This is a genomic window from Thermaerobacter sp. PB12/4term (assembly GCF_003403315.2).
In the GTDB taxonomy this organism is placed as follows: Bacteria; Bacillota; Sulfobacillia; order Thermaerobacterales; family Thermaerobacteraceae; genus Thermaerobacter.
In genome coordinates, this window is record NZ_CP048407.1 from 2,071,830 (window position 1) to 2,187,172 (window position 115,343).

Genomic DNA, 115,343 nt, shown 5'->3' on the forward strand with positions numbered 1-115,343 from the left:
CCCGCACCGCCACGCCGACGTTGTCGATCCGCTCGACCATGATGCATCCCCCTGTCCCATCTCGTCTGCGTCGCCCGCCGAGCCCCGACCCCTTGACGAACCGGCTCCCGGACGGAACTCCGCACCGCCACCGCGCTCCCCACCGCGCTGCGCAGTTCGTCTGCTCCACTTTGCCCGGCGGCCCGCCCGGGTCCCTGCGGCAGGCAGCCCGTGGGGGTGCCGATTCCGCTCCTGCTTCCGGTTCCGCGACCTCCGGCTCCGAGTTGCTGTCCCTCGCCGACGTTCGCTCGGATCCGCGCATTGTCCTGCTGGCGGTACCGGGGACAGGTATCGGCGTGCTGGCGGCCGTGGCGGCCGCGTTCCTCAACCGCATGATCCATTTCTTCACGAACCTGTTCTTTTGCCAGATCATGGCACGGGATGGGGTGTGCCCGGCGGGGCACCGCCTGGGTGCGGCCATCGTCCTCGTCCCCGTCATGGGCGGCCTCATCGTGAGACTCATGGCCCGCTTTGGCTCGGAGCAGATCCGCGGGCACCTCATCTCCGGGGCGGCCACCTTCGGCACGCCCGTCGCCGCGGTGCTGTTCGCCATCGAGCCCTGGCCCTTCGCGCGGCCGGAGAGCACAGCCGGGAGCTTGGGTTCGCTCTCTCCCGCACCGGGGCTGGCAAGGCCGCTGGCGTCCGCCCACACCGCGACCGGCGGCTCGACGGGAAGCCGTCCTTCGGCGTAGGGTCAAGATGAGGGCCCACCAAGATGAAGGTCCGTCAAACTGCACCTTGTGTGTTGTGTGAAGGCAGGCGGTCGCGTTGTCAACACCGGCCCTGATTGGCCTTGGTTTCCTCGTCGGTGCCATCGGCACCCTGATTGGCGCGGGGGGCGGGTTCCTCCTGGTTCCCGTCCTGGCCCTGCTCTACCCGGCCGACGATCCCGGTACCCTGACGGGCATCTCGCTGCTGGTGGTGGCCGTCAATGCCCTCTCGGGGTCCGTCGCCTATGCCCGGATGGGCCGGATCGACTTCCGGGCGGGCACCTGGTTTGCGGCGGCGGCCATCCCGGGGGCCGTGCTCGGGGCGTGGCTTTCGACCCTGATGTCGCGGCGGGTGTTCGAAGCCCTGCTGGGGACGTTGATGGTGGTGGCGGCGGTCTGGCTGCTGGCCCGGGCCCACCGGGCGGCGGTGGCGGGGGCGGCGGGAGCCGCGACCTCGGGAGCAGCGGCGGCCAGGGTGGCGCGAGCCACGACCGCCGCAGGCCCGCCGGGTGTAGCCCCTTCGCTGGGTGCGCCGGGTGCGCCGGGGGTGCCGGGCACAACGGCTGCGACAGGGCGACCCGGCCCGGCGGCTGCGCCGGTCAAAGCCCGCCCGGGTGATGGGCCCATTGGGGACCCGGCCGCCCTGGCGCAAGACGACTCCCGCCGGCGCAACCTGGGCCGCGGCATGGCCCTCAGCTTTCTGGTCGGCGTTGTGTCGAGCCTGCTGGGCATCGGCGGCGGGATCATTCACGTCCCGTTGCTGGTCACCCTGCTGGACTACCCGGTCCACGTGGCAACGGCCACATCCCACTTCGTCCTGGCCCTGACGGGGTGGGCGGGGGTGGCCGTGCACGCCTGGGCGGGAACGTACCACCACGGGCTCCACCGGGCGGCCTTGCTGGCGGCCGGTGTGATCCCCGGCGCCCAGGTGGGCGCCCTGCTGTCCCGCCGGGTCGACGACCGCTGGATTCTCCGGGGTCTCGCCCTGGCCCTGTTGCTGGCGGGGGTGCGGGTGCTGGCCGAAGCGGCGGGGGCGTGAGGGGCGGGAGCACCGGCGCACGGACCGCGCCGGCGCACGGAGTGCAGCCGGACGAGGCGCAACCTGCAAGGCGCCGTGATGGCGGCATCACGGCGCCGCGTGCCGCTTCGCGGGGGTGGTTGCCTCCTCAGCGTTCCCCTCCGGCCTCGTCCTGACCCTCCGCGGAGCCTCTCCTCAGAGAGCCCCTCGCCGGAGCCCCTCCCCGCCCCCCAGCCGCTCAAGCAGCCACTGGCGCAGCACCCGGACGTGGCTCCGCTCCGGGTTGCGGGCTGCCGTCAGCAGCACCACCGTCTCGTGTTCCCGGCATGCCTCGAGGACCGGGGCCGTCACCTCGGTGTCCAGGGCGTCCAGTTCCTCCCGGTAACGGCGCTGAAACCCTTCCCAGCGGCCCTCCGGGTCCTGGTGGAACCAGCGGCGCAGGGCGTCACTGGGGGTCAGATCCTTCCACCAAGCATCCCAGGGTGCACCCTCCTTGCGGACGCCGCGGGGCCACAGCCGGTCGACCAGCACGCAGTAGGCGCCCGGAGGCACCGGTTCGTCCCCGTAAATGCGGCCGATCTGCAAATCCAAGCCCCTTCACCTCGCCCCTCTTCCCCGCGCCCCTCGTTGCGAGCGACGCCCGCCAGGGCGCCCCAGCGCTGCGTAGCGATGCCCGGGATCCGAAACGGGAGCGCCGAACCCGTTGCTCGCGGCCGCCGATTGCCCTCCACCCTCATTGTCCCACAGGGCGCCCTGGGGGTCCTCCCATGGCCCGCCGCACGGCGTGGGGAACCCACGGTTCGGCCGCTCCCGGCCGGGGGGCGCTGCCCGGCCGCGCGTCGCCGCCGAACGTTCGGCCGTGCCGCCGTGCCCCGCCCGACCCCGTTCGTCAGCCGACCAGGGCCACCGCCAGGCCGCCGGCCGTGCCGGCATCCAGCTTGACGAGCCACCCCCGCAGTCCCGGGTAGAACTGGTCGTCCCAGGTGCTGTAGAGGGAGTTGGTGACGTACACCCGGCGCCCGTCGCGGCTGACCTCGACCATCTGGGGACCGCCCGTCAGGGGCCCCGCCGCCGGGTGGGCCGCCCGCCGCACCACGCCGCCCAGCCGGACGGAGCCCGTCAGCTTCGGGTGGAAGGGGTCCGACACGTCGTACTGGCGCAGCTCACCGGTCCCCCAGCAGGAGACGTAGAGGAAGCGGTCGTCCAGGGACAGGTTGATGTCGGTGATGAGGGGCGGCACGGCGCCCAGGGGCTTCAGGATGTCCGGCAAGGCGTCCTTATCCTCAGCGGGTTCGGCCGGGATCTCGATCACCTTGCGCACCGCCCAGCGGTCCCCGTCCCGGTACCAGACCCAGACGGAGCCCGAGAGGTCCTCGACGTTCACTACCACGCCGACGAACCCGTACGCCTTGCTGGGATCGTGGGCGGGCCGCAGCTCGAGGACCATCTGGTGCTGGTCGCCCAGGTCGATGGCCTGCACGTGCCGGCGCCGGCGCAGGTCCCAGAAATGGAGCCGGTGGCCGTAGCGGCGGTGGACCACGTCGTCCAGGTTGAGGCCGTCCTCGAACAGGGAGGGGGCGCCCCACTCGCTGGTGACCACCGTGTCGTAGCCCAGGTGCCACCAGAAATCGTAGGCGTAGACTTGCGGGCCGCGGTCCACCTCCCAGCGGCCGAGGACGTCGAAGCTGTCGTGGTCGAGGATCAGGATGCCACCGGGGCCGCCGGCGGAACGGCCGTTGCCGCCGGCGCCAGCCGCATCACCGGCGCCGACATCACCGGCGCCACCCCCAGCGCCGCGGGCACCCTGTCGCGATGTGTCAGGCGCGCCGTCCCCGGATCGGCCACCGCCCTGGCTGCCGTCGCCCCGGCCGCCCAGGGCGCTGACGTAGATGCCGTCGGGCCCGCAGTGGACGGTGTGCAGGCGGGAGTACCCGGCCCGGCGCAGGACCTCTTCCGGTTCGACCACCTTGACCAGCCGCGGCGCCGCCGGGTCGGGCTTGGTGTCCAGGATATAGATCCGGGACGAACGCAGCCCCGGCACCAGCAGGTAGCGCCGCTCCACGTGGGGGTGGGGGGCGAAGGGGCAGAGAGCCGAGCTGCACGCGTTCCAACCGAAGTGGTGCACCTCGTCGCCGGTGTAGGGGAAGTCCAGGGTGTGGACGACCCGGCCGTAGGTGGCGGAGCGGGGATCCACGTCGACCACGGCGAAGCCGTCGGGCCGGCCTCCGGTGCGGAGCAGGGCCACGTAGGCCAGGCCCTCCCGTGGCGCCTCCATGGCGAGGCGTGGGGACGGGTAGAAGGTGGGATCCGGGCGCCAGCTGGGCATGTTCGTCCCCCTTCCGGTAAGGCAAGTAACCATTACTTAGAATACAGATAGTGTTAGTTGTATATCAAGTGGGTAGATCCCCCTCGTGGCAGGCCGGTGGCCGGCACCGCTTATACTTACATCCTTGCAGCAGAGGGGGCATGCCCGGCTTGATGACCTTCGCAGGTTGGGCGAAAAAAGCTCCGGAGCAGAGCATTCGGGGCAGAAGGTTCCGGGCAGGGATGACAGCCCCCGCCGCGAATCGTCGCCAAGGTGGTCCTCCAGCCGCGTTCCCCAAAGGGGAGCCTGCCGCCGCGGACAGACCGCCGGGATGGGATGAACCCCACACCACAGGTCGTCACCGTCCGCACCCCCACCGCCAAGGCGGTGGCCACCCTGGTATGCGGCCTGTTGATGACGGCGGTGACCGGGTTCGTCCTTCTACAGCCCGTCCCGCTGGTTGTGAAAGTCGTGGGGTGGGTGGGGATCGTCTTCTTCGGGACCTGTACGATCCTGGCCCTTCGTGCCGTCCTATGGCCCAACCCGGTGCTGCTGCTAGACGGCGAGGGTGTGGAGATCCGGCATTCCGCCTTCGGCCGGGTCCGGATCCCCTGGGACGACGTCGACCACCTGGTCATCGGGAAGGTCTTCGGCCAGCGGATGCTGGGCATCGTCCCGAAGGACATAGAGGCGTGGCTTGCCACCCACGCCCCGGCGGCGCGGGTGCTCCTCGAGGCCAATCTCGCGTATGGGGCACCTTACTGGGTCGCGGAGTCGACCCTGCCGGGCACGTGCGAGGACGTGGCCCGCATGATGCAGCGGTACCGGCCGGTGGCGGTGATCCAGCGTTAGCAATCGTTGGCACGCCCTCTCAAGATGCACCTGACAACGGATTTGACCGGCTTTGGTGCTGGCGGCGGCGGTGACAATGGACTACAAATGCGGATGGCGCGCCCGGGCGACCGCGAAACGGGCGCTCCAACGATAATCGATAAAGCCTTCGCACTCTATCGTTCTCCGCCCCTTGACCTCACTCCAATCCGTGCCCGATGGCAGATAGGAGGGTCACGGTAGATGAAAGATATCGATGGCTACTTCCCGTCAGACAAGGATTTCTGGTTGGGTCTCTTAGTATGGAGCCCCCTGTTGCTCGTCCCATATGAGGCTATCACAGGGGGGCCGTGGCAGACTGCATCCATTGCGCTAGGTATTTACGCGTTGCTAGTTGGTTGGATCTGGCTTGACACCGGTTATCGTAGGACGGGAACACGCGGGTGGAGAGGGAAGCCGGGGTGGAGAGGAAAGCCGGCGGGCTAGCCCCGGCCATCGACGGGTGGGCAGCCGGCTCGGCGGCACCGGGAACGGCCGCGGCACCCCCGGATGACGCCGACGCTGCCGCCTCCCCGAGCTGATCGACGAGATGCTCGCCGTGGGCCGCCCTGCGTACGAGGAGGACCTGATCGATCGGCTGCTGGCCGATCTCCTGGCGGCGGTCCACGCCGGGATGGCCATCCCCCACCCAAACCCCTGACCACGTGGGCCACGACGCGGAACATCAACGACGCGGGACACACAGTGGAACGCGTTTCGAATGGAACCTCTATATACTGCAGACAAGGACGAGACTGAAAGAAGACCTTTAAGAAGACCTTCAGGTTGGCCGGTGCAGAGATGGGGGAGCCAGATGCGGCGTGTTGTTCGGTGGTTTGGCGTAGTCGCCGTGTTGCTGGCCATCATCGTGGCCAACCTGGCGGCGCTACCAGCCGTCGCGGTGATGGTGACCCTCGGCCTCGCCGTTGGCATCGTCACCGCCCGCGCCCGCAGGGCAGCCCTGGCAGCGCTGGCCCTCGTGGGGATGGCCAGCACGATCCTGGCCGCGTGGCTCTGGCGCGTCGGCTTTCAACGGGCGGACGCCAACATGCCGGAGTTGCGCTGGACCGGTCTGTGGTGGCCCCTGGCGGCGATCGCGGTGGGTTCTCTGGTGTCCTTCGCCGGTATATACCTGAAGCAGCTGCGGGAGCTCGACGATCGCCAGCACTAAGAGCCATTCTTGGCGGTCATCGCGCATTCGTGGCCTCCCAATCCCGCCGCAGGATGGCGTACAGACGCAGGTCGACGAACCGCCCCTTGCTGTACATCACCTCCCGCAGCAGCCCCTCGTACCGCATGCCGGCCTTCTCCATCACCCGCGCCGACGCCCGGTTCTCCGGGATGCAGCGCGCCTCGATGCGGTTGAGCCCCATCCTTCTGAACCCGTAGTCAATGAGGGTGCAGACGGCCTCCGTCATCAGGCCGCGGCCCCAGTAGGCTCGGCCCATGGCGTAGCCGAGCTCGGCCCGGGCGTGCTGGGGCGCCCAGGCGACGAAATCCACGGTCCCGATCACCCGCCCCGTCTCCCGCAGGACCATGGCCCAGGGGGCATTCCGGTCGTCCCGGTAGGCCTGGACCATGGCTTCCACGAAGGTCCGGCTGTCTTCGAGACTCCGGTGGGCCTCCCAGGTGGTATACCGGGCCACCTCCGGGTCCGACGCATAGGCGTAGACGTCGTCGACATCGTCCAAGGTCAACGGGCGGAGGATCAGGCGGGGCGTCTCCAACACCGGCAGGTTGCGGAAGAATCCTTCACGAACGGAGGGATCCGGCGCCGGGCCGGAGGACTGCGTCGTCAACCGCTCGCCTTGATCGGGTCCACCGGCCTCCCGGTTCGTTTCGTCCAAACCATCCATTCTGTATGACCTCCTCTCCCAGGGTGGCGTGGGTGCGCTGCCGCTGGGTTGCCCCCATCGTACCCTTCGAGAACCGAAACACGCCACGGGGCGAGCCCTTGGCGTGGCTCGCCCCGTGCTCCGCCGCTTGCCCTGTCTGGCTTTCGGCACCGCCGGGCCTTCCGTGCTCAGCGGCCCGCCCCAACCGCCTCCGTCGAAGGCGATGCCGGCTGCCCCGTGCCCGCTCCGTCCCCCTGGTTCTCGATGACGATCCGCAGGCGGTTGTAGTTTCGACCCCGGCCGTCGGGCTTGTGGGTGCGGTAGTTGTAGAGCAGCCGGGCCGCCGTCTCCAGCGCCACCAGGGGCGTCACCCACTCCCGGGCGTGCTCCTGCGCATAGATGAACACGCCCGTGCGCGAGCCATCCCGCCGCTTGCCCATGCGCAGGACCTTGACGGTGAAGGGATCCCGCAAGACGTGGGCTGGTGCTCGCAGGTAGTCGCTGAGCACCACCGGCCCCTCCGGCGCGACGATGCCGGTGGGCTGGGCGTTCCGGTACGGAAAGGCCTGGACCGGCAGGTCGGGGTTGCCGTTGACCGCCTCGATCACCTGGCCGGCGGTGGTGGTCACCGCCCCGTCGGGGCCGGTGGCCAGCGATACGCGGACGGTCCAGGTCGCCTCGTCGTAGCCGACGGACAGGGGCTGGTTCGGCGCTCCGGGATCTTCGAGGAGGATCTGGATGCCGTTGCCCCCCTCGTGCCCCCACGCCTTGGAGTACCAGACGATCGCCCGCGAGGCCGTGCTCCCCGTGACCCCCATGGCCTGGCGTCGGTACCCGTGGGTGCGGTACGGCAGTTCGATGATCTCCGTCAGGTCGGGGAACTCCCGGGCCAGCGCCTCGAGCCGCGCGTAGACCTCGGTGGGATCCATGTAGTGGTCGACGAACCCCGTGGGGTAGTTCCCCTCGAAGGAGAACCGGGCGTCCTGGGACGGCCACGGCTCGACGGCGGCTTGCGCCTCCGCCCCGTCGGCACCCGTCACCCGGACCGCCTCTGGCAGCGACGCCACGGGCACCAGCAGGGAGTGATACATGTACACCCCCGCGTCGACGAAGGGCGTCATGGTGCCCAGGTGCTGCCCGCTCTCCGCGTCATAGACGTCGAGCAACGCTTGGGCGCCCATCGCCGCCCGGGCTTCCACCGACACGAAGGGCCCGGCGTAGTTCTCGAAGCCGTCGGCCCGCAGGATGCGGATGGGCTCCTCGTGGGTCGCCATTCCGGACGAACGGGCCTCCGGGCTTGCCGCTGCGGTAACCGCCGGGGCGGCGGAGTCCGATGCCGTCATCGGTTGCAGGCCCAGGGCAGCCAGCCGGCGGGCCTGTTCGTCCGACACCACCAGGTCGATGGTCAACCGGCCCTGGGCGTCTTGGAACACGGGAGCTTCCACAGCGATACCCAGCTGCTGCACGCGGGCCAGGACGGGTCCCCGACCGGGGAACCTGGGACTTGCCCTGATCGGGAACTCCGCGCTCCCGATTGGCGTCTCACGATCGACGGGAGATCACCGGGGATTTGCGGCCCAAGGAGCGAGAGGAGGGGTTTCTTTACCCCGGCGAGCGAGAGGAGGGCTTTTGGTCCCTCAGCGGCGCGTGCCCCACCGGTCGGGGCTCTGCCGCATCCTGATCGCGTCGGCGTTGGCGGCCGTGCTCGGCCTTCCGATCGCCTGGCGGGCCGCGGCGGCGGGAGACCCGCAGACGGGGGTTCCGTCCGAGGTGGAACAGGCGGTTCGCAGCGACCTGGCCCGTTGGGTGGGTGTGCTCGCCAGCGATCCCCACTCCCGCGCCCACGGCGTGGAGGACCCCGCCCGCTACTCCCTCGGCGATGGCTACCGGCTCTACCGCCTCAGCCGGTTCGTCCGGCAGGGTGGCGTGGCCACGACCCTGGACCAGTTCACCGAAGCCCAGGACGTGTACCGGTTCGTCGTCAATCTGGACGGGCGGCCGGTGGGGATCGCCGAGGTGCAGCGGCAGGGCGGCCGATGGGCCGTCGTGGGCGTCGGCTACGACGGTCCCGCCGAGACCGCCGGCAACGGCGGCACCGCCACGGGTGGCTTCGCGGACCGCTTGGCCAGGGCACGGGCCTTGTTGGCCGAACGGGGGCTTGCCGCCGACGTGCGGTGGGTCGACCATCCGCCGTATCTCACCGGCCTGGCCGGAAGCGACGGTGCGGACACCTCGTTCATCAGCCTGGGGAACCACCTCGGACTCGCCGAGGGGCACGTCACGAGCCTGGCCGACGTGAGCGCCCGGATCCACCAGGCGGCGGGCACGGATGCGAACGGCACGGATGCGAAGTCGCCGCCCACGACCCCGGACCCCCTGGCGACGGCCCTCGCCGGCGTGGGGGTGCTGGGCGCCGCCGTGGGGGTCGGCGGCTACCTCTGGCTCCGGCGGGCGTCGGGCTAGGACCGTCCCACCCGAAGGACCGGCACAGGTGAACACGGCCGCCCTCCCGAACCGGCCTCCCGCAGCCACGGGCCGCACCGGTCACGAGATTCGGAGCCCGTCCACGGTCATCGCCTCGAGGTGGGGTGACGTCGGGATGGGCGGTCGCCACCATGCGCTGACAATGCCCACCGCCCCATGCGCGCAGGACCTCACCACGCGTTGGCGTAGAGGGTGTACTGCCGTCGCTCGTGTCACTACCCTATCGGCCCCTATCGCTGCCCTCGCGGTCGCCGCTGCGGGGACTTAAGTCCACCCCCGCCGCCACCGCCGCCCACAGGTCGGCCTCCAGGTTGCCGGACCGCGGGCGGGCAGTCAGGCCGTCGATAGAAGATACGAGGAGCTGTCCATCGGGCTTCCTCCCACGAGAACCGGCTCCGTGCCCACCCACCAGACGCTTTCCCCCCTCATTGAGCGGTCCCCACCGCCACCAAGGCTGCCTGTCCCAGGCTGATGCCGCCGTCATTAACCGGTACCTGGTGCCCCGTCCAGACTTCCAGGGTGGAAGCCGCGAACAAGTCCTTCAGATCGGATAGGAGCAACTGGTTCTGGAACACGCCCCCTGACAGGACCACGACGTCGATCCCGTGGACCTCCGCCAGGGCCACCGCCGCCCGGTAGATGCCCTTGGCCAGGCCGCGGTGGAATGCCCGCGCGATGACGGCCGGGTCCCGCCCGCGCAGGCGGTCTTCGACCACCGCCTGCAACAGGGGGCGGAAGTCCAGCTCCCGCCCGTCCCAGGGCATCGGATAGGCGCCGGCCGGCGCCGCGCCCCGGGCCAGGTGTTCGAGCCAGATGGCCGCCTGCCCCTCGAAGGTGATGCCGCCGGCGAAGCCCACCAGGGCGGCCACGGCGTCGAACAGGCGCCCGGCCGACGTGGTGGGGAAGACCCGCACCCCCTTCTCCACCAGCTTCCACGCCATGGCGAAGCGCTCGGGAAGGGCCAGGCGCTTCCGAGCCTCCGCGGCCAGGCCGGGCAGATCCACGAAGAACCCCGCGGCGGCCTGGGCGGGAAAGCGAGCCGCAGCGTCGCCACCGGGCAGGACGGCGTACCGCAGGTGACCGGCCCGGCGGAGCCCTTCTTCCAGGCTGCCCACGAAGAACTCGCCGCCCCAGATGGCCCCGTCGTCCCCGTAGCCGGTGCCGTCGAAGGCCACGCCCACCACCCGCCGCCGCATCGCACCCCGCTCCGCCAGCACGGCGGCGACGTGGGCCCGGTGGTGCTGCACCCCTTGATGGGCGCGGGCCGGCAGGGAGCGGGCGAAGGCAGAGGAACGGTAGTCGGGGTGCAGGTCGAAGGCGACCACCGCCTCTTCCACCGCCACCTCGTACATGCGGAGGAGGTCGTCCACCGCCCGCTCGAAGGCCCGGTACGCCTCATAGTGCTCCAGGTCCCCGATGTGCTGGCTCATGATGGCCTGGCCCGCCACGACCAGGGTGACCGTGTTCTTGAGATCGGCCCCCAGGGCCAGGACGGGCGCTCCGGCCGGAAGGGAGGCGACGGGCAGCGGCGCGTAGCCGCGCCCGCGGCGGATCACCATGGGGCCGAAGGGCCCGGCGCGGGTGACGGAATCGTCCACGTACCGGGCGATGGGACGCTCGCCGATCAGGAAGGCGTCGGCGATGTCGCGCAGGCGTTGGCGGGCGTCGTCGTCCTCGTACACGGTGGGCTCGCTGGAACGGTTGGCGCTGGTCATCACCAGCACCGGCGGTGCGCCGAAGTGGAAGAGCAGGTGGTGGAGAGGCGCGTAGGGGAGCATGACGCCCAGATCCCGGTTGCCGGGTGCCACGCCGGGCAGTTCCCGCCGGGCCGGGGCCAGCACGATGGGGCGTGCCGGCGACGCCAGCAGTTCTTCCGCCTCAGGTGACAGTTCCACCACCGCCCGGGCGGTTTCCAGGTCCCGCACCATCAGGGCGAAGGGCTTGTCCTCCCGCCGCTTCCGCTCCCGCAGCGCCCTCACGGCCCGGTCGTTCTCCGCGTCGCAGGCCAGGTGATACCCGCCCAGCCCCTTGACGGCCAGGATCCACCCCTCCCGGAGAAGGCTGGCGGCGCGGGCGATGGCCTCCCGGTCGCCGTGGACCGGCTCACCCGCACCCAGGAGGAAGTAGTGGGGCCCGCAACGGGGGCAGGCGATGGGCTGTGCATGGAAGCGCCGATGCCGGGGGTCGGAATACTCCGCGGCACACATCGGGCACATCTCCCAGGCGCGCATGGTGGTGCGGCAGCGGTCGTAGGGCAGCCCCTCGATGACCGTGTACCGCGGCCCGCAGTCGGTACAGTTAATGTAGGGATACAGGTAGCGGGGGTCGCGGGGGTCGAACAGTTCCTCCAGGCACGCCGGGCAGGTGGCCATGTCCGGGGGGATGCGGGCCGTGGGGCGGTCGCCGGTGGCGCTGGCCCGGATGACGAAGGCCTCATGGCCTTCCGGCGGCACGTCCCGGACCTCCACCGCGGTCACCCGCGCCGCCGCCGGCGGCCGTTCCTTGAGGTCGGCGACGAAGCCTTCCAGCGCGCCCGGCTCCCCCTCGGCGTGGATGACCACACCTTCCATGCCGTTGAGGACCCAGCCGGAGATCCCCCACCGCTCCGCCAGTCGATAGACGAAGGGGCGAAAGCCGACCCCCTGGACCACTCCCCTCACGCGGATGCGCCACGCCGCCCTCATCGCCTGTCCCCGCCCTTCCTCCCGTGCCGTGAAGGACCGGTTCCGGTGCCGGCGCCGGTGCCGGGATACCCTCCGGTGCGGGCCCGGGCCGGGTCAACCGGGCAACCCGTCGCCGGTTCCGCCCGCCGGCGGGGCCGGCGGGGTGGCAAGGCAGGTTCGTCCCTGGTACCCCACCTGCACGACCCGCCCGTCCTCGGCCAGGACGGGAACCGCCCGGCCCCCCGTCAGGGCCACCAGGCGCCGGAAGGCGTCGGGATCTGCCTCCACGTCGTACTCGCGGAACTCCTGGCCGCGAAACCACAACTCCTCCCGGAGCTCCCGGGTGTAGGGACACGTGCGGGTTCCGTAGAGTTCAAGCATCGCCGGTCACCACCGCCAGTCCCTCGCGGATCACGTGGTAGATGGATGCATGGACTTCCTGGATGCGAGGAACGTAGTCCGACGGCACCACGATGGCGATGTCCGCCAGCCCGCGCCGCACCACCTCGCCCCCGTCGTATCCCAAGAGCGCCAGCGTGAACAGCCCGCGCTTCCGCGCCTCCTCCAGGGCGAGGACGATGTTCCGTGAGTTGCCACTGGTCGAGATGGCCGCCACCACATCCCCGGGGCGGGCGTGGGCAATGACCTGGCGCAGGAAGATGACCTCCGCCCCCACGTCGTTGGCCAGGGCCGAGAGGATGGCGGGATCCATGGCCAGGGAGACGGCGGGCAGCGGGCGCCACCCCCGGGGCGGGAGGGTCATGTCCAGGGCCCAGTCGTTGGCGTCGGTGGCCGAGCCGCCGTTGCCCAGCAGGATCAGCTGGCCCCCAAGCTCCAGGCGCTCCGCCAGGGTCCGGACGGCCCGGGCGATGGCGTCGGCCTCGGCCTCCGCCACCTCGGCCCGCAGGCGGGCGGTATCCTCCGCCTTGGCCGTGATGGAGGCCGCCACCTCTCCCACCACGGCCGATGTGTCCTGCCCCCGCGCCGACAGGAAGGGGTAGAGGAACCCCGCCGCGCCGGCATCGCCCCCCGTGGAGGCGTCCCGGTGCTCGAAGAACACATGCACCGTTTCCCACAGGGTGTGATAGAGGATCTCCAGCATTTCCTGGTGGACGAAGGGGTCGGGATCGGGCGGCGCCACCCCGTAGCCGCTTGCATCCTGGCCGCGGTGCTCCGGCCCCGGCAGGGCGGGCAGGGCGAAGCAGAAGGCCCCCTGCTGGCGCGCCCGCGCCAGCACGCCCGCCACCTCCGGGTCGCCCTCCGGAGGCCCGAATGCCATCACCATGTCCTCCGGGCGCAGGAGGGCCCCGAAGCCCGCCGGCAACACCGTCGACACGTCCACGGCCGGCAGCGCCCGCTTGCCTACGATCACCGGGTGGACGAACTCCACCGCCACATGCTGGGCGTCGGTGGCGTAGACGCCCCGCCCTGCAGCCAGCAGGCGCCCGCCGGCGAGGAAGCGGCCCGCCATCTCGCGGCAGGCGAGGGCCAGCTGTTCGGCCTCGCACGGGAAGAACCGTGCCGACACCTCCTTGCGGTACAGCAGGCGTTCCCTTACCCACCGTTCCGAGGGTGTCATGACCACCCCTCCGGCCCGCCACTAGCAAATACGTGGCAAGGGGTCGCCCACCAGCATGTCCACCACGCGCGTTCCCCCGAACGACGAGCGGGCCAGGACCACGCCGGCGGGGTCCGAGCCGATCTCGCCGATGCGGGCCGCGTCCTCCCCGCCCGGCATGCCCTGCAGGGCTTCCAGGGCAGCCTCCGCGTGCTCGGGTGCCACCACGGCCACGAACTGCCCCTCATTGGCGATGTGCAGCGGGTCGAGCCCCAGGATCTCGCAGGCGCCCCGCACCGCGGGCCGCACGGGGATCGCCTCCTCGTCCAACATCACCGCCACCCGGGCCTGCCGTGCCAGCTCGTTCAGTGCCGTGGCCACGCCGCCCCGGGTGGGGTCCCGCATCCAGCGGATGCCGGGGCCCGCCGTCTCGATCATGGCGGCCACCAGCGGCCACAGCGGCCGGGTGTCGGAGACCAGGTCCGCCTCCAGGTCCAGCTCGCCGCGCGCCAGCAACACCGTGATGCCGTGGTCGCCGATGGGCCCGGAGAGCAGGATCTGATCCCCCGGCCGGACGGACGCGGCGGAAAGGGTGACGCGGGGGTCCACCACACCGATTCCGGCGGTGGTGATGTAGAGCCCGTCGGCCTTCCCGTGCTCCACCACCTTGGTGTCCCCGCCCACCACGTCCACGCCGGCGTTCCGGGCCGCTTCCGCCATGGCCTCGACTTCCTGCTCGAGAACGTCCGTGGGTAGCCCCGCTTCCACGATCCACGTGGCCACCAGTGCCAGCGGCCGGGCGCCGGCCACGGCCAGGTCGTTCACGGTGCCGTGGACCGACAGAGCGCCGATGGAGCCCCCCGGAAACCGCAGGGGTTTTACGACGAAGCTGTCCCCCGTCAGGGCCAGGCGCAAGCCCTGAGTGCCGGGGATTTCCACGTACGCCGCGTCCCCCAGTTCGGCCAGGGCTTCGTTAGCCAGGTAGGGGACCAGTAGGCCCTCGATCAGCCGCCGGCTGGCCTTGCCCCCGGCCCCGTGGGCCAGCTCGATCCGAGGGTCCTGAAAGCGCACCCTGGTGGTCTCCATGGCGGTTCCTCGCCTCTCTTCTTCCATGACTGTTGACGTCCGGAGTTCCCTCACGCCAGCAGGTCCGGCAGCAAGGACCAGAGTATGAACCCACCCCAGGCGAGGCTGGCCAGGGCGGCGGCGGCGCGTACGGCGGCGTGCAGGAACAACCGGCGAGAAGTAACCGCCACCGCCGGCGCGGCCACGCAGAGGGTCATAAGGAACATGCCGAGCAGCGTGCCAGCACCGAACAGGAGCAGCCAGAGCACGGCACCGCCCGGGTCCGGTGACGCCTGCAGGGCCATCACGGCCGCCGCCCCGCTGCCCCCGAGCCCGTGCGCCACCCCGAAGGCGAAGGTGACGCGCTGGCGGTTCTGCCCCATCCGGAACGGGTGCCGGTGGCCGGGCCGGTGGAAGTGGCCATGGGTGATCTCCTCGTGCCGGTGGGTGGCGAAGTGCACGCCGCTGCGGGCCAGGCGCCGCAAGGTAACCAGCCCCAGGACGATCAGGAGCACACCCACGCCCGCCTCCGTGAGATGTTCGAAGCGCGCCGGGAGTTGCAGGCGGAAGACCACCAGCGGCAGCCCCACGGTCGCCACGGGAAGGAGGTGCCCCATCCCCCAGACGAATCCGAGCCAGGCCGCCGGTCGCAGGCGCCGTTCTTCGGCGGCCAGGGTTGATACGGCCACCACATGGTCTGGCTCCAGGGCATGGCGCACCCCGAGGAATAGCGCCAGGCCCAGCAACGCCCAGCCGTCCATCACGATACCTCCTTATGGGCCCGCACCTGCGCGCACTTCGCGATGCGCCTCAGCGGGCCGGGACGGCCCGGCCGCCGGCGGCAGGACTCGCGTCCGCGGTCGCTCATTTCAGCCACCCACCGCCTGGCGGAGGTAGACATGATGGTAGTAGGCGGCGCACGCCCCTTCCGACGACACCATCAACGCGCCGACCGGGTGCTCCGGCGTGCACTCCTTGCCGAAGAGCTTGCACTGATGGGGTTTAAGGACGCCCTTTAGCACCTCGCCGCACTGGGCCGCCTTGGGATCGGTGACGCGCACGCCCTGTACACCGAAGCGGACTTCGGCGTCCCATTCGGCGAACTCCGGCCGCAGCTTGAGGGCCGACTGGGAGATGAACCCCAGGCCGCGCCACTCGAAGAAGGGGCGCACCTCAAACACCTCGGCCATGGCCTGCAGCGCCGCCCGGTTGCCCTCCCAGGGCACGGCGCGGGCGTACTGGTTCTCCACCTCGGCCCGGCCCTCACGCAGTTGCCGGAGCAGCATGAGGATGGATTGTAGCAAGTCAAGGGGCTCGAAGCCCGAGATGACCACGGGCTTGCCGTACTGCTTGGGAATGAACTCGTAGGGCCGGGCACCGATGACAGTGGATACGTGGCCCGGCCCGATGAAACCATCCAGGCGCATGTCGGGAGACTCCAGGATGGCGCGGATGGCCGGCAGGATAAGGACGTGGTTCGAAAAGACGGTAAGGTTGCGCACGCCCAGTGACCGGGCCCGGAGCAGGGTCAGGGCCGTCGACGGGGCCGTAGTCTCGAAGCCGATGGCGAAAAAGACTACCTGGCGATCGGGGTTGTCCAGCGCCAGCTTGAGCGCGTCAAGGGGCGAGTACACCATGCGGATGTCGGCTCCGCGGGCTTTCAACTCCAGGGGCGTCCCCCGCCGGCCGGGCACCCGCATAACGTCCCCGAAAGCGGTGAAGATGACCTCCGGCCGCTCGGCGATGGCGAGCCCGTCGTCCATCCGCCCCATGGGCAGCACGCAAACGGGGCAGCCCGGCCCGTGGACCAGCTCGATGTTGTCGGGCAGCAGGTTCTGCAACCCGAAACGGTAGATGGAGAAGGTGTGCCCGCCGCAGACCTCCATGATGCGATAGTGGCGATTGGGGTCCACAATGCGGCGAATCTCATCCGCCGTCTTCCGGATCAGCTCCGGGTCACGAAACTCGTCGACGTACTTCACCGGTCCCCCTCCACCTTCCCCTCCGGCTTGCTGGCGCGCCCGATGGCGATCCCGGCGTGGACCAGGAGGATGTCACCCGCGCGGGAGTCCGGGACGAAGTCGACGGCCACGGTCTCCCGACGGCCCGCTTCATCCTCGACAAGGGCCTCGGCGCCGCACACCTCCACCACCCGTACCGGCACCGCCACGTCGCCGCAGGTGATGCAGGTGCCCGCCTCCCCCGGGGTGCACACGTCCGGCGGCCTCCCGTTGGTCTCCACCGTCATGAGGCCCCCGCTCCTTGCCCGGCCGCACCGGGCGCAGGGCCGCCCGTGCCGCCGAAGGCGTAGCCCCGGACCTCCTGCAGGGCTTCCTCGGCCTCGCCCAGCATGGCCAGGAGGCGCAACTGGTCCCGGGCCTGTTCCTCGCTGATCTTGCTCATGGCAAAGCCCACGTGGATCAGTACCCAGTCATCAGGTTGCAGCCCCTCCTGCCGCAGCAGGTCCACGTTGATCTTGCGCCGTACCCCCGACACGTCCACCACGGCGTAGTGGGGCTCGTCCTCCAGCAGCTGGACGATCCGCCCCGGAATCGCCAGGCACATGGCCGCTCTCCCTCTCCTTTCCCCGTGTTTCCTCGTCTTTCCCCGTTGTCGCCGCCCCCGTCCTCGCCCGTTTCCGCCGTCACCCGGCTCCCCCTCCCCCGGGGACGGGGTAATCCCGTCAACAGGTGGCGCCCTCCTCACACGCAGCCAGCCGCCAGAGCACGACCCGGTTGTTGCCGGAGTCGGCGATGGCCAGCAGGTCACCGTGGCCCCAGAGGCCGTAAGGCCAGCAGAGCGTGTCCCGGCCCACCACCTGCCAGCGGTTCTCGCCCGAGCCTTCGAAATCGGCCTGCCCGATGACGTGGGTCGCGGCAAGGTACGCGCCCCGCCGCGGGGGGCCGGGGAAGAGGAGCACCCGGTTGTTGGCGGTGTCGGCCACCGCTAGGTACCCGGCGCACAGGGCCACGCCGTAAGGAAACCGGAGGCGGCGCGGCCCCTGGGGGATGTCCGGGAGTTCGAAGGCCCGGTCGAAATCTTCCTGGCCCAGGACCAGGTTCGCCGCGCGATCCGCCACCGGCGGCGGTGTGAACCCCAGCACCCGGTGATTGCCGGCGTCGGCCACATAGAGAGTGATACCGTCGCCGGCCAGGGCATGGGGCCACCGGAAGCTATCCGGGCCCACGCCCCGGCCCCGGTTCTCCTCGCCGCTAGCCGCATCAGGCTGGCCGAGCACGAGGTCCGGGGGCCGCAGGCCCTCGGGAATTGCCCGCCATCCCAACACGCGGCGATTTCCAGTGTCGGCCACGTAGAACCACCCATCGACGAAGGCGAACCCGTAGGGCCAACGCAATCCCGAGGCCGGCGTCGCGCCACCGCCGTTGGGAGCGGTACCGTCCAAGTCGGATTGGCCGATCACCGCGTCCGGCGGGCACCCGCTGTCTTCGGGCAGGCCGTCCCATACCAGGAGGCGGTGATGCCATGCGTCGGCCACCACCAGGCAGCCTTCCACCACCGCCACGGCCGTGGGAAGGTGGAGCAGGCCGGGCCCCTCCGTTTCGAAATCCCCGTGCCCCAGCACCACGTCCGCGGGCTGGTGGTCGACCTCCGGCAGGTCGTGCCAGATGAGGACCCGGTGATTGCCGGTGTCCGCCACGACCAGCACCCGGTCGTCCAGGTACACGCCCCGGGGAGCGTAGAGGGCCACCCTGCTGGGGCGGGCCGGCGGCAGGGCAAGGCCGCCCGGCGCCGGCGCTCCCAACCAGCACACGGGCTCCGCCGTCAGTGCGGGCGCACCCATACCCGCTGCCCCTCCACCCGCACCGGGAACGGTTCCAACTGCACGTGGGGAGCGGTCAGGCACTCTCCCGTCGTCAGGTCGAAGCGGAAACCGTGCCACGGGCACGTGATCACGGTCCCGTCCACGGTGCCCTCCTCCAGGGGCATGCCCATGTGGGGACACTGGTTGCGGAAGGCCATGACCCGGGACCCCAGGCGCACCAGCAGCACGTCGTGCTCGCCCGCCCGGAACCGGACGGGCTTGCCCTCCGCCAGGTTCGTCACCGGCGGCCCTTCCACCCATCCCTTCTCTTCGAGCACCCCGGACTGCGGCCCCACGAAGCCCGCCACCGGCTCGGCTCCCACCACCACGATCTCCCGGACCTCGGGTACCCGGGCCTTGACAACTTCCTCCACCCCGTCTCGCAGGGTCCGGGCAGAGAGGGAGCAGCCGGCACACGCACCGTGTAGCCGGACGTAAACGACATCGCCCTCCACCTTGACCAGGTCCACATCGCCGCCGTGAGAGCGCATGTACGGGCGCACCTCTTCCAGGGCGGCGGCCACCCGCGCCGTCAGGTCGGGCCGCACGATGCCGTGCAAGTGGAACAGGGCGTAGATCGCCGGATCTTCCACAACCCGGAAGAGCAGCTCCTTGCCGGCCTCCGTGGCCCGCAACACCCGAACGAGCCGGCGGAGGGCGTGCCGGTGAAAGGCCTCGATGGCTTCCTTGAGCTCCATCGCCTTCTGGCGGGCCTCGTCCGGCAACTCCCGGATGGCCGCCAGGGCACGGTCGACGGCAGCGGCCAGGGACTCGAAGTCGCCTTCGGCAGAGCCGTGTCCGGCCGCGCCTTGCCCAATGCTGTCTTCCCTGCGCGTCTGCTGCTGGGGGAGCGCGATGGTCAATCACCCCCGAAAGCCAGCCCTCGTTCGAGGACTTCTTCGGTCTTTGTCTGGAGGAGGTTCTCGAAGACCCTCCTGGCCATGTACTGGAGAATCTCGCCGACGCTTGCCCCGATGGGAAGGTCTTCCTCGCCGTCCCAACGCCGGTCAGCCAGCGCTTGGAGCACCAGACACGCCCCGCCCGGCGTGTCCAGCAGGCAGTCCCGGAAGAAGGCTTCGACGAACCGTCCCAGCCAGATCCCCTCCCCATGGGGATCGGCGCGCAACCGTTGCAGGGCGGGAGCCACGCCCCCGTTGCGCTGGATGATGCGCTCGCTGAAACGGTCGACGGCCATGGCCAGAAGCATGTCCACGTACTGGCGTTCATGGGGTTCCACGGGTCATCCCACCCCCTTCTTCCGCGGGTGCCGGCGTGGCCTGCCGCCTCCGCAACCGCCCGATGTCCTCCAGGACCGCCTCCACGGCCGCGGCCGCCCCGGTGTCCCCGTGCTCCTGGAACAGGCGGCGTGCCTCCTGCAGGCGCGGCTCCGCCTGGGCCAGGTGGCCCAGATGAGCCAGCGCGTTCCCCTGGTTGGCCAGCACCCGGGCATAACCCAGGGGGTCTTCCCCGGGCCGCCGCACGGCCAGGACCTGGTCGTAGAGCGCCACCGCCTCCCGCAGGTTGTTTGCCGGATGGGCGCTCGGCACGTGCTGCAGGGCGTTGGCCAGGTTCAGGGTCGCGCTTGCCCAGAGCTCGGGATGGGTGTCCCGCTGAAACACCCGCAGTGCCTCCCGCAGGGCCTGCACGGCTACTGCCGCGCGCAAGCGTGCCGCGCGGTCCTCCGGCGGCATCGCCAGGTAGGCCAGGGCGAGGTTCATCTGGGCCATGGCGTAGGCCTCCGGGTGGGTGTCCCGCCGGAAGACCTTGAGCGCCTCCTGGTAGCATCGGGCCGCTTCCAGCAACGGTCCCTTCCTGCCGCCGGCCAGCCCCTGGTAGGCGGAACCCAATTGGAACCAGAGTTCCGCCCTGACCTCGGGGAAGTCGGAATCCTCCAAGAGCCGGATCGCCCTGCGATAGCCCTCAATGGCCTCGTCCTCCCGGCCCGCCTCCACGTGGCACAATGCCGCCCACTCGGCATAGAGGCGTGCCGCCAGCACGGGCGAGACCTCCTCCGCGGCGCCCGCCGCCGTCCGGAGCCGCTCCAGCCCGGCGGCCCGGTCGCCCCGCTGCAGGGCGGCGTAGGCCTGGGTGGCCAGGAGGAAGGCCGCCAGCTCGCCGTCGGCGCCCTCGGGATCGGGCGGCGCGGGGCACAGCCCCACCCGCCAGGCCACGGCGTCCAGTAGAGGCAGCCACTCCGGACCCAGACGCTCCCCGGCCCAGGCGTAGACCTCCGGTTCCGGCCGGAGGACGAACCGGTTGAAGATGCCTTCCGGGCCTTCCGGCAGCCGCCGGATTAGGGCGTCGCCGTCCTCACCCGCCAGGGCCCGGGCGAAGAACTCCCACCCGGCGGGCCACGGCTGGGGCAGCCACCCCCGCAGCATCCCGGCCACCAGTTCCTCGCCCCGCGGAACGGGAGGCAGGACCAGCAGCCCCGCCACCCCCGGGAAAACGCCGATGGGCTGCGGTCGCAACACGGACCCGTCCCACCTTCCTCACGGCAGGCTAGCGGCGGGGAGGCTGGGCGCCGGCAACGCGGCCCGCGGCCGGTTTCACCGGCGTCCCGCTCCCCGGCTCGCGTCCGGCGAGGGGAATGCGCAGGGCCCCCGCCTCGTCGTCCCAGAAAGCCTGCCGCGGCCCGGGCGGCGTCCCTTCCGGCAGGAACTCCCGGACCAGGACGCTGCGGTCACCGCGGGCATTGCGCCACTTCAAGAGCAGCCCGCCGGCTCCCGGATGGCTGACCGGCAGGAGCCACAACTCCCCCCGCCTCACCAGGACAATGGCCGTGCCCGCCGGAAACCTGCCGGCCGCCTCCGCCGGCAGGTGGAGATACCCGCCGTCCGTGATCTCAACCCACACGCTCATCTCTCCCGAGGCGCCGCACGAGATCGGCCGCCAGGCGTTCCATGGCCTCCTGGACCGCCGGGGAGAGCCCCATCCCGGGCTCGAGGCTCGCCGCTTCGATGAGGAACACCGTCACCTTCCGCGGGAAGCGGTCTTTCAGCAGCCACCGCCCGAAGGCGATGGCGTGGTCCCACCGGAAGTCGTGCAAGTTGATGGCCGTGAGCGGCGGTGTTTCCACTTCCTCGCCCGGCACCTCGAAGATGGTGCCCGGCGGGGCGCCGGTGCGGCAGGCGTCGACGATGATCAGCTCCGTCGCCCCGTCGATCTGAAAAGCGACGTCCATCCCCGCGGTGCCGCCGTCCGCCAGGCGCACGCCGGGGGGCGGTCCCAGTTCCCACAGGCGGCGGATCAGCAGCGGGCCGACCCCGTCGTCGCTCCGGAGCAAGTTGCCGCAACCGATGATCACCGTCACGCCCGGACACCCCCTGCCTCACCGGCGCCAGCGCCCCTGCCCCCCCGGGCGGGCTCAGGGCGCACCGGGTCCCACCGTGAAGCGGGCCAGTTCCTTGTGCGTCCGGGCATCGTACGCATGAACGGTGCACACCAGGCAGGAGTCGTAGCTCTGGGCGATGTGAGCCAGTTCCACGGGATCCTCCGGATTGAGTACCGTGGCGCCGATCATCGCCGTCTCGATGGGACCGCGGTTGCCGTGGCGGTCGCGGGGCCCGATGTTCCAGGCCGTCGGGGTGATCACCTGATAGTTCTCGATCTTGCCGTCCTTGATCTGAATCCAGTCGGCCAGGGCTCCTCGCGCCGCCTCCGTGGCGCCGAAACCGCGCCCCTCTGGCAGCTCCTGCGGCTTGATGTAGAACTTCTCGTTCAAGTCCACCTGGGACAGCCACTGGCGCACCAGCCGGTAGTACTTGGCCGCCTCGTGCATACGGGCCAGCACGCGGACCATGACGCTGGGGCCGAGTTCCCGCACGATGTTGAGGAACAGGGGATCGTAATCCTGCCACGGCTCGGCGCCCGGCCGGCCCGCGATCACCTGGCGAGCCAGGGGGCCCGCTTCCAGCGAAACCTCCTCGCCCCCGGGTAGCATGTACCGCGGTGCCTTCGCCCACGTGTACTTGTCCTGCTTCTTGCCCTCCGCCGGATCGACGGGCTCCGTCACCCCTTCGAAGGGGTGCAACGAGGCGCTGCCCCGGAAGAAGGAGTGGGTGTGGTCCTCCCGCACCCGCGCCTGTTCGAAGTCGTGGAAGTCCTCGCCGTCGTATACGCCCGCCCGGGAGATCAGCGCCGCGTTGCGCCCCTCGATGTTCGGGTACCGGTACTTCTCAGGATGGAAGTAGGTGCCCATGGCCAGGTACCGCCCCGGGCCGGCGCCGTACTTGTCCAGGCCGATCTCCAGGCAGTAGCGGATGAAGAGGCCCAGGTCCGAGTCCCGGTGCTGGGGCTTCTCATCCAGCCAGCGCAACACGTCGTCCCAGGTCTCGTTCTCCAGCCAGCGGTCCACGGAGCAGCCCAGCCAGACCCCTTCCAGCCACGTCTCCCGGTAATACTCCAGGATCGAGATGGAACGCGTGATGTCCGACAGCGTGGGGCCGCACATCACACCCCCCGGGACCATAAAGCTGGAGTGGGGCCACTGGCCGCCGAAAATGGCGTAGATCTCCACGGGCTTGGCGGACGTAACCACGCCGACCTCGTAGCTGGTCCCGGTGAAGGGAGCCCACCGGCGGGCCACTTCTTCATACAACTTGGCGCGGGAATAGTTTCGGTGCGTCAGGCCGATGGCGAACAGGGCGTAGAACCAGCGCGGGATGCTTTGCAGCGTCTCGCAGGCCTGGGCGATGTTGCGGATCAAGGTCGCGTTGGGCGGCACCTCGGTCTGCCAGGCGGTGTCCAGGGCGTAGACGGCCTTGTACAGGTGGCTGCCACCGCAAATCCCGCAAATGCGCGGGGTCACGATCAGGCCGGCCTGCGGGTCCTTTCCTTTTAATATGATCTCGAACCCGCGGAACATGGTGGCTTCCGTCCAGGCGTCCACCACCACGCCGTCCTCGATGGCCACGCGGACGTCCAGGTCCCCTTCGACACGCCCCAGGGCGTGCACGTGCACATCCATCTTGGCACCCTGCGTACCCACGGAGTTTGCGCTCATGTCTTTCCCCCGCCTTCGTGTCAGATCCAGTCAGTCACCGGCCTCCATCCCGGTTCCCGGTGGTGGGCGGAGGGTTTCGCCCACCCGGATCACGCACCGCAGATCGCGCCCGGCAAGATCAAGGCACGAACATCTCCTCCCGGGCCCACTTCGGCGCCGCCGCCCGGGCAACGGCCGCATGCAGCGAGTAGCTGAGAGGATCGCTGCCCTGAGGAACCTCCCGGGGAATGGCGCCGAAGACCTTCTGGGTCTTGAACACGGTGCCCGGGGCCAGGTCGAAGAAGGGGAACTGGGGCTCGGTGCAGCCGATGCACGGCATGCCCGCCCGCGTCTTGGACGACTGCCGGTTCCAGAGGATGCGGTTGCAGGGCGAGTGGGTCAGCGGGCCGCGGCAACCATATTCGTAGAACAGGCACCCTTTGCGCGTGCCCTGGCCGAATTCCTCGACCGGCTCCTTCCATTCGAAGTACTGGACGCGGGTGCAGCCGGTCTGGGTGAAGGTCTTGAAGAAGGTCTGCGGGCGCTGCAGGTCGTCCAGCAGCACGTCCTGGGCCCGCCCGGTGGCGATGGCGACGAGGATCTGCGTCACCCAGTCGGGATGGGCGGGACAGCCCGGGATGTTGATCACCGGCAGGCCCGCCCGGGAGCGGAAGTCAGGGCCCAGGAACCCGCCCCGCTTCTCTTTGTGGAACTGCAATCCCGTGGACTCGCTGGGGTTGGGCGGCGTCGCGGGGATGCCTCCCCAGCAGGCGCAGTCCCCGACGGCCACCACGTACTGGGCGACCCCGGCCATCTCCCGCAGCCAGTCCTTCATGGGACGGCCCATGAACGTGTTGTAACGGCCTGTACCGTTGGGCCCCTGGATGACCGTTCCCTCGAAGACCAGGATGTCCAGCGGGATCTCTTCCCGCAGGACCGCTTCCAGGACCCGGCGCGCTTCCTCGCCGAACTCCATGGAGATGGAGTGGTGATAGAGGATGCGGATGCCGAAGTCCGTGACCAGGTCGACGACCGTCGGCTCCTCGGCGTTGAGGAACGACTGGGTGTTGCCGTTGCACGCCCCGCCGTGCAGCCAGACGAGGTTGGCCACTCCCAACCACCTCCGTACCTGCCTCGTGCCGCCCGGCGAGGAGGCTCGCCGGGTCCAGTCTCCTCCCATCAGCGACATTCCCCAGGGGCATGTGCCAGGGGCCCCCTCAGGGGCGCCCGCCCTCTTCGCCCCCCGGCGCGCCCGGAACCGCCGCCGGCGTGCGGCCGGCAGGAGCGTGTTCTTCCAGCCGGGAGAGCCATTCCGCCATGCCGGCGCCCGTCCGTGCGGAAACCTCCAGAACGGGAAGGTCGGGCCGCACCTGTTGCAGCGCCTCGTAGAAGGCGTGCCGGTCGAAGCCTACCGCCTCGGCCAGGTCGACCTTGGTCACGATGACCAGGTCGGCACCCAGGACGATGGTGGGGTATTTCAGAGGCTTGTCTTCGCCTTCCGCGACCGAGAAGAGGACCACCCGCAGGCTCTCGCCCAGGTCGTAGCTGGCCGGGCAGACCAGGTTGCCTACGTTCTCGATGAAGAGGAAGTCCAGCTCGGCGAGATCCCAGCCCTCCAGTGCCCGGCCGACCATCTCGGCCTCCAGGTGGCACACCGTGCCGGTGGTGATCTGCCGGACGGGCGCCCCGCTCTCCTGCAGGCGCCGGCCGTCGTTGTCGGTGGCCAGGTCGCCGACCAGCGCCGCCACGCGATACCGGTCCCGCAGGCGGATCAGCGTCTCCCTCAGCAGGGTGGTCTTGCCCGCTCCGGGGCTGGACACCAGGTTGACCGTGTAGACACCGGCCTGCCGGAACCGCTCCCGCAGTTCCCGGGCCAGGATATCGTTCTTCTTGAGCACGTTTTGCCGGAGCTCAACGATCCGGGGCGCCAAGCCCTTCCCCCTCCTCTCCCTCCAAGGCGAACAGCTCCAGTTCCCGTCCGTGGACGATCTCCGCAGTTCGCGTCCCGCACTCAGGGCACGCCATGGGCAGGGGCTCGGGTAACCGGCGGGGCTGCCGGCAACGCGGGCAGAAGATTTCGACCGGGACCTCTTCGATGGCGAGCCGCGCACCTTCCAGGGGGGTACCGGCGGTAACGATGTCGAAACAGAACAAAAGGGCATCCTTGACCACGCCCGCCAGAACGCCCAGGCGCACGTGTACGGCGCGGACCCGCGTCAAGCCCCGGCGCCGGGCCTCTTCCGCCGCCAGCTCGACCAGGTTCTGGGCGATGGACAGCTCGTGCATCGGTCAGAGTAGCCGCGCGCCATTCCTCTGGGCGCCATGTCTTTGCGCGCCGTTTCCCTGCAGGCCATTCCCCTGGGCGCCATTCCCCCGCTCGGCCAGTTCCCGCGAGAAGCTCTGGGCAAAGGCGAGGGCGAACTGGAGGGCCGGCTGCACGTCAGCGTCTCCCAGCGCGCGCAACAAACCGACCAGGCCGACGCGCTTGGTCTCCGCCCGGGAGACCTGTTCTGACGCCTCGACCATGGCCCGGGCCATATGGCCCACCACCGCCACCGAACGGGTGTCCAGGACGGCGGACCTGAACAGGGCCTGGACCTGCGGCGATTCGATGACCTCTTTGACCCCAGACAGGGCGCTGGAAAGGTCTTCCCACGGTGCCCGCGCCTGTCCGGCGCCGAGGTTCTTCCTTAACGTGATGATCGTTTCGTTGATGGAATCAGCGATCTCCGGCCCGCGGCGCAGGAATTGCTCGACCATTTCCAGGAGGAAAACCAGTTGGTCTAGCTTATCGAGCAGCCGCAGAAGTAGCTCCATTGTGCGGGGATCCGCGAGCCGTTCCATGAGCTGCTGCTCCAGGGGGTGTTCCTCTCGCGTGCGCTCAGCGACCGCCGCCATGATCCCCCTCCTTGGCGGGGTGAGCGTCCTGATGACGGCCCCAGGTCCGTCACCGTCCACGATCACCCAGCCGCTACCGATGTCGATACCATCTAGCCACACGCAACACGAAGAAGCGGTGTCGGGAGGAAAGTAATCCGCCGTATTCAGTTGTCAAAGGGCATTGTGTAAGAGATGGAACCGATCTACATAGGGTATGCATTTTAGGCCATAGTACTATTGACGTAGGTCATTGTCAATGGCTTCCTGGCCCTAGACTCAAAAGCGTGGGGCTGAGAAGGGGAAGGCGGTTGGCGAGCCAAAGGATTGGTAGCCAGTGTCAGACCCCGATGGGTGGTGTTCGTATGCGAGCGCTGGGTGCGTCTCGCCTAAGAACTCGCGCCGTAGTATTGGCTGCAGTGCTCGCTGTCGTCGTCGCGTGCCCTGAGGCGGCCGCCGCCGAAACGGTGACCGGGGTTCCGCCCGAGGTGGAGCAGGCGGCACGGAACGATCTGCCCCGCTGGGTGGGTTCCCTGGCCGCCGATCCCCACTCCGACGCTCATGGAGTCGGCGATCCTACCCGCTATTTCCTCGACGACGGCGTTCGCCTCCACCGCATCAGCCGATTCGCCCGGCAAGGCGGTGTGGCCACCACCCTGGATGCGCTCACGGAAGCCCAGGACGTGTACCGGTTCGTCATTGACCTGGACGGCCGCTGGGGATCGCCGAGGTGCAGCGCCAGGGCGGCCAGTGGGTGATCGTGGGCGTCGGCTACGACGGTTCCGCCGAGACTGCCGGCAACGGCGGCACCGCCACGAATGCGGACTTCCTATGCCGCCTGGCCAAGGCAACGGCCGTCCTGGCCGAGAACGGGCTCACGGCCGACGTGCGCTACATCGACGATCCGCCCCTCGTCATCGGCCTGGCTGGCAGCGACGGCCAGAGGAGCCTGATCGTCAGTCTGGGGGACCACCTTGGCATGACCGACGGTCAGGCCGCCACGCTGGAGGACGTGAGCGCCAGGATCCACGAGGCGGCGGCCATGGACGCCCAGGCGCCGCGGGGGCCCGCATCCCCCCTGGTCGTGGGCCTGATCGGCGTTGCGGTGCTGGGCGCCGTCGTCGCCGGCGGCTACATCCGGCTGCACCGCGCCATAGGCTAGCCTCACGCCGTACCACGGGCTGCGGGCGGCACCGCGCCAAGAGGAACGCGACCGGCGCCGGCTGCGCACGGCCATCCATTCGGGCCGTACGCCCGTTCACACCCGTTCGGGCACCCGGTCGCGGTCCCGATCCCGATGCCGGCCCCGGCTCCACCATCGCCGGCTTGGTGGGCTCCCGGCCGGCGGTTGCGGTGCCCTCGACGTCCGCTCCCCCTGCCGTGGATCGCCATACCGGCCGATCTCGTCCGAAGCCGTCCCCGTGGCCGCCTCCCGGGTCTCCGTCTCGGTCCGCGCCGCCCAGGGATCCCGGTGCGCCACGGGTTCGGGCCGCGGGTAGGTGACCTGGGCCACCCGCACGTCCACCAGCACGGGGCCGTCGACCCGCAGGGCCCGTTCCAGGGCCGTTTCCAGGTCCCGCGCCCGTTCCACCCTGATCCCTACGGCCCCGGCGGCCTCGGCGAAGGCGGCGAAGTCCGGATTGACGAACCGGGTGCCGAAGGGCTCGACCCCCGCCCGGTCCTGGAGCTCCTCCTCTTCCGCGAAGCGGCCGTCGTTGCAGCAGATCACCACGATGGGCAGCCGCTCCCGCACCGCCGTGGTGAACTCCATCAAGGTCATGCCCAGCCCGCCGTCCCCGGCTAGGGCCACCACCGGCCGGCGCGGGGCGGCCAGGGCCGCGCCGATGGCGGCCGGCAGGGCGAACCCCACCGTCCGCCAGTGGCCGGACACCAGCACCATCTGCCGGTCGGGGAAGAAGTAGCGGCCGAACCAGTAGGTGTGCTGGCCGGTGTCGACGCAGATCACCGCCTCGGGATCGACGACCCCGGAGAGGACGGTCATCAGCGCCGCCGGGTGCACACCCTCCCCCGCCCGGCCGCCACGGCCTGCGGCCCCACCGCGCCCGCCCGCCCGGGTTCCGGGACCCGCGCCCCGGCCCTGGGCCGCCGCATCGGCTTCCTGGAGCTCCGCGTGCCAGGTCGCCCGGGCCCGCTCCCAGAAGGCGTGCCAGCTCTCCCGCGCCCGGGGCTTGATCCCGTCCCGCAAGGCGGAGACCACCGTCTCCGCCGGGCCGGCCAGGGCCACCTCAACGGGTAAGGTCATGCCCAGGTGGGCGCGCCGGATGTCGACCTGGATCACCTTGAGCCCCCGGGGCACGAAGGCCGGCTGCCACCAGGTCGAACCCACCACCAGCGCCACGTCGGCCGCGCCCAGCACGTCCGCCGCGGCCTGGGTGCCCGCCTCCCCCAGCACACCGCAGTAGTGGCGGTGCTCGGCAGGCACGGCCCCAAGTCCCGGCAGGGTCGACACGATGGGAGCATCCAGGGCCTCAGCCAGGGCCAGCAGGGCTTCCCGGGCAGCCCGCGCGCCCCGGCCCGCCAGGATCACCGGCTTCATGGCCGTGCGCAAGAGGTGCAGGGCCGCGTCGATCTCCCGCTGGTCAGGAGCCGGTTCGGCCTTCAGGTAACCCGGCTTGCCGGTGGGCTTCGCATCGGCCAGCTCTTCCCGCTGCAGGTCCACGGGCAGCCCCACCCGGGCCGGGCCCGAGCGCTCCCAGGCCGCCCGCAGGGCCGCGGGCAGGATGCGGGTCGCCTGGCCGGCCGCCGCCAGGGTGTGGTTGAAGACCGTGGCGCCGGCGTAGACCAGGTCCAGGTTGGCGTCCTGGGGCCAGTGGGTGGCCGTCTTCGCCGTGGGCAGGCCGCCGGTGATGGCCAGCAGCGGCACCCGGTCCATGGCGGCATCGTACACGCCGTTCAGCATCTGCACGGCGCCGGGTCCGGCGTCGCTGCAGCAGGCGGCCATCTGTCCGCTCAGCTTGGCGTAGGCCGCTGCCATGATCGCCGCCGCCCCTTCGTGGCGGGCGGCCACAAAGCGGGGGCGGCGGTTCTGCCGGACCGCTTCGAGCAGCGGGATGATGGAGTCCCCCGGCACGCCGAACAGGCAGGGGATATCCCATTCCGCCAGCTCGGTAGCCACGTAGTCGGCCACGGTCATCCGCCGGGAAGTCATGAATTGTTGCCTCCTCGACCCTGGTGTGCAGGCTCTGGGTGGGCGCCGGCCGCTGGGCCCGGCGCCACGGGCGCCCGCGGGCCCCGCGCCGGCGCAGGCTCCCGGGCCGCCCCCGCTCCCAGGGGCCGGCCGTCCACGGCCGGTTCGACCAGCGCGGGCGTTCCCCGCAACCGGCTGAGCCCCGCGGTCCGGGGGTGGTACGCCAGGGGCACCCCGGTGATCTCCGCCACCTCCCGGGTCAGGGCCCGCAGGTCGCCCTTGCCCACGCCGGCCAGGCGGACGTGGCCCAGGGCACGGGCCGCTTCCACCATCTCCTGCACGCACGCCTTGAGGTAGTTGGCCGCCTGGATCGCCGCCTGCTCCCCGTCGAACAGGTGGGTGTAGCGGCCCTTGGCGATGAAGAGCTCGTAGGGCGGCGCGTAGGGCATGAGGCGCACCATCTGTGCCTGCACCATGGCCAGCAGGATCGCCGTGCCCACGTAGCAGGCGTCGGCGCCCAGGGCCATGGCCTTGAGGAAGTCCGCCCCGTCCCGGAGGCCCCCCGAGGCGATCAGCGTGATCCGGTCCCGCACCCCCAGCTCCCGCAGGATGCGGTCCGCCTCGGGAATCGCGTAGACGACCGGCAGGCCGAAGTCGTTGATGGTGAAGAGGTACCCCTTGCCCGTGCTGCCCTTGGCCCCGTCGATGCTGATGAAGTCGACTCCCGCCGCCACCGCCGCCCGCAGGTCGGCCTCCAGGTCGCCAGCGCAGAGCTTGACGCCGATGGGCACGCCACCCGTCATCCGGCGCAGCTCCTCGACCAGCCGGGCCAGGTCGTCCGGCGAGGCCACCTGGGGAAAGCGGGTGTGGATCACCGCGTCCTCGCCGGGGCGCAGGCCCAGGTGCCGCCGGACCGGTTCGTCCAGCATGTCCCAGGGGGTCGACTCCTGGGCGCTGGCGTCGGCGCCCTGGCCGAACTGGATCTCGATGGCGTCCGCCTGGCGCAGCTGCTCGGGCCGGATGTTCCAGCCGCCGCGGTTGTACTGGACGATGTAGTGCTTCGCGTGGCGGCGCTCGTCGGCCAGGAAGCCGCTCTCCCCGGAGTTGGTGGCGGTGCCCACCATGGCCGACGCCCGGGCCAGCGCCACCTTGGCTTCCAGGGTCAGGGACAGGCCGTACGCCATACCGGTGATCAGGATGGGGATCTTCAGGTGCAGGGGCCGGGCCGCCTGGGGGCCGATGGTGACCCGGGTGTCCACGTCGGGCTCGCCCCGCGGCAGCCGGCCGATCTGGGCGGGGACGAAGACCAGCTGCTCGAACTGCATCCACGGCCGGGTGGCGCCGTAGGGGCGGGTGAAGGGCTTGCCCGTCTCCGCGCGCCGCATGATGGCCAGCATCTGCTCGGGGTCGGTGTTGCGGGCTAGCACCATCCACTGCAGCATCTGGTTGCGGTCCTGGGGGCCGCTCAGCGCCGCCACCATCATGCGGTTGAACAGGCGCCGCAGCAGGGAGGGGCCGAGCCAGGCGGCCAGGCCCGCCACGGCCCCCAGCAGCACCAGCATCGCCAGCAGCGCCCCTGCGAAGGCGGCCAGCATGCGCCCCACCCCCCTTTTCCCGACGAACCCGGCCCCCGGGGCCCCGGCTCCTGCCGGCTCCGGCCCCTGGGGGACACACCCCGCCCCTGCCGGCTCCGGCCCCCGTGGGCGTTCCGGCTCCTGTGCGGGTCCGGCCCGTGGGGACCAACCCGGCCCCTGGGGGAGCTCCGGCTCCCGCGCCGGTTGCGGCCCGTGGGGACGAACCCGGCCCCTGGGGGAGCTCCGGCTCCTGTGCGGGTCGCGGCCCCTGGCGACGCGCCCGGCACTGCTTGCTCCGGCCCCTGCGGGCGCCGCGGCGGCCCCCCGCCGGGTCCGGTGCGGACGGGCACGGACGGGCGGTCAGGCCCCTTGCCGGACTTCGCTCGATGGGTTCGGGCGTAGGGTTCCCACGGGGAATCGCGAGGAATAAGGAAAAGGAGGGTTCCCCTCCCGGACATTATCCGGTAATGGTTGGTGCCGGCCCCAGCACCACCGGCCGCGCCGGGCCGCCCCAGGCGGCACCTGTCGCGGCGGCCTCCCGTGGGGGCGTCCCCCGGGCGGCTTCCCGTGGTGGCCTGCCACTGCGGCCTCCCCCGGCGGCCTGCCACGGGGCCTCCCCCGGCGACATCCCTTGGCCGGGCTACCACGGCGGCCTCCCACGCGACCGCCCGCGGCGGACCGCGCGCGGCGGGCGACCACGGGGCACGGGGCGGCGGCATCCCCACCGGCGCAGATCGACGGCCAGCGGCCGTCCTAGCCGGCGTTCCGCAAGCCCGCCGCGATGCCCAGGATGGAGAGCAGCAGCGCTCGCTCCAGGGCCGGCCGCTCGGGGTCGCCTTCCGGCGAGGCCCGGTACCGGGCCAGCAGCTCCACCTGCAGGTAGCTGATGGGGTCGACGTACGGGTTGCGCAAGGCCGTCTGCCGCGCCAGCACGGGGTGGTGGGCCAGAAGCGGCCCGCCGAAGGTCTCCTCCAGCAGCGCCCGGGTCCGCACCATGGCCTCCTCGAGCCGGGGGAAGAACCGGTTCGCCAGGGGCCCGGGCACCAGCCGCAGGTACTCCCGGGCCACGGCCAGGTCGGCCTTGGCCAGGGCCAGGGCCGCGCCGTCCAGCACCGAGCGGAAGAAGGGCCAGCGGGCAAACATCGCCTGGCGAAGGTCCCGCGGCACCGCCGCAAGACCTTCGGCCAGCCCGTACCAGCCGGGCAGCAGAAGGCGCACCTGGGTCCAGGCCATCACCCAGGGGATGGCCCGCAGATCCTGGACGCGCCGGGCCCGGCCCGTGCGGGCCACCGGGCGGGAAGCGATCTTCAGGGCGGCGATCTCCCGGATGGGGGTGAAGTGCTCAAAGAACTCGAAGAACCCGGGTTCCACCAGCAGCCGGCGGTAGGCTTCCGCCGACCGGGCGGCGGCCCGGTCCATGGCCTCCCGCCAGGCCGCCGGGACGGAGGGGCCGCCCGCGGTGAGCCCCTGGCGCCCGGGGCCCGGGACCTGCGCGGCCCCGGCCCCGCCGGGCAGGCCGGGTTCCTCCGGCGAGAGCATCGGGTCTTGGGCTACGGCCAGCGTGTCCCGGGCCGCCGCCAGAAGGAAGTGGTAGAGGAGCTGCTCCAGGTTGCGCAGGGCCAGCTCGGGGTGGGCGTAGCGGTCCGCCAGCGCCTCCCCCTGCTCGGTGAGCCGCAGGCGGCGGCCCACGGTGCCCGGCGGCAGGCTGGCGATGGCGCGGCCGGCAGTCCCCCCGCCGCCCCGGGCCGTGGAGGTGCCGCGGCCGTGGAAGAAGGACACCGGCACGCCCGCCGCCCGGGCCACCGCCGTGATGCCCTCCTGGGCCCGGTAGAGGGCCCAGTTGGCCGCCAGGTAACCCGCGTCCTTGCTGGAGTCGGAGTAGCCGATCATCACCTCGCAGCCGCCCCGGCCGCGGGCGTGGACGCCGAAGACGGGGTTCCGCAGCAGCCGCTCCATGGCGCGGGGCGCCGCCTCCAGGTCGGCCAGGGTCTCGAACAGGGGAACCACGTCAAAGGGCAAGGGGTGGCCGGCGCGGTACAGCCCCACCTCCCGCGCCAGGACGAACACCTCCAGCACGTCGGCCGGGCCGCGGCAGCCGCTGATGATATAAGCCCCCCGGTCCTGCCAGGCCCGCAGAGCATCCAGGGCCACGGACAGCTCGCGGCTGCGGGGCCGGAAGCCCACCGGCGCCAGCGGCCGGGCCGAGGCCAGCTCCCGGGTCAGCACCGCCTCCCGCCCGGCGGCATCCAGGGCCAGGTACTCGCCCGCCGCCATGACCCCACCGGCTTCCAGCAGCTCGGCCACCGCCCGCCCGTGGGCCTCGGCATGCTCCCGCAGGTCGAGGGGCGCCATGGCCTCCCCAAAGACCTGGGCCCGCCAGCGCAGGGGACGCACCAGGGTGGCCGCCGCCTCGCCCAGCCCTGCGTCCCGAAGCCCCTCTTCGATCTGGAACAGCAGGCGGTCCAGGGCGGTGGAACCGGCGGCGGCCGGCGCCTCGCCGGCCGGCGGCTCCCCGGCGGTCCCTGGTGGCGGCGCGGCCGCGGCGGTCCGGGAAGGCCTTTCGTCCCCTGGATCTACCGGAACGGCCGGCCGGCCAGGGACTGCCTCCCCTGACGCGGTCGGCCGAGGAGGCATAGTCGTTGCCTCCGCTGCAGCAGCCCCCCGGGCGGGCGTCTCGCTCCACACCTCTTCCGGCACCGTCCGGGCCGCCCAGTGCCGCTGCAGCCTGTAGGCGAACCGCCGGTAGGGCTCGCCGGGGAAGCGGCCGGCGGCCGCCGGCGGCAGCGGCGCCACCGCGTCTTCGGGCACCGAGGGCAGGGGCGGCAGGGTGGCCCGTTCTTCCGCCACGGACAGATCCCGCGTCAGGGCGGCCAGGCCCCCGGCGTACTTCCGGGCGATCTCCGCCCGCGCGTAGGCCTGGGCCCAGGCGGTGACCTCGGGGGTGACAAAGGGGTTGCCGTCCCGGTCGCCGCCAATCCAGCTCCGGAAGGCGAGGGGCGGGGGAAGAACCGGCCGCCGCCCGTAGCGGGCGGCCACCGCCCCCTCGAGAGCCTCCATGAGCCGGGGCACCGCCTCCCACAGGGTGGTGGGCAGGTAGTAGAGGCCGCCGCGGACCTCGTCCTCCACCCGGGGCGGGGCCGGGCGCAGCTCGCGGGTGGTCCAGAGCAGGGTGACCCGGGCCACCACCTCGTCCAGGTGCCCCTCGCCCCGCTCCAGCCGGTCCAGGGCATGGTTGAGCTGCAGCAGGTGGTGGCGCAGGGTGCGCCGCCGCGTCTCGGTCGGATGGGCCGTGAAGGTCAGCTCCAGCCGGGCCGAGGCGAGGAGGCGCACCACGTCGTCGAATCCCAGCCCCTGGGCCTGCAGCTGGGTGACGAGGGCCAGCAGCGACTCGGGCCGGGGCCGGTCGGGCGTGCTGGCCTGTTCGCGCCGGCGGTTCACCCGCACCCGGTGCCGCTCCTCCGCCAGGTTGACGAGATGGAAATACGTTGAAAAGGCCCGGATCAGCCCTTCGGCCGCCGCGACCGAAAGCCCGCCGATCTCGGCCCGCAGCGCCTGCCGGGCGGCGTCATCCCCCGGGTGCTGGCGGAGGTGCTTGGTGCGGGCGCGGATGTCCTCTTCCAGTTCGAACAGGCGATCCCCCGAGAGGCGGCGGATGGCCTCCCCCAGGGCCCGTCCCAGGAGGTCGACCTCCCGCTTGAGAAGGGGGTACAGTTCCTCCTCCGCCCGGGCGTCGGGCGGGGGAACGGGTTCCGCCGGGGCAGGGAACGCCTCACCGGACGAACCGGCCGCCGGAGGGCGGCTCCCCTGCTCACCGCCCCGGTCCTGGCGGTCCTGGCTCCCATTCCCCTGGCCCAAGCCGGCCCCCGATGACCGGTAACCCTCGCCGCTCACAAGCCCTTCCTCCCTTGTCCCATGCCTTCCCGCCCCGTGGCCCCCATGCCCTTCCGGTGCCTTTCGCCCCTCGCCCTGGCCGGCGTCCCTAATCCCCCCGGGCGCTGCCGCCGCCGGCTGCAGCGGCAGGGGAGCGGAGAAGCCGGTGCCCGTGGCGGCTCACCAGGCCGGAACGGGCGCCCGGCCCGCCCGCCCGGCCCAGGCCCACCCGGCCTGCCAGCCCCAGGGCGGCCATGCGGGCCGCCAGCGCCTGGGCCACCGCCGGGGCCTGTTCGTCCGCCACCAGGGCCAGCACGCTGGGACCGGCCCCGCTGAGGCAGGCACCGAAGGCCCCCGCGGCGACGGCCGTGGCCACCAGATCCTCCAGCCAGGGGAACAGGGCTGCGCGGTAGGGCTGGTGCAGCCGATCCTGCATAGCTTCTGCCAGGAGGTCGCCGCGCCCGGCGGCCAGAGCATGGATCAGCAGGGCCGTGCGGGCGGCGTTGAAGGCCGCATCGCCATGGGCCACCGTCGCGGGTAGCGCCCCCCTGGCCTCGTGGGTATAGCTGGTCCGGGCCGGGATGGCCACCACCGCCGCCAGCGACCGGCCCAGGGGGACCGGCACCGCCCGCCAGCCGCCACCCGGGTCCCCGCCGTCGCCTGCGCCTGCGGAGGCCCCTTCCCGGCGCCCGGCGGCTTGCCCCGCCGCCGCCGGGGCCGGTCTCCAGGCCACCACCAGGCCGCCGTAAAGAGCCGCCGCCACATTGTCCGCGTGGCCTTCCAGATCAGCCGCCAGTTGCAGCAGGTCGACTGCCGCCAGAGGTCGCCCTGCCCGCCGCAACCACTGGTTGGCTGCGGCCAAGCCCGCCACGATGGCGGCGGCACTGGACCCCAGCCCCCGGGCGGGCGGAATAGTGCTGCGCACCACCAGCCGCCAGGCGGCAGGGTGAGCCTGCCCCGCCCGGTGGAAGGCGGTGACCACGGCCCGGACCACCAGGTTCTCCCCCGGCGCCCCGGGTGGTGCCGCCGGGGGGCCCCAGCCGTCCAGGTGCCAGTGCACGGCCCCGGCGGAATGGGTCCAGTGCCGGGGGTCGGCGGGCGACGGCTCGAGCCATGCCCTGAGTTCCCACCCCTGAAGGGCCAGACCGAGGCAGTCGAATCCCGGCCCCAGATTGGCGCTGGTGGCCGGCACCCGGCTCCAGGCCACCGCCCGCCCGCTGCCGCCGCCTGGCGCGGGCGCTCCGGCCTCGCGGCCCTTTACCACACCCAGGGCCACCTCAGGACCTGGGCGCCGGGCGCGGGCGGCGCCCCTTGAACCGCCCCCGCCACCGGCCCTCCGGCGGTGGCCACCCATGGGCCCATCCGGCGCCTCCCGGGTCGATCGCCGTCCCTTCCCCATCTCTACCGACCTCCCGCCGGTGCTGCAAGCAAGTGCTGCACTACGGCTTCGGGTTCCAGGGCCCGGGCTTCCAGGGCCGCCAGGTCGTCGATCTCGCCCCCGCCCGCCCGGGCGGCCCGCAGGGCGGTGTCCACGTCCTTCAGGCCGTGGCCCGTCAGCACGCACACCACGGGCCCCTGGGGAGGATCCCAGCCGGGTTCGTCCCCCCGGGCCAGCTTCAAAAGGCCCGCCACCGAGGCCGCCGAAGCCGGTTCGGCAAAGACCCCTTCCCGCCGGGCGAGAAGCCGCTGGGCCGCCAGGATCTCCTGGTCGCTGACCGCGAGGACCCGCCCGCCGGTGTCCCGCACCGCCGCCAGGGCCTGCTCCCCGTACACCGGCCGGCCGATGCGGATGGCCGACGCCACCGTCTGCGGCCGGTCGACGGGCCGGCCCCGGACCAGGGGCGCCGCCCCCTCCGCCTGCACCCCGTATAGCTGGGGCACCCGCCCCAGGAGGCCCGCCGCCGCGTAGGCGCGAAAGCCCATGTGGTAGGCGGTGATGTTGCCGCCGTTGCCCACGGGGAGGAACACGGCCGCCGGTTCGTCCAGGCCCAGGGCGGCCAGCTGGTCGACCACCTCGAAGGCCGCCGTCTTCTGCCCCTCCAGGCGATCGGGATTCAGGGAGTTGACGAGCACCAGGTCCGGCCGCTCGGCCACCACCTGCCGCACGGCGGCCAGCGCGTCGTCGAAGCTTCCCCGCACCGGGAGGATCCGCGCCCCGCAGGCCACGGCCTGGCCCACCTTGCCGCCCGCCACACCCCCGGCCGGCAGGACCAGCCAGCAGTCCATGCCCGCCCGGGCCGCGTAGGCGGCCGCAGCCGCCGCCGTGTTGCCCGTGGAGGCGCAGATCACCGCCCGGGCGCCCCGGGCCCGGGCGCAGGTCAGGGCCATGGTCATGCCCCGGTCCTTGAAGGATCCCGTCGGGTTGGCCCCTTCGAACTTGAGGAACACGGCCGGCGGCCGCCGGCCCGCCGGCAGCTCCGCCAGGAGCCCGTCGGCCCGGATCAGCGGCGTGTCGCCTTCTCCCAGGGTAAGCGGCTCGGCCTCCGGAGGTACCGGCAGCCAGTCGCGATAGCGGGCGATGATACCCTGGCGGGGCAGGACCGGCCCGGGCTCCACAGCCTGACGAGGAGGGCCGGGGCGGTTAGGGTGAGTGGGACCAGACACCGCTCGTTTCACCCTCTCCCTGAAGCTCGGAATGGAAGGATGCCAGCATGGAAAATCGAACGGCCCCGCGTCCCGTTAGGGACGCGAGGCCGTGCTCGCGCGGTTCCACCCTAATTGATCCGCGGCAGCACCCTGGGGTGATGTGGCGGGTGCCCTGACTGCACCGGCGGGGGAAAGGGCGGATCCCGCCGGCCACCGCCACCGCGAATCCTCTCCGTGCCCGTAAGGGGGGCTGCCCCGCCCAGCTACTCCCGCCCCGCCTGCCTGGCCGGGCGGTTTCGCCGGCGGCTCCCGGAGGGTTTTCGGCCCGGCCCGGTGCGGGGGCTTTCAGCCACGGCCTCCCGTCTCTGGACACCGGCTTGGGGGCCTACTCGTTCCGGTCATCGCGCACGCCGGGATGACGCATTCCTCAAGCCGAACCGGCTCTGGGAACGCTTTTTCGGGATTATAGGGCCTGGCCGGGGCCGGGTCAAGGGGTCGCAGCGCAAGGACCGCCGCGCCGGGATCAGGCAGAACCGGGCGAGACCCACCGAGGACGCGCCGAACTTAGGCTTCAGCCCGGCTTGCGAACCGGTCCAGGATCGCACCCCAGCCCCCCGCAAAGGCCCGCTCGGTGGCTGCACCCGTCTCGCCGAGTTCGTCCCAGCCCCGGTGCTCCAATTCCACCCGGGTGCCGTCGCCCTCGGGGAAGAACCGGACCTCCACCTGGGTCGGACCCGCCCAGTTGGCCTGGTTCCACGTGAACACCACCCGGTGGGGCGGCTCGTAGACCAGAACGCGGCCGATCTCGTGCTCTTCGCCGTCCCGGAACCGCTCGTAGAAGCGGCCGCCGGCCTGGCCCTCAAGGACCAGATCGGCGCTGCGGTCGCCGCCGTAGGAGAACTGGTCCAGCGGCCACCACTGGCCGATGCCGGCCGTAAACCGGGTAAAGACGGCCTCCACGGGCCCGCGGACGACGACGCTGCGTCGAATCATCCCTCACCGTCCCCCTCGACGTGGCGGCGGAAGCGCTCCAGGGCGACGTCCCATGCTCTGGCCACCTGGTCCAGCCAGTCCCGGACCTCCGCCAACCCTTCCCGGCGCAACCGGTACAGCCTCCGCCGCCCCGATTTTTCAACCTCGACCAGACCCGCAGCCGTGAGGACGGCCAGGTGCTTGGACACCGCCGGCCGGCTGATGGGCAGCGGCCGGGCCAGGGTGACCACGTCCTTGGGCCCCGACCGGAGCACCGTGATGATGTGGCGCCGCGTCGGATCCGCCAGGGCCGCGAACTTGCGATCGAGATCCATGGCGCAAAGGTAACCAAGTAGTTACCCGTTCGTCAAGCCCCTCCCCAGCAACGACCCCCTCACCGGCAGGAACCGTCCCCCTGGCTGCCGTAACCGGTTGGCAACAGGGCAGGCGGCCGGTGCAGCGGGTGGATCCCGGGGAACGCCCGGGCAGGCGCCCGCCGCGCCCCACCGGCCGGCCGGATCGCCATCACGGGGGGGATGCGCGATGGGGTACACCGAGGTCGAGGTGGCGGGTCCCGAGCCCGCCACGGGCGCACTGCTGGCGCAGCCGACGGTTCCTCCTCGGAAGCTGTCGGGACGGCCCCTGTTCGAAGGGCCGAACCCGGCAGCAGCCTGTGCCGCCTACCGGGCCTGGGCGGAGGCCGACCCCGACACCTACTGGGCGGCCATCGCCGCCGAGCTGGAGTGGCTGGCGCCCTGGAGCCACGTCCGCGTGGGGGAACTTCCTGACTTCCGTTACTTCGTGGGCGGGCTCACCAACGTCAGCCTCAACTGCGTCGACCGCCACCTGGCCGAGCGGCGGAACCAGGCGGCCATCATCTGGGAAGGCGAGCCGGGGGACCGGCGGGTCTGGACCTTCCAGATGCTCCACGACGAGACCTGCCGGCTGGCCCACGCCCTGCGGCAGGCGGGCATCGGCAAGGGCGACGTGGTGGCGATCTACCTTCCCAACCTGCCCGAGACCTTCGCCGCCATCCACGCCTGCTACCGGATCGGCGCCCTCTACAACGTGATCTTCTCCGGGTTCTCGCCCGACGCCATCCGCTCCCGCCTGGAAGACTCCCGGGCCCGCCTGGTGATCACCGCCGACGGCAGCTACCGCCGGGGCCGGCTGCTCCAGCTCAAGGCGACCCTGGACCGGGCCCTGGAAGGGTTCGACTTCGTCGAGCGGGTGGTGGTGGTGCGGCGGGCGGGGGCCGAGGTCCCCATGAGCCCGGGTCGCGACGTGTACTACGACGACTTCGTCGCCGGCATGCCGGCCGATTTCCCGCCCGAGCCCCTGGAGGCGAACGAACCCGGGTTCATCATCTACACCAGCGGCACCACGGCGAAGCCCAAGGGCCTGGTCCACGCCGGGGTGGGCTTTCTGATCGGCACCTACGCCAACGTCAAGTGGTCCCTCAACCTCCAACCCGCCGATATCTACTGGTGCACGGCCGACGTGGGCTGGCTGACCTTCCCCATCTTCGCGCTGGTGGGCGGCCTGGCCCACGGGGCGACCCACGTGGTCTATGAAGGCGCCCTGGACTACCCCGACCCCGGCCGGTTCTACCGGATGATCCAGCAGTACCGGGTCAACAAGGTCTTCACGGCGCCCACGGCCCTGCGGATGCTCAGCCGGGCGGGGACCGAGTGGCCGCGCCGGTACGACCTGCGCAGCCTCGAGCTCATCGCCCTGGTGGGCGAGCCCCTGGACCCCGAGACCTGGCACTGGGTGCGCCGGCACGTGGGCGACGGCGGGGTGGAGATCAACAACACCTACGGCCAGACGGAGACGGGCACCGCCTGGATGTCGGGCATCGCCGGCGTCACGGCCTCGCGGCCGGGCTCCTGCGGCCTTCCCCTGCCGGGCTACCGCTGCCAGGTGGTGGACGCCGAGGGGCGGCCGGTTCCTCCCGGGACCACGGGCTATCTGGTGATCACCGACCCCTTCCCGTGCCTGGCGCGGACCATCTGGGGCGACCACCAGCGCTACCTGGACACCTACTTCGCCCGCTTCCCCGGGCGGTACTTCACCGGCGACGCCGCCATGTACGACGCCGACGGCCACCACTGGGTGCTGGGGCGGGTGGACGACGTGATCAACGTGGCGGGCCACCGCCTGAGCACCATGGAGATGGAGAGCGCCCTGATCAACCACCCGCTGGTGGCGGAAGCGGCGGTGGTCGGAATGCCGGACCCCATCAAGGGCACGGTGCCGGTGGTCTTCGCAGTGCTGCGCAGCGGGGTCACGCCGCCACCGGACATCGAAGAGCAGCTGCGGGAGGAGATCGTCCGCCGGATCAGCCCCATCGCCCGCCCGGCGAAGGTGTACGTGGTCGACGCCATGCCCAAGACCCGCAGCGGCAAGATCATGCGCCGCCTGCTGCGGGAGGCGGTGACGACCGGCAAGGTGACGGGCGACACCACCGCCCTCGAGGACCCCGAGGTGCTGGAGCGCATCCTGGCGCGGGTGGAACCGGGGGCGGGAGCGACCGCCTGACCGGCGCCTGAAACTTGACCGGCGAGTACAGGCCGGGACCTGGCCGTGGGGTCAGGTCCCGCCTCTTTTCGCTCCGCCGGCCGGGTTTCAGCCCTGTGCACCGGCGGCCCCGGCGCCTGCCTCCGCTTCCAGCTCCTCCAGCACCGCCACCGCCCGCCGCACGTGGGGGATGGTGATCGACCCGCCTACGATCAGGGCCACGCCGAAGATCTCGAAGAACTCGTCGCGGGTCACGCCTTCCTTGTGGCACTGGATCATGTGGTAGGTGACGCAGTCGTCGCAGCGCAGCACCAGCGAGGCCACCAGCCCCAGCATCTCCTTGACCTTGCTGGATAGGGCTCCGGGCTTGTAGGCCTGCCCGTCCAGGTTGAAGAACCGGCGCACCACCAGGTTGTCGTGGGCCAGGATCTTCTCGTTCATCTCGGTGCGGAAACGGTGAAAGGCGTCGAGCCGCTCGCCCACGGCATCTCCCTCCCCGACCCGCCGGAAGAGTGGCTGCCGGCAGCCCACCTGTCCCGGATTCCAGTCAGGCACTCCGGCATCCAGGCGTTCCGGCATGCCTCCGGCTCTGACCGGTAGATTACCGCAGCCTGCCGGGGGGAGGAACCTAGACCCTGCCATCCAGCCGTTGACACCACCCCGCACCCGCTCTATGCTCAACGCCAGAAGCCACCGCACCGTACAGCTGGCCAGGCGGCCGGGCGGTGGAACAGGCACCGCTTGAGCCGAGTCATCCCCAGGAAAGAAGGCAGCATCCGTGGCCCGATCCCTCACCCCTCCGGCGGCCTCGCGCCCGGGCGCCGGCCGCGAGGGCACCCATCCCCTGCAGGCCGCCGTGAGCCGGGGCCTGCGGTCGACCCTGCGGATCCTGGTCGACCTGGCCCGCACCATGATTCCCGCCATGATCGTGGTGATGATCCTGGACCGGAGCGGGTGGCTGGCGCGCATCGCCGGCCTGGCGGCACCCGCCATGGCCTGGTTCGGCCTGCCGGGAGGCACCGCCCTAGCCCTGCTCATCGGCAACACCGTGGGGCTTTACAGCGGCATTGCCGCCGCCATCCCGCTGGGGCTCGATTACAAGCAGTGGACGATCCTGGGCACCATGCTGGCCATCAGCCACGCCCACCCGGTCGAAGCCTCCATCATCGCCCGGGCGGGCGCCAACACGTGGACGGTGCTGGTGGCGCGGCTGCTGGCCTCGGCGGCGGCGGGGGCTCTGCTCAACCTGGTTCTGTAACGGGTTCCGGGGTGGACCCGGCTCCATCCGGGGAGGTGGCACCGATGTGGCTTCTGGATGCCATCGTCGATGGGATCGGTGAGGGGATCCTGCTCCTGCTGCGGATTGGCCTCTTCGTTGCCCCGGTGCTGATCCTGCTGGAGTGGGCGCGGCTGACAGGCCGGCTCGACCGGATCACCCATCGCCTGGAACCCGTCTGCCGCCGCCTGGGACTCGCTCCCGAGCTGGCCCCTTCGTTGACGGTGGGCGCCGTGCTGGGGGTCATCCTGGGGTCCGGCGTGGTGCTGGAGACCACCCGCGACCGGCCGGTGGCCCGGGATCAGGTCACGTTGCTGTTCGTCTTCGTGGGCATCTTTCACGCCATGTTCGAGGAGACCGCGGCCATCTTTGCCTTCGGCGGCAACGGGCTCATCATGGTGACCACCCGGTTTGCCTTCGGCCTTGCCGCCTTCTGGGTGTACCGGCGCTGGCTCGCCCTGCGGCCGGCGGCCCTGGGCGGGCCGGTTCTCGCCCCCCAGCCGGCGCGGCACCGGGGCTAGTGATGGCCGGGATCCCTCCGGCCCCCCGGCCCGGCGCCGCGCCCCGCGCCGGGGTCAGCCGGCCTTCCGCTGTTCGATCTCCCGCGCCAGGCCGCCGAAGAACTGGCCCATGATCATCTTCGCCACGCCGCCCAGCACCCGCTGGCCGATGCTGGCCACCGGCCCGCCCACCTGCGCTTCGCCGTGGTACTTCAGCAGGGTCCCATCGCCCTGGGGTTCCAGGTCGAGCACCAGGGAGGCCCGCACGAAGCCGGGCCCGCCTTCTCCCTCGATGTTCAGGCGGTAGCGGGTCGGCGGTTCCTTGTCCTCGATGGCGATGCGGCCCCTGTACCGGCCGCGGATGGCCGCGATGCCCAGTTCCAGTTCGGCTTCGTAACGGTCTTCAGCCACCCGGGTCAGCTGCTTGCAGCCGGGCGTGCACCGGGCGAGGACGTCCTGGTCATTGAGGCATGCCCAGACGGTCTCCACGGGTGCGGCGATCTTCTGGCTTCCGGCAACCTGCATTCCTGGCACCCCCAAGCGCTGGTCGAGCTGCACCGGGATGGCGGGCCCGCGGTCTCCGGCCCCCGGCCCCCGGTCCCCGGCCCTCGGCCTCCGGCCCCCGGTCCTTGGTCCCTGCCCCCTCTCCGGCACCTGGCCCGGCCGGCCGGGCGGGACGGCGGCACGCAGGACGGCTTCGCCCCGGCCGGGGCCGGGGCCGGGCTCGCAAGGCACCGCCCGCCCTCATGCGGGAATTCGCCGGCGGGAATTCGCCAGGAGGACGCACCCCTCCGGCGGCTGGCGGCGCTGCCGTGCCAAAGGCTTTCGGTTTTCGGCAGGATCTTTCCTGCTGGGCCCGCGCAGGCCGGTTGCCGGCCACCACCCGTCAGACCGCCCCGCCGGCTGCGCCCCGGCCGCCGGCCGCCCCCGCGGGGATGGATGCAGGGCCCTGGGGCCGGTTCGTCCGGCGGCAGGCGATGATCTCGGCCATGATGGCCACCGCCATCTCCTCCGGCGTGCGGGCACCGATGTCGAGGCCGATGGGCGCGTGCAGCCGCTTCAGGGCGTCTTCGCCAACGCCCGCCTCCCGCAGGGCCGCCAGGCGGCGTTCATGGGTTCGCCGGCTCCCCATGACACCGATGTAGCCTGCGGGGGAACGGAGGGCCGCCAGCAGGGCGGGAACATCGAACTTCAGATCGTGGGTGAGGACGCAGACCGCATCCCGCGGCGTGATCCGGACACCGCTCAGGTACTCGTCGGGCCACTGGCGGACGATGGCGTGGGCCGCGGGGATCCGCTCCGGGGTAGCAAAAGGCGACCGCGGGTCGCAGACGACGACCCGGTATCCCAGGAACCGGCCCGCCTCCGCCAGGGCGGCGGCGGGGTGCACCGCTCCGATGACGTAGAGCACCGGCGGCGGCGCGAAGGGCTGGATGAACACGTCCGCCCCGGCCAGCTGCTCCCGGGCGGCCTCGGCCCGGCCCAGGAGCGCTCCTGCCCGCCGGGCCAGCTCCCCGTCAAGACCGGGATCGCCGGACGAACCGGCCACAATCCGCGCCGGGCCGCCGGGCTCGGCCTCCTCGAACAGCACCACCGCATCGGACGGCACCGGCTCCGCGCCCTGCGCCCCGGCGCCGTCCCCCGCCGCGGCACCGAGCACCCGCGCCAGGGCCACCGCCTTCCCGGCCGCCAGTGCTTTCTGCAGCTCGCGGGCCACCCCCGGCCACGGCCCGCGGGCCGGTTCGACCCACACGCGGATGGTGCCGCCGCAGCTCAAGCCCACTTCGAAGGCGTCGTCATCGGAGATGCCGAAGGTGACGAGGCGCGGCCGGCCGGCAGCCAGCACCTCCCGGGCCACCTCGATGACCGCGGGCTCGACGCAGCCGCCCGATACCGAGCCGGCGACCTCGCCGCGGTCGTTAACGGCCATGGTGGTCCCCGCGTCCCGCGGTGCCTTGCGGATCACCTCGACCACCGTGGCCAGGGCCACGTTCCGGCCCGCGCCGAGCCACTCCACCACCCGGTCCAGCACGTCGCGCATGTCCCGTCCCCTCTCCCTCGCTCCCCCAGCCGGGGGCGTTCGCCGGTCCTCGGTGCCGCGGTCCAGCACCGCCGGGCGACCGGGGCAGGAGCCCCGTCCCCCGTGTTGAACTCTCGCTTGTCGGCCCAGGGCGCCGCCGCCCTCGCACCGTTCACCCCGCCCCGGCGGCACCTTCACCCCTCAGACCGAAAGGAGGAAGGCCGGTCATGTCCCACAAGCTTCGCTGGCTAGGCCATGCCGGCTGGGAGCTGACCACGGCCGGCGGCAAGGTCATCCTGTTCGACCCCTGGATCAACGGCAACCCCAAGGCTGCAGCCCGCATCGAAGACCTGAAGGCCGACTACATCCTGATCACCCACGACCACTTCGACCATGCCAGCGACGTGGTGGCCGTCCAGAAGCAGACCGGCGCCACGGTGATCTTCCAGCCCGAGACCGCCGCGCGGTACCAGAAGGAAGGCCTGCCCGGGGACAAGTGCATCGGGATGAACATCGGCGGCTCGGTGGAGCTGGGCGGCATCGTGGTCACCATGACCGAGGCCTATCACTCCAGCGAGACCGGCGAGCCGGCCGGGTACATCGTCACCCTGGAGGACGGCAAGCGGGTCTACAACGCCGGTGATACAGGGATCCACTGCAACATGGCCACCTGGGCCGAACTGTATCCCCTGGACGTGGCCATCCTGCCCATCGGCAGCCACTTCACCATGGACCCGCGGCAGGCGGCCCACGCCCTGACCTTCCTCAAGCCCCGGCTGGCCGTCCCCCAGCACTACGGCACCTTCCCGCTGCTGGTGCAGAGCGCCGACGACTTCGTCCGCTTCGCCCGGCAGAAGGCGCCCGGGGTCGAGGTCATGGTGCTGGAGCCGGGCGGAAGCTTCGAGTTCTAACGCTTCGGGTTCTAACTCCTGGTGGAGCCGGTGGGGGCGCCGGACCGGTGGAACCCCGGTACGGGCACCACCGCGGTGGACGATCGCCCCGGGGCGCTCCCGCGGTGCCGTACCGGCGGGGCGTCCGGCACCCCACCGGCAAGTCCGCTGGCAAGGCGCTGTGCAGCCCGCCGGCCACGGCAAGCCTGTACCAGCCGGGCGGCTGAAGGCCCACGGGGCAGGAAGGCGGCCCGTCCCCCGGGCGCCCGGCCTAACCCGGCACCACCACCGGCTCCCCGCAAGCCGCGGTGCCCCCCTCTGCCTCCAGCCGGTGGACCACCGCCGGCAGCGCCTGCTCGGCCGGGGCCGCCACCACCACCTCGGCATCCAGGGCCGGGTGCGGGTTGACCTCGGCCAGCACGGCCCCCGCCTTGCGCGCCCAGCGGGGCAGGCTGGCGGCCGGTTCGACCTCGGCGGAGGTGCCCACCACCAGCAGAAGGCCGGCCGTCTGAACCTCCGCCCACGCCTGGAGGAAGGCATACTGGGGCAGTTCCTCGCCGAAGAAGACGATGTCAGGCTTCAACCAGCCCCCGCACCAGCAGCGGTGGCCGCCACCGCCCGGCAGTCCCGCCAGCCGCCGCACGCTCTCGGCCGCGTAGCGGCTCCCGCAGTCCATGCACACCACGCGCCGGAAGTTCCCGTGCAGCTCGATGACGTTCCGGCTGCCGGCCGCCTGGTGCAGGCCGTCGATGTTCTGGGTGATCACGGCCCGGAGGCAGCCCATTTCCTCAAGCCGCGCCAGGGCCTGATGGGCCCGGTTGGGGCGGGCTTCCGCCAGGGCGTCGTAAAGCTCGTCCAGCATGGACCAGACGCGCTCCGGGTCCCGGCGGAAGGCATCGATGTGGGCAAACTCTTCCGGGTCGAACCGGCTCCACAGGCCGTCGCGGCCGCGGAAGGCGGGGATGCCGCTGGCCACCGACACCCCCGCCCCCGTCAGGGCGACGGCCCGCCCGCGGTGCTGTTCCAGCAGGCGAGCCAGCTCGGCGACCGGGTCCCCGGGCTTGAGGCCCGGCGGTTCGGTCCGGCGCCGTTCCATGTCGACAACCCTCCCCGTGACGCACCGCCGGCCCGGCCCGGGTGCGGTCCCTTGCCATATCCCGGGCGCACCGGGCCGTGCCCCGTCTCCATCTTCTCCCAGGCTGTCCCGCGGTCCCGTCACTCGAGCCCGCCGAAGCCGATGGGACGCGGCCTGCGCCCCTCGCCGCTCACCACCACGCAGCGGATCCGGAAGGCGGGGAGCCACACGGTGGCCTCGCCGTGCAGCTGGCCCGATTCCAGGCCCAGGACCTCGGCCAGGGAGTTCGCTCCCTGGGCCCCTTCCACCTTGTCGACGGCCTTGACGGGCAGCAGGATCCCGCCGTTGTGCCAGGCTCCCGCCTGCAGGCGGGCGTGGAGGCGGTGGCCGCCCTCCAGCACCACGATGGCGGGGACGCCCGGCAGGTCAGGGTCGACCAGGGGCACGATCTCGTCCAAGTCCGTTCCCTCCCGCGAAAGGCTCGGGCGTGGTGCCCTGCGCCCTGGCTTGCCACCAGGCCCCCCGAACACCTCGAGCGCGGTGCCGGCCCGGGCCGCGACCCAGGGGGTCCGAGCCTCACGCCCGGCTGGTCCAGCCGGGGTGCACCGCCGGGCTGAGGGGCTCGCCGGCGGCCGGACGGGTCACCATGGGCTCGCCCCACTTGCCCGGGTTCATCAGGTCGAGGGGATCCAGGGCCCCCTTGATCTTGCGGATCACGTCCAGCGCCGGCCCGTACTCGTCGGCCAGCAGCGGCAGCAGCTTCAGCCCCGTGCCGTGGAGGCACTCCATGTTGCCGCCCCGGGCCTGGGCCATGCGCAGCAGATCGTGCATCAGGGCCTCCATGGCCGCCGCATCCTCGGCCGTCCACGCGACCTCCCAGGCGTCCCCGCCCGCCTCTCCGGCCGCGGCGCTGACCAGCAAGGAGAACACTTCAGGGCGGCCCCACAAGCCCGTCTCTCCGGCGCGGAAGCGGGGGTCCTGGGCGATGCGGGCCAGGGCCTCGCGCCGGAAGGGGATGACCTGGCTGGCCGGCAAAGCGAGATTGATGTAGTCAAAGGCGCCCTGCTGCCAGCGCCTCCGGGCATCCCGGGCCTGCACCACGGGCAGGGCGAATTCTTCGGCGATTTCGTGGCGCCGCTCCCAGAACCGGCGGGCCGGTTCGTCCCCCAGGTCCCGGGCGTCGAACTGGCGGGCGATGCGGGCGGCCGCCGCGGCCCGGCCGCGGGCTTCCTCAGCCAGCCCGAAGAACCCCAGGTGCAGAAGCCCCGTGCGCCCTAGGTCGTCCTCGTAACCCGGCTCCAGCTCTACCGCTGCAGGCACATCGTCGGTGAAGTCGAGCAGATCCGGGATGACCCCGGCCCGCCACATGGCCCGCACGGCTTCAAAGCCGGGGTCGAAGCCCCGGAAGCGGTAACTGCGGAAGAGCATGACCTCCGGCACGCCCACGGCCCGGATCCAGGCCCGGGTGACGATGCCCAGGGTCCCCTGGCTGCCGGCGAAGAGCGCCCGCAGGTCGGGACCCGCCGGAGGCTTGGGTACAGGCCGGGTCCGCACCACCTGCCCGCCGGGCAGCACCACCTCCAGGGCCACCACCTGCTGGCCCATGCTGCCCCAGCGACCGGCCAGGTAGCCGACCCCGTCGGTGCCGATGGCGCCGCCCACGGTGGCGATGCCCACGCTCCAGGGGTCGTGGGCCAGGGCCAGGCCGTGGCGCCGCAGGGCCGCATCGACGGCGGCCAGGGTCGCACCGGCGCCGGCCTCGGCCAGCAGGTCGTCAGGATGAACCACCACGTCGTCCAACCGAGTCAGGTCGACCACCACCGCCGGCTGCTGCGGAACCGCCGAACCCATCACCCCGGTGCCGCCGCCGCGGGGCACCAGAGGGATGCGGTGGCGCTCCGCCCAGAGGACCAGTTGCCGGACCTCCCCGGTGTCACCGGGGCGCACCACCGCCAGCGGGCGGCGGGCCTGCCGGCCCGTTCGTCCGAGCCGGTAGCCGCCGGCGAAGTCCATGGCAGCCCATTCCAGGTCGTGGGGGTCGACGCTCACGTGGTGGGCTCCCACCAGGTCGCAAAGTTCTCGACGCAGCGCTTCGGGTAAGGCAACCGGTTCCGTCCCACGGGAACCCTCGCCATCCATGCCGATCCCTCCGCTTACCGCTATCTTTACCTTAATCCGGGAGCGGGCGACCAGGGCAAGAGGCGGTGCCGGGCTCAACCTGGTGGCCTACCGCCAACCTGGTGGCCTACCGCCCCGTTGCCCTTCGAGCGGGAGGAACCGGCAGGCGGGGCGCTGGTCCGCCGCCGGGGCCAAGTCAGCCCAAGCTTAGCCCAGGCCGTGGACTCGCCGTGTTTCGGCAATCTGGGCAATGTGGTGCAAGGCATGGCTGGCCAGCATGGCAATCAGTTCGCGAGCCGTCATGGGAGCACCCAGGGTCGGCTCCACGGCGCCGTCCAGCGCTTCCGGCCGGTGACGCACCAGGGCCGCCACGTGGTGGCGGATGGAAGCGATCAGGGCGAGGGACGGCTCGATGGGCCGGTGGGCGTGGTCCAGGCGCTCGACCCAGATGTCCTGGTCATAGGGGTTGTTGTTGTACGGGCGGCCCGGCTCGGCCAGGCACATCAAGATGCGGATCAGACTTGATGCATCGGAATCGGCGATGTGGTGGACGATCTGCCGGATCGTCCACTTGCCGGGGGCCCGGGCCAGGTCCAGCTGGTCGTCGGTCAGGCCGGCAAGGGCTTGGCTGAGGCGATCGGGCGCGCTGGTGTAGATGACCAGCAACTCCTCATCGGTCCATTCCGGCCCCTGCCAGAAGGACAGCCGGTGACCGTCGGGATCTTGCAGCCCGAGGACAAGGCTCCCGTCCGGCGCCTGCTCCGGCGGTGGAACCGGCAGGCCCTGATCGCGCAGCCTGTGCAGAAATGCCTCCAGGTTGCCTCCGGGAGCCCCCAGATAGAGCTGCCGGCCTTCGACCAGTTCTTCAAAGACCTCATGGAGCCAGGGTGTGGCGTCGACGCCGGGCAACGCCAGGGTGAAGGGATGCCCATCGACCGGGTCGACCACAGCGACGCCCGCTTCGGGATCGTAGGTGCAGATGCGGAAGCCCAGTTGCCGGTAGAAACGGACCGACCGGTCCAGGTCCTGGACGCGCAGCAGCGCCAGGGACGGCCGAACAGACGACATGCAATCTCCTCCTTGCCGCATGGCGGCGTGGACCTGGGAGAACCGGCCCTGCAACCCTGCCCCGGGGGCCCTGCGGCGTCGATAGAGGGATGGTTCGGCGGATCCGGTCGTGATACCTTTGCAGGTAATACCCCCGCCACCGGACACCCCGGAGGACGGCACCGGGTGCCGGCTGCGACACCGCCTGCGGGAAGGAAAGGGGGCGGCCTGGCACCCGCCCCAGGGGAGGCTGCGCTGTGGATCCTTCCGCCTTGATGCTGTCCGTCGCCTTTCAGGGCGAGCGGGGTGCCTTCAGCGAAGCGGCGGTTCGGGCCTATTTCGGACCGGATGCCGAGCCCGTGCCCTGCCCGGCCTTCGCCGACGCCTTCGACCGCCTGGTGGCGGGGGCCGTCGCGGCCGCCATGCTGCCGGTGGAAAACTCCTACGCCGGCGACGTGGGCGAGGTGTACGACCTGCTGCGCCGGTACCCCGTGCGGGTCCGGGGTGAGCTGCAGCTGCCCGTCCGCCACTGCCTGCTGGCGCTACCCGGCACCCGGCTCGGCGACCTGCGGGCCGTCCGGTCCCATCCCCAGGCCCTGGCCCAGTGCCGCGAGTTCCTCCACCGCCACGGCCTCATCGCCGAACCGGCCTACGATACCGCCGCCGCAGCCAGGCAAGTGGCGGAAGCCGGGCGCCGGGACCTGGCGGCCATCGCCTCCCACCAGGCCGCCGTCCACTACGGTCTTGAGGTGCTGGCCGAAGACATTCAGGACTCGGCCGGCAACGTGACCCGGTTCTTCCACCTGGAACGGGCCGTCCCAGGGGACGAACCGGCCCCGGCCGCGGCCGGTCCCCGCAAAGGGGGCCAGAGGGCCGAGCCGGCGGCCCCGACGCCGGCGGCCGCGAGACCGGCGGCCCCCGTTCCCACCGGCGCCGCGCCCGCGAGCCTCGCACCGGCGGCGCCCCTGGCCGCGAGGCTGCCCGGTCAGGGTGGGCCTTCCACCCAGGGACCCCAGGTCAACCCGCAAGGACCTCTCGCCGGTCCGCAACGACCTCAGGCCAGCCTGCCGCTGGTCCCGGAGGCCAGCCCGCGGCTGGTCCCAGTCGGGGTGAAGACCTCCCTGCTCTTCGTCGGCGAAGATCGGCCCGGGGCCCTGTACCGCTGCCTGGGCGCCTTCGCCCGGCGGGAGATCAACCTGACCAAGCTCACAGCCCGCCCGGAGCGGGGCGGATCCTGGCAGTACATGTTCTTCGCCGACCTCGAGGGAAGTCTCGATGAGCCGCGGGTTCAGGCGGCGGTTGAAGAACTGCGGCGACAGGCGACCTACGTCCGCGTCATGGGCAGCTACGGCGTGTGGCAAGCCCTGGACCGCTGACGCGCCGGCGGTCCAGAGGGCGGGGCTGCACGTGGCTTCACCACGCTGCGGCCGGCCCAGGCAACCGGGGCTCCATCCCGGCCGTACGATGGGTCTTGTACGGTGGACCCGTCACCAGGGTGCAGTCGAACCGTCATCCTGCCGCAAAACGGTTCCGGTACCATGGCAGCGGCTAACAACCCCTGCGGAGGTGTGCGGCCGTGGAACAGAGCGTCAAGGGGCGTTCGACGGGATCGCTGGTCCAGGGGCTGTCGTCCCTGTGTTTGGGGCTCGCGCTCGTCTTCTTCCGCAACCCGCTGCTCGTCTACGGGTTCATCCACGGGGACCCGGAGCGGTACCTGTGGATCATCCGGGGACCGTACCGTTACCTGAAACATCGTCATCTGTTTCAGGCAGTCGATCCTCACGGATCGACGGTGCCGGTCTTACCCGGCAATGAGCGGGAGCCGGCTTCCCGCTTCCTCCGGGATCGCCTGCCTTGCTGCAGGTCTTCCATCCCGTCCACGGGCGTTTCACGTCTCCGGGCCACTCCCGGCGACGGCGGCCACCAGGGCCGCGAGATTCCGGGCCGCGTTTTCGTCCCGGTCGAGCACGAACTCGCACTCCTCACAGCGGAAAACGCGTTGCGAAAGCGGTAGCGACGACTTGACCGCACCGCACCGCGAGCAACGCTTGCTGCTGGGATCGAACAGCGGCGCTTCGACCAATACCGCCCCGTGCCAGGCGCACTTGTACCGAAGCTGGCGGCGGATCTCCGCCAGGGCCGCATCGGCCAGCGCCCGGGCCAGCCGGCGGTTCTTCAGCATGCCTGCCACGTGCAGCTGCTCAACCACCACCACGCCATAGGTGGCCGCCAGGTGGTGCGTCAGTTTGTGAAGGGCGTCCTGGCGGATGTTCCGGACCCGCCCATGGAGCCGGGCCAGCCGGCGGCGGGCCTGCCGCCACCCCCGGCTGCCCTTCTGGCGGCGGGCCAGGGCGCGGTTCCACCGGGCCAGTTGTTTCAGGTTCTTCTCCCGCGCTCGGGGATTGGGCCAGACCTCACCGGTGGAGAGCACCGCCAGGTGCTTGACGCCCGCATCGACGCCGACGACCTTCCAGGGGAACCGGGGTCGGCCCGGCTGCCGCTCCACCTCGCAGGTGAAGCTGACGAACCACCGGCCCCCTTCCCGGGCGACCGTGGCCGACAGGATGCGGGCCGTTCCCGCTTCGATGCGCCGGAGCAGGGCCGTGGTCGGCTCGTGGGGCTTCACCCGCCCGATCCGGGGCAGGACGACGTGGCTTTGGTCGTCCACCCGGATCGCGCCGGTGGTGAACCGCACGGACTCACGACCCCGCCCCTTCTTCCGAAAGCGCGGGAACCCCACCCGGCGTCCCTTGCGTTCACCCTTGCGGCTTTTTGACCAGTTCTGAAGGGCCCGGGCCAGCCCGTCCAGGCCGGAGGAATAGGCCTCTTTCGAGTTTTCCCGCCACCAGGGGGCGACGACGTGCTTTTGCCGGTTCCACTCCCGCCGCAGGGCGGGAAGCGTCCACGGCACCTCCACGCCTGCGCCCCGGGCGCGGGCGTCCAGGCGCTCCTTCACCAGGGCCAGGCCCCAGTTGAAGGCGAAGCGGCGGGCGCCCACGTGGGAGGCCAGCGCCCGTTCCTGGCGGGGTGTGGGGCCGAGGGCGAAGCGGTACGCCTGCAAAACACGCATGGGGAAGCCCCCCAAAATCATCCAAGGACAGCGTATCAGAACATCTGTTCTTAGACAACGAGCCGGCCGAGGAGGGGTGGGGATGCTAAGATTTGATGACGTTGGGCGAGAAACGATAAGAAACGCACTAGGGTCAAGTCCCCGTCCGGGGCTCTGATCCTCGACAAGGGGTTGCTAGGGAACAACAAGCTAATAAATGCTACGCGGCCGTCGGCGCTTGACGCTGAGGACGAGCCGCGTCGAACCGGGTGGGCTCGTAGGGCTGACGATCCCGCCACATGGCAAACAGCAAGGGAAGGGCGTGGTGGGCCACGATGCGCAAGGCATCGCGGACATTGACCGGAGCCGTTCTCAACCGACATTGGATGCGGTGGACCCTGGGGACCGCCTGGCGGTCCTCTTCCAAGACGGTGATCATACCGGCGGCTAGAAACATGCGGATGCCTTTCATTGGTGGCGATTTCTCCTCATCCCACCCGCCGTCGTACCCACCAGAGTGCTCCGACAAAAACTGCCAGCGCACCCGCTCCAAACCCCGCCCACACCGGATTCGCCATAGCAGGCTCCGGTTCTAAACTACCAGTTACACCAGTAGGCCCACCAACAGCACCCTTATCAGAAGACGACTGTATTCTCTGTCGAACCTCACTCACCAACCGCTCCATATCCACGACTTGCGACGAGGGAAGATTATACAAGGTTATGTCACGCATAGACGCAAACCGGCTGTTGCCACGGCTGTCGACACCCACAAGACCAACTATTCTATATCCCTCATCATAGACCAATCGCATTTGCCCAATCATACCATTGGCTACAAGCATCCGTTGAGCCTCTCGTACGTCATTCGCAAACCGCGAGTCACTTGATACCCGAATAATCTTCCACTCATCACGGACCCTTTGTACCCATGCGATGCCAACCGGATTTGCATTCACGTAAATTGGGAAAATATGGAGGCTTGGATAGGGCTTAATGATGTCATCCACGTCCGTTGATCCGTCGATAACACCTTGCTCAGAGACATAGTGGACGCGAAAGCCCTCGCCGAAAGTTACGCTATCAGCATCACCCAGTTTTGTAAGCCCAAAATGTTGCGGTTCGCTTGCCAAAACAACCCGCACATATGGGATGTCGTCCTTAATGCCCTGGACAACATCAGGCGGTGCGTCAGCGTAGGACTTATTAACAACTGAACAAACTACCACTGCCACCAACACAGAAACTCGAGCGACAACTGAGGTTGACCGACACATATTTTCACCTCCTGGCATTGTTCATAAAGGTCCATTTCCAGTAAAAGCTTTCATTAGAAACAAAGTCGCTGTATGGCATCCAGTTCCACATGGCCGACGTGGGCCAAGGATCCATATATGATACGTTTTTATAAACGCCATCTTCGTAGTATCCATATATTACAAAGTCGTGGCCACTACTCTTGCCCCTCCATTGGATACTCGCCGTGATGGGCTGATTTTGGTCAATATCAATCTTAACGTCTGTCCACGGTATACTGCGATCCCATGCGGTCGTACTGATACCAGCGACGTTGAGAGATTTAAATGCGTCGGAGTAATACGCAGCGACATCGGGACAGGTAGACAGCCCTGTCGTGCCCGCCACGATTGCACACTGAGTTGGGGCGCTCCCTAAGACATACTATGCAATCGCCCTTGTAGTTGCTGCCCAACACCATTTAGATTTTTTTGTTTTATTCCTGTAATTGCTAAATACCGATACGTAGCAGCCTGAATGTCGCCGTTGATACCAAATACTACAGTTAGTACCGTCAACAGGACTAAAACAACAATATTGTGCCGGGCCAAACGTGGCATCGCACACTGGCCTCCCCCTCAATCACAATGTGAGCCCTCGCGTCCAGTTGATCACCGTGATGAAATAAAATTACGCACTGTTTCAAGTCCCCCTCCTTCAAGGTCACCAGCCTTTGAGCTATCAAAACAATAGTGTATTCAGGGTCAGGGCAATTATTCCTTCCATAGGAGCCTGTTTCATGAACTCAAAATCAGGGACGAGACCTCTGGTTGTAGCATAGGGTGACAAGGGAGCCCACCACATGTGGCGCATGAACATCGTTAGAGGTGGTTCGTGCGAGAGACCGATAGGCACCAAAATGTTATCCGAATCGTTTCGACATATAACGACATGGCCAACGGGTATCTTTGTGGGCCATACGCTTACTATCATGTGGATACCGGCCATTCAGGTCCCCACGCGATTTAACTTGACTTGAGGAGCCTGTTTGTCTGACTTTGACGAATCAGAAGTAGGGGTAGGTAGCGGTTCGATTCGCCCATTTCCCGTGGGCTGACGGTGGGGACGGGGTAGGCCGGCGGGCCCGTCGTACCCTTTTACGCCAAGTCCACCGCCGTCCATCCAAAGGGCAAGCAGGTGGATCGCTCCCAACAACGAGTTTGGGCCGACAACATCGAGATAGGAGCGTTGGATGACCTCAATCATGCACACACCGCCTCCTGGGCGAGGCCCTCTCGGGTTGGCTGCTCTCCTCGCACCCGGAGCGAACGCGCCAACACCCTCCCGGACTCGACGTTCGGCCCTTCCCGCCGGCCCGGCCGGCGGTACTATGGCCTCTGCTGACTCCTGCCGGCTCAGCCGCGCCTTGCGGTCGCGGGTTGCCAGCTCCGCTGGCCCGCCGGCAGGCCTCCCCGGGTAAGAGCGCGCACTTTCGTCGCACACCCGCCGCGTTTACAGCGCCGCCCTTCGGCCCATCTCGGGCTTCGCCGTGTCTTGCCGGCTCGTCCAGACGGCGCCGCCTCGCCCGCGGTTCCTGGTCGTCGGGTCGCGACTTTGCCTCCGGCTTCCTTCGGATCCCGCGTCGCCGCGGGCACCCTTGCCTTCGGCTAGCGGTTGTACGGGGCCACCCTCCGCAGGGGACTTTCACCCCTTAGCACTCGCCCATGCCGGGCGCACACCACATGCCGAAGGGCCGGGTTCCTCCCCGGCCCTTCCCACGTCCGCTGCGCTGCGGCACACCCCTCTTCGCCGATCCTGGTATACCTCGGTTGGGTTGGATTCATGCGGTCCCGTCCTGCCGGCTTTCTCCGCGGTGCATCGGAGACTCCCCATCCGTCGGGCCCGGGCCGGCTGTTCGCAGCCGACCGGCGTTGCCGACCGGCGCTGCTTCACGCCCCCCGGGCCGCCCGGGGCGTCTCCTCGAACTGCTCTTCTTCCGTCGAGCCCTTGAGCGCCAGGGTCGACGACTGCCCGCCCGAGATGACCTCCGAGACCCGGTCGAAGTAGCCGGTTCCCACCTCGCGCTGGTGCCGGGTGGCGGTGTAGCCCAGTTCCTCCAGCTCGAACTCCCGCTGCTGCAGCTGGACGTAGGCCGTCATGCCGGTGCGGGCATAGCCGTGGGCCAGCTCGAACATGGAGGCGTTGAGGGCGTGGAAGCCCGCCAGGGTGATGAACTGGAACTTGTAGCCCATGGCCGCGAGCTCCCGCTGGAAGCGGGCGATGGTGTCGTCGTCCAGGTGGCGCTTCCAGTTGAAGGACGGCGAGCAGTTGTAGGCCAGAAGCTTGCCCGGGAACTGGCGGTGGATCGCCTCGGCGAACCGCCGCGCCTCCTCCAGATCGGGCTTGGCCGTCTCGAACCACAAGAGGTCGGCGTAGGGCGCGTAGGCCAGCCCGCGGGCGATGGCCGCCTCGATGCCGTTGCGCACCCGGAAGTAGCCCTCGGGCGTCCGCTCGCCGGTGATGAACGGCCGGTCATAGGGGTCGACGTCGCTGGTCAGCAGGGTGGCCCCCAGGGCGTCGGTGCGGGCCACCAGGATGGTGGGCACCCCGCAGACGTCGGAGGCCAGCCGGGCGGCGGTCAGGGTGCGGATGAACTGGCTGGTGGGCACCAACACCTTGCCGCCCATGTGCCCGCACTTCTTCTCCGAGGCCAACTGGTCTTCGTAGTGGACCCCGGCCGCCCCGGCCTCGATCATGGCCTTCATCAGCTCGAAGGCGTTGAGGGGCCCGCCGAAGCCGGCCTCGGCGTCGGCCACGATGGGGGCCATCCAGTAGGTCGAGTCGTCCCCCTCGGCCCAGTGGATCTGGTCCGCCCGGCGCAGGGCGTTGTTGATCCGTCGGATCACCGCGGGGACGCTGTTGGCGGGGTAGAGGCTCTGGTCGGGGTACATCTGCTCGGCCAGGTTGGCGTCGGCGGCCACCTGCCAGCCGCTGAGGTAGATGGCCTTGAGCCCGGCCTTGACCATCTGCACCGCCTGGGCCCCGGTCAGGGCGCCCAGCGCGGCCACGTAGTCCTCGCTTTGGAGCAGCTGCCACAGCCGCTCCGCACCCTGGCGGGCCAGGGTGTACTCGACCCGGATCGAACCCCGCAGCCGGACCACGTCCTCGGCCGAATAGTTGCGCCGGATGCCCTGCCAGCGGGGACTGGCCCGCCACTCCTCCTCCAGCTGGGCGGCCTCCTGCCGGATCCGCTCCTCCAGGGACCGCCGGTCGGGCTGCGACGGTGCGGTCGAGCCGGCCGGCTCCCCGGCCCTGGGCTTGCCGTTGCGGATGCTCACGGGGATCCCTCCCGGTGGATGTGGGTGAGAATCGTTCTCTTACCACGTACGGCGGAAGGGATGCCAGGGGCAATGGCCCGCCGGCGAACGGTGGTCCTGGCTCACCGAAGGGGCCGGGAACGGGGGCGGACGGCAAGGGGCGGCCCCCGGCCCCCTGGCCGCGCCTTTCCTGACGGTGGCCGGCCCCTGCGGCCGTTCCCGGCCCTGGGCAGCCCTGGGCACCCAACCCTCTGGCGCCGAACTTTAACAAACCTTAACCCTGCATCCTTCGGTGAAGTGGGTTGACACCCCCGTAGTCGGTGTTATAATCCAGGTCAAACCTGACACGGACACCCAGCATCTCGATGGAGAGCGGTCCGAGTCGGTTTGGGAAGTGCGCCTAGGGTTCCGCACCGGCGTTGTGACGGCGCACCGCCTCCCCGGGGTTCCGGGGACCTGGCGGACCCGCCATCCGGGTCGCGGGGAGGCCGGTCCACCGGCCTCCGAGAAGCGGCCCGCTGCCTGTGGACTGGACCAAGCGGCGCAACCCGCCGGTTCCGCCGGCGGGACACCGTGGGGATAAAAGCCCCGAGCGGCAGGTTCCCAACCCCGGTTGGCGCCTGTGCCGCTCGGGGTTTCTTATTACCTCTTGCCGTTTTCCCTTTGCCCTGGCCGGTCCATGCGGCGCCAGGGGGGTGCCCGGCGGCGACGCCCGGCCAGATTGACAGCCCAAGGCCAGTTCAGCGGCCGTGAAGGGGAGCAGTACCCGGCAAGCCCGGCTGCAGAGAGCCGGTGGCTGGTGCAAACCGGCGCCGAGGAACCGGGGAACTCGCCCTGGAGCCGTTCCGGTGAAGGGTCCTCAGGCCCCTAGCCGGATCCGGCGGTCTCCGCCCCCGTCCCCGCCGCCCGGCCGGCATCCTCCCGCCGGGGGGGCCCCTGCCGGGGACGGTCCAGGAGGTCGTCGTTAACCAGAGGGTGGCGGCCCGGACACCGGGACACTCGGACACCGGGAAACCGGATACCCGCGGCCCGGGCCACCGGCAGACCGGCAACGCCGGTATGCCGGCGACACCGGCGACCCGCAGTTCCGCCCGCCGCCACCCGCCAAGGCCGCCGCCGCGAGGCGGCGGCAACCGGGGTGGTACCGCGAAGCGGCGCTCTTCGCCCCCGGCCCGATGGGCCCGGGGCGAAGAGCGCCTTGGTTTTTCCAGCCCTCCAGCGGGGCTGGCCGGCCCCGGGCCGGCGAAAGGAGGTGAGCCCTTGATCCACGTCATGGTGCTGGCCGCCGACCGGCCCGGCGTCCTCCGCCGCATCCTCGGCGTCTATGAGAGCCGCCGGTACCGGGTCCGCTCCCTGGCCACCGGCGCCGCCGGGCCCGCCGGGTTCGTCCGCGTCAACCTGGTCCTGGACGAACCGGCCGACCGGGCCCACCGGCTGGCGGCCCAGCTGGCCCGCCTGGTGGACGTGGCCGGCGTCGAGGTGGCCGAACCGTCCCGGGCGGTGGGACGGGAACTGGCCCTGGTCAAGGTGCTGCTGGAGCATCCTGCCCGGCGGGCCGACTTGCTCCAGATGGCCCAGGTCTTCCGCGCCCGGGTGGTCGACGTGGCCCCGCGCTCCCTGGTGCTGGAGGTCACCGGCGACCCCGCCAAACTCGACGCCTTTCTCGGCCTGGCCCGCGAGTTCGGCCCGGTGGAGGTGATGCGGACGGGGGTGGCGGCCCTGGCGCGGGGTTCGCAGGTACTGGCGGCAGCGGTCGTAGCGCCTGCAGGCACGCCGGGGCCCTCCTGGGAGCCTTCCGGGGAGGAGGACCCGCTCCCCTCCGGGGCCGGCGCCTTCTCCCCCGCCCTGGCAGCGGGATCCGGCCCCTGAGCGGTGCCGGCCACCGGCACGGTCCGGGGTGGATCCCCGCCGGAACCCCGGCCCCACCGTCCAGGAGAGCGAAAGGCGTAACCAAGGATGGGAGGGAGCACCTTGGCGACGATCTACTACGACCGGGACGCGAACCCGGAACTCATCCGGCGGCGGCGGGTCGCCGTCATCGGCTACGGCAGCCAGGGCCACGCCCAGGCCCAGAACCTGCGGGACCGGGGCGTCGAGGTGGTGATCGGCATCCGTCCGGGCCCCAGCGCCGACCGAGCCCGGGCCGATGGCTTCCCCACCTGCACACCGGCCGAGGCGGCCGCCGGCGCCGATGTGGTGGTCATGCTGATCCCCGACGAGCGGCAGCCCGCCGTCTTCCAGGAGGCCATCGCCCCCCACCTGACCGAGGGCAAGGCCCTGGCCTTCTCCCACGGCTTCAACGTCCACTTCGGCCAGATCCAGCCGCCGCCCGGCGTCGACGTCTTCATGGTGGCGCCCAAGGCGCCCGGCCACCTGCTGCGCCGGTTCGTCCGGGAAGGGCGCAGCGTGCCCGGGCTGCTGGCCGTGGCCCAGGATGCCACGGGACAGGCCCGGCAGCTGGCCCTGGCCTACGCCTGGGGGATCGGCTGCACCGGGGCGGGGGTCATCGAGACTACCTTCCAGGAGGAGACGGAGACCGACCTCTTCGGCGAGCAGGCGGTGCTCTGCGGCGGCGTGACGGAGCTGGTCAAGGCGGGGTTCGAGACGCTGGTCGAAGCCGGCTACCAGCCCGAGATCGCCTACTTCGAGTGCCTCAACGAGCTGAAGCTCATCGTGGACCTGATGTACGAGGGCGGCCTGGCGCGGATGCGCTACTCCATCAGCGACACGGCCGAGTACGGCGACCTCACCCGCGGGCCGCGGATCATCGACGCCGGGGTCCGGCAACGGATGAGGGAGATCCTGGCCGAGATCCAGTGCGGTGCCTTTGCCCGGGAGTGGATCCTGGAGAACCAGGCCGGCCGGCCGGTGATGAACGCCCGCCGCGCTCAGGAGGCCCGTCACCCCATCGAGGCGGTCGGCCGGCGGCTGCGGGCGATGATGGACTGGCTGCCCCGGGAGGACGGCGCCCCGGCGGCGGGACGCCCGGAGGCACCGGCCGTTCAGGAGGCCCCGGCGACCCCGGCGGCTGCGACGGCGGCCGCCCCGGCGGCCTGGGCGGGCTAGCCCGGCCCGGTACCGGCCGGAGCGGGACGAACCGGCTCCGGCCCGCACCCCAGAGGGAGGGATGCCCCATGGCGGATGGGGTTGGCGAGGTTACGCGGACCCCCATGGCTAGCACCGCCGGCTCGGGCCACGGCGGGGACGCCGGGTTCGACCGGGACCGGGTGCGGATCTTCGACACCACCCTGCGGGACGGCGAGCAGACGCCCGGCGTCGCCCTGACGGTGGACGAGAAGGTGGAGGTGGCCCGCTGGCTGGCGGCCCTGGGGGTCGACATCATCGAGGCCGGCTTCCCCGTCGCCTCCGACGGCGAGTTCGAGGCGGTGAGCCGCATCGCGGCGGAGGTCCATGGTCCCACCATCGCTGCCCTGGCGCGAACGGCGGCGGTGGACATCGACCGGGCCTGGGCGGCCATCCGCCACGCCCGGCGGCCGCGGATCCACGTGTTCGTCTCCACCTCGCCCATCCACCTGGAGGCCATGCTGCGCATGACCGAGGACCAGGTGCTGCGGCTGGTGGAAGAGATGGTGGGCTACGCCCGGTCGCTCTGCCCGGACGTGGAATTCTCCGCCCAGGACGCCACCCGCAGCGACGTGGGCTTCTTGGCCGAGGTGACGGCGGCCGCCATCGAGGCCGGCGCCGGCACCATCAACCTGCCCGACACCGTGGGCTACGCCACGCCCTGGACCTACGCCCAGATGTTCCAGGAGGTGATGGCCCGGGTGCCCAGACCGGACCGGGTGGTCTTCAGCGCCCACACCCACGACGACCTGGGCATGGCCGTGGCCAACGCCCTGGCGGCGGTGCGGGTGGGCGTGCGCCAGGTGGAGTGCACCATCAACGGCATCGGCGAGCGGGCGGGCAACTGCTCCCTGGAAGAGGTGGTGATGGCCCTGGCCGTGCGGGGCGACGTCTTCGGCGCCACCACCGGGGTCGACACCCGGCAGCTGGTTCCCGCCAGCCAGGTGGTCTCCCGCCTGACGGGGGTGCCCGTTCCGCCCAACAAGGCGGTGGTGGGTGCCAACGCCTTCGCCCACGAGTCGGGGATCCACCAGGACGGGGTGATCAAGAACCCCCTGACCTACGAGATCATCCGGCCCGAGGCGGTGGGCGCCGGCGGGTCCCAGCTGGTGCTGGGCAAGCACTCCGGGCGCCACGCCGTGCGGGTCGAGCTGGAGCGCCTGGGCTTCAGCCTGCCCGAGGACGCCTTCCGGGAGGTGTTCCGCCGCTTCAAGGCCCTGGCCGACCGGCGGGAGTTCGTCAGCAAGGAGGCCCTGGCGCGGCTGGCGGCCCAGGTGCTGGAGGAACGCCAGCAAGAGAGCGGGGCCGCATCCCGGCTTGCCCACGGCGCCTGACCCCCCGAAGCGGGCCGTGGCAAGCACGGGGGCGACCCCCGCAAGACCGGGCGTGCGGCCGGGTCCCCAGCCCGGACAGCCGGCCGCATGCCCAGCTTATGAACATTCGCCGGCCGGGGTGCCGGCCCCTGCGAAGAGCCTGCCGCCGGGCGGCGCGGACACCGGCCGCCGGGCGCCGGGGACCGGCCGTTAGACCGACCCCCGGGCAGCGGGGACCGGCCGGTGGACCGGCCGGTAGGTAGCGGTCAGCCTGAACGCCCGTGACAGGCCATCGCTTGCAACCGAAGGAGGTTCATCTATGGCGGCCCCGCGCCCCATGACCATCACCGAGAAGATCCTGGCCGCCCACGCCGGCGTCCCCTGGGTCGAACCCGGCCAGCTGGTCGAGGTCCGGGTCGACTTCCTCATGGCCAACGACATCACCGCGCCCCTGGCCATCCGCGCCTTCCGCGAGATGGGGGCAACCCGGGTCTTCGATCCCGAGCGGGTGGCCATCGTCCTGTCCCACTTCGCCCCCAGCAAGGACATCCGCAGCGCCGACCAGTGCAAGGTGGCGCGGGAGTTCGCCCGGGAGCAGGGGCTGGTCCACTACTACGAGATGGGCGAGGGCATCGAGCACGCCCTGCTGCCCGACCGCGGGCTGGTTCTTCCCGGGGAGCTGGTGCTGGGAGCCGACTCCCACACCTGCACCTACGGGGCCGTGGGCTGCTTCTCCACCGGCGTGGGCAGCACCGACCTGGCCTACGCCATGGCCACCGGCGAGACGTGGCTCAAGGTGCCCGAGACGCTGAAGTTCGTCTATTACAACCGGCTGCAGCCCTGGGTGACGGGCAAGGACCTGATCCTTTACACCATCGGCCGCATCTCCTGCGACGGCGCCACCTACAAGGCCATGGAGTTCACCGGCGAGGCGCTGGCCGACCTCAGCATGGACGGGCGGCTGGCCATGGCCAACATGGCCATCGAGGCCGGCGGCAAGAACGGCATCTTCAACCCCGACCAGCGGACCCTGGACTACGTGGCGCGGCGGGCCCAGCGGCCCTGCAGCCCCGTCTGGTCCGACCCCGACGCGGAATACGCCGAGGTGTACGAGTTCGACGCCGCCCGGATCGAGCCCCAGGTGGCCCTGCCCTGGTCGCCCGACAACGTGCGGCCCCTGAGCGAGGTGGAGCGGGTCCCCATCGACCAGGTCTTCATCGGCTCCTGCACCAACGGGCGCCTGGACGACCTACGCACCGCCGCCCGCATCCTGCGGGGCCGGCGGGTGCACCCGGAGGTCCGGGCCATCGTGATCCCGGCCTCCCGGGACATCTACCTGCAGGCCCTCAAGGAAGGGCTGATCGAGATCTTCATGGCCGCCGGGTGCGTGGTCAGCGCCTCCACCTGCGGGCCCTGCCTGGGCGGCCACATGGGCGTGCTCGGCAAGGGCGAGCGGTGCGTCAGCACCTCCAACCGCAACTTCGTCGGCCGGATGGGCCACCCCGAGTCGGAGTCCTACCTGGCCAACCCGGCGGTGGCCGCGGCCTCGGCGGTGGCGGGCCGGCTGTGCCATCCGGAGGAACTCGGCATCCGCTACGAAGAGGTGGCCGGGGTGGCGTGAGGCGGCCGCCCGGTGCAGGCGCAGGCGGGCCTGCCGGCCGGCAGGTGGGCCGGCCGGTTCGTCCGGTTCGTCCCATGAAGGATGAGGAGGTGGCGGCCGTGGGCCGCGTGTGGAAGTACGGCGACGACATCAACACCGACGTGATCATCCCGGCGCGGTACCTTTTCACCACCGATCCCGCCGAGTTGGCCGCCCACTGCATGGAGGACCTGGACCCCAGCTTCGCCTCCGGCGTCCGGCCGGGCGACGTGATCGTCGCCGGGCGCAACTTCGGCTGCGGTTCCTCGCGGGAGCATGCGCCGGTGGCCATCCGGGCCGCGGGGGTGCGGTGCGTCATCGCCCGCTCCTTCGCCCGGATCTTCTACCGCAATGCCATCAACGTGGGGCTGCCCATTCTGGAGTGCCCGGATGCCGTGGTCGCCCTGGAGGCGGGGGAGGAGGTGGAGGTGGACCTGGCCGCCGGCACCATCCGCCGGGTGGCCACGGGCGAGACTTTCCAGGCCGCTCCCTTCCCGCCCTTCATGCAGGAGATCCTGCGCTGCGGCGGGCTGGTGGAGTATGCCCGGCGCAAGCTGGCCGCCCAGGGCGCCCAGCCCGCCCGAGCCACCCAGGCCGCCCAGGGCGCCGCGGGCGGCGGAGGGGGTGCCGGCCGTGGCGCCGCCGGCCGGTAGTTCCTGCGCTGGCAGCAGGGTGGCCGCGGGTACCGCGGCGGCCGTTGCGACGGCGGCAGCAGGCGGTGGCCGTGCTGCGGGCGCCGCCGCGGCAGGGCGTCCCACGGTAGCAGGCGCCGCCGCGGCAGCAGGGCGTCCCACGGCAGGAGGCGCTACCGCGCCGGAAGGCGGCCGCACGGCGGCCGGAAGCTGGTGGAGGGGGCGAGGAACATGACCTATCGCATCGCCGTCCTGCCGGGCGACGGCATCGGGCCTGAGGTGATCCGGGAAGCCGTGCGGGTGGTCGAGGCCGTGGGCGCGGCGACGGGCATCGCCTTCGACTTCACCGAAGCCCCCATCGGCGGCGCCGCGGTGGAGGCCACCGGCGATCCCCTGCCGCCCGAGACGGAACAGGCATGCCTGGCGGCCGGCGCCATCCTGCTGGGTGCGGTGGGCGGCCCCCGCTGGGACCGCGAACCGGCGGCCCGCCGGCCCGAGACGGGCCTGCTCAGGCTGCGCAAGGCGGTGGGCGCCTACGCCAACCTGCGGCCGGTGCGGGTTCATCCGGCCATGGCCGGCCGGGGGCCCCTGCGGCCCGAGGTGGTGGGGACCGGCATCGACGTGCTGATCGTCCGGGAGCTGACGGGCGGCCTCTACTACGGCGAGCGGGGCCTCCAGCAGGAGCCCTTCGGCGAGAGGGCCTACGACACCATGGTCTACACCACGCCGGAGATCGAGCGCATCGTGCGCATGGCCTTCCAGCTGGCCCGGGGCCGCCGGCGCCGGGTGGTGTCCGTCGACAAGAGCAACGTGCTGGAGACCTCGCGGCTGTGGCGGCGGGTCACCGAGGCAGTGGCGGAGGAGTTCGGCGACGTGGAGCTGGAGCACATGCTGGTCGACAACGCCGCCATGCAGCTGGTCCGCAGCCCCGGCCGGTTCGACGTCCTGGTAACGGAAAACACCTTTGGCGACATCCTGAGCGACCTGGCCGCCGCCCTCTGCGGCTCCCTGGGACTCTTGCCCTCGGCCAGCCTGGGCCTGCCGGGGCGGCCGCCCCTCTTCGAGCCGGTCCACGGTTCGGCGCCCGACATCGCCGGCCGGGGCATCGCCAACCCCCTGGCCGCCATCGCTTCCGCCGCCCTGATGCTCCGGTATGCCTTCGGTCTGGAGCGGGAGGCCCGGGCCGTGGAGGACGCCATCGACGAGGTGCTGGCTTACGGCCCGTGGACGCCCGACATCGCCCCGCCCGGTGCTCCCGTGGCCGGCACGGAAGAGGTGGGCCGGGCCGTGGCCCTGAAGGTCAGGGAGCGGCTGGCTCCCGCGCCCCTGGAGCCTGTGGACGCGCCGCTGCAGGTGGCCTTCTGGGACCCGGTGGAGCCCGTCGACCCCGCGCCGCTCGGGGAGGGTTCCCCCGGTGGGGCGGCCGGGACCACGGGAGAGACGCCCCCTGCGGCTGTGCCGGGAGCTTCCCTTTCCGCCGCCGCAGCCCCGGCCGCTTCCGCCCCCGGGGTGGCCGGCGACAACCTGGCCGTATCCTGGATCGCCGGCGACCACGGCTTCCGGCCGGTTCTTCCGGACGAACCGGTCCCGGCGGCCCCGGGGGTGGCGCCGGACGCCCCGCCCCCGGCCGGGGCGACCTACAGCGGCCACCGCAGCAGCCGCCGGACCCGCCACCCCGTCGGCCGCCGGGCGGAGTCGAAGGCCCGCACCCGGGCGGCGGCCGGGGGCCGGCCCGGGACAGGGAAGGGAGCGTGACGCCCTTGACGGAAACGGCCACCCTGCGCAGCCGGGAGGTGGTGGAGGGGTTCCACCGCGCCCCCCACCGCTCCCTCTTCAAGGCCATGGGCTACACCGACGAGGAGCTGCGGCGGCCGCTGATCGGGGTGATGAACAGCCGCAACGAGATCATCCCCGGCCACGTGCACCTCGACAATATTGCCCGGGCCGTGTGCGACGGCATCCGCATGGCCGGCGGCACGCCCATCCAGTTCGGCGTCATCGGCGTCGACGACGGCATCGCCATGGGCCACCGCGGCATGCGCTTCTCTCTGCCCAGCCGCGAGCTGATCGCCGACTCCATCGAGACGGTGACGGAGGCCCACCAGCTGGACGGCCTGGTACTGATCCCCAACTGCGACAAGATCACGCCGGGGATGCTCATGGCCGCCGCCCGCCTGGACCTGCCCACGGTGGTGGTCAGCGGCGGGCCCATGATGGCCGGCAACGTCTACGGGCGGGCGGTCAACCTGGCCACGGTGTTCGAGGGCGTGGGCGCCTTCCAGGCCGGGCGCATCACCGCGGAGGAGCTCTTCGAGCTGGAGGAGGCCGCCTGCCCCACCTGCGGCTCCTGCTCCGGCATGTTCACCGCCAACTCGATGAACTGCCTGACCGAGGCCATCGGCCTGGGGCTCCCCGGCAACGGCACCATCCCGGCGGTAGAGGCCGCCCGGCTGCGCCTGGCCAAGCAGGCCGGCATGCAGGTGATGGAGCTGGTGCGCCGGGGCCTCCGCGCCCGGGACATCCTGACGGAGGCGGCCTTCCGCAACGCCCTGGCCGTCGACATGGCCCTGGGCTGTTCCACCAACACGGTGCTGCACCTGCTGGCCATCGCCTACGAGGCGGGACTGGGCGACGTGATCACCCTGGATCTGATCGACGAGGTGAGCCGGTGCACGCCCCAGCTCTGCAAGCTGGCCCCCGCCGGTCCCCACCATATCCAGGATCTGCACCAGGCCGGTGGCATCCAGGCGGTGCTGGCGGAGCTGCTGCGGGGCGGGCACATCGACGGCTCGGTGCTGACGGTGACGGGCCGCACCGTGGCCGAGAACCTGGCCGCCGCCGAACGGCGCATCCTCCGGGCCCGCGCCTGGCGCTCCGACGTGATCCGGCCACTGGAGGAGCCCTACAGTCCCGAGGGCGGCCTGGCCGTGCTGCGCGGCAACCTGGCTCCCGACGGGGCGGTGGTGAAGCAAGGTGCGGTGGACCCGGCCATGCTGCGGCACCGCGGCCCGGCCCGGGTTTTCGACAGCGAGGAGGACGCCGCCGAGGCCATCCGCCAGGGCCGCATCCGCCCTGGGGACGTGGTGGTGATCCGCTACGAGGGGCCGCGGGGCGGGCCCGGCATGCGGGAGATGCTGACCATCACCGCCGCCCTGGCCGGCATGGGCCTCGACCGGGAGGTGGCCCTGATCACCGACGGCCGCTTCTCCGGCGCCACCCGGGGCGCCTCCATCGGCCACGTCTCGCCGGAGGCCGCCGCCGGCGGGCCCATCGCCCTGGTGGAGGACGGCGACGAGATCGAGATCGACATCCCGGGCCGCCGCCTGGAGCTCCGGGTTCCTCCGGACGAACTGGCCCGCCGCCGCGAGCGGTGGCAGCCGCGGCCCCCGCGGGAGACGCGGGGCTATTTGGCCCGCTACGCCCGGGCGGTGACGTCGGCCAACACGGGCGCGGTGCTGATGGGTTGACGGGTGCGGTGTTCTTGGGTTGACAGCCCGGCGCCCGGCCGCCAACCGGGAGCCGAACCAGGAACCGCAAGACGGGAACGCCCGGAACCAAATCGCCCGGGAATCGCCCGGGACGAAAGGGAGGGTTTTGCCGTGTCGTCCTCACGGCCGGGTTCCACCGTGTCGCCTCCGGGTCCGCACCGGGGTCCTGGACCGCAGGCAGCTCCTTTACAAGCGGCCCCTGTACCCGAGCCGGCTCCCGGCGCCACGCCGGGGCTGCCCCCGCCGGGCGCGCCGGGTGTGACGGGCGCCCAGGCCGTCGTCAAGGTGCTGCTGGAACAGGGCGTGGAGGTGGTCTTCGGCATCCCCGGGGGCGCCGTGCTGCCCCTGTATGACGCCCTTTACGGGGCCCCCATCCGCCACGTCCTGGCCCGCCATGAGCAGGGCGCGGCCCTGGCCGCCGACGGCTATGCCCGCGCCAGCGGCCGCGTGGGGGTATGCATCGCCACCTCGGGTCCCGGAGCCACCAACCTGATCACCGGCCTCGCCACCTCCTATCTGGACTCGGTGCCGGTAGTGGCCATCACGGGGAACGTGGCGCGGCCCTTCCTGGGGACCGACGCCTTTCAGGAGGCCGACACCTTCGGCCTCAGCATGCCGGTGACCAAGCACAGCTACCTGGTGCTGGACCCCGAAGAGCTCCCCGCCATCCTGCGGGAGGCTTTCGCCGTGGCCGCTTCCGGGCGGCCCGGTCCCGTGCTGGTGGACATCCCCAAGGACGTGTTCACCGCCACCCTTTCCGCCGCGGCCTGGGACCGGCCCCTGCGGCCCGCCTTGCCGGTCCGCGGCGACGTGGGGCCCTGCGTCGCGCCGGTGCCCCCGCTGCCCGCCCGGGGCGACGGGGCACCCCCGGCGGCGCCACGGCTCGCCGGCACCGGCCGGGGGACGAACCCGAACGGCTATGACGAGGCGGCCCGCCTGATCGCCCGCGCCCGCCGCCCCGTCCTTTACGCCGGCGGCGGCGTCATCGTGGCCGGGGCCGCCGGGGTCCTGCGCCGGCTGGCGGAGGCGGCGGTTCTGCCCACCACCACCACCCTCATGGCCCTGGGCGCCATGCCCGGCGACCACCCGCTCTTTCTGGGCATGCCGGGGATGCACGGCACCTACGCCGCCAACATGGCCCTCACCGAGACCGACTGCCTGATCGCCGCCGGCGCCCGCTTCGACGACCGGGTGACGGGCAGGGTCTCCGCCTTCGCGCCCGAGGCGGCTGTCATCCACATTGACGTGGACGCCGCCGAGTTGGGAAAGGTCAAGACGCCCCGCGTGGCCCTTGCCGCAGGCGCCCGGGAAGGCCTCGAGGCGCTGCTGGAGGCCCTGGGCCGGGTTCCACCGGAAGAGTGGTGCGCCCGCAAGCCGTGGCTGGACCAGGTGGAGCGCTGGAAGCAAGCCCGTCCCTACCGTTACGACCGCGACCTGGCCCGCCGTGAGCTGCTGCCCCAGGCGGTGATCGAGGAACTGGAGCGGGCCACGGCCGGCGACGCCCTGGTGGTCACCGGCGTCGGCCAGCACCAGATGTGGGCAGCCATGTTCTACCGGTACCGCCGGCCCCGGCAATTCCTGACCTCCGGCGGCCTGGGGACCATGGGGTACGGCCTGCCTGCCGCCATCGGCGCCCAGCTGGCCTGTCCCGACGCGCGGGTGCTGTGCATCGACGGCGACGGCAGCTTCCAGATGAACGTGCAGGAGCTGTCGACCCTGGCCGAGCTGGGGTTGCCCGTGAAAATCTTCATTATTAATAACCGGGCCCACGGCATGGTGCGGCAGTGGCAGGACCTGTTCTACGAGGGGCGCCTTGCGGCCAGCGTCTTCGAGCACCAGCCCGACTTCGTCAAACTGGCCGAGGCGTACGGGGTGGCGGCCTACCGCATCACCCACCCGGACGAACTGGCCGGGACGGTACGCGAGGCCCTGGCCCGCCCGGGGCCGGTGGTGGTGGACTGCGTGGTGCGGCAGGCAGAGAACGTGCTGCCCATGGTGCCGCCGGGGGCGGCGCTGAAGGAGATGATCGTGGGGTAGCCGGGAGGCTACCCCACAACGTTATCGGGCCACAACGTTATCGGGCGCCCGCTGGCGGGATACGGCGGTGCCGGCTGGTGCCGGCGTCCCCTCCCCAGCCCGCAGGTGGCAGGCCACCCAGTGGCCGCCGCCGATGTCCAGCAGCGGCGGCTCCTTCTCGCGGCAGATCGCCTCCGCCAGCGGGCAGCGGGTGTGGAAGCGGCAGCCCCGCGGCGGGTTCAGGGGGCTGGGCACGTCACCCTGGAGGATGATGCGCTCCCGCTTCACCGTGGGGTCGGGGATTGGAATCGCTGACAGCAGCGCCTCGGTGTAGGGGTGCCGAGGATTGCGGTAGAGCTCGTGCTTGTCGGCCAGCTCCACCAGCTTCCCCAGGTACATCACGCCCACCCGGTTGGAGATGTGCTTCACCGCCGCCAGGCCGTGGGCGATGAACAGGTAGGTGAGGCCGAACTCCTTCTGCAGGTCGGCCAGGAGGTTGAGGATCTGGGCCTGGATGGACACGTCCAGGGCCGAGACCGGCTCGTCGCAGACGATGAGCTTGGGGTTCAGGGCAAGGGCGCGGGCAATGCCGATGCGCTGCCGCTGCCCGCCGGAGAATTCGTGGGGGTAACGGTGGGCGTGGGCGGCCGACAACCCCACCACTTCCAAGAGTTCCTTGACCCGCTTGCGCTTCGTCCCGCCCCGAGCAATTCCATAGATCGCCAGCGGTTCGCCGATGATCTCCTCCACCGTCATCCGCGGGTTGAGGGAGGCGTAGGGGTCCTGGAACACGATCTGCATCTCGCGTCGCAGCCGGCGGAGTTCCGCGGGCTTCATCTTGAACACGTCCCGGCCCTCGAACAGTACGGAACCGGCGGTGGGCTCCTGCAGCCGCAGGATCACCTTGCCCAGGGTGGTCTTGCCGCAGCCCGACTCGCCCACCAGACCCAGGGTCTCCCCGCGGTAGATGTCGAAACTGACGCCGTCCACCGCCTTGACGTGGCCGATCACCGCGGAGAACAAGCCGCCACCGGTGACGGGATACCACTTGCGCACATCGCGAACCTGCACCAGGACCTTCTGCTGCGGCCCCACGGCTGGCTCCGGCAGCCGCGTCGCCGCCTCTGCCGCCATCTCAGACCACCCCCTCCCCGGTCAGGCGCTCCGCCGCCAGATGGCAGGCCGCGTACCGCCCCTCGCCGAGCGGTTCCAGGCGGGGCTCGACCTCCCGGCAGGTGTCCGTGGCATAGGGGCAGCGCGGGTGGAACGGGCACCCCCCGGGCAGATGCCCAGGGCTCGGGACGGTGCCCTCGATGGCGGGCAGCCGCTCCCGGTCTTCGTCCAGGCGCGGGATGGAGCGCAGGAGCCCTTCCGTGTACGGGTGGACGGGATTGCGGAAGACCGAGTACACGTCCCCTTCCTCCACCACCCGGCCGGCGTACATGACGACGACCCGCTCGGCCATCTCCGCCACCACACCCAGGTCGTGGGTGATGAGCAGGATGGCCATGCCCAGCTCCTCTTTGAGCCGGCGCATCAGGTCGAGGATCTGGGCCTGGATGGTCACGTCCAGGGCCGTCGTCGGCTCGTCGGCGATGAGGAGCTTGGGATGGCAGGCCAGGGCCATGGCGATCATGACCCGCTGCCGCATCCCGCCCGACATCTGATGAGGGTATTCCCGCACGCGTCGCTCCGGCGCCGGGATGCCCACGTGTCGCAACATCTCCACCGCCTGTTCCAGGGCGTCCCGACGGCTCATGCCCCGGTGGAACATGAACACCTCGGCGATCTGGTCTCCGACGGTGAAGACGGGGTTGAGGGAGGTCATGGGCTCCTGGAAGATCATAGCAATCTCGTTGCCGCGAATGCGCCGCATCTCCTCGTCGGACAGGCGGAGGAGATCGCGCCCTTCGAAGACGATCTCCCCCGCCTCGATCCGGCCCGGGGGTGAGGGAATCAGGCGCAGGATGGAGAGAGCGGTAACGCTCTTGCCACAACCCGATTCCCCCACCACCGCCAGGGTCTCGCCACGACGAATGGCGAGATCGACACCGTTGACAGCGGGAACCAGCCCCTCTTCCGTCTGAAAGGTCGTCCGTAGACCTCGGATCTCCACCAAGTAGTCCTGCTTCATGCGCTCTCACGCTCCGTCCAACCAGCCACAAGACGCAGAGCGTAACGTGGCCATTTCGGCCCGGTACCTTCCGGCAGAGCCCGGCCCTGCCCACCTGCCATGCACAGCGGTGCCCCTTGGACTCTGCCCGCCTGCTTTCCTAGGAGCCCGCATTGGGGACACGCGCCGGTCACACGGCCTCGAGTCGCTCACGCGGCCTTGACGTTCCGCAGGCGCGGGTCCAGGGCATCCCGCAGCCCATCGCCGACCAGGTTGAAGGCGAGCACGGCCAGGAAGATGGCAACACCGGGGATGGTCGCCAGGTGGGAGGCGCTAAAGATATACTGCCGGCCCTCACCCAGCATCGCGCCCCACTCTGGGGTACCCGGGGGCACGCCCAGGCCCAGGAACCCGAGGCCGGAGGCGACGAGGATGGTCGAACCCATGCTCAGAGTCGCCTGCACGATGACCGGGGGCCACGCGTTGACCAGGATGTGACGGAAGATCACACGCCCGTCCGAGGCCCCAATGGAACGCGCGGCTTCCACGTAGGGCTGCTCCCTGAGCACGAGCACGACCCCCCGCACGATACGTACAAAGGCCGGGATCGTCCCGATGCCCACGGACAGCACGGCATTCTCGACGCCCACGCCCAGCGCTGCGACCAGCAACAGGGCCAGGAGGAAGGTCGGGAACGAGAGCAAGATGTCCGTAACCCGCTGAATGATCAAATCGACGAAGCCCCCGTAGTACCCGGACACGACCCCCAGAGGGACCCCCACGGCCAGGCCGATGGCCACCGCCAGGGCACCGATCGCGAGGGAGTAGCGCGCCCCGTAGAGGAGCCGCGCGGCCATATCCCGTCCCAGGTGGTCGGTCCCCAGCGGATGCTCACGCGACGGCGGCTGGAAGACGGCCGAGAGCTTCTGGGCCTGGGGGTCGTAGGACGTCAGCACGGGTGCCAGGATGGCCAGCAACGTGAGCAGCACCACGATGACCAGGCCGACGACGGCCGGCCTGTTACGACGAAACCGCCGCCAGAACGCCCCGCGCCGCGCCCGCTCGGGTGCCCGGCTCTCGGGTGCCATGGGCGCCGTCTCAACCGTAGCGGATGCGGGGGTCAACGTAGGCATAGAGCAGATCCACCCCAAGATTCAGAAGGATGATCATGGTCGAGTAGATCAGGACGATGCCCTGCACCATGGGAAAATCCCGGGCAAAGATGGAGTCCACGAGCAGGAGGCCGATACCCGGCCACGCGAACACGGATTCGGTGAGGACCGCACCGCCCAGCAGGGCCCCGAACTGTAGTGCCACCACGGTGACGATGGGGACCAGCGCGTTGCGTAGGGCGTGCCGGTAGATGATGCGCCGCAGCGGCAATCCCTTGGCCCATGCCGTCCGCACGTAGTCCTGCTCCAGCACCTCGAACATCGTGGCCCGGGTCATCCGTGCCACCAGCGCGACCGAATAGGCAGTGAGGGTCAGTGCAGGCAACACGATGCTCGCCGGCTCGTCTGCCCCGGCGGCAGGTAGCAACTGCAGGCGCACGGCAAAGAGCACGATGAGCAGGAGGCCCAGCCAGTAGACCGGCATCGAGACACCGAGCAGGGTACCAAAGGAGGCCAGGTAGTCGAACAGCGTGTAGCGGCGGGTGGCGGCGATCACCCCCGCCGCCACCCCCGTTATCGTCGCCAGGGCACCGCTCACCAATGCCAGTTCCAGGGTGTAGGGCAGCCGCGCCAGGATCTCACGCAACACCGGTTGCTGGGTACGGGCCGAAACACCCAGGTCACCCCGGATCAGCCGGGAAAGGTATGTCCCGTACTGCTCCAGGAACGGCCGGTCGAGTCCCAGCTGCGTGCGGATGCGCTCGACCTCCTCAGCGCTCGCCATAGGGCCTGCGACGACCACCGCCGGGTCGCCCGGAATGAGCCGCACGGTCAGGAACACGGCGAAGGTGACACCGAGCAAGGTGATAACGGCTGCGAACAGGCGCTTGATGATGTACCGCTTCATGGGCGATCGAGGCGGCCCCCTCCCGCATACCCGTCACTGAACCGGCCGCGCGTAGATGGCATCGAACTTCTCGTTGGGCAGGTACGAGATGTTGGTCACCTCGGCCGAGTGCACGATCGGGAACCGCTGCACCCAGAGGAAGATCCAGGGCGCGTCCTCCCAGATGATCCTGGCCGCCTCACAATACAGTTGCTGGCGCTTCGCCTGGTCGACCTCGCGGTTGGCCTGGGCCACCAGTTCCTCTACCCGCGGGTTGGTGTAGTAAGAGGACGCGAGGCCCTTGGGCGGGTGGTTGTCCTTGGTGAACTGCAGCATCTGCTGCTGGGCGTCCATGAAGGTCGGTGCCCAGCCCAGGATGTGGAGCTGCACCGTCGCCTGCTCGGGCGGTACCTGCACCGTGGCGGTGTAGGTCGGCCAGTCCATGGTCGACAGGGTCGTCTTGACGCCGACCTGCTGCAAGAAGTTGGCGATGGCCTGGGCGGCCTGATAGTCCTGCAAGTACCGCCCCGTCGGCGTGACGAACTTCAGCTCGAGGTTCGTCGCCCCGGCCTCCTGCAGCAGTTGCTTGGCCTTCTCGGGGTCGTACGGGTAAGGACCGGTCTGGCAGTACCCGAGCAGCGGCTTGGCCATGGGCGCGTCCATGACGTCGGCGGCGCCGAAGAGCACGTTCTTGATGATCTCTTCCTTATTCACTGCGTAGTTGAGGGCCTGCCGCACCCGCTTGTCCTTCAGCGCCGGGTGCTGGGTGTTGATCGCCACGAAGATCGTCCGGTCGCTGGGCGCGAGGAGGACCTTGACCTTGGGGTTCTTCTGCAACGCCGGGATGTCGGAGGTGGGCGGCAGGATGATCATGTCCACCTGCCCGGCCAGCAGGAGGCTCTCCCGGGTCGCGGCCTCGGGCACGATCTGGAACACGACCTGGTCATAGTAGGGCTTCTCGCCCCAGTAGTCCTGGAACTTCTCCAGGACGAGCTGGCTGCCCTTGGTGTACTGCTTCAACACGTATGGGCCCGTACCCACCGGGTGCTGATACGTCGTCATGCTGTTGCCGTGCTCGTTGACAGACTTCGGCGAGATCATTCCAGCGGCGGTGTACGTCAGAGCACCGAGCAGGTACGGCGCGGGCTCCTTGAGGTGGAGGGTCACGGTGTAGTCGTCCTTCACCTCCACACTCTGGATGACCGCATAGCTCGCCCGCAGGGGCATGCGTACCTCGGGGTTCAAGATCCGCTCGATGTTGAACTTGACCGCCTCGGCGTTGAACGGCGTGCCGTCGTGGAACTTGACCCCCTGCCGCAGCTTGAAGGTGATCGACCGCCCATCGGGAGCCACCTGCCAGGACTCCGCCAGGCCCGGCTGGATGTTCCCGTCCTTGTCGATCTTGACCAGCGTCTCGACGATGTAGTCCACCATGTTGGCCACGGTGGTCGTGGTCATGCCGGCGGGATCCAGCGTATCGGGATCGATGCCCACGGCGATGCGGAAGGTCTTGTCCCCACCCGCGCTGCTGTCGGATCCCTCCCCGGAGCTCCCGGAAGGGGCGGCCCCGCCGCCCGAGCAGGCGGAGAGCAGCAGGGCGGCGACCAGGACGACGGCCAACGCGACAACCCGCATGGACTTGAGCGGACGCATTCGGCTTCCCTCCTCGTCCCGCATGGTAGCTGTCACACCTCGCGACCCGGCCCGGGGCCCGCCGTCAGGCCTCCTCCCCCAGCCGCTGCAGCAACCGGACGTACCCTCGCTGCCCGCGGTCGAAGTTCTCCAGGCGGAAGAACTCGTCCGGCGCGTGGAAGCGCTCGTCCTCGACGCCGAAGGCCACGGTGATGGTGTGGGCGCCCAGGTGGGTGAGGAACAGGGCTAGGACGGGCACGGTTCCTCCCGTACGGATCAGGTAGGGCTCTTTGCCGTACACCTCGGCCAGGACCTGGCGGGCCGCCCGCAGGGCGGGCAGGTCCGGCGGCGCCACGTACGCCCGCGCGCTGCCGGGGAAGGGACGCACGGTCACCCGCACGCCCGGCGGGACGTGCCGCTCCACGTGGGCTTTGATGCAGGCGATGATCTCCTCCGGATCCTGTTCTGGCACGAGGCGGCAGGAGATCTTGGCGTGGGCCTCGTTGGGGAGGACGGTCTTGGTCCCCTCGCCCTGGAATCCGCCCCAGATCCCGTTGACCTCCAGCGTGGGACGAAGCCAGGCCCGCTCCAGGGTGGTGTAGCCGGGCTCGCCGAAGGTCACCGGCACGCCCAGGTTCCGGGCGTAGGCCTCCTCGTCGAAGGGGATGCGGGCCAGCATCTCCCGTTCCTCGGCGGACAGGGGCGCCACCCGGTCGTAAAAGCCCTCGACCAGGATCTTCCCGTCCGGGCTGCGCATGGACTCAAGCAGCCGGACCAGGGCGTGGATGGGGTTCTGGATCGTGCCGCCGTAGAGGCCGGAGTGAAGGTCGCTGCTTGCGCCCTGCACGTCGATCTGCAGGGCGCAGAGGCCGCGGGAGCCGACGGACAAGGAGGGCTGGTCCTCCGCCCAGTTGGCGCCGTCGGTGCTGATCACCAGGTCGCAGGCCAGGAGGTCCTTGTGCTGGGCGATGAAGGCGGGCAGCTGGGGGCTGCCGATCTCCTCCTGCCCCTCGAGGAAGAACTTGACGTTCAGGGGCAGGCGGCCCTCGCCGCGCAGGAGTGCCTCGACGGCGAACACCGCCAGGATGAAGTTGCCCTTGTTGTCGGAGGCACCCCGGGCGTAGACCCGGCCGTCCCGAATCGACGGCTCGAAGGGCGGGCTCGACCAGAGCTCCAGCGGGTCGACGGGCTGCACATCGAAATGACCATAGATCAGCACGGTGGGCTTGCCCGGCGCGTACAGCCACTCGCCATACACCACCGGGTGCCCGCCGGTCTCCATCACCCGCACGCCCTCGAGGCCCGCGGTCTCAAGCCGCCGTGCCACCCATTCCGCCGCCCGCCGGACGTCCTGGGCGTACTCGGGCAGGGCGGAGATGCTGGGGATGCGCAGCAGGTCGAGGTAGTCTTCGAGGAACCGGGTGCGGTGGTCATCCAGATACTGCTGCCACGACGCCATGGGCGCGACCTCCTCGTGTCACGTCGGGGTTGCCTCGTAATAAGCCGTCGGCCGGACTCCTCGGGCGGGGACAGCGGGTCGGCCAACGGCTCTTCGGAATTGGGCAACATGATTCACGTCGGCTCCCATCATGCCTGATGGTCCGTATGCAGCTTTTTGTGTGAATCACCCACTTCCCACCAATTTTCCCCTCTTGGTTTCACATTTCGAAACAAAGGGGGTCGCGTTGTTGTTTCACAGTCATACTCGGTAGGTTGAGCAATTCCTGCTGGCGAGGTGTGGGGATTCCTGACCGGCCGTTGCCGACGGGAGGTGTTCCGTGCCGGAAGGTGTTACGTACAGTAGAGGTCGAAGGAAGGGGGCGATCGCAGGAACCAGATCGAAGGAACCGCATGTGGAGGAAGGGAGACGTGAACACGGTGCCGGGGTCCCGCCCGACGGTGCGTGCCGAGCGGCTCTGGGCCGACATCATGCAACTCGCCACCTTCACGGAACCGGATCGCCCGTATACTCGCCGCGCGTTCACGGACGTGTATCAGGCGGGCCGGCGCTGGCTCGCCGCCCGCATGCAGGAGGCGGGCCTGGCGATCCGCGTCGACGCGGGTGGCAACCTGATCGGCCGCTGGGAAGGGACCGAGCCCGGGCGGGCACCTTTGATGCTGGGATCGCATACCGACACCGTTCTCGGCGGTGGGCGGTTCGACGGGGTGGTCGGCGTTCTCGGCGCCCTGGAGGCGGTGCGCGCCCTGCGGGAGGCAGGGGTACGGCTGCGCCACCCCGTAGAGGTCGTCGACTTTCTCGCGGAAGAACCCAGCGACTACGGACCCTCTTGCATCGGCAGTCTGGCGCTGACCGGAGGGCTCACGCCGGAGATGCTGGCAGAGGTCAACCCGGCTGGCGAAACCTTGGCCGCGGGCATCCGGCGCATGGGCGGGGACCCCCGCAGCCTCTCCGCGCCCCTGCGCCAGCCGGGCGAAATCGCGGCGTTTGTGGAGATGCACATCGAGCAGGGGCCCGTGCTCGAGCAGCGCGGTGTACCCATCGGGATCGTGACCGCCATCGCCAGCATGGAGTGGCACAGCGTGACCCTGGAGGGCCAGCCGGGTCATGCGGGGACGACTCCGATGGAACTGCGGCGCGATGCCCTGACGGCAGCGGCAGAGGTCATCCTGGCGGTCGAGCGTACGGGCCGTGAGCTTGCCACCAGCGGCCATTGCGTCGCGACCACCGGCCGCCTGCTCATCGAACCGAACAACGTCAACGTGGTCCCGGGCAAGGTCGGACTCACGGTCGACGTGCGTAGCCACGACCCGCGGCGGCTGGCGCAGGCCTGGACCGAGATCCGCACCGCCATCGAGCGGGTCGCCCGCACCCGCGGCGTGCAGTGGTCCAGCCGCTGCCTGGGCCGGGCCGAGGGAGCCGAGGCCGACCCGCAGGTGATGGAGGCCCTCGAGGGCGCGGCCCATGCGCTGGGCTATCCCACGCTGCGCCTGGCCAGTGGCGCCGGGCACGACGCCATGCACCTGGCGCGCATCGCCCCCATGGGCATGCTCTTCATCCCCTGCCGCGGCGGGCGCAGCCACTGCCCGGAGGAGTGGGCCTCGCCGGAAGATGTCGCCCGGGGCACCGAAGTCCTGGTGGGGGCCCTGCAGTGGCTGGACCGCAGCCTGCCGTGACGGCAGGCGACCGGACCGGCTACAGTCTCGGACTCTCGGTGAGGTGCGGTCTATGCGCTGCGACCGTCGCATGCACATGTGCAGTCGACCCGGCCCGCACATTGGCGCAGGAACCCCATACATTCGCCGAGATCTCCAGGGTCTGGATGCAACATGCCGTCTCCCACTCTACAGGTGGCAACACCTTGGGGCAGCACGAAATCGAAGGGCAAGTGGATAATAGGCCCTCCATCCGGCTTCATCGGAGCGCGCCCTCACCTGGCCGAGCGTCACTCTGTCGGCTGCGGCCGTGTCAAGTTGTACGAAGGAGTTTGGGTGTCGAGTGCGAAGGGATTCCGTCAACTGGGGGGGCGGCCGCGGGTTGCCGGTGACGCCATGAACTCCATTGCCCGGTACCTCATCGAAGCCCAAGACGTGGAATTCGTCTACTCCGCGCGGCTGGCCGCGCCGGTGCAGGCTCTGGCGGGCGTGTCCTTGCGGATCGAGGCCGGGGAGCACGTGGCCATCGTCGGGTCCAACGGCAGCGGCAAGTCCACCCTGGCCCGTCACTTCAACGCGCTCCTCCTTCCCGTCGCCGGCACCGTCTACGTGGGCGGCCACGACACCCGGCGGGTCACCGGGGATCCCACGCTGCGGAAACACATCCGGGCTACGGTGGGCATGGTCTTCCAGAACCCCGACAGCCAGATCGTCGCCACCATTGTCCGGGAGGACGTCGCCTTCGGCCCCGAGAACCTGGGCGTCCCGCGGGCTGAGATCGAGCGACGCGTGGAGGAGGCCCTGGCGTGGGTCGGCATGGACCGGGCGGCGCTGCGCCCGCCCCACCTGCTGTCGGCCGGCCAGCGGCAGCGGGTGGCCATCGCCGGCGTGCTGGCGATGCGGCCGCGGGCGGTGATCTTCGACGAAGCCACCGCCATGCTGGACCCCAGCGGTCGCCGCAGCGTCATGGAGATCCTCCACCGGCTGCACCGGGCAGGGGTCACCGTCATCCAGGTCACCCACCACATGGACGAGGCAGCCCAGGCGGACCGGGTCGTGATCCTGCACCGCGGGCGGATCGAGGCCGACGGGGCACCCGACGCCGTGCTGGTCGAACCGGACCGCATCAAGGGATTCGGCCTGGACGTCCCCCCGACGGTGGCCATCGCCCGCCAGGTGGCGAGGGCGGTGCCCGGCTTCCCGACCCGTGTCATGACCGTTGAAGAACTGGTGAAGGCCGTGCTGCAGCATGTCGACCGCAATGCCCGCCAGCGGGGCACTCCAGGGATGGAGCGGGGGACACCGCGGGACGAGCGGGCCACCCGGCGGCACGAGCGGGGTGGGCCGCGGGACGAGCAGGGCAATCCCCGGGACGCCCAAGGCACGCCGCAGAGCCAGCAGAACTTCTCGCGGGACGAGTTGAACCCTCCGTGGAATGGGGCCACTACGGCAGCGTTCCCGGCTCCGGGGCCCTCTGAGCCGCCGCCGGCGGCCGGTTCGTCCGGCCTTGGAGGCGGATACCGGCACCTCCCCGACCCCGTGATCGTCGTGGAAGAGCTGACCCACGACTACCTGCGGGGAACACCCCTGGCCCACCGGGCCCTAGAGGATGTCTCCCTGGCCGTAGGTGCCGGCGAGGTGGTGGCCATCATCGGCCAGACGGGGTCCGGCAAGTCCACCCTCATCCAGCATTTCAACGGGCTGCTGCGGCCCCACAAGGGTCGGGTCCGGGTGGCGGACTTCGACCTGGCGAACCCGCGGGTCGACGTGCGCGCCCTGCGCCGGCGCGTGGGCATCGTCTTCCAGCGGCCGGAGGACCAGCTGTTCGAGCGGTACGTGGGGGACGACGTGGCCTTCGGCCCGTACAAGTACGGCCTCCGCGGCGAGGCGCTGCGCGAGCGGGTGCGCTGGGCGCTGGGCATCGTCGGCCTGGACTTCGAGACCTTCCGGGACCGGCCCATCTTCGCTCTCAGCGGCGGCCAGCGCCGCAAGGTGGCGTTGGCCGGTGTGCTGGCCTTGCGACCTGAAATCCTGGTGCTGGACGAACCGACGGCCGGCCTGGACCCGCAGAGCCGGGACGAGCTCCTGTCGATCCTGGCCGAGCTGCGGGAGCGGGAAGGGCTGACGGTGGTCCTGGTCAGCCACAACCTGGACGAGGTCGCCCGCCTGGCCGACTATGCCTACGTCATGGTGGGCGGCCGTGTGGCCCTGCACGGGACGCCCCGGGGGCTCTTCGCCAACCCGGCGGCCCTGGAAGCCGTGGGGCTCGACGTGCCCCCGGCGTGCCGGGTGGCCCATGAGCTGCGGGCCGCCGGCCTACCCATTCCCGCCGGTGCCATCCACCCCCACGAGGTGGCGGAAGCCATCACCCGGGTGCTGACGGTGCCCGAGGAGGCGCAGGACCGTGCAGGAGTTTGACCTCCTTCGCAACGTCACCATCGGGCAGTACCTGCCCACGGGGTCGGTGATCCACCGGCTGGACCCGCGGGCTAAGCTGCTGTCCGCAACCGTGCTCATCGTCGCCATCACGGCCAACGCCAGCTACGCCGGGCACGCGGTGCTGCTGCTGGTCCTGGCCGGGATCCTGACCCTGGCCCGCATTCCTCTGGACTACGCCCTGCGCGGGGTGCGCCCCGCCCTACCCTTCCTGATCATCCTGGCCCTGATCCAGCTGCTGTTTTTCGGCCGGAGCATCGACCCGTCGAGCCCGGTGCTGTGGGAATACGGGTTCGTCGTGATCACCCGGGCCACGGTCAAGGCCATCGTGGTCTCCTTCTTGCGGCTGGTCGAGCTGATCTTCCTGGCCAGCGCGGTGACCTTCTCCACCGCGGTCACCGAGCTGTCCCACGGGATCGAGGGTCTCTTGCGCCCCTTCCGGCGGCTGCGCGTCCCCGCCCACGAGCTGGCCCTGATCGTGACCATCGCCCTCCGCTTCGTGCCGACCTTCGCCCAGGAGCTGGAGCGGATCATGAAGGCCCAGGTCTCCCGGGGGGCCGACTTCGGCGCCGGCGGCCGGTTCAACTTCGTGCGCCGGACGGTGAGCATCCTGCCCCTGCTGGTGCCGCTGTTCACCATCGCCCTGGAACGGGCGGAGGAACTGGTTCTGGCCATGGAGGCCCGGGGCTACGTGGGCGGGCAGGATCGCTCCGCGCTGGTCGAGCTCAAGGCCACGTGGCGGGACGCGGTGGCAATCCTATGCAGCCTCGCGGTGTCCACGCTGGTGCTGGTCGCGAGGTTCCCGTTCTAAAGCCATCGGGAAAGGGGGTGAACGCCTTGTCCAACTACAGCCTGTCGGTGCGGAAGATCGTCATCGCGGGGGTGTTGGCTGCCGTCGCCATTCTGCTGGGGGTCACGCGGCTCGGGTTCATCCCGATGCCGACGGGCGTCAACGCAACCATCATGCACGTCCCGGCCATCATCGGGGCGGTGGTCGAAGGCCCGCTGGTGGGTGCCATCATCGGCACGATCTTTGGCATCTTCAGCCTCGTCAACGCTACGCAGCCGCTTTTCATGGACCCGCTGGTGGCCATCCTGCCGCGCATCTTCATCGGCATCACGGCCTACTACGCCTACGCCGCCCTGCGGCGTAACGAGTGGCTGGCCCTGGGTGCCGCAGCGGCCGTCGGGACCCTGACGAACACGGTCCTGGTCCTGACCATGGCCACCCTGCGCGGGTACCTCCCGGCCAACGTCGCCCTCACCGTCGGGGTCACCCACGGCATCCCGGAGATCATCGTCGCCGCCATCGTCACCTATGCCGTGGCCGTGCCCTGGAAGCGGCTCGACGCCGGCCGGGTTCAGCGGGCCCGGAGGGTGTGAGGGGAACAGGGCGGGGGTGGGTGAGCCGCCCGCCTGGGTGCCTCGCCCACCCGTTTGCCTCGCAATGGTGGTCCGCCTGTGCATCGCGTCAGCGCCAGGGAGGAAGTCACGGAGTGGAACCCGGGATCGTGGAACGCGTGTTGCGATACGTGGATGCCGAGTTACTGGTCGAGCTCACCCGCTCCTTGATCCGCATCGACAGCGTCTACCGGCCCGAACGGGGAACGGGCGAGGCCGGCGTGGCCCGTTACGTGACCGAGCTCCTCGAGGCGTGGGGCTTTTCCGTCCGCGTCGAAGAGGCGGCGCCGGGGCGCCCCAACGTCCTGGCCGAACTGTGCGGCACCCGGGAGGGGAAGACCCTCCTGTTCGAGGCCCACAGCGACGTGGTGACGGAGGGCGACGCAAGCCTCTGGACCTATCCGCCTTTCGAAGGTGTGGTGGTGGACAACCGCATCTACGGGCGGGGGGCCTGCGATACCAAGGGGAACCTGGCGGCCGCCATGGTGGCGCTCAAGGCCATCAAGGACGCCGCCGCAGACTTCGGGGGGCGGATCCTGCTGGCGGTCCCCGTCGACGAAGAAGGCCTGATGATCGGCATCAAGAAGATGATCGAGTCCGGCTGGTGCAACGAGGTCGACGGCGCCATCATCTGCGAGCCCGAGGAGAACCAGCTCTGCATCGCCCAGAAGGGGGCGCTGCGCATCGGCATCCGGGCCCACGGCAAGATGGCCCACGGTGCCATACCCCGGGCGGGGATCAACCCCATTACCCCGGTATGCCGGATGGTCGCCCGCCTGGCCGAGCTGGAGCGAAGCGAGGGCGCGCACCACGGGGAGGATCCGCTGGTGGGCTGGCCGAGCATCACCCCCACCATCTTCCTCGCGCCGCCCAGCGGTGAGCCGCAGATCAACGTCATTCCCAACCAGGCGTACGTCACGCTGGACGTTCGTACCACCCCGCGGCAGGACCACGGGTTTCTGAAGGAGGCCGTCCTGAACATCGCCCGCGAGGAGGCGGACAAGGTGCCGGGCCTCCGCGTGGAAACGGCGGTCATCGACGACCGCCCATGTACCTACACCCCGCCCGACGACCCCGTCGTCCAGGCCGCCGCCGAGGCGGTGCGCCTGGTCACGGGTCGCGAGCCGCAGTACAACGGCGTTCCCGGGGCCACCGACGGGACGTTCCTGTGGGCCTGGAAGGGGATTCCCATCGTCACCTTCGGCGCCGGGAAGCGGGAAGTCCCCCACCAGGTGGACGAGTACGTGGACATTCCCGAGCTGATCGAGACGGCCCGCCTGTATGCAGCGGCGGCCATGATCTTCCTGTCGACACGGCGATAGGGGTAGCAGGAGCACATTTCCGCGGTGCGCCCGGGCGTCGCGAGGAGGCATGGATATGGGCAGGTACCGCGACATGTTCGACCTCACCGGGCGGGTCGCCCTGGTGGCCGGTGCCGCATCCGGCCTGGGCCGGGCGTCAGCCCTTGCCCTGGCCGACTTCGGCGCCTTCGTGGTCGCTGCCGACCGGGACGCCGCCGGGGTGGAGGCCCTGGTTCGGGAGCTTGAGGCCGGCGGGACCCAGGGCCAGGCCGTGGGCCTCGACATCCGCGACCGGGACCAGGTCCGCCGCACCATCGCCGGCATCGTGGAGCGCCACGGCCGCCTGGACGTGGCCGTGACGACACCCAGCGTCAACATCCGCAAGCGGCTACTGGACTACGCTGACGACGAGCTGGACCGGGTGCTCACCCTGAACCTGAAGGGCACGTTCAACGTCCTGGTGGAAGCCGCGCGGGTCATGGCGGGCCGCGGCCAGGGAAGCCTGATCGCCTTCGCCTCCATCCGCGCCCAGGTGGTCGAACCCGGCCAGGGCGTCTACGCCGCCACCAAGGCGGGGACGGTCCAGCTGATCAAGACCCTGGCGGCGGAGCTCGGCCCCCGCGGCGTCCGGGCCAACGCCGTGGCGCCGGGCGTCATCGACACCCCGCTGACGCAGCCCCTCAAGAACCACCCGGAGTGGTACGGCGCTTACGCCGCCAAGACGGCCCTCGGCCGGTGGGGGACGCCGGACGAGGTGGCGGCCGCCGTGGTCTTCCTGGCCGCCGACGCCAGCCGCTACGTCACGGGTTCGGTGCTCACCGTCGACGGGGGATGGACCGCCATCGACGGCCGCTACGACCCGCCCCTCAACCCGTGACCCCAGTCGGACGAACCCGGCGGACCGTGATCGCCAGGCAGGGGGTGACGCCATGCAGTCCACCGCGCCCAAGCAGACCGTCCAGCCCGTGCAGCCCGCGCAACCCGTGCATCCGGTCCGGCTGGCGGTCATCCCAGGGGACGGTGTAGGACCCGAAGTGATCGAGCAAGCCCTCCGCGTGCTGCAAGCCATCGAAGAGGCAACAGGCCACCGGTTCCACACCGTGACCTTCCCCTGGAGCTCGGAGCACTACCTTCAGACCGGTCACGTGGCCCCGCCGGGCTTCCTCGATACCCTGCGCGGCTTCGACGCCATCCTGCTGGGGGCCATGGGCGACCCGCGCGTCCCGGATCCCATCTCCGTGGGCCTGGTCCTGCAGATACGCAAGGGGTTCGACCTGTACGTCAACCTTCGCCCCGTCCGGCGGCTGTCCGGCGCCCCGTCGCCCCTCGCCCATGCCCCCACCGTCGACATCCTGTTCGTTCGGGAGAACACGGAAGGCGAGTACTCCGACGCGGGCGGGCGGCTGAACGCAGGGCATCCGGACGAACTGGCCCTGCACACGGCGGTCTTCACCCGGCGGGGCATCGAGCGCATTGCCGTCTTCGCCTTCGAGCAGGCCCGCCACCGCCGCCGCATCGTCACCAGCGTTTCCAAGGGCAACGCCCTGCCCCACACCTTCGGCCTGTGGGACGAGGTGGTCCGGGACGTGGCCCGCCACTTCCCTGACGTGCGGCTGGAGACCGTGCTGGTCGACGCCATGGCGTACCACCTGGTGCGCCAGCCGGAGCGGTTCGACGTGGTGGTAGCGTCCAACCTCTTCGGGGATATCCTGACGGACCTGGGCGCTGCCCTGCAGGGCGGCCTGGGCCTGGCTGCCAGCGCCAACATCAACCCCGCCGGGCCGTATCCGGGGATGTTCGAGCCGGTCCACGGATCCGCCCCCGACATCGCGGGCCGGGGCATCGCCAACCCCATCGGGGCCATCTGGTCTGCCGCCCTGATGCTGGACTACCTGAAGGACCGGGGCCGCCTGCCGAATGGCGACCGGCTGGCCGGCGCGGTGCTGCAGGCCATCGCGGACGTGCTCCGGGAGGGACCGCACACGCCGGACCTGGGCGGGACGGCAACCACCCGTGAGGTCGGCGAGGCCGTGGTGCGGCAACTCGCCCGGCTCCTGTGAGGATGCGTGGCGGGATGACTGCGAGGCGATTCAGCCCGTGGGGTTGGCTTTTCGGGCCGGGTCCCACCTCGAGCCCCTCGACGCAGGTCGCCCCCGGCGTATCGCACCCGCACCGGAGGGGTATCGCCCACGTGCACCCGCACGGGCCGCGGTGCCGCGGATAGGCGCGCGGCGCGGACCGGCCCCGCCTTCACGCCCCCAGGTAGGCTTCCGTCACCCGCGGGTCGCTGGCCACCTCCGCGGCCGGCCCGGCCAGCACGATGCGGCCCGTCCCAGCACACCGCTGCGGCTGGTCACCTGCAGGGCGGCGTGGGCGTTCTGCTCCACCAGCAGGATCGTCGTGCCGGGCTGGCGGATCTCGTCGATCACCGCGAAGATCTCCCGAACCAGGATCGGAGCCAACCCCATGGACGGCCCGTCAAGAAGCAGCACCCGGCCGCTGCGGGCCCGCTCACCAGCGGCTCGTCACCATCTTGACCTCGGTATAGAACCGGACCCCGTCCTTGCCGGTGGCGTGCAGGTCCCCGTAGAAGGATGCCTTCCACCCCGAGAAGGGGAACCAGGCCATGGGCGCGGCCACCCCGATGTTGATCCCGAGCATGCCGGCCTCGATGCGGTAGCGGAACGTCCGTGCCGCCGCGCCGCTCCGGGTGAAGATGCTGGCGGCGTTGCCGAAGCGGGACCGGTTCGCCACGTCGATAGCGGTATCCAGGTCGGGGACCCGGATCACCGACAGCACGGGACCGAAGATCTCGTCGCACGCGATCTCCTGCTCCGGTCGCACGTGGTCGAAGATCGTCGGCCCGATCCAGAACCCGCCCGCCGGCCCCCGCAGGTGCGGGTGGCGGCGGCCATCCAGCACCAGGGACGCCCCCGCCCGCACGCCCCGTTCGATGTAGCGGGCGATGCGGTCCCGGGCCTCGGCCCGGATCACCGGGCCCATGTCGACCTCGGGATCGGTCCCCTCGCCCACCACCAGGTTCCGCGCCGCCTCGCAGAGGGCCCCCACCAGGGGATCGCCCACGTCCCCCACGGCCACGACGACGCTGCCGGCCAGGCAGCGCTGGCCGGCGGAACCGAAGGCCGAGCCCACCACCGACGCCACGGTGGCCTCCAGGTCCGCGTCGGGCATGACGACCAGGTGGTTCTTGGCCCCTCCCAGAGCCTGCACCCGCTTGCCGTGCCGGGCCGCCTCGGCGTAGACGTACTGCGCCACCGGCTGCGACCCCACGAAGGAGACGGCCTTGACGTCGGGGTGGGCGAGGAGCCCGTCCACGACGTCCCGCCCGCCATGGACCACGTTCAGCACGCCCTCCGGCGCGCCGGCCTCCAGGAACAGCTCCGCCAGTCGAACGGCCGTCAGCGGGGTCCGCTCCGACGGCTTCAGCACGAAGGTGTTGCCGCACGCCACGGCGATGGGGAACATCCACAAGGGGATCATGGCCGGGAAGTTGAACGGGCAGATCCCGGCGACCACCCCCAGGGGCACCCGGACCATCTCGCTGTCGACCCCGCGGGCTACGTCTTCCGCCATCTCCCCCAGCAGCAGGGTCGGCGCCCCCGCGGCGAACTCGACCACCTCGATGCCCCGCCGCACCTCGCCGCGGGCTTCGGCCAGGGTCTTCCCGTGCTCCCGGGTGACGGACAGGGCCAGCTCTTCGAAGTGCTTCTCCAGGAGCTCCTTGTACCGGAACATCAGCCGGGCCCTCTCCACCGGAGGAACCCGGCGCCACGCCGGGTACGCCTTCGCTGCCGCCTCCACGGCGGCCGCCACCTCCGCCCCGGTGGCGAAGGGCACCCGGGCGATGACCTCCCCGGTGGCGGGGTTGTACACCGGCTCCCACCGCTGCGCGGCCGGCGTGATCCACTTGCCCCCGATCAGCGCCGGCACGGCGGCTGCCGGTTCGTCCCGTTCCAAGGGCAGTTGGGCCACGGCTCACACCTCCATGTACGGCTGGACCTCGGCCATTGCCTCGTCCATGATCCGGAGCATCTCCTCGGCGTCGCTGCGGGTCACGTTCAGGTGCGGGGCGATCCGCGCCACGTGGCCGTAGAGGCCCCCCTTGCCGATCAAGAGGCCGCGCTTGCGGGTCGCCTCCAGCCACCGGCTGAGCAGGTCCGGCGCCGGCCGCTTGCCCCCGTGCACCAGCTCCACGCCGATCATCAGCCCCATGCCGCGGACGTCGCCCATGCACGGGTACTTCTCTTGCAATGCCTTGAGCCCGTCCATCAGGAACCCGCCCACCCGGGCCGCGTTCTCGGCCAGGCCCTCCTCCACGATCACGTCGATCACGGCCAGGGCCGCGGTGGCCGAGACGGGGTTGCCGCCGAAGGTGGAGATGGTGCTGTGGCGGAAGGAGCGGGCGACCTCGTCGGTGGTGATGGTCCAGCCGATGGGCAGGCCGTTGGCCATGCCCTTGGCCGACGTCATGACGTCGGGTTCCACGCCCCAGTGCTGGATGCCCCAGAGGTAGGTGCCCGTGCGTCCCCAGCCGGTCTGGACCTCGTCGCAGATGAACAGGCCGCCGTACCGCCGCACGATGGAGACCACTTCCCGGAAGTACTCGGGCGGCGGGGTGATGAACCCGCCCACCCCCTGGATGGGCTCGGCGACGAAGGCGGCCACCCGGCCCGAGGTGGCGGTCTGGATCAGTTCCTCCACGTCCCTGGCGCAGCGCAGGTCGCAGGACGGGTAGGTCAGCCCGAAGGGGCAGCGGTAACAGTAGGGACTGGCCAGATGGTGCACCCCGGGCACCGGTGTGGCGGCCCGGTAGGCGTGGGTCCCGCCCAGGGTCATGGTCAGCATCGAGCGGCCGTGGTAGCTGTGGCGCAGGACGATGACGTCGTCGCAGCCGGTGTGGGCACGGGCCACCACCAGGGCGGTCTCGTTGGCCTCGGTGCCGCTGTTGGTGAAGAAGCTGCGCTGGAGCCGCCCCGGCGTCAGCTCCGCCAGCCGCTCGGCCAGCCGCACCTGGGGCTCGGTGACGTAGAGGGTCGAGACGTGCTGCAGCGTCCGCAGCTGGCGGGCGACCCGTTCCGTCACCTGCGGGTGGCAGTGGCCCAGGCTGACGGTGAGGATGCCGCCGAAGGCGTCCAGGTACTGCCGCCCCTGATCGTCCCAGACGTACTTGCCCTCACCCCGGACGATGACCAGCGGCTCTTCGTACAGGGTGGCCAGGTTGGGAAACAGGTACTCCCGCTGCTTGCGGCGAAGGTCGTCGCCCTCATGGGCCACGGCGGGCATGGCATCGGCCATGGATCTCCCCTCCCGCGGGACATGGATCCATGGAGGAGTTCGCCAGCCCACCCGCCGGCGCCTTGCGACAGGTTGACCCTAGGAACGGGAACAGGCTATCCGTGCCGGTCGAACCGGCCGGAACCGGCTGGGCGAAGCGGGAGCAGCTGTCGTCAGGAGATGCCCCAGGGGCGGCGCGGCCGCGTTCGTCCCCATCGGAGTACCGCCCCCAGGCGCAGCCCCCTCGCGGCTTGCTTCCCCACCTCATGAGCACGGACTCGCGGGGTGCCACGGTCGTCGTTTTGCGTATGGGCGCTGCCTCGCGGAGGGCATGGCCGAGCGCTTGGCCACCGTGGGCAGTCGCCTGCCCCGCCAGGGCTCGCCGTTTCCGCCCATGTCCGGCCGTACGCCCGTCGACAAAACGGCACCCCGGCTCACTCCTCCGGATACAGGCCGAGCAGCTGCGACGCCCGGATCGCCAGGAGCAGCGTGGCCCGCCGGTCGCACTGGTCGAAACCGGGTCCCAACAGCTCCTCGAGCCGGGCCAGCCGCCGGTAGAGGCTCTGGCGACGCAGGTGCAACACCTTGGCCGTGGCCGACACGTTGAAGTTGTGCTCAAGGAGCGCCAGGAGGGTGCGCAAGAGCTCGGGCCGCTCGTTCCGGGGCGTCTTGAGCAAGGCCCCGAGTTCGGTCTCCACCAGGCGCCGGAGGGCGGGCTCGGGGATCGCGAGCAGGAATTGGCCCAACTGCAGCTGGTCGAAGTGCACGTGGGGCCAGGGACGCCGCACCGACTGGAACCGCAGGACGGCCATGGCTTCCCGCAAAGCGGCGTTCAACCCGCCCAACGAGTCCCGGGGCCGGCTGACGCCGATGCGCAGGGGCACGGACCGGCCCTTCGAGGAGTAGGGACCATTCCGGCGGAGCATGGGGATCAAGGCATCCCAGGCACTGCGCAACGACGCAGGCGACGGACCGGTGAGGATGACCTTGGCGATCTCCCCCCGGCTTGAACACGCCAGTCGAGCCACCGCCGTACCGGCAAGCCCCCGGGCCGCCCGCGGCACCGCCTGGCGCACGTGGTGAACGGCTTGTTCGAGGGCAACGGCCGCGCCCGCCCGCTCCATCCCTGCCGCCTTGATCAAGCCCAGGACCACCCAGGGGCCCGCATCCAGGCCCGCTGCTTCGAGGCGTTCCCGGGCGATGGGCTCCGCCCACGGGCCGGCCAGCAGCATCTCCGCCAGTTCGTCCTCGTCGAAGCCGGCGGGACGGCGGCCCGTGTCCAGGATCCGGCGGGCGACCTCCTCCGCGATCAGCCGGAAGCGGACTTCCGATCGCCAGACCACCAAGGGAAGCCCGTGGACCTCACAAGCTTCCACCAGGGCAGCGGGCGGCTCGTGAATCCACTGGACGAGCTCCAGCCCCACCGCCACGACACCGGCCTCGGCCAGCGAGGCGGCGTACGTACGCAGCTCGTCGGGGGCTGCATCCTGGAACCGCATGCCCGTCGTAAGGAGAAACTCGCCACCGGTGAGAAGCCGGGCGATGTCCAGCAGCTCCGAGATGTGCACCCAGCGGACCGGCCGGTTCATCCCCTGACGGCCGGCCACCACCTCGGCTCCGGCCGCTGAGGGAAGGAACAGGACGTCACGTACGGTGACGCCTTCCCGTTGAGGACGATTCGGTTGCGGTACCGCCGCGACCGCCATGACAGCCCCCCCTGGATCCCCCGTGGGCACCGGCGGCGGATGCCTTCATTGCGCGGTGACGCCTTGTGGCAAGCACAATTCGGGGTGAGCAGGCGAAAATCCTGGGGAGTGAGCGGAGCCGGAAGACGTGGCCCGGGGTGCGGAGGTGTGCGGCGGTACTGGGCTCGGCCTAGGCAATCCGGGGTAGGGATCGTCACTTGCCGTGAAGCAGGTCGGTGCCGCGGTCTGCGCCGGCGTGAGTGGACGGCGCAGACCGCGACATGCCCCGCACGTTGGGTGCATCCCCGTCCGTTTGAACCCTGAAGTCCACCCCGAAGGGGGCTGCACCGGCCGCAGCAGCGTGCCAACCCTACAGGTTGAACACCACCAACCGCAGGTCCGTCAGGTGCTCGATGGCGTACCGCGGCCCCTCGCGGCCGATGCCGCTGCCCTTGACGCCGCCCACCTCGATCTTGCGGGCGGCCTTCATGGCCGAGTGGGACAACGTGTGGAGCTTCTTCCCATTCTCCCGGACGAGGCGGACGGCTTCGGCCCGGAACTCGGGAGGGTACGGCGGCTTGGTGGCCGGCATGGAGATCACCCTTTCCGGGGCTTACGCCCCAAGTATCGGGGTGTCCACGAAACCGGGGCAAGGCCATCGCCAGCGGCTGAGACAGAGGACCGAGGAGCTCAGGTCGCAGCACCCCCAGGTGGCGGCCTTATTACGGGATGCCGAGGACGACGTGTTGGCCTACATGGCCTTCCCGGCGGAAAACTGGCTTAGGTAGTCGGGGCCGGCCGGTGCGGCCCCGACCATTTGCACCACCACGAGGGACTCTGACAGTGGTGCTCAGTCAAGAGGATGATTAGGGCGCACGCTGTCGCATCAACTGGACGAACTACGTCGCAACTCCCCACCGAGTTCATCCCAACAGTCGGCCCAGCGAGCAATAAACCGCACGCGCCGAGGCACCAGGGCACCGGCGATGTTCAGCCGGCACTGTACACTGGTGACTATCTGCCGGTGCTCGGGCCGGCCCGCGGGTTGCGGACAAGACCGCCGACCTCTTGGGCCATGGCAGGCATTGTCCGTGGGTCTCGCATCCTGCACGGGCACGCCCCTTCGACGCGTCGTTCCAGGGTTCAGCGATCCGCCCCTATGGCCCTTCCAGGTCCGATGCAGCGAGCGGTTACAATCGGTCTTACACGTACACACGGCCATCCCCTACCAGAAGCACGCCATCCACATAAAGTTGGGGTCGTAAGACGACCGCGTCGATGTGAAGCCCGGCTTCAATGGACCCACCGAAGCTCGCATTGCTGCCGAAGGCAATGTGGACCGTACCGTAAATTTTTTCGTCTTCAAGGACCGTGCCCGTCAGGCGTGCCGCGTCATTGGTGCCGATTCCCAATTCAGCCACCATGCGTCCCTGGGGGCTCTGATCCAACAATTTGAGCAGCCGTTCGGCGTCCGGTCCCTCTGCCGAAACAAGACGACCATTTTCAATGTGTAAAAGCAGCGGATCCTGCAATAATCCCAGACCGGCTACGGACCCATCCACGAAAAGGTCACCGTTCGCGCTTCCCTCAACCGGTGCAAGGTAGGCCTCTCCAGAAGGCAGATTGCCTGCACTTCCCGGATCACGGTAAACTCCGGTCGACGCAATGGCACGGCGTCCGGTGATGTCGAGGAACAGCTCATACTTTTCGCCACTGATCAGCCGGACCGCCCGCCCGCCGTCAAGAATGCGGGCCACTTGTTCGGTTCGGCGGCGGACCACTTCGTAGTCCGCCGTTATCGCTCCGCGATATAACATATCTTCGGTAATACCCGGCATCGTTGCCACCCTCGCACCGGCATCGGTGGCCCGCCGGCGTGCCGCAGTATGGGTCAAGGATCGAGTGGTCGGGGCAATGACTACATCCGCAGCGGCCATGGCCGCGGCCACGGCCGCCGGCGGCTCCTGCCCATCCGCCGTTCGTTCCGACATAACAACCAAAACGGCATCGGCGCCCAGCGCGAGTCCAGCCCTAAAGAACAGGTTCCCCATCGATACTTTCCCAGCATCGGTCACCACGACCAAGCGCTCACCGTGCTTTAAACCCATGCACGTCGTCAAAATCCTAGCTGCAATTTCTTCATGGCCCATATTGATCCCCCACATCCTTCGAATGCGGCGAAAATCGATATCGCATGTTCAATTCGACGCCACCGCTCGATCAACGATGCGAGTCGGCGGACACCATGTCCGCCGACCCTTTGACCACCAGCATCAATCCTTAAAGGCTGCGTTCGTCATCGGACTTTGAGAATCGAATTAAAGAAGCTATACAACGCGTCGCCGGCAATGATACCTGCCGCGGTGATGCTCATGGGCGTTTCAGCCTCGGCCCCGTACCGGCGGCTAATCACCACGCGCAACAGAATGCCGACCAGTACCGCCCAGCCCGCCAGCGGCATGTTAATCAGCAACCCGGTCGCCAGCAAGATACCCATCTGGCGCGAAGGTCCGCCGAGGAATTGAATCAAGGCACCGGGTATAGCCGCCAGCAATAGCTTGGTCAAGATCGAAGGATCCTCGACACCGGCTTGAATCGTTGCCGCAAATACCCGGTCCACCGGAGGGATCAGATCCTTTTGGAAGTAGTTCGGCCAAACCAGCGCAACAATTGCAGCCGCGATGACAAACGCAATCAGATCGGCTCGAAATTGCTGGCGCCGGCCCTCGAGTTCAAAGGCTCGGCTTCCTTCACGGCGCCTCAGCAACCAGCCTGCTTTCAAATCGTACCCCATGTCGGCAAAAGCAGGCCCGGTGGAGGCGGTGTATCCGGTAAGTAGGGCCAGGGGCACCGCGGGGAACCCCATGAGCATTCCTAACACGAGAAAGATCAGCGTCACCGCAAAGGCCGGGAACCACCCCGCATGCATTGCTGACAAGCCAACAATGAGTTCCGAGACAAGAGCAGCCACCGCTGCGAACAAAATCCACAGCGCAATTTGGCCACCGGACATTTCTGAAACAAGCCCACCGATTACAGCCAATATGATGGCACCAATGATGTACAACCCGAATCCGCTCGTTAGCACCCGCCCGATGGTCCGTTCGTCAACCGTCGTTTCAAGTGCCCCGTTCCAATCACCCACGTTGCGTCCCCGTTCGCTTTCCGGAGACTCCCCGCCTTGTCGACGCAGGAGAATGAGCGTGATTTGCAGCAGCGCAACGACGCCGGCGCCAATCATCATGCCGTGGGGGATATAGAGAGCATTCAAATCGATCCCCCACAAGGGCTGGGAATAACCACGGAGCAACAGACCGACACCAAACATCGTCAGCGCCCATACGTTTCCTATGAAAGCCACGCCGAACGCCGACATGGGCACCTTCAGAATCGACCCGATCAAGCCGATAAGTGTACCCCACAGGAGGAGCCGGGCCCGCCGCCCGCCCTCGTCTCCCGCCAAGATCGCCTCGGCCGTTGCAATACCCGGAGGCCATGCACCGGAGGCGGGAAAGATGCGGGAGTCGAAGAGGCGGTACATGATCCACGCATCCACGAATAAGCCGATTGCTGCCCCAACCAGCATCGGCCATACGAGGTCAGGCCGCCCAATGGCGAAGGGTATGCCCATCGGCAGCAGCAGTGAATTGGCGGCGCCGAAGGTGGCACCCGAGATACCCGTTTGGATTAAATTCTGCCGATGGATGGAACGGAAAGGCCGCAAGAACCCTACAGGAATGCGGGCGGCTAACATGGCGATAAGGGCACCAATAATGGCGGTATTTGCCGTGATGCCTAATTGCGTGATGAGTTGCAGGCCAATGATGGCACCAATAACGGACAAGATAACGTTTAAAGCCAGGGGAACAGGCTCAAAGATACTCGGATGCCGACCCTTCGCTGTTTCCATCTCTTCTCGAGAAACAATGTTCTGCATCATCTCACCTCACCCGGAATGCCCTGCGATTACCGTTGAACTTGAAGCACGACCATGCGACCGTAGAGGTCACAGAGACGGCGGTACTCACTCTCGTAGTAGAATTTGAACTTGCCCTGACCAAATAACTTGGCGACCTCGATGACATACCGAACTGCCAACGCAATGTCGACTTCGTGACTGGCTCCGGTGGCGGAGCCAGGAACCATGGTCTCCGTGGTGATGGCAAGGCCCACCACCGGTGCCGATGTGGCCACCGCCGGCTGCATGATGCTGTTGAGGTGGTGGACCCCATTACCGTAGGGAGTGATGTCTTGCATTGTGATGGGTAACACAACCGGCAGTCGTCCCGTCACGATTTCGTAGACATCCAGCAGATCATCGGTTAGCCGGAGAATCCATCCCTCCTTTACCGGGGCGGTGATGGCAATGCCCCGATGGTTACAAATTCGATTCCCCTTGGTGGTGTCGATCGAAATCACCGCGTCCATTGCGGCGTCGACTTCCATGGCGTTCATCGTGGCGATGTCCACTGGGGATCCCATGAAGGGCACCGGATCGTGGGGCTGGGTCGGCGCATCCGGGCAAATATGGGTTGTGATGATGACGTCGCCGGCCAGCATGTCCCCGCGTCGGTGCATGTCCGCTAGCTTTAACCCTGCGGCCAAGGCGGCCACGGCGCCGTCACCGTCGGACACGTAACCGATCTGTTCTGGCCGGGCGCCAAGGCCACCCAACCGGCCGATGATGCCCAGGGTGGGGGCAGATCCTCCTTGGGTCTTCCCTCGTGTCCCGGGAATGACGACTTTGACAAAGTCCGTTTTCCCTTGGGAGCCTTCAACCGTTCGGACCTCGACGTTCGTCCAGTCGTAGCGCGCAAACAAATCGCGGATCGTTTCTCCGCTTGCCTGAGGGGAATCCACCGCATCAAGTACTTCCAGGACGTATTTCAGCGCCACGACGGACCGCCTCCTTTCGTCCTTTGGATGCTCCACGTCCAAAAGCCGCCCAATCAAGCGGCCTCAAAAATAGGTAGCCATCGCTTTTCCGAGGACGCGTTCCACGGGAAGAAGCGCGTCGGCGTGACGAACACCGGCTCCCAGGGGGATTCTCTCCTTGGGGATCATGATCACCACCACGTGGCGACCGTTTTGAATCTCGGCGGACGTCACGGGGATCCCGCTGTCAACATCCACCGTGGCGATCAGATCGGGGAAGGTGGCCAAACGTTGGCCCGCCCGCTCGGCGGTCATGTACTCGTTCCAGAACGTCAACTCCAAGTCTCCGACAACCAGTGAGCCTACATCGTAGCCACCCGTGGTCTCCAGGCGGTAGTCCTTGACCTCTCCCTCGGCCAGGACCTCGCCCCCCAGCCGCTCAATCAGGGCGCGGGCGACAGCCCGGCCACCATGGGGAGCCTGTTCGTCAATCAAGGCGCCCACTTCGATGGCGAAGGTAATGGCCCCCGCGGCCCCATGCTCGCGGACCCACGAGGCAGGGACCGGATTGCGCGCCACCGCCACGAGCCCACCCGCCTCGACTGCCGCTTGGCGGACCACCCGGTCGACGACGGCGAGGGCTCCCTCCACCACAAGGCTTACCCGCCGCGCCCGGCGAGGATCCCCCCCGACGGCGGCTTGGACCGAGCGGTAGCCATCGAGGCGGTCCAAACCCATGGAACCCATGACCCCGGTGGGGTGAGCGCGCCCATTGCCGGCGGCGTCCACCACCGGAATGCCCGTCATCGCCGATTGGAACCACCCATTTAACGTCGCCAGGCCGCCGTTCTCGGAGGTGATGAGGCCGGCAATACGCCCGTTGAGGCGCTGATTCAAGGCCTGCAAAGCTGCCACGTAATCCGCCGGCTTCACATATTGATCTTTTGCCGCGGGCGCTCCGACAGCCGAGACCGTCACGACCACGTCCTCGTCGTTCAAGTCATCCAAGCGAACCAATTGGGGATCGCCGACCGTGAAGGCGAGTTCGCCCAGGTTGATGCCCTCCGACAAGGCTCCCCCGCCTCCACCTCCCAGGAAGGCGCCGCCTAGGGCGGCATGACGAACCTGCGCACGATCCAGCCGCATCACCCATCCACCATCCTTTTCCTGGACGATTGGGACCCGATGTCACTCTGAGGCGCTGACCGGCCGCCGGCGGATGGCCTTTGTTTGCCCCGCCAGGGGAAGAACTCGGCGACCGGTTAGCGAACGGACCGTTGGGGGTTTAGCGGATCCCGGGGAAGCGCAGGATTCGTATCGGTGGCATAGCGCAGGATCAGCCCGGCTGCCAGCACCGGGTCGACCACCGGCACGCCCAATTCCGCGCGAATGCGGGGAGCGACACCGACGGTCACAAAGCCGGTGCAGCCAAAGAGGATGACATCGGCACCCTGCTGAACTAGCCCTCGCGCCGCATCCACCGCCCGATCCCGTGCACCCGGTTCCAGCAAATGGGTTGTGTTGGTTACACCTTGGGGGCGAGCCACGGCCACGACGCGGTCTCCCAAAACCCTGGCGATGGGGGCAGGCACATCCGGCGTAATGGACAGCACACCCACCCGGCCACCCAGCGCAAGCGCCACGGCCGCTCCCGCCGAACCCGCTCCGACCACGGGCACAGGGACCTCTGCGCGCACCTCGTCCAGGGCGGGATCGGCCGCACAACTGATCAAGATCCCTCGGCAACCCTCTGCCGCCATTTGCTGGGCCAGGGCGATGATCTTGGGCCGAGCCAGCGCTTCGGTCGCCTCATCATAAATCCCGCGCGGCTGATCGGGAATGCAACGGCTGAGCGTCGGCAGACCGTACTCTTTTTCCAGCAACCGCCCGTGGGCTTGAAGGATCTCCGCGTCGTCGATGGTGAGGACCCTGATAATCCCGATCACGCGATCACCTCCGCTACCAGGCGCGCGACGATGGATCGAGCCAACAACACCGGCACCCCGGTCATTTGCCGGACCTGCTCCTTCATCCCTTGGGTGTAGCCCATGCAATCCAGCACCACGTAATCAACCCCGGCCTCCCTCAAGACGTGCGCTGCTGCTTCCAGTTCAGCGCCATGGCCGTAGGGTGAGGCCGACGCGACATGGAGGTGGCCGGCCACCGACTCCCACTTCTCGCGCGTCAAGCCTTCTTGGGCCGCCAACGGGCAAAGAATGCCCAGGCGACTCCCTCCTGCGATCGCCCGAACGCCTTCGACCAACAAGCGTTCCGCGAACAGCAAGGGCTTGCGATGGGCGAAGGCAGGAAATGTACCGGTGCACACCAGCACCGTCGCGTCCACGCCGGCTTCCTCCAGCTCGTCAATCGCTTGTTGAATCCGTGGAATGATATGGCGCTTGGCAATCACCACGGACGAACCGTCCCTGAGGCGTGTCACCAGGGTGTAGTCGGTGGCGTCCGGATGCAGGGCCGCGATCTCGGTCGCGCTAAGGCCATCGAGGGCGCCCCGCTCCATCACCTCCACCGTGCCCAGCCACTGGACCATTTCGGGCACCATATCGGTGCGCGGCGACTGGCCAATGGTGATCACACCCAATTTCGGTGGACGTTGCACCGCGCTCACTCTCCCCGCTGGGCGTGGTCCCGCCGAGGCGTTGGGAAACGCGGACGGCTGCCTCTTGGGTCAGGGCCACGATGCGCCGCAGGCGCTCAGGCGTAAGGCGGTAAGTTGGCCCGCCACTGCTGATCGCCCCCACCAGCCGTTGTTCTCCGTCGAACACGGGAAACCCAACGGCAAAAGCATCGGGCGTTACTTCACCGACGGAGTGGGCATAACCCACCTCCCGAATCCGCTGCAGTTGCGCCTTGACTTCCTCCACCGACAACCCGTCCGCCGACAATTGGTCCTTTATGGCACGGAGATAAGCCTCAATGCGAGACGGCGGCTGAAAGGCGAGCAGAACCTTGTTCGATGCCCCTCGATGCAGCGGGTAGACGCCTCCGACCTGCATCATCAGCTGGATCTCATGGGACGACTCCACCTTGTCCAAACACACACTGAAGCCGCCGCGTTCCACCGTCAGAAAGGTCGACTCGCCGGTCTCCTGCGAAAGCCACTCCATAACTGGACGCGCCACTTGACGGAGATCGACCCGTCGCGCCGCCGCAAGGCCCAGGATCAGGACCCGTTCGCCCAGGCGATACTTCTTCGTCAGCGGATCCTGCTCCAGATAACCGTGGCGCCGCAACGTGGAGACAAGTCGGAAGGCAACCGCCTTGTTCACCCCGAGGTGCGCGGCCAGACCCGACAGCGACCACTCGGCGGTGTCCTGAAAGCAATCCAGCATTTGCAAGGCCCGGCCGACCGTCTGGAGATACTGATCACGATCTTCCACGAAGTGGTGAGCCCTCCAGGGAGCGCCCGTGGCCCCCGCAGCATCCGAACCGGTTGTCGTGGTTCGTTTTGCGAACCTCTGTTTCGCTGATAGATTACTTCTGCACGGGTACCCCGGATCCTGCAGCCCGGGCCGACGAATTTACGAAAACGCCTGGAGTTCAGCGCGGGGTTGAGGGCTACCCGACGATACGGCCGTCCTCCACCACCAGGTGGTTGTCCAAGTAGAGGGTGGGGCGTAGGATGACGCCGTCGGTGTGGCTTGGGGCATCCACCGTCCCGCCCAAGTTTACGCTGCTGCCGATGCCCACATGGACGCTCCCCAGAATCCGCTCGTCCTGAATCAACCGACCGGAGAGGCTGGCTTTGGGATTGGTCCCCACGCCGATCTCGGCGATATTGTACACGCCCGGGTGATGGAAGGACGCCAGGAATTCTCGGTATTCCTTCGCTTGCCGGCCTCCTTCGATGGCCGTCACCACGCCGCCCTCGACCCGCAGACGAACCGGCTCACGCAGGATGCCGACAGGGGCCAGGCTGCCGTCGAAAACGATCCAACCCTCGGTGGTACCCTCCAGGGGTGCCAGCGCTGTGGTTCCTGCCGGAATGAAGTTCCATTGACCCGGCTGGTCACAGACTCCATCGACGGCCATGGCCGTCCGGTCACCCAAACGCATCGTGACGTCCGTGCCGTTGCGGTCCACGACCCTGGCCGTTCGGGCGTTGGTAAACATCTCTGCCAGGCGGCGGGTCTCACGAGCAAGGCGGTCCTGGTCGACGTCGACCGGTCCCCGCATCATCTCTTCCGTCAGCCCAGAGCACACGAGGACCCGTGCACCGGCGGCGCGGGCCTCCCGCACCGCCTTGGTGTGGGTGATGGACACCGACGGCGCCACCACGACGGCGTCCGCTGCCGCGAAGGCAGCGCCCACGAAGGCGGGCGGCTCGTCGTTCTGACGCTCCAGGGCCGGCCAGGTCACCAGACCCACCCTGGCACTCAGCACCTGACCCGCGGTGACGAACGCGTCCAGTAGCCGCGGGCTTTGGAGCGAGTCACCGGCAATGACAAGACCCTCACCGGACCTGACCTTCAGGTTGTGCATCAACACCTTGTGGGCAATGCGTACCAGTTCCGACACGTTCACCGCCGTTCTTCCTTTCGGATAAGGTCTGCAAGCAAACGGGCTGCTTGTTCGAGGTCCGCTTCCGTGTTGTAGTAATGGGGAGAGATCCGCACAACTTCCTGGACGCCGTGTTTCGTCAGCGCCACATGTGCCATAAAGGATCCTGCCTCGACGATGACGCCCTCTTCCTCGAGCGCCGCCACCACCCGCCGAGGGGCAAGCCCCTGGACGGTGAACGGAATCATGCCAATGCGATCCCTTGATAGCCGGGGACCGAGCACCGTGACGCCGGGAATCTGCTGAAGGAGTTCATAACCGTAATCCGTCAGATGCCGGACACGGTTTGCAATCCACTGGATGTCCAGCTGCTGGGCATACTCCAGGGCAGCCCCCAACCCCAGGATTGCGGGAATATCCGGTAGGCCGGCTTGAAATCGTTTGGCCGTTGCGGCATAGCGGAATTCGTCATCACTGGCCAGCCATTCAGTGCCTCCCCACCCCACCAGCGGCGGGCGCAGGGATTCGATCCATTCGCGGCGTACGTACAACAGGCCGGACCCTTCTGGCCCACGCAACCATTTGCGGCCTGGCGCCGTCAGGAAATCGCAATGCAAACGTTGCACCTGAAGGGGCAACAAGCCGAGCGACTGCGATGCATTAATCAGGTAGAGAACCTCTGGATGCTCCTTCTTCAGGGCCGCTCCGATCTCCGCCACCGGTTGAACCGTTCCAAGCGCATTCGATACATGGGTCAAGGTCACCAGGCGGGTCCGCGGATTGACGGCTGCGACCACCATATCGGGCGTGACAAGGCCGTCCTGCGGGGTTTTGATGACCCGCAGACGTACGCCCTTCTCCTTCGCCAATCGCAGCCAGGGAACATAATTGGAATGGAACTCGATATCGAGGAGAACGATCTCATCGCCTTCCCGCCATGGCAGACCTTCGGCAACCAGGTTGATGCCCTCGGTTCCATTGCGCGTAAAGGCGATTTCCTCTGGGGCGGCCCCAATGAATTCGGCGACCTTCCGTCGAATCTCCTCGACCCGGTCATAGGTTTCAGCCCGAAAACGAGGCAAATAAGGCCCCCACTCGGCGAGGTGCTTGAGGTAAGTCGTCATGGCCTCCACTACAGGCCACGGCGGAGGGGCGGCGGCGGCGGCATCCAGGTAAATGTAGCGGGAAAAAAGGGGCGTGTCCTGGCGAATGCGTTCCAGGTCGTGAACCCGGTCCACGCTCAATGATACGGTCCTCCTTTCACAGTTCCATCAATTCACGGGGATATCGGGTTATACTTTCGAAGCCCTGTTCCGTCACGACCACGTCGTCTTCAATGCGAATGCCACCCTGACCGGGCAGGTAGATGCCTGGCTCAACGGTAAAGGTCATGCCAGGCTGAAGACGCAGTTGATTGCCTTTCATAATATATGGTTCCTCGTGGGCATCGAGGCCAAGGCCATGGCCGGTACGGTGGGAGAAATAGGACCCGTACCCGGCCTCGGTGATGTAGTCCCGGGCCAGCGCATCGATTTCCCCTGCCGTCCGGCCGGGGGCCACACCCTCGCGGGCACGACGCTGTGCCTCGTACACGACCTGGTAAGCATGGCGTAATTCGTCGGAAACACGGCCAACGGCAACGGTCCGCGTGATGTCCGCGACGTAACCTTTATAAATTGCTCCAAAATCCAGGATCACCAGTTCCCCTTCCTCAATGGTCTTAGCCGAAGCGCGACCGTGAGGCAGGGCACCGCGATATCCCGAGGCGACGATGGTCCCAAACGGCGTTCCCTCTGAGCCAAGTTCCCGCATGACCATCTCGAGTCGCGCCGCAATTTCCACCTCTTTACGCCCCGGACGAATCTCCGGCAGGACCCTTTCCAACGCCGTTTCCACAATCGCAACCGCCTCGCGCAGGGAATCCAGCTCGGCGGCATCCTTGCATACCCGAGCAGCGGCGAAGAACTTCGATGCGTCCACCGTGTTGAACGAACCGGCGACGTCTTGCAACAACCGAAACTCAAGCAGGCGCATGACGCCGTATTCGACCCCGAGGCACGCCCCGGCCAACTTCAGTTCCGCCGCCACCTGCCGGAGGGCCGCCGCGGGCCCTTCCTCGTCCTTATACGTCCGAAAGTTCTGCCACGGGCTCACTTCCCGGACACTGGGCAGTTCCAGTTCGGGTAATAGCAAGACGGGCTCTCCCCTGGTCGGCAGAAAGCCCAACATAATCCGCTCACTAACCTTGCCCTTGAAGCCGAAGGTATAGAGAAGATTCGCCCCAGGCATCACCACCACCACGTCGACCCCGCGGGCCATTGCAGCGTCGACAATCTTTTTGACCCTTGCTTCAAACACGCTACCCCTCACCTCCTGGGGTACCTTTTTGCCAACTTTATGCCAACAACCCCCGTTACCACCGCGTACAAGAGATACGTCGCGATTTAGGGCGATCCCTCCTTGAGAGCTACAGGGACTGGCGTATTTGGGGTGATTTCCTTATGTAAAATAGAACTTTAGGAGGAACGATGTTCCTTTAAGGGTTTGCCCGCCTCGGCGGCGATGGTGCGGGCCAGCCCGGGCTTGCGCCGCTTCCGGATCTGCTCGGAGGCCCGCTTGAAAATCGCGTACCGCCGGTACGGGGGCAGGGGGATTTCCCGGTAAGCCCGCCGGGCCGCCGCCACCGCCCGCTCCACATCGTCCCTGCTCGCCCGGGCGACGCAACCGATGACCTCGCCGGTGTGCTTGTTGCAGACCGGAAGGGTCTTGTCCCGATGGCCCCACTGGCCGTCGATGAACAGGCCGCAGGTCGAGGCCGCCACGGTCGTCATGTTCTCACCTCTCCTTCACCCATTAGCCACAGCGGGTTTCACCGCGGCTGCCCCGGTTCAACCGCCGACCCTCATGGCCCACCGCGGACGTAGATCACCTGACCCGATACGTAACTGGCACCCTCGCTGCAGAGGAAGGCGATAACCCCGGCCACATCCTCCGGCTTGCCCACCCTGCGCAAGGCCGTCCGCTCGGCGGCGGCCTTCTTCAACTCCTCGTAGTCGACGCCGGTGCGCTCCGCCACCGCCCGGGTCATCCGCGTCTCCACGAACCCCGGCGCGACCGCGTTGACGTTGATGTTGAACGGACCGAGTTCGATCGCCAGGGTCCGCGCCATGCCCTGGATGCCCGCCTTGGCGGCCGAGTAGTTGGTCTGGCCGCGGTTCCCCAGGGCCGAGGTCGAGGAGAGGAACACCATCTTGCCGTACCGCTGGGGCACCATCACCCGCTGCGCCGCCTGGGCGCAGAGGAACGTGCCCTTAAGGTGGGTGTCGATGACCGCGTCCCAGTCCTCGTCGGTCATCTTGTGGATCAGGTTGTCGCGGATGATCCCGGCGCAGGTGACGAGGAAGTCGAGCCGGCCAAAGGTCTTCACGGCCTGCTCGACCATGGCCTCGACCTGCTGCCGGTCGCGCACGTCGCAAGCCACCGCCAGGGCGCGGCCGCCCTGTTCGCGGATCTGACTGGCGACCTCGTCGGCCGGTCCCTGGTCGACGTCCGAGACCACCACCGCCGCGCCCTCCTGAGCGAAGCGCAGCGCCGTGGCCGCACCGATCCCGCGGCCGCCGCCCGTCACCAGGGCGACCCGATCGGCAAAGCGCATCCGGACTCCTCCTCCCGGCAAGCTGCCATGGATCCGCTACTTGCGGGGTACGACGGGATGTTGCAACCCTCTGCCCTGAGCGGGGTGCGACAGGCATCTTGTCGCTCCTTGCCCTGAGCGGGGAGCGGCGGGCACCCTGTCGCTCCCGTGAGCGGGATACGACGGGCACCCCCGGCTCAGGGGATTGCCCCGTCGCAAAACCAGTGGGACCATCGTCAACCCGTGTCGAGCAGGCACCGGCCCCGGTCACCCGGCCCGATCACCCGTCCGGGACCAGCACCTCTCCCTCACCGGTGGTCACGGCCTCCCCCCTCTGGTTCTCGGCCCAGACCTCAAGCACCACGCGCCGGTGAGCCCCCTCGGGGCGCACCTCCTTGACCCGCCCCTTGCAGGTGAGGACGTCGCCCGGCCGGACCATCTGCCGGAACCGCACCTTCAAGCGGCGCACGTTCTCGGGCCCCGCCAGCTGGGTCAGGTACTGGCCCAGGAAGCCCATGCTCAGCATGCCGTGGGCGATCACGCCGTCGAGACCGACCCGCCGGGCGGTCTCATCGTCGGTGTGGATCAGGTTGTAATCCCCCGAGGCGCCGGCGTACTTGACCAGCTGCACCTTGGTGATGGGCTCCTTCGTCAGGGGAGGAAGCTCCGCGCCCGGCTCCCACTGGCCCATGCGTTCCACCCCTTTCCTTCGTTGACCTGCAGATGTCCCGGCCCGTGGCGGGTCCTGCCGGCACGCCGGCCTTTCCCGCGGCCCCCCGGCCGGCACCCCGGCCAGGCCCTCAGCGGACGATCACCGTGCTCCGGCCGGTGAAGACCAGCTCCCCCGCTTCATCCCGCCCCTCGATCTCGGTGACCAGGAAGGTCATGCGGCCGAGCCGCCCTTCCTTCTCGTACACATCCACCACCCGGCTCTTGCACCGCACCCGGTCCCCCGCCCGGATCGGCCGCTGGAAGGTGTATTCCTGCTCGCCGTGTAGTACCCGGCTGAGTTCCAGGGACAGGCCCGGGATCGGGATCCGGAACGTAGTCGGGAAGGTGGGCGGGGCGATCTCTCCCCGCTGGTAAGCCGGAGTGGGGTCGCCAATCGCCTCGGCGAACTTGCGAATCGCCCCCTTTTCCACCTCGAAGACCACTTCTTCCGATTCCTTCCCGATGAGGGAACGGTCGATGGCCACGCTTCATCGCCCTCCCAAACGACGAACGCCGCCCACCTCAACCCCTCCCCTCGATCGGGTAGGTTGGTGGGGCGGCGGGAAGTGCAAGCGGTGGGTTGTAGTTCTACGACATCGGTGACGTCCCTGGGCGGCGCCGGGTTCCACCCGCCGTGGAAAAGGGTCAGAGATTGAACACCACCAGCCGCAGATCGGTCAGGTGCTCGATGGCGTACCGCGGGCCTTCCCTCCCGATGCCGCTGCCCTTGACGCCCCCGTACGGCATGAGATCGACCCGCCAGTTGGGGATCTCGTTCACCATCACCCCGCCGACCTCGATCCGCCGCGCCGCCTTCATCGCGGTCTGGAGGTCGCGGGTGTAGATGCCGGCCTGCAGTCCGTAGAAGCTGTCGTTGACCATGGCGATGGCCTCGTCCACGTCCTCGAAGGGCGCCACCGTCACCAGCGGGGCGAAGGCCTCCTGGCAGACCACCTTCATGTCCGGGCGGACGTCCACCAGCACGGTGGGCTCCAGCACCGCGCCCTGCCGCCGCCCGCCACACAGGACGCGGGCTCCCTGCTCCACGGCCTCGCGGATCCAGGCCTCGGCCCGCTCCGCCTCGGCCTCGCTGATCATGGGGCCCACGTCGGTCTCGGGATCCAGGGGGTCGCCGACCTTGAGCTTGCGGGTCTCGGCAACGAGCTTCTCGAGAAACGCCTCGTAGACCGGCCGCTGGACGTAGATCCGCTGCACCGAAAGGCAGATCTGCCCGGCGTTGGCGAAGGCACCACGGGCGCAGCGGGCGGCGGCCAGGTCCAGGTCGGCGTCGGCGCAGACGATGGTTGCCGAGTTGTTGCCCAGTTCCAGCACCACCCGCCGCAGGCCCGACGCCGCCTTGATCCGCTCGCCCACCGCCGCGCTGCCGGTGAAGGTATAAGCGGCGATGCGGGGATCGGCCAGCAGCCACTCGCCCACCTCCCCGCCCGCGCCCGTGACCAGGTTGAGGTAACCGGGGGGCAGGCCGGCATCCGCCAGAGCCTGGACCAGGTGGACGGCGCTCAAGGGCGTGGCGGTGGCGGGTTTGAGCACCACCGCGTTGCCCGCGGCCAGAGACGGCCCCACCTTGTGGGCGGCCAGGTTCAAGGGGAAGTTGAAGGGGCTGATGGCCGCCACCACCCCCACCGGCACCCGCAGGGTGAAGGCCAGCCGGTTCTCCGCCCCCGGGGCGGCCTCGATGGGCACCTGCTCACCGTGGATGCGCTTGGCTTCCTCCGCCGAGATCTCCAGGGTCTGGGTGCACCGGTCGACCTCGGCCAGGGCGTCCTTCAAGGGCTTGCCCGCTTCCGCGGCGATGGTGCGGGCCAGCTCGGGCTTGCGCTCCCGGATCAGCTCCGAAGCCCGCTTGAGGATCTGGTACCGCCGGTAGGGCGGAAGGGGGTTCTCCCGGTACGCCCGCTGCGCGGCTGTCACCGCCCGCTCGACGTCGTCGCGCGTCGCCCGGGCGACGTAACCGATGACCTCGCCGGTGTACTTGTTGCGCACGGGCAGGTTCTCGTCCCGTTCGACCCAATGTCCGTCGATGAACAGGCCATAGGTGCGAACCGCGACGGCAGCCATGGTCTCTATACCTCCTGTCCCCGCAGGCCGGCCTCGGGCCGCCGCCCCCAGCCGGCCCCGCGGATTGCCACCTTCCGCCGGGAAGGCCGGCTCAGCCTGCGTTGGGCTGTACCACCTGCCGCACCGCTTCACCGGCGGCCAGGCGATCAAAGCCCTGGTTGATTTCGTCAAGGCCGAGGCGGTGGGTGATCAGCCGGTCGACGGGCAGCCGGCCCGCCCGGAACAGGCGGAGGAAACGCGGCAAGTCCCGCCGGGGTACGGCGGAACCCATGTACGAGCCACGGAGGACCCGTTCCTCCGCCGTGACCGTCACCGCCGGGATGGACAACGTCGCCTCAGGGTGGGGCAGGCCGACGGTGATGGTCGTACCACCGCGCCGCGTGGCCCGGTACGCCTGGGCGAGAACGTCCGCGTTGCCCGCAGCCTCGATGGCATAATCGGCACCGCCGCCGGTGAAATCCCGCACCGCCTCCACCGCGTCGGCCTCCCGGGCGTTGACGATGTGCGTGGCACCCAGGGCACGGGCATGCTCCAACTTCTCCGGGAGTACGTCGACCGCCACCACAGGGTGCGCCCCTGCCGCAACAGCGCCCATCACGGCGGCAAGCCCGACTCCCCCAAGACCGAACACCGCCACGGAACTTCCGGGTTCCACCCGAGCCGTGTTCACCACGGCACCGACACCCGTCATCACGGCACACCCGAACACGGCCGCGACCTCGAAGGGGACGTCGGGATCGATCTTGATCAGCGACTCCTCGGCCGCCACGGTGAACTGCGAGAAGGCCGACACCCCCAGGTGGTGGTGCACGGGCTGGCCGTGGCGGTGGAACCGGCGTCCGCCTCGCAGGAGCTCGCCGCGCGCATTGGCTGCGTTGCCAAGCTCGCACAAGGCGGGCCTGCCGCTGGTGCAGTACATGCACCGCCCGCACATGGGAACGAAGGTGAAGACCACGTGGTCACCAGCCTGCAAACTGGTCACACCGGGACCCGTCTCCCGGACGATGCCCGCCGCCTCGTGTCCCAGAACCATCGGCGTGGGCCGGGGCCGGCTCCCGTCCACCACGGAGAGATCCGAATGGCAGATCCCCGCTGCCTTGAGCTCGACCAACACCTCGCCGTATCCCGGGCCATCCAAGTCCACCTCGTCCACGACCACCGGGTGGGACTCGGTGTACGGCCGCGGTCGTCCCATCTCGACCAGAATGGCGGCCCTGGTTTTCACGGCCGGATCCCCCTCGGATCACTCGTAATAGCCCTCGGTCGACTTGATGAGCTGCGCAAACTGCTCGGCATCGTGCCCGAACCACACCTGGGAACGGGTCGCTTCGGCCAGCCGGCGGATGCGCTCGACGGTCCGCGTGTAGCCCAGCGAGTCGTAGATGATGCCGGGCAGGCGCACGGGCGGACCGTAGTTGGCGGCGCAGTAGACGGCATCCGAGGCAAGAATGATGCCGCCGGTGCGGGGCAGTTGCACCTGCAGGCCGAGTATGCCGAAGGCGTGGCCGCTGCCCAGGTTGAGGATGTGCACCCCCTCCACCAGCGGCAGGTCTCCCTCGTCGCTTCGCACCGGCCGCCAGTGAAGCTCGTTGCGGATCCACGCATCGATGTCGTCCCAGATGTACGCCCCCAGGCGCTGGTGCATGGCGTACAGCTTCAAGGCTCCCGCCAGTTCGTCGTCGTGGACAATGATGGTCGACTTGCGGAAGTACTCGAGGCAACCGGCGTGGTCAAGGTGCAGGTGCGAGCACACCACGTAACGGATGTCGTCAGGGCGCACCCGCAGTTGTTCCAACCGGTGGGGCAGGTAACATTCCACGCCACTGACGATGGGGAAGGTGTTCTGGGTCGGTTCCGGCCAGCGGCCGTTCGGCCCCATGGAGTTCGGGTTGCAGCCGGTGTCGAACAGCACGTTGCCGTCGGGGTGGTCGATGAACACCGAATAGATGGGGAACTCGATCCACTCGGCGGGCCGGTTCGGGTTGTCCCGGGAGGCCAGGGTCGCCCCGGCGAGCATCAACGACTTGTCCATCTGCATCCGGCCGCAGTCCAGAACGTACAGTTTCATCCGCACGGACATGGTTGCATCCCCCCAGATCTGCACACGATCAAGGTGTTCGCGCCCACGTGGACCCCGCTCCCCCGGCACTTCCTGGGCTCCCCAAGCGTCCGCCGGTGCCCTGTCGAATCCGCGGCAAGCGCCACCGCCGGAATCCATGGCGCCGGCGGGCCTTACTGTCCCGCGTCCCGCTCCCGTAGCACCCGCCGCAGGATCTTGCCCGTCAGCGTCTTCGGCAGCTCGGGCACGATCTCCACCTGCCGCGGGTACTTGTAGGCCGCCAAGCGCTCCCGGCAGAAGGCGATGAGCTCCTCCGGCGTCACCCGGCCCTCGAATTCGGCCTTCAGGGACACCACCGCCTTGACGGTCTCGCCCCGGTAGGGGTCGGGCACCCCCACCACCGCCGCTTCCCGGACGGCGGGGTGGCGGTAGAGCACGTCCTCCACCTCCCGTGGCCAGACCTTGAAACCCGACGCGATGATCATGTCCTTCTTCCGGTCGATCACGTAGAACCAGCCCTGGGCATCCATCCGGCCCACGTCCCCGGTATGCAGCCAGCCGTCACGGATGGCATGAGCCGTCTCCTCGGGCTTCTGCCAGTATCCCGCCACCACCATGGGACCGCGGGTCACCATCTCGCCCACCTCGCCGGGCGGCAGGTCCCGACCGGTGTCCAGGTCCACCACCTTGACCACGGTGCTGGGCACCGGTACGCCCACCGACAGGGCGCCCGACTCCTCATCCACGGGCGCCCGGCGCCCCAGGGGCACGGCATGGGAGGGGGAGGTGGTTTCGGTCAGCCCGTAGATGTTGTGGATATACGTCCCGGTGGCTGCCTCGAAACGCTCTACCACCGCCGCCGGGATGGGCGCCCCGCCGCTGTACGCCTTGCGCAGCGAGCTCAGGTCGCGGCGCCCGAAATCCGGATGGTTCATCAGGGCGATGTAGGCCGTAATGGCGGCCACCATAAAAGTCCCGCGCCAGCGCTCGATGAGCTCCAGCATCGTGCCCGGGTCGAACCGGTACCCGAGGATCACCGGCACGCCGGCCAGGCCGGCGGCGGCCAGGTGGCCGATGAGCCCGGTGATGTGGAAGAGGGGCGCCGCCCCCACCACCACGTCCCCCGGCCCCAGCCCCATCCAGGTGCGGTAGACCTCCGCGTTGAAGGCCACGTTGCCGTGGGTGTTCATGGCGCCCTTGGGCGAGCCGGTGGTGCCCGAGGTGTAGGTGAGCAACGCCACATCTTCTTGCCGCGGTTCGGCGCCGGGGTCGGCCGCTCCCTCCAGCCGGCCGCAAACCTCCAGCAGGTCCCAGGTTTCGCCAAACCGGCGCCGGGACGAACCGGCCAGAACGGCCGGGACCCCGCTCCCGGACCCGGAGCCGGCCGCCCCTGACGCCCCCGCCGGCGGGGTCAGGAAATCCAGCTCGGAGGTGGTGATCACATGCCGGACCTCGGTCCGCCCCAGCACCCTGCGGGCCACCGCATCGTACAGGGATTCCAGGCTGACCAGGACCGTGCTGCCCGAGTCGTTGAGATGGTAGGCAAGCTCTTCTTCCTTGAACATGGGGTTCAGGGGCACGGCGATGGCGCCCGCCTTCCAGGCCGCCAGCAGGGCGATCCAGAACTGGGGGACGTTCTGGAGGAACAGGGCCACCCGGTGGCCGGGTTCGACCCCCAGGTCCCGTAGCCCAGCGGCCAGCGCATTGCTCAGGCGGTCCAGCTCGGCAAAGGTCAGCACCCGGTCGAAGTAGTACACCGCCGGCCGGTCGCCGGCCCGCCGGGCGGTGTTCCGGAACTGCTCCACGGCCGGCTGGGCGGGCAAGGGGAGGTCAGCCGGTACCCCGGCGGTGTAAAGTCCCAGCCAGGGGCGGCCGGGTGCGGTACCCGCACCGCCCCGCTGGGCACCATACGGTTCCATCATGGCCAGGCACCCCCATGGACGTTCCGCGCGGGCCGGGCCCGGCCGGTCGCTCACTCCGCCCCGAAGAGCCGGGCCGGGTTGCGGGTGAAGATGCCGTCCAGCACCTCAAGCCGGACCCCCGCCGCCACCAGAGCCGGCACCACGTCGTCGAAGAGGTGGGTGGGATGCCAGGCCGCCAGCAGGTCCGCCAGCTCGGGCGGCCACCGCACCGGCCGGCCCAGCCAGAAATTCACCGAGTCGTGGGAGAGCATGATGCGGTCGGCGTAGCCCAGGGCGATCAGGCCGGTCACCAGGGCGTTGCGGGCCTCGTCGGAGGGCATGCCGACGAACCGCTGGATCCCGTAGCGGTCGAAGGCGATGAAGACACCGTGGGCCAGGGTGGCCAGGTGGTAGGCGATGTCGGTGTTGCCGTCCATGTGGCCGATCATGATGCGCCGCGGATCGGCCCCCTCCCCCACCAGGAGGGCCGCCTGTTCCGGACCCATGGTGCCTTCCTGGGTGTGGGTGATGATGGGGACCCCCGTCTCCCGCTGGGCGCGGGCCGCGGCCCGGAAAAACATCTGCTCGTACTCGGTGATCACGCCCTTGCTGGAGGCGAGCTTGATCACCCCGGCCCGGATCCCCGTACCGCCGATGCCTTCGGTGATCTCCCGCATGAACATCTCGTAGATCTCTTCCTCGGCATCGCCCAGGGCGCGGCGGAACTTGAAGTATGCCGGGGCGCCTTCGCCCTCGTAGTAGTAGCCGGTGGAACAGATGATCTGCAGGCCCGTGCGCTCGCTGATCTCCCGCAGCAGCTCGGGATCGCGGCCGCAGTCGCTGGGCGTGGCGTCGACCACCGTGCGAACGCCGCAGGCCATGACCCGCCGTGCCACATCGAGGCCGACCTCCAGCGCCCGCTGCCGGTCGTAGGGCGCCACCGTCAGGTCCCCGTGAAATCCGGGGTACCCGAACACGAAGTGCTCGTGGACCAGGGTCTTGCCCAGGTCCTCGGGACGAACCGGCCCCGTCACGGTGTTCACCGTGCGGCTCACAGGACACACCCCCACTGGCGGGCGGCTTCCCGCCCCCGTTGCTCCGGGGCCCTTCCGGCGGGCTTGAGGCCTGGCGTCCCGCGCCGTTCCCCTCCGCCGGATGGCCCTGCCCGGGTTCCCCCAGCGACCCGGGCAGGCCGGCCCCAATGCATGTCTATTCGGCGCTTGTCCGGGGTATGTCTCGGGACCGTCCGCCCTCCCTGCGGCCGGGGAGCCGGTACCACCGGGCCGGCCCATCGCCCCGGCGCCCGGCCAGACCCTCCCCCTCCAGCCACAGGAGGAAGGCCAGGGTCTCGGCCACTGCCCCCCGCAGCCGGTGCGGCTTCTGGCGGGCATCGTCCGGCCGGCGGGCCGCCACGATTTCGAAGGCCGTGGGGCCGGGTTCGTCCGGCAGGCGGTCGCGCAGGGCGAGGGCGGCCCGCCGGTGCCAGCCCGCCAGGGCTGCCGCATGGGGCATCATCGGCCCGCACCACGGCAGCCCGTGGCCGGGAAGAACCGGCCCTGCCGCCCGGGGGCCGGGGCCCGGCCCCGCGCTCCCCTCCGTACCGGCCGCGCCTTCCCGCCAGTCCCCGGGCCCGCCCTCTCCCCGGGCCAGGCAGGCCGGGGCCTTTGCCCCGGCCGCCCTGGCCGCCTCGTCCGGGGCTTCCAGCCCCCAGGCCGCATCCAGCCGGGCCACCGCCTCCAGGTTGGCCAGATAGGCCCCCATGGGGTCCGCCGGCCCGGCAGGGTTGGCCCAGACGTTGATGCCCGCCCGGGGGAGGACGTGGTCCCCGGTGAAAACCCAGCCCGTTTCGGCAACCCGCAGCATAACGTGGCCCGGCGAGTGCCCCGGCACGTAGACCACCTCAAAGGTGAGTCCCGCCACCGGCAAGGCGGCCACGGGCAGGCCGGGGCCCTCCGCCAGGGGGGCCAGGAACGGGTAGGGCACGGCATCCGGCGGCAGGGGCATGCGCTCTGCCCGGCGCAGGAGGGCCTCCATCACCTCCGCCGGCATGCCGGTGAAGGCAAGCCATGCCTCCAGCACCGCCGGATCCGCCCGGTCCAGCTCGAGCTCGGCCGGATGAACGTAGACCGTTCCACCCCACCGCTGGCGGACGGCCACCACGTCACCCGCGTGGTCGGGGTGGCGGTGGGTCAGCAGGATGGCGGCCAGGCCGGCTTCGGGCACCCCGGCCGCCCGCAATGCCCAGCCCAGGGCCCTTAGGCAGGCCGGTGTTCCCACCCCGGCGTCCACCAGCACCCACCCGCCGGGGGCCCGGACCAGGTAGGCGTTCACAAAGGGCACATCCCAGGGCAAGGGCAGCAGGATGCGGTAAAGGCCTGGTGCCAGTTCCCAGCAGTGCTCGTCGATGGGCCGTTCCGGCAACCGGTCGGGCCCGTGCCGCTGCGACGTCGCCCCCACCCCCCGCCTCGGAAGAACCGGCCCCTGCGGGCCGTGGTGCAGGGCCCGCACCCAGTGCGGCCCCAGAGAACCCCGGCGTGACGGCGAGCTCCTATCGCCGGGATGGCGGCGGTCACGGCCCGCCGCGGACGTAGATCACCTGGCCCGAGACGTAGCTGGCGTCCTCGCTGCAAAGGAAGGCGATGACCCCGGCCACGTCCTCGGGCTGCCCCACCCGGCGCAGGGGCGTCCGCTCGGCCGCCGCCTTCTTCAGCTCTTCGAAGTCCACGCCGGTGCGCTCGGCCACGGCCCGGGTCATCCGTGTCTCGATGAAGCCGGGCGCCACGGCGTTGACGTTGATGTTGAAGGGCCCCAGCTCGATGGCCAGGGTCCGGGCCATGCCCTGGATCCCCGCCTTGGCGGCCGAGTAGTTGGTCTGGCCGCGGTTGCCCAGGGCCGAGGTGGACGACAGGAACACCATCTTCCCGTAGCGCTGGGGCACCATCACCCGCTGGGCGGCCTGGGCACAGAGGAAGGTCCCCTTCAGGTGGGTGTCGATCACCCCGTCCCAGTCGTCATCGGTCATCTTGTGGATCAGGTTGTCGCGGATGATCCCCGCGCACGTCACCAGAAAATCCAGCCGGCCGAAGGTGTCCAGCGCCCGCTGCACCATGGCCTCCACCTGGCCGCGGTCCCGCACGTCGCAGGCGACGGCCAGGGCCCGGCCGCCCTCCTGGCGGATCTGGGAGGCCACCTCCTCCGCCGGCCCCTCATCCACGTCGGAGACCACCACCGCCGCCCCTTCCCGGGCAAACCGCAGGGCGGTGGCGGCCCCAATGCCCCGGCCGCCCCCGGTGACCAGCGCGACCCGATCGGCAAAGCGCATCCGGATCCTCCTCTCCCTCCATGGCCCTCCGCTCCATGGCACCGCCGCCCGGCCCCGTATCAGGACGAACCTGCCGGAGAACCTGCCGGCGCCGGCACCAGCACCTCACCCTCGCCGGCGGTGACGGCTTCGCCCCGCTGGTTCTCGGCCCACACCTCGACCCGCACCCGCCGCAGGCCCGGGGCCTCTTCCGGGCCCACCTCCACCACCCGGCCCTTGCAGGTCAAGACGTCGCCGGGACGGACCATTTGGCGGAAGCGGACCTTCAACCGGCGGACCCCTTCCGGGCCCGCCAGCTGGACCAGATACTGGCCGAGGAAACCCATGCTCAGCATGCCGTGGGCGATCACGCCGTCGAGCCCGACCCGCCGGGCGGTCTCGTCGTCGGTGTGGATCAGGTTGTAATCGCCGGACGCGCCGGCGTATTTGACCAGCTGCACCTTGGTGATGGGCTCCTTCACCAGCGGCGGCAGCTCGGCCCCGGGTTCCCAGCGCACCGGCACCGCCTCCGCTCGCACTGGTTCCACCACGGTTCTTCACCTCCCTGGCAGCGGGATCCAGCCCGCCACCCCATGGCCGCGGGCTCCATTGCCGCGGGTCCCGCGCGCTGCCCGTGGCCGCGTCCCCATAGACGGCTTGTTCTGCGACCCTGGGGCACCGCCGCCCCCGGGCTCGCCGCCGCCCCGCCACCCCCCACGCCCCCCGCGACCCTGCCGGCCGCGGCCGGCACCGCGAGGGCGGACCTGGACCGCGAGCGGCCCGGCGGCTCAGCGCACGATGACGGTGCTCCGCCCCGTGAAGACCAGCTCCCCGGCCTCGTCGCGCCCCTCGATCTCGGTGACCAGGAAGGTCATCTTGCCCAGGCGCCCCTCCCGCTCGTAGACGTCGGCCACCCGGCTCTTGCAGCGCAGCCGGTCGCCCGCCCGGATCGGGCGGCGGTAGCTGTACTCCTGCTCGCCGTGGAGCACCCGGCTGAGCTCCAGGTTCACACCGGGAATCCCCATGCGAAAGGTGGTGGGAAAGGTGGGCGGCGCGATCTCGCCGCTGCGGAAGGCGGGGTGGGGATCCCCGATCGCTTCGGCGAACTTCCGGATGGCACCCCTCTCCACCTCGAAGACCTCTTCGGGCGATTCCTTTCCTATTAAGGAACGGTCGATGGCCACGGATCCCTGCCTCCTTACCGACCCCGTCGATCGACCGCCGCACCCCGGCGGGACGGCCGCGCCGGGAGCCCTGCTCCGCCGCCCGGCCGGGTTCGTCCGCAGCGCGATCTCCGGGCAGTTCCGACCTTCGCTCTCCGGGCCGGCTCGGTCCGCCGGCGGTACGTCTCGCCGCTGCGGTCAGTCCCAGGTGCCGATGCGCACGACATCGCGCAGCAGGTTACGGGCGATGGTCCGGCGCTGGATCTCGTCGGTCCCTTCGTAGATGCGGTACACGCGCACGTCCCGCAGGACCCGCTCGATGGGCATCTCCTTGGTGTAGCCCATGCCGCCGTGGATCTGCATCACCCGGTCGGCAACCCGCCAGATCATGTTGGCCCCGGCCAGCTTGGCCATGGAGGCCTCGTGGCGCACGTCCTTGCCCTGGTCGGCCTTCCAGGCGGCATGGAGCACCAGCCACTTAACCTGCTGGATCTCGACGGCGCTGTCGGCCAGCATCCACTGGATG

104 protein-coding genes and 1 pseudogene (2 of these 105 cut by a window edge) are annotated in these 115,343 nt (G+C 69.8%); 27 read left to right on the plus strand and 78 right to left on the minus strand.

Annotated elements, in window-relative coordinates; all coding sequences use genetic code 11:
• Window positions 1-40: the start of a VOC family protein gene (locus DYI95_RS08590; protein ID WP_116900203.1), read on the minus strand. The gene continues 362 nt to the left of window position 1, outside the view; 40 of the gene's 402 nt are visible here — the first part of the coding sequence; the start codon lies at window positions 38-40; the stop codon falls past the left edge of the window.
• Between the two features lie 223 nt (window positions 41-263).
• Between DYI95_RS08590 and DYI95_RS08595 the strand changes: the two genes are divergently transcribed.
• Together DYI95_RS08595 and DYI95_RS08600 are read left to right on the plus strand one after the other, a co-directional pair.
• A complete protein-coding gene (locus DYI95_RS08595; protein ID WP_147308099.1) occupies window positions 264-731 on the plus strand; it encodes a hypothetical protein in 468 nt (155 codons plus the stop codon).
• Window positions 732-807: 76 nt separating this feature from the next.
• Window positions 808-1,788, plus strand: coding sequence for a sulfite exporter TauE/SafE family protein (locus tag DYI95_RS08600; RefSeq protein WP_116900201.1), 981 nt, complete (start codon window positions 808-810; stop codon window positions 1,786-1,788).
• A gap of 174 nt (window positions 1,789-1,962) precedes the next feature.
• Here DYI95_RS08600 and DYI95_RS08605 read toward each other — a convergent pair whose 3' ends face one another.
• Both DYI95_RS08605 and DYI95_RS12670 read right to left on the minus strand, forming a co-directional pair.
• Window positions 1,963-2,358, minus strand: a complete 396-nt coding sequence (locus DYI95_RS08605) for a DUF488 domain-containing protein (RefSeq protein ID WP_116900200.1) — start codon at window positions 2,356-2,358, stop codon at window positions 1,963-1,965.
• A 298-nt stretch (window positions 2,359-2,656) separates the two neighbouring features.
• Window positions 2,657-4,093 carry a selenium-binding family protein gene (locus DYI95_RS12670; RefSeq protein WP_243149709.1) on the minus strand — a complete coding sequence of 479 codons (1,437 nt, stop codon included), beginning with the start codon at window positions 4,091-4,093 and terminating at the stop codon, window positions 2,657-2,659.
• 315 nt (window positions 4,094-4,408) lie between these two features.
• Between DYI95_RS12670 and DYI95_RS08620 the strand changes: the two genes are divergently transcribed.
• Window positions 4,409-4,924 carry an STM3941 family protein gene (locus DYI95_RS08620; RefSeq protein WP_116900199.1) on the plus strand — a complete coding sequence of 172 codons (516 nt, stop codon included), beginning with the start codon at window positions 4,409-4,411 and terminating at the stop codon, window positions 4,922-4,924.
• Window positions 4,925-5,756: 832 nt separating this feature from the next.
• Window positions 5,757-6,113 carry a hypothetical protein gene (locus DYI95_RS08625; protein ID WP_147308098.1) on the plus strand — a complete coding sequence of 119 codons (357 nt, stop codon included), beginning with the start codon at window positions 5,757-5,759 and terminating at the stop codon, window positions 6,111-6,113.
• A gap of 16 nt (window positions 6,114-6,129) precedes the next feature.
• Here DYI95_RS08625 and DYI95_RS08630 read toward each other — a convergent pair whose 3' ends face one another.
• Together DYI95_RS08630 and DYI95_RS08635 are read right to left on the minus strand one after the other, a co-directional pair.
• A complete protein-coding gene (locus DYI95_RS08630) occupies window positions 6,130-6,798 on the minus strand; it encodes a GNAT family N-acetyltransferase (protein ID WP_203530606.1) in 669 nt (222 codons plus the stop codon).
• 167 nt (window positions 6,799-6,965) lie between these two features.
• Window positions 6,966-8,243, minus strand: a complete 1,278-nt coding sequence (locus tag DYI95_RS08635) for a M14 family zinc carboxypeptidase (protein ID WP_164581353.1) — start codon at window positions 8,241-8,243, stop codon at window positions 6,966-6,968.
• A 235-nt stretch (window positions 8,244-8,478) separates the two neighbouring features.
• On the opposite strand from DYI95_RS08635, the gene DYI95_RS08640 reads away from it, so the two are divergent.
• Window positions 8,479-9,240, plus strand: coding sequence for a hypothetical protein (locus DYI95_RS08640; RefSeq protein WP_243149710.1), 762 nt, complete (start codon window positions 8,479-8,481; stop codon window positions 9,238-9,240).
• A gap of 446 nt (window positions 9,241-9,686) precedes the next feature.
• Here DYI95_RS08640 and hypF read toward each other — a convergent pair whose 3' ends face one another.
• The 19 genes from hypF to DYI95_RS08735 form a co-directional block, all read right to left on the minus strand.
• Window positions 9,687-11,945, minus strand: a complete 2,259-nt coding sequence (hypF, locus tag DYI95_RS08645; RefSeq protein WP_116900195.1) for a carbamoyltransferase HypF — start codon at window positions 11,943-11,945, stop codon at window positions 9,687-9,689.
• Between the two features lie 93 nt (window positions 11,946-12,038).
• A complete protein-coding gene (locus tag DYI95_RS08650; protein WP_116900194.1) occupies window positions 12,039-12,305 on the minus strand; it encodes a glutaredoxin family protein in 267 nt (88 codons plus the stop codon).
• A complete protein-coding gene (locus DYI95_RS13115; protein ID WP_116900193.1) occupies window positions 12,298-13,503 on the minus strand; it encodes an SIS domain-containing protein in 1,206 nt (401 codons plus the stop codon). Before DYI95_RS13115 ends, DYI95_RS08650 begins: the two co-directional genes overlap by 8 nt.
• A gap of 21 nt (window positions 13,504-13,524) precedes the next feature.
• Window positions 13,525-14,568, minus strand: coding sequence for a hydrogenase expression/formation protein HypE (gene hypE, locus DYI95_RS08660; RefSeq protein WP_116900192.1), 1,044 nt, complete (start codon window positions 14,566-14,568; stop codon window positions 13,525-13,527).
• Window positions 14,569-14,618: 50 nt separating this feature from the next.
• Entirely contained in the window at window positions 14,619-15,308 is a 690-nt protein-coding gene (locus tag DYI95_RS08665; RefSeq protein ID WP_116900191.1) for a hypothetical protein, read from the minus strand.
• A 108-nt stretch (window positions 15,309-15,416) separates the two neighbouring features.
• Window positions 15,417-16,529: a hydrogenase formation protein HypD gene (hypD, locus tag DYI95_RS08670; RefSeq protein WP_116900190.1), complete on the minus strand. Its 1,113-nt coding sequence runs from the start codon at window positions 16,527-16,529 to the stop codon at window positions 15,417-15,419.
• The gene (locus DYI95_RS08675) at window positions 16,526-16,795 is read right to left on the minus strand and encodes a HypC/HybG/HupF family hydrogenase formation chaperone (RefSeq protein ID WP_116900189.1); all 270 of its coding nucleotides are present in this window, start codon (window positions 16,793-16,795) and stop codon (window positions 16,526-16,528) included. The genes hypD and DYI95_RS08675 overlap by 4 nt, the downstream gene beginning before the upstream one ends.
• Window positions 16,792-17,112 carry a HypC/HybG/HupF family hydrogenase formation chaperone gene (locus DYI95_RS08680; RefSeq protein ID WP_116900188.1) on the minus strand — a complete coding sequence of 107 codons (321 nt, stop codon included), beginning with the start codon at window positions 17,110-17,112 and terminating at the stop codon, window positions 16,792-16,794. Before DYI95_RS08680 ends, DYI95_RS08675 begins: the two co-directional genes overlap by 4 nt.
• A gap of 118 nt (window positions 17,113-17,230) precedes the next feature.
• Complete coding sequence (locus DYI95_RS08685; protein ID WP_116900187.1) at window positions 17,231-18,349, minus strand: NHL repeat-containing protein; 1,119 nt, start codon at window positions 18,347-18,349, stop codon at window positions 17,231-17,233.
• The gene (locus tag DYI95_RS08690) at window positions 18,331-19,233 is read right to left on the minus strand and encodes a NifU family protein (RefSeq protein ID WP_203530608.1); all 903 of its coding nucleotides are present in this window, start codon (window positions 19,231-19,233) and stop codon (window positions 18,331-18,333) included. Before DYI95_RS08690 ends, DYI95_RS08685 begins: the two co-directional genes overlap by 19 nt.
• Window positions 19,230-19,607, minus strand: coding sequence for a hypothetical protein (locus DYI95_RS08695; protein WP_116900186.1), 378 nt, complete (start codon window positions 19,605-19,607; stop codon window positions 19,230-19,232). The genes DYI95_RS08690 and DYI95_RS08695 overlap by 4 nt, the downstream gene beginning before the upstream one ends.
• Window positions 19,594-20,844, minus strand: coding sequence for a tetratricopeptide repeat protein (locus DYI95_RS08700; protein ID WP_203530609.1), 1,251 nt, complete (start codon window positions 20,842-20,844; stop codon window positions 19,594-19,596). Before DYI95_RS08700 ends, DYI95_RS08695 begins: the two co-directional genes overlap by 14 nt.
• A 28-nt stretch (window positions 20,845-20,872) precedes the next feature.
• A complete protein-coding gene (locus DYI95_RS08705) occupies window positions 20,873-21,226 on the minus strand; it encodes a hypothetical protein (protein ID WP_203530611.1) in 354 nt (117 codons plus the stop codon).
• Entirely contained in the window at window positions 21,216-21,683 is a 468-nt protein-coding gene (locus DYI95_RS08710; protein WP_116900184.1) for a hydrogenase maturation protease, read from the minus strand. The genes DYI95_RS08705 and DYI95_RS08710 overlap by 11 nt, the downstream gene beginning before the upstream one ends.
• Before the next feature lie 54 nt (window positions 21,684-21,737).
• Window positions 21,738-23,375, minus strand: coding sequence for a nickel-dependent hydrogenase large subunit (locus DYI95_RS08715; protein WP_116900183.1), 1,638 nt, complete (start codon window positions 23,373-23,375; stop codon window positions 21,738-21,740).
• A gap of 118 nt (window positions 23,376-23,493) precedes the next feature.
• Complete coding sequence (locus DYI95_RS08720) at window positions 23,494-24,465, minus strand: hydrogenase small subunit (protein WP_116900182.1); 972 nt, start codon at window positions 24,463-24,465, stop codon at window positions 23,494-23,496.
• 106 nt (window positions 24,466-24,571) lie between these two features.
• Entirely contained in the window at window positions 24,572-25,285 is a 714-nt protein-coding gene (gene hypB, locus DYI95_RS08725) for a hydrogenase nickel incorporation protein HypB (protein ID WP_116900181.1), read from the minus strand.
• Window positions 25,266-25,640, minus strand: coding sequence for a hydrogenase maturation nickel metallochaperone HypA (hypA, locus tag DYI95_RS08730; RefSeq protein ID WP_116900180.1), 375 nt, complete (start codon window positions 25,638-25,640; stop codon window positions 25,266-25,268). Before hypA ends, hypB begins: the two co-directional genes overlap by 20 nt.
• A 3-nt stretch (window positions 25,641-25,643) precedes the next feature.
• Window positions 25,644-26,252 (minus strand): DUF1641 domain-containing protein, encoded by a 609-nt coding sequence (locus DYI95_RS08735; RefSeq protein ID WP_116900179.1) that lies wholly within the window; start codon window positions 26,250-26,252, stop codon window positions 25,644-25,646.
• A 446-nt stretch (window positions 26,253-26,698) separates the two neighbouring features.
• On the opposite strand from DYI95_RS08735, the gene DYI95_RS12680 reads away from it, so the two are divergent.
• Both DYI95_RS12680 and DYI95_RS12685 read left to right on the plus strand, forming a co-directional pair.
• Window positions 26,699-26,989 carry a hypothetical protein gene (locus DYI95_RS12680; protein ID WP_243149712.1) on the plus strand — a complete coding sequence of 97 codons (291 nt, stop codon included), beginning with the start codon at window positions 26,699-26,701 and terminating at the stop codon, window positions 26,987-26,989.
• Window positions 26,962-27,393: a hypothetical protein gene (locus tag DYI95_RS12685; RefSeq protein WP_243149713.1), complete on the plus strand. Its 432-nt coding sequence runs from the start codon at window positions 26,962-26,964 to the stop codon at window positions 27,391-27,393. Before DYI95_RS12680 ends, DYI95_RS12685 begins: the two co-directional genes overlap by 28 nt.
• A gap of 96 nt (window positions 27,394-27,489) precedes the next feature.
• Here the strand turns inward: DYI95_RS12685 and DYI95_RS08745 are convergent, their stop codons facing one another.
• From DYI95_RS08745 to DYI95_RS08775, 7 genes are all read right to left on the minus strand, one after another.
• Complete coding sequence (locus tag DYI95_RS08745) at window positions 27,490-29,400, minus strand: thiamine pyrophosphate-binding protein (protein WP_116900178.1); 1,911 nt, start codon at window positions 29,398-29,400, stop codon at window positions 27,490-27,492.
• Entirely contained in the window at window positions 29,397-30,974 is a 1,578-nt protein-coding gene (locus DYI95_RS08750; RefSeq protein ID WP_116900177.1) for an FMN-binding glutamate synthase family protein, read from the minus strand. The genes DYI95_RS08745 and DYI95_RS08750 overlap by 4 nt, the downstream gene beginning before the upstream one ends.
• A gap of 732 nt (window positions 30,975-31,706) precedes the next feature.
• Window positions 31,707-34,844 (minus strand): phosphoenolpyruvate carboxylase, encoded by a 3,138-nt coding sequence (locus DYI95_RS08755; protein WP_243149714.1) that lies wholly within the window; start codon window positions 34,842-34,844, stop codon window positions 31,707-31,709.
• Window positions 34,845-34,932: 88 nt separating this feature from the next.
• Window positions 34,933-36,087, minus strand: a complete 1,155-nt coding sequence (gene thrB, locus DYI95_RS08760; protein WP_243149715.1) for a homoserine kinase — start codon at window positions 36,085-36,087, stop codon at window positions 34,933-34,935.
• 137 nt (window positions 36,088-36,224) lie between these two features.
• Entirely contained in the window at window positions 36,225-37,379 is a 1,155-nt protein-coding gene (gene thrC, locus DYI95_RS08765) for a threonine synthase (RefSeq protein ID WP_243149716.1), read from the minus strand.
• Window positions 37,380-37,973: 594 nt separating this feature from the next.
• A complete protein-coding gene (locus DYI95_RS08770; RefSeq protein WP_116900174.1) occupies window positions 37,974-38,402 on the minus strand; it encodes an SRPBCC domain-containing protein in 429 nt (142 codons plus the stop codon).
• Window positions 38,399-38,716, minus strand: a complete 318-nt coding sequence (locus DYI95_RS08775; protein WP_116900173.1) for a helix-turn-helix transcriptional regulator — start codon at window positions 38,714-38,716, stop codon at window positions 38,399-38,401. Before DYI95_RS08775 ends, DYI95_RS08770 begins: the two co-directional genes overlap by 4 nt.
• A 208-nt stretch (window positions 38,717-38,924) precedes the next feature.
• Here DYI95_RS08775 and acs point away from each other — a divergent pair, with 208 nt between their 5' ends.
• Window positions 38,925-40,922: an acetate--CoA ligase gene (gene acs / locus DYI95_RS08780; RefSeq protein ID WP_116900172.1), complete on the plus strand. Its 1,998-nt coding sequence runs from the start codon at window positions 38,925-38,927 to the stop codon at window positions 40,920-40,922.
• An 87-nt stretch (window positions 40,923-41,009) separates the two neighbouring features.
• Here the strand turns inward: acs and DYI95_RS08785 are convergent, their stop codons facing one another.
• Window positions 41,010-41,384 (minus strand): carboxymuconolactone decarboxylase family protein, encoded by a 375-nt coding sequence (locus tag DYI95_RS08785; protein ID WP_116900220.1) that lies wholly within the window; start codon window positions 41,382-41,384, stop codon window positions 41,010-41,012.
• Between the two features lie 295 nt (window positions 41,385-41,679).
• Here DYI95_RS08785 and DYI95_RS08790 point away from each other — a divergent pair, with 295 nt between their 5' ends.
• On the plus strand, window positions 41,680-42,159 hold the full coding sequence (locus DYI95_RS08790) for a nucleoside recognition domain-containing protein (RefSeq protein WP_116900171.1): 480 nt from the start codon (window positions 41,680-41,682) through the stop codon (window positions 42,157-42,159).
• Window positions 42,160-42,203: 44 nt separating this feature from the next.
• Window positions 42,204-42,698, plus strand: a complete 495-nt coding sequence (locus DYI95_RS08795; protein WP_116900170.1) for a nucleoside recognition domain-containing protein — start codon at window positions 42,204-42,206, stop codon at window positions 42,696-42,698.
• A gap of 54 nt (window positions 42,699-42,752) precedes the next feature.
• Here DYI95_RS08795 and DYI95_RS08800 read toward each other — a convergent pair whose 3' ends face one another.
• Both DYI95_RS08800 and DYI95_RS08805 read right to left on the minus strand, forming a co-directional pair.
• Window positions 42,753-43,202, minus strand: a complete 450-nt coding sequence (locus DYI95_RS08800; RefSeq protein WP_116900169.1) for a carbon monoxide dehydrogenase subunit G — start codon at window positions 43,200-43,202, stop codon at window positions 42,753-42,755.
• A gap of 361 nt (window positions 43,203-43,563) precedes the next feature.
• A complete protein-coding gene (locus DYI95_RS08805) occupies window positions 43,564-44,718 on the minus strand; it encodes an XdhC family protein (protein ID WP_116900168.1) in 1,155 nt (384 codons plus the stop codon).
• 206 nt (window positions 44,719-44,924) lie between these two features.
• Between DYI95_RS08805 and DYI95_RS08810 the strand changes: the two genes are divergently transcribed.
• The gene (locus DYI95_RS08810; protein WP_116900167.1) at window positions 44,925-45,608 is read left to right on the plus strand and encodes a metal-dependent hydrolase; all 684 of its coding nucleotides are present in this window, start codon (window positions 44,925-44,927) and stop codon (window positions 45,606-45,608) included.
• Window positions 45,609-45,858: 250 nt separating this feature from the next.
• On the opposite strand, the gene DYI95_RS08815 is transcribed toward DYI95_RS08810, so the two are convergent.
• From DYI95_RS08815 to DYI95_RS08830, 4 genes are all read right to left on the minus strand, one after another.
• A complete protein-coding gene (locus tag DYI95_RS08815) occupies window positions 45,859-46,683 on the minus strand; it encodes an NAD-dependent deacylase (protein ID WP_116900166.1) in 825 nt (274 codons plus the stop codon).
• A 119-nt stretch (window positions 46,684-46,802) separates the two neighbouring features.
• Complete coding sequence (locus DYI95_RS08820; protein ID WP_116900165.1) at window positions 46,803-47,120, minus strand: hypothetical protein; 318 nt, start codon at window positions 47,118-47,120, stop codon at window positions 46,803-46,805.
• 118 nt (window positions 47,121-47,238) lie between these two features.
• Window positions 47,239-48,801 carry an FAD-binding oxidoreductase gene (locus tag DYI95_RS08825; RefSeq protein WP_116900164.1) on the minus strand — a complete coding sequence of 521 codons (1,563 nt, stop codon included), beginning with the start codon at window positions 48,799-48,801 and terminating at the stop codon, window positions 47,239-47,241.
• A 186-nt stretch (window positions 48,802-48,987) separates the two neighbouring features.
• Window positions 48,988-49,848: a DinB family protein gene (locus DYI95_RS08830; RefSeq protein WP_158556029.1), complete on the minus strand. Its 861-nt coding sequence runs from the start codon at window positions 49,846-49,848 to the stop codon at window positions 48,988-48,990.
• A 236-nt stretch (window positions 49,849-50,084) separates the two neighbouring features.
• On the opposite strand from DYI95_RS08830, the gene DYI95_RS08835 reads away from it, so the two are divergent.
• Window positions 50,085-51,203 carry a prephenate dehydratase gene (locus DYI95_RS08835; RefSeq protein WP_243149717.1) on the plus strand — a complete coding sequence of 373 codons (1,119 nt, stop codon included), beginning with the start codon at window positions 50,085-50,087 and terminating at the stop codon, window positions 51,201-51,203.
• A 512-nt stretch (window positions 51,204-51,715) separates the two neighbouring features.
• Here the strand turns inward: DYI95_RS08835 and tnpB are convergent.
• From tnpB to aceA, 5 genes are all read right to left on the minus strand, one after another.
• Window positions 51,716-52,897: an IS607 family element RNA-guided endonuclease TnpB gene (tnpB, locus tag DYI95_RS08840; protein ID WP_243149718.1), complete on the minus strand. Its 1,182-nt coding sequence runs from the start codon at window positions 52,895-52,897 to the stop codon at window positions 51,716-51,718.
• Window positions 52,898-53,364: 467 nt separating this feature from the next.
• Window positions 53,365-54,111 (minus strand): hypothetical protein, encoded by a 747-nt coding sequence (locus DYI95_RS08845; protein ID WP_243149719.1) that lies wholly within the window; start codon window positions 54,109-54,111, stop codon window positions 53,365-53,367.
• 46 nt (window positions 54,112-54,157) lie between these two features.
• On the minus strand, window positions 54,158-54,520 hold the full coding sequence (locus DYI95_RS13295; RefSeq protein ID WP_158556027.1) for a C39 family peptidase: 363 nt from the start codon (window positions 54,518-54,520) through the stop codon (window positions 54,158-54,160).
• Between the two features lie 26 nt (window positions 54,521-54,546).
• Window positions 54,547-54,732, minus strand: coding sequence for a hypothetical protein (locus DYI95_RS08855; protein WP_147308096.1), 186 nt, complete (start codon window positions 54,730-54,732; stop codon window positions 54,547-54,549).
• A 1,329-nt stretch (window positions 54,733-56,061) separates the two neighbouring features.
• Window positions 56,062-57,372, minus strand: coding sequence for an isocitrate lyase (gene aceA, locus DYI95_RS08860; RefSeq protein ID WP_116900162.1), 1,311 nt, complete (start codon window positions 57,370-57,372; stop codon window positions 56,062-56,064).
• Between the two features lie 1,317 nt (window positions 57,373-58,689).
• Between aceA and ilvN the strand changes: the two genes are divergently transcribed.
• The 8 genes from ilvN to DYI95_RS08900 all read left to right on the plus strand — a co-directional run bounded on the left by ilvN (window position 58,690) and on the right by DYI95_RS08900 (window position 69,622).
• Window positions 58,690-59,298 carry an acetolactate synthase small subunit gene (ilvN, locus tag DYI95_RS08865; RefSeq protein WP_116900142.1) on the plus strand — a complete coding sequence of 203 codons (609 nt, stop codon included), beginning with the start codon at window positions 58,690-58,692 and terminating at the stop codon, window positions 59,296-59,298.
• Between the two features lie 102 nt (window positions 59,299-59,400).
• On the plus strand, window positions 59,401-60,495 hold the full coding sequence (gene ilvC, locus DYI95_RS08870) for a ketol-acid reductoisomerase (RefSeq protein ID WP_116900141.1): 1,095 nt from the start codon (window positions 59,401-59,403) through the stop codon (window positions 60,493-60,495).
• 68 nt (window positions 60,496-60,563) lie between these two features.
• On the plus strand, window positions 60,564-61,847 hold the full coding sequence (locus tag DYI95_RS08875) for a 2-isopropylmalate synthase (RefSeq protein WP_116900140.1): 1,284 nt from the start codon (window positions 60,564-60,566) through the stop codon (window positions 61,845-61,847).
• A 298-nt stretch (window positions 61,848-62,145) separates the two neighbouring features.
• On the plus strand, window positions 62,146-63,447 hold the full coding sequence (gene leuC / locus DYI95_RS08880; RefSeq protein ID WP_116900139.1) for a 3-isopropylmalate dehydratase large subunit: 1,302 nt from the start codon (window positions 62,146-62,148) through the stop codon (window positions 63,445-63,447).
• Window positions 63,448-63,545: 98 nt separating this feature from the next.
• Window positions 63,546-64,118 carry a 3-isopropylmalate dehydratase small subunit gene (locus DYI95_RS08885; protein ID WP_116900161.1) on the plus strand — a complete coding sequence of 191 codons (573 nt, stop codon included), beginning with the start codon at window positions 63,546-63,548 and terminating at the stop codon, window positions 64,116-64,118.
• A gap of 210 nt (window positions 64,119-64,328) precedes the next feature.
• Window positions 64,329-65,852: a 3-isopropylmalate dehydrogenase gene (leuB, locus tag DYI95_RS08890; RefSeq protein ID WP_116900138.1), complete on the plus strand. Its 1,524-nt coding sequence runs from the start codon at window positions 64,329-64,331 to the stop codon at window positions 65,850-65,852.
• Window positions 65,853-65,875: 23 nt separating this feature from the next.
• A complete protein-coding gene (gene ilvD / locus DYI95_RS08895; RefSeq protein ID WP_164581374.1) occupies window positions 65,876-67,564 on the plus strand; it encodes a dihydroxy-acid dehydratase in 1,689 nt (562 codons plus the stop codon).
• Window positions 67,565-67,843: 279 nt separating this feature from the next.
• Window positions 67,844-69,622, plus strand: a complete 1,779-nt coding sequence (locus tag DYI95_RS08900) for a thiamine pyrophosphate-dependent enzyme (RefSeq protein ID WP_203530613.1) — start codon at window positions 67,844-67,846, stop codon at window positions 69,620-69,622.
• A gap of 21 nt (window positions 69,623-69,643) precedes the next feature.
• Here DYI95_RS08900 and DYI95_RS08905 read toward each other — a convergent pair whose 3' ends face one another.
• The 6 genes from DYI95_RS08905 to DYI95_RS08930 all read right to left on the minus strand — a co-directional run bounded on the left by DYI95_RS08905 (window position 69,644) and on the right by DYI95_RS08930 (window position 76,803).
• On the minus strand, window positions 69,644-70,735 hold the full coding sequence (locus tag DYI95_RS08905; protein WP_116900137.1) for an ABC transporter ATP-binding protein: 1,092 nt from the start codon (window positions 70,733-70,735) through the stop codon (window positions 69,644-69,646).
• A gap of 1 nt (window position 70,736) precedes the next feature.
• Window positions 70,737-71,735 (minus strand): ABC transporter ATP-binding protein, encoded by a 999-nt coding sequence (locus DYI95_RS08910; protein WP_116900136.1) that lies wholly within the window; start codon window positions 71,733-71,735, stop codon window positions 70,737-70,739.
• A gap of 188 nt (window positions 71,736-71,923) precedes the next feature.
• Window positions 71,924-72,802, minus strand: a complete 879-nt coding sequence (locus DYI95_RS08915) for an ABC transporter permease (RefSeq protein WP_116900135.1) — start codon at window positions 72,800-72,802, stop codon at window positions 71,924-71,926.
• A gap of 10 nt (window positions 72,803-72,812) precedes the next feature.
• The gene (locus DYI95_RS08920) at window positions 72,813-73,733 is read right to left on the minus strand and encodes an ABC transporter permease (RefSeq protein WP_116900134.1); all 921 of its coding nucleotides are present in this window, start codon (window positions 73,731-73,733) and stop codon (window positions 72,813-72,815) included.
• 33 nt (window positions 73,734-73,766) lie between these two features.
• The gene (locus DYI95_RS08925; protein WP_116900133.1) at window positions 73,767-75,365 is read right to left on the minus strand and encodes an ABC transporter substrate-binding protein; all 1,599 of its coding nucleotides are present in this window, start codon (window positions 75,363-75,365) and stop codon (window positions 73,767-73,769) included.
• A gap of 64 nt (window positions 75,366-75,429) precedes the next feature.
• Window positions 75,430-76,803: a dipeptidase gene (locus DYI95_RS08930; RefSeq protein ID WP_116900132.1), complete on the minus strand. Its 1,374-nt coding sequence runs from the start codon at window positions 76,801-76,803 to the stop codon at window positions 75,430-75,432.
• A gap of 410 nt (window positions 76,804-77,213) precedes the next feature.
• Here DYI95_RS08930 and DYI95_RS08935 point away from each other — a divergent pair, with 410 nt between their 5' ends.
• The 7 genes from DYI95_RS08935 to DYI95_RS08970 all read left to right on the plus strand — a co-directional run bounded on the left by DYI95_RS08935 (window position 77,214) and on the right by DYI95_RS08970 (window position 85,656).
• A complete protein-coding gene (locus DYI95_RS08935) occupies window positions 77,214-78,479 on the plus strand; it encodes a Zn-dependent hydrolase (protein ID WP_243149721.1) in 1,266 nt (421 codons plus the stop codon).
• Window positions 78,480-78,794: 315 nt separating this feature from the next.
• Window positions 78,795-80,876 (plus strand): energy-coupling factor transporter ATPase, encoded by a 2,082-nt coding sequence (locus tag DYI95_RS11980; RefSeq protein WP_203530615.1) that lies wholly within the window; start codon window positions 78,795-78,797, stop codon window positions 80,874-80,876.
• Complete coding sequence (locus tag DYI95_RS08950; RefSeq protein WP_116900130.1) at window positions 80,863-81,705, plus strand: energy-coupling factor transporter transmembrane protein EcfT; 843 nt, start codon at window positions 80,863-80,865, stop codon at window positions 81,703-81,705. The genes DYI95_RS11980 and DYI95_RS08950 overlap by 14 nt, the downstream gene beginning before the upstream one ends.
• Before the next feature lie 26 nt (window positions 81,706-81,731).
• Window positions 81,732-82,277 carry an ECF transporter S component gene (locus DYI95_RS08955; protein WP_116900129.1) on the plus strand — a complete coding sequence of 182 codons (546 nt, stop codon included), beginning with the start codon at window positions 81,732-81,734 and terminating at the stop codon, window positions 82,275-82,277.
• A 113-nt stretch (window positions 82,278-82,390) separates the two neighbouring features.
• Window positions 82,391-83,617 carry a M20 family metallopeptidase gene (locus DYI95_RS08960; RefSeq protein WP_203530619.1) on the plus strand — a complete coding sequence of 409 codons (1,227 nt, stop codon included), beginning with the start codon at window positions 82,391-82,393 and terminating at the stop codon, window positions 83,615-83,617.
• A gap of 55 nt (window positions 83,618-83,672) precedes the next feature.
• Window positions 83,673-84,473, plus strand: coding sequence for an SDR family NAD(P)-dependent oxidoreductase (locus tag DYI95_RS08965; protein ID WP_116900128.1), 801 nt, complete (start codon window positions 83,673-83,675; stop codon window positions 84,471-84,473).
• 52 nt (window positions 84,474-84,525) lie between these two features.
• Window positions 84,526-85,656 (plus strand): isocitrate/isopropylmalate dehydrogenase family protein, encoded by a 1,131-nt coding sequence (locus tag DYI95_RS08970; RefSeq protein WP_116900127.1) that lies wholly within the window; start codon window positions 84,526-84,528, stop codon window positions 85,654-85,656.
• A 190-nt stretch (window positions 85,657-85,846) separates the two neighbouring features.
• Here DYI95_RS08970 and DYI95_RS08975 read toward each other — a convergent pair.
• The 29 genes and pseudogenes from DYI95_RS08975 to DYI95_RS09115 all read right to left on the minus strand — a co-directional run.
• Window positions 85,847-86,091, minus strand: a pseudogene (locus DYI95_RS08975) (ABC transporter ATP-binding protein); the annotation flags it as partial.
• 16 nt (window positions 86,092-86,107) lie between these two features.
• A complete protein-coding gene (locus DYI95_RS08980) occupies window positions 86,108-87,589 on the minus strand; it encodes a CoA-acylating methylmalonate-semialdehyde dehydrogenase (RefSeq protein ID WP_116900126.1) in 1,482 nt (493 codons plus the stop codon).
• Window positions 87,590-87,592: 3 nt separating this feature from the next.
• The gene (locus DYI95_RS08985) at window positions 87,593-88,912 is read right to left on the minus strand and encodes an aspartate aminotransferase family protein (protein WP_116900125.1); all 1,320 of its coding nucleotides are present in this window, start codon (window positions 88,910-88,912) and stop codon (window positions 87,593-87,595) included.
• Window positions 88,913-89,325: 413 nt separating this feature from the next.
• The gene (locus DYI95_RS08990) at window positions 89,326-90,597 is read right to left on the minus strand and encodes a PucR family transcriptional regulator ligand-binding domain-containing protein (RefSeq protein WP_116900124.1); all 1,272 of its coding nucleotides are present in this window, start codon (window positions 90,595-90,597) and stop codon (window positions 89,326-89,328) included.
• Between the two features lie 349 nt (window positions 90,598-90,946).
• Entirely contained in the window at window positions 90,947-91,168 is a 222-nt protein-coding gene (locus DYI95_RS08995; protein WP_116900123.1) for a hypothetical protein, read from the minus strand.
• 610 nt (window positions 91,169-91,778) lie between these two features.
• On the minus strand, window positions 91,779-92,654 hold the full coding sequence (locus DYI95_RS09000; RefSeq protein WP_243149975.1) for an aminopeptidase: 876 nt from the start codon (window positions 92,652-92,654) through the stop codon (window positions 91,779-91,781).
• 218 nt (window positions 92,655-92,872) lie between these two features.
• Window positions 92,873-94,516: an OPT/YSL family transporter gene (locus DYI95_RS09005; RefSeq protein ID WP_203530623.1), complete on the minus strand. Its 1,644-nt coding sequence runs from the start codon at window positions 94,514-94,516 to the stop codon at window positions 92,873-92,875.
• A 26-nt stretch (window positions 94,517-94,542) separates the two neighbouring features.
• The gene (locus DYI95_RS09010; RefSeq protein WP_116900120.1) at window positions 94,543-95,472 is read right to left on the minus strand and encodes a DUF1177 domain-containing protein; all 930 of its coding nucleotides are present in this window, start codon (window positions 95,470-95,472) and stop codon (window positions 94,543-94,545) included.
• A gap of 63 nt (window positions 95,473-95,535) precedes the next feature.
• On the minus strand, window positions 95,536-96,597 hold the full coding sequence (locus DYI95_RS09015; protein WP_116900155.1) for a DUF917 family protein: 1,062 nt from the start codon (window positions 96,595-96,597) through the stop codon (window positions 95,536-95,538).
• Window positions 96,598-96,713: 116 nt separating this feature from the next.
• Window positions 96,714-97,397 (minus strand): aspartate/glutamate racemase family protein, encoded by a 684-nt coding sequence (locus DYI95_RS09020; RefSeq protein WP_116900119.1) that lies wholly within the window; start codon window positions 97,395-97,397, stop codon window positions 96,714-96,716.
• A complete protein-coding gene (locus DYI95_RS09025) occupies window positions 97,394-98,011 on the minus strand; it encodes an AroM family protein (protein WP_116900118.1) in 618 nt (205 codons plus the stop codon). The genes DYI95_RS09020 and DYI95_RS09025 overlap by 4 nt, the downstream gene beginning before the upstream one ends.
• Window positions 97,941-98,849, minus strand: a complete 909-nt coding sequence (locus DYI95_RS09030) for an IclR family transcriptional regulator (RefSeq protein WP_116900117.1) — start codon at window positions 98,847-98,849, stop codon at window positions 97,941-97,943. Before DYI95_RS09030 ends, DYI95_RS09025 begins: the two co-directional genes overlap by 71 nt.
• A gap of 178 nt (window positions 98,850-99,027) precedes the next feature.
• The gene (locus tag DYI95_RS09035) at window positions 99,028-99,993 is read right to left on the minus strand and encodes an aminopeptidase (protein WP_116900116.1); all 966 of its coding nucleotides are present in this window, start codon (window positions 99,991-99,993) and stop codon (window positions 99,028-99,030) included.
• Window positions 99,990-101,207 (minus strand): aminotransferase class V-fold PLP-dependent enzyme, encoded by a 1,218-nt coding sequence (locus DYI95_RS09040; protein ID WP_116900154.1) that lies wholly within the window; start codon window positions 101,205-101,207, stop codon window positions 99,990-99,992. Before DYI95_RS09040 ends, DYI95_RS09035 begins: the two co-directional genes overlap by 4 nt.
• Window positions 101,208-101,229: 22 nt before the next feature.
• On the minus strand, window positions 101,230-102,327 hold the full coding sequence (locus DYI95_RS09045; RefSeq protein WP_203530628.1) for an aminopeptidase P family protein: 1,098 nt from the start codon (window positions 102,325-102,327) through the stop codon (window positions 101,230-101,232).
• A 158-nt stretch (window positions 102,328-102,485) separates the two neighbouring features.
• Window positions 102,486-102,800, minus strand: a complete 315-nt coding sequence (locus DYI95_RS09050; RefSeq protein WP_116900115.1) for an aldehyde dehydrogenase family protein — start codon at window positions 102,798-102,800, stop codon at window positions 102,486-102,488.
• A gap of 71 nt (window positions 102,801-102,871) precedes the next feature.
• Window positions 102,872-103,624: an SDR family NAD(P)-dependent oxidoreductase gene (locus DYI95_RS09055; protein WP_116900114.1), complete on the minus strand. Its 753-nt coding sequence runs from the start codon at window positions 103,622-103,624 to the stop codon at window positions 102,872-102,874.
• A gap of 259 nt (window positions 103,625-103,883) precedes the next feature.
• A complete protein-coding gene (locus DYI95_RS09060; RefSeq protein WP_116900152.1) occupies window positions 103,884-104,294 on the minus strand; it encodes a MaoC/PaaZ C-terminal domain-containing protein in 411 nt (136 codons plus the stop codon).
• 109 nt (window positions 104,295-104,403) lie between these two features.
• Window positions 104,404-104,799: a MaoC family dehydratase N-terminal domain-containing protein gene (locus tag DYI95_RS09065; protein ID WP_116900113.1), complete on the minus strand. Its 396-nt coding sequence runs from the start codon at window positions 104,797-104,799 to the stop codon at window positions 104,404-104,406.
• A gap of 160 nt (window positions 104,800-104,959) precedes the next feature.
• Entirely contained in the window at window positions 104,960-106,393 is a 1,434-nt protein-coding gene (locus DYI95_RS09070) for an aldehyde dehydrogenase family protein (protein ID WP_116900112.1), read from the minus strand.
• Window positions 106,394-106,484: 91 nt separating this feature from the next.
• Entirely contained in the window at window positions 106,485-107,618 is a 1,134-nt protein-coding gene (locus DYI95_RS09075; RefSeq protein ID WP_116900111.1) for a zinc-dependent alcohol dehydrogenase family protein, read from the minus strand.
• An 18-nt stretch (window positions 107,619-107,636) separates the two neighbouring features.
• Window positions 107,637-108,473, minus strand: a complete 837-nt coding sequence (locus DYI95_RS09080) for an N-acyl homoserine lactonase family protein (protein WP_116900151.1) — start codon at window positions 108,471-108,473, stop codon at window positions 107,637-107,639.
• Between the two features lie 152 nt (window positions 108,474-108,625).
• Window positions 108,626-110,374, minus strand: a complete 1,749-nt coding sequence (locus tag DYI95_RS09085) for a long-chain fatty acid--CoA ligase (RefSeq protein ID WP_116900110.1) — start codon at window positions 110,372-110,374, stop codon at window positions 108,626-108,628.
• Window positions 110,375-110,424: 50 nt separating this feature from the next.
• Complete coding sequence (locus tag DYI95_RS09090) at window positions 110,425-111,408, minus strand: phosphotriesterase (protein ID WP_116900109.1); 984 nt, start codon at window positions 111,406-111,408, stop codon at window positions 110,425-110,427.
• A gap of 154 nt (window positions 111,409-111,562) precedes the next feature.
• The gene (locus tag DYI95_RS09095; RefSeq protein WP_116900108.1) at window positions 111,563-112,810 is read right to left on the minus strand and encodes an MBL fold metallo-hydrolase; all 1,248 of its coding nucleotides are present in this window, start codon (window positions 112,808-112,810) and stop codon (window positions 111,563-111,565) included.
• Window positions 112,811-112,922: 112 nt separating this feature from the next.
• Entirely contained in the window at window positions 112,923-113,675 is a 753-nt protein-coding gene (fabG, locus tag DYI95_RS09100; protein WP_116900107.1) for a 3-oxoacyl-ACP reductase FabG, read from the minus strand.
• Window positions 113,676-113,734: 59 nt separating this feature from the next.
• Window positions 113,735-114,205 (minus strand): MaoC/PaaZ C-terminal domain-containing protein, encoded by a 471-nt coding sequence (locus DYI95_RS09105; RefSeq protein ID WP_116900106.1) that lies wholly within the window; start codon window positions 114,203-114,205, stop codon window positions 113,735-113,737.
• A 237-nt stretch (window positions 114,206-114,442) separates the two neighbouring features.
• On the minus strand, window positions 114,443-114,838 hold the full coding sequence (locus DYI95_RS09110; protein ID WP_116900105.1) for a MaoC family dehydratase N-terminal domain-containing protein: 396 nt from the start codon (window positions 114,836-114,838) through the stop codon (window positions 114,443-114,445).
• A 177-nt stretch (window positions 114,839-115,015) separates the two neighbouring features.
• A protein-coding gene (locus tag DYI95_RS09115) for an acyl-CoA dehydrogenase family protein (protein WP_116900104.1) crosses the window boundary here: on the minus strand, window positions 115,016-115,343 show its 3' end. The gene runs 839 nt beyond the window's last position; only the last 328 of its 1,167 coding nucleotides appear in the window; its start codon lies beyond the right edge, outside the window — the gene reads right to left on this strand; the stop codon is at window positions 115,016-115,018.

Bases quoted from the DNA above. Each gene is read 5' to 3' on its own strand.
- DYI95_RS12670 (WP_243149709.1), bottom strand. From the start codon at position 4,093: ATGCCCAGCTGGCGCCCGGATCCCACCTTCTACCCGTCCCCACGCCTC.
- DYI95_RS08620 (WP_116900199.1), top strand. From the start codon at position 4,409: ATGAACCCCACACCACAGGTCGTCACCGTCCGCACCCCCACCGCCAAG.
- DYI95_RS08625 (WP_147308098.1), top strand. From the start codon at position 5,757: ATGCGGCGTGTTGTTCGGTGGTTTGGCGTAGTCGCCGTGTTGCTGGCC.
- DYI95_RS08630 (WP_203530606.1), bottom strand. From the start codon at position 6,798: ATGGATGGTTTGGACGAAACGAACCGGGAGGCCGGTGGACCCGATCAA.
- hypF (WP_116900195.1), bottom strand. From the start codon at position 11,945: ATGAGGGCGGCGTGGCGCATCCGCGTGAGGGGAGTGGTCCAGGGGGTC.
- DYI95_RS08650 (WP_116900194.1), bottom strand. From the start codon at position 12,305: ATGCTTGAACTCTACGGAACCCGCACGTGTCCCTACACCCGGGAGCTC.
- DYI95_RS13115 (WP_116900193.1), bottom strand. From the start codon at position 13,503: ATGACACCCTCGGAACGGTGGGTAAGGGAACGCCTGCTGTACCGCAAG.
- hypE (WP_116900192.1), bottom strand. From the start codon at position 14,568: ATGGAGACCACCAGGGTGCGCTTTCAGGACCCTCGGATCGAGCTGGCC.
- DYI95_RS08665 (WP_116900191.1), bottom strand. From the start codon at position 15,308: ATGGACGGCTGGGCGTTGCTGGGCCTGGCGCTATTCCTCGGGGTGCGC.
- DYI95_RS08675 (WP_116900189.1), bottom strand. From the start codon at position 16,795: ATGACGGTGGAGACCAACGGGAGGCCGCCGGACGTGTGCACCCCGGGG.
- DYI95_RS08680 (WP_116900188.1), bottom strand. From the start codon at position 17,112: ATGTGCCTGGCGATTCCGGGGCGGATCGTCCAGCTGCTGGAGGACGAG.
- DYI95_RS08685 (WP_116900187.1), bottom strand. From the start codon at position 18,349: ATGGGTGCGCCCGCACTGACGGCGGAGCCCGTGTGCTGGTTGGGAGCG.
- DYI95_RS08715 (WP_116900183.1), bottom strand. From the start codon at position 23,375: ATGAGCGCAAACTCCGTGGGTACGCAGGGTGCCAAGATGGATGTGCAC.
- hypA (WP_116900180.1), bottom strand. From the start codon at position 25,640: ATGCACGAGCTGTCCATCGCCCAGAACCTGGTCGAGCTGGCGGCGGAA.
- DYI95_RS08735 (WP_116900179.1), bottom strand. From the start codon at position 26,252: ATGGCGGCGGTCGCTGAGCGCACGCGAGAGGAACACCCCCTGGAGCAG.
- DYI95_RS08745 (WP_116900178.1), bottom strand. From the start codon at position 29,400: ATGACTTCCCGGCGGATGACCGTGGCCGACTACGTGGCTACCGAGCTG.
- DYI95_RS08750 (WP_116900177.1), bottom strand. From the start codon at position 30,974: ATGCTGGCCGCCTTCGCAGGGGCGCTGCTGGCGATGCTGGTGCTGCTG.
- DYI95_RS08770 (WP_116900174.1), bottom strand. From the start codon at position 38,402: ATGATTCGACGCAGCGTCGTCGTCCGCGGGCCCGTGGAGGCCGTCTTT.
- DYI95_RS08775 (WP_116900173.1), bottom strand. From the start codon at position 38,716: ATGGATCTCGATCGCAAGTTCGCGGCCCTGGCGGATCCGACGCGGCGC.
- acs (WP_116900172.1), top strand. From the start codon at position 38,925: ATGGGGTACACCGAGGTCGAGGTGGCGGGTCCCGAGCCCGCCACGGGC.
- DYI95_RS08795 (WP_116900170.1), top strand. From the start codon at position 42,204: ATGTGGCTTCTGGATGCCATCGTCGATGGGATCGGTGAGGGGATCCTG.
- DYI95_RS08800 (WP_116900169.1), bottom strand. From the start codon at position 43,202: ATGCAGGTTGCCGGAAGCCAGAAGATCGCCGCACCCGTGGAGACCGTC.
- DYI95_RS08805 (WP_116900168.1), bottom strand. From the start codon at position 44,718: ATGCGCGACGTGCTGGACCGGGTGGTGGAGTGGCTCGGCGCGGGCCGG.
- DYI95_RS08810 (WP_116900167.1), top strand. From the start codon at position 44,925: ATGTCCCACAAGCTTCGCTGGCTAGGCCATGCCGGCTGGGAGCTGACC.
- DYI95_RS08815 (WP_116900166.1), bottom strand. From the start codon at position 46,683: ATGGAACGGCGCCGGACCGAACCGCCGGGCCTCAAGCCCGGGGACCCG.
- DYI95_RS08825 (WP_116900164.1), bottom strand. From the start codon at position 48,801: ATGGATGGCGAGGGTTCCCGTGGGACGGAACCGGTTGCCTTACCCGAA.
- DYI95_RS08830 (WP_158556029.1), bottom strand. From the start codon at position 49,848: ATGTCGTCTGTTCGGCCGTCCCTGGCGCTGCTGCGCGTCCAGGACCTG.
- tnpB (WP_243149718.1), bottom strand. From the start codon at position 52,897: ATGCGTGTTTTGCAGGCGTACCGCTTCGCCCTCGGCCCCACACCCCGC.
- DYI95_RS08855 (WP_147308096.1), bottom strand. From the start codon at position 54,732: ATGCCACGTTTGGCCCGGCACAATATTGTTGTTTTAGTCCTGTTGACG.
- DYI95_RS08875 (WP_116900140.1), top strand. From the start codon at position 60,564: ATGGCGGATGGGGTTGGCGAGGTTACGCGGACCCCCATGGCTAGCACC.
- leuC (WP_116900139.1), top strand. From the start codon at position 62,146: ATGGCGGCCCCGCGCCCCATGACCATCACCGAGAAGATCCTGGCCGCC.
- leuB (WP_116900138.1), top strand. From the start codon at position 64,329: ATGACCTATCGCATCGCCGTCCTGCCGGGCGACGGCATCGGGCCTGAG.
- DYI95_RS08905 (WP_116900137.1), bottom strand. From the start codon at position 70,735: ATGGCGGCAGAGGCGGCGACGCGGCTGCCGGAGCCAGCCGTGGGGCCG.
- DYI95_RS08910 (WP_116900136.1), bottom strand. From the start codon at position 71,735: ATGAAGCAGGACTACTTGGTGGAGATCCGAGGTCTACGGACGACCTTT.
- DYI95_RS08915 (WP_116900135.1), bottom strand. From the start codon at position 72,802: ATGGCACCCGAGAGCCGGGCACCCGAGCGGGCGCGGCGCGGGGCGTTC.
- DYI95_RS08920 (WP_116900134.1), bottom strand. From the start codon at position 73,733: ATGAAGCGGTACATCATCAAGCGCCTGTTCGCAGCCGTTATCACCTTG.
- DYI95_RS08925 (WP_116900133.1), bottom strand. From the start codon at position 75,365: ATGCGTCCGCTCAAGTCCATGCGGGTTGTCGCGTTGGCCGTCGTCCTG.
- DYI95_RS08930 (WP_116900132.1), bottom strand. From the start codon at position 76,803: ATGGCGTCGTGGCAGCAGTATCTGGATGACCACCGCACCCGGTTCCTC.
- DYI95_RS08965 (WP_116900128.1), top strand. From the start codon at position 83,673: ATGGGCAGGTACCGCGACATGTTCGACCTCACCGGGCGGGTCGCCCTG.
- DYI95_RS08970 (WP_116900127.1), top strand. From the start codon at position 84,526: ATGCAGTCCACCGCGCCCAAGCAGACCGTCCAGCCCGTGCAGCCCGCG.
- DYI95_RS08985 (WP_116900125.1), bottom strand. From the start codon at position 88,912: ATGGCCGATGCCATGCCCGCCGTGGCCCATGAGGGCGACGACCTTCGC.
- DYI95_RS08990 (WP_116900124.1), bottom strand. From the start codon at position 90,597: ATGGCGGTCGCGGCGGTACCGCAACCGAATCGTCCTCAACGGGAAGGC.
- DYI95_RS08995 (WP_116900123.1), bottom strand. From the start codon at position 91,168: ATGCCGGCCACCAAGCCGCCGTACCCTCCCGAGTTCCGGGCCGAAGCC.
- DYI95_RS09005 (WP_203530623.1), bottom strand. From the start codon at position 94,516: ATGATGCAGAACATTGTTTCTCGAGAAGAGATGGAAACAGCGAAGGGT.
- DYI95_RS09015 (WP_116900155.1), bottom strand. From the start codon at position 96,597: ATGCGGCTGGATCGTGCGCAGGTTCGTCATGCCGCCCTAGGCGGCGCC.
- DYI95_RS09025 (WP_116900118.1), bottom strand. From the start codon at position 98,011: ATGGTGCCCGAAATGGTCCAGTGGCTGGGCACGGTGGAGGTGATGGAG.
- DYI95_RS09050 (WP_116900115.1), bottom strand. From the start codon at position 102,800: ATGACGACCGTGGCGGCCTCGACCTGCGGCCTGTTCATCGACGGCCAG.
- DYI95_RS09055 (WP_116900114.1), bottom strand. From the start codon at position 103,624: ATGCGCTTTGCCGATCGGGTCGCCCTGGTGACGGGCGGCGGCCGCGGG.
- DYI95_RS09060 (WP_116900152.1), bottom strand. From the start codon at position 104,294: ATGGGCCAGTGGGAGCCGGGCGCGGAGCTTCCTCCCCTGACGAAGGAG.
- DYI95_RS09070 (WP_116900112.1), bottom strand. From the start codon at position 106,393: ATGGCTGCCGTCGCGGTTCGCACCTATGGCCTGTTCATCGACGGACAT.
- DYI95_RS09080 (WP_116900151.1), bottom strand. From the start codon at position 108,473: ATGTCCGTGCGGATGAAACTGTACGTTCTGGACTGCGGCCGGATGCAG.
- DYI95_RS09085 (WP_116900110.1), bottom strand. From the start codon at position 110,374: ATGATGGAACCGTATGGTGCCCAGCGGGGCGGTGCGGGTACCGCACCC.
- fabG (WP_116900107.1), bottom strand. From the start codon at position 113,675: ATGCGCTTTGCCGATCGGGTCGCGCTGGTCACCGGGGGCGGCCGGGGC.